The sequence below is a fragment of the Sphaerisporangium sp. NPDC049003 genome, from assembly GCF_043197795.1.
Lineage (GTDB): Bacteria > Actinomycetota > Actinomycetes > Streptosporangiales > Streptosporangiaceae > Sphaerisporangium.
The window spans coordinates 1-112,580 of record NZ_JBICTU010000016.1 but is presented as its reverse complement, the minus strand read 5'-3'; the positions used below and the strand labels follow the sequence as shown (position 1 = coordinate 112,580).

Here is a 112,580-nt window from a genome sequence, read left to right as displayed (position 1 = left end):
GCTAGTCCTTCGTGCCGTGGGGGGTGAGGGAGGTCCAGGTTGAGGGGGTGGCGGAGCAGGGGCCGCCGTCGTGCACGTGGAGGCGGCGGGCGGCGGGGTCCACGGCGACCGTGGCGAGCGTCGCCCACCGGGTGCCGAGCCGGCCGGTCGGCGGAGCGTGGCAGCACACCTCGGCGCCGCCGTCCTGATGCACGTTCAGCAGATCGGCGAGGTCACCGGGTCCGTCGAGGCCGTGCCGCTCGTGGGCCCGCGCGCTCAGCACGCGCAACCGGTCGTGGGTCTCCGGTTCGAGCCGCCCGCGGAGCTCGCCCGCCGCCGGTACCGGGTCGATGAAGTGGTTGGTGTGCAGCAGCCAGCCCTCCCCGTCCGGGTGGACGGTCACGGCACCCGCCGGGCTGAGTTCCACGGACGCCGCCCGGCCCTCGGTCACGATGGTCATCACGGTGGAGGCCGAGACCGGGGCATCGCTCAGGATGGCGACGGCGTCTTCGAAGGACGCCGCGGAACCGAGCACCCGGCGGGCGACGAGGTGGACGGGCACGCCGCCCGCACCGTCGTCCACGTGGCCGAGGATGTTGAACAGCACCCCCACCCCCGCCTCGTTGACGCCGATCTTGCCGAGGATCCCGTATTCGGTGATGCCGGTGAACCCTAGCGTGTCGCCGCGTACGGACTGGATGTGCCAGGTGCCGGCGAGCTCCACATGCCAATCCCAGGTCTGCCCGCCCACAGTGCGCCCGCCCGCGCTGTGGGTGCCGAGGTGGACCGCTGTGGAGCATTCGCTTGATCGGGGGGTGGCCGTCACGGCGAGGATCTCGGTGCGGGCGTTGAGCGCGGCGACCACCCACAGGGGCACGCCCGCGCCCTCCGCGACCCCCTCCATCTCGGCGGCGAGTTCCGGCGCCCACGCGCGGGTCGCGCTGAGGGTGCCGAGCGCCAGGGCGGGGACGTCCAGCTTCACGCCCGCGGCCGTGGCGGCGGTCTCGAAGAGCTGCGAGTACGTCCCCCACGCCCGGACGATCTCCGCTCCGGTCCGCCGGCCGCGATCGTGGCCGCGCCGCCTGGGGTCGGTGCCTTCCACCCGTAGGTGCGTGCGGTCCTGGCCGGTGGAGCCTTCCCCCGGTGAGAGCGCCGGCGGCCTCACGCGCCCACTCCCCCCGGGTGAGGGCGTCGACGGCCTCACATGTCCGCTTTCCCCGGTGGGAGGTGCCGACGGGTTCACGCGTCCGCTTCCCCCGGGTGGGGGTGCCGACGGGTTCACGCGTCCACCTCCGGGGTGGAGGTGGCGCGACGGGGACGCCAGCCGGGGCGGGGCGCGCTGTCGCGCAGCAGGCGGGTGTACGGGTGCCGTGGGTCGTCGAGCACCCGCGCCGTGCTTCCCCGTTCGACGATCCGCCCCTGACACATGACGACGACCTCCTCGCTGACCTGCCGTACGACGGACAGGTCATGGGTGATGAACAGATAGGTGAGCCCGCGGGCCCGGCGGATCTCGGCCAGCAGGTTCAGCACCTGGGCCTGCACCGACACGTCCAGCGCGGCCACGGCCTCGTCGAGCACGAGGACGCGGGGTTCGGCGGCGAGCGCCCTCGCTATCGCGACGCGCTGCTTCTGCCCGCCGCTGAGCTCGCCGGGCAACGCCCGCGCGTGCTCGGGCCGCAGGCCGACCTGGTCGAGCAGGTCGGCGACGCGGCGGCGCATCTCGGCGCCGGTGACCCGGTGGTGGGCCGTCAGCACCTCCCCGATGGCCGCTCCCGCCGTGCGGCGGCGGTTCAGGGATCCGTTCGGATCCTGGAAGACCATCTGTACGTCCCGGGCACGGGCCCGCCGTTCGGCCCGGCGCGGCCGCCGCGCCACCGGGCGTCCCGCGAGCACGACGTCTCCGGCGTCCGCGTGTTCGAGGCCGACGAGGATCCGCGCGAGCGTCGTCTTGCCCGAGCCGGACTCCCCGACCACCGCGAGGCAACCGCCGTCGGCGACGCTCAGGCTGACGTCGTCGAGCGCCCGTACCGTGCGGCGCCGTCGCCCCTGCCCGCTGCCGAACTCCTTGCACAGCCCGCTGATCTCGATGACGTTCCCGGTGGGGCCGCTCACGGGGTGACCTCCGTTCCTGTCGTGCGGGTGAGCTCGGGCGTCAGTTCGTCACTCCGATGGCACCGTACGGCCCGGCCGTCGCCGTGGACGAGCGGCACCTCGCCGGAAAGGCACCGGGGCGCCGTCCATGGGCAGCGGCCGGAGAAGGCGCATCGCCCATGCACCTCGTACGCCGCCACGGGCCGTCCCGGGATGACCGGGAGCACCGGGGCGCGGGTGGTGAGGCTGGGCCGCGAGTCGAGCAGCAGGCGCGTGTACGGATGGCGCGGCGACGCGTGGAGCCGCTCGGGGGTCGCGATCTCGACGATCTCACCGGCGTACATCACGGCGATCCGGTCGCACACCGCCGAGGCCAGCTCCAGGTCGTGGGTGACGAAGAGCATCGCCATGCCGTGCTCGCGGCGTTGGTCGTCGAGGATCGCCATGACCTCCGACTGCGTGGTCACGTCGAGCGCGGTGGTCGGCTCGTCGGCCAGCAGCAGCCGGGGAGAGCCCGCCACGGCGGCGGCGATGACGACGCGTTGCAGCATGCCGCCCGACAACTGGTGGGGGTAGGAGTCCATGCATCGGTCGACGTCGGCGATGCCCACCTGCGCGAGCAGGTCGCGCGCCCGGCGATCGGCCGCGTCACGGGCCTCGCCGCGCCCGTCGCGGAGCCCTTCGACCAGATAGCGCGACACACGCAGCAGGGGATTCAGCGCGGACCGCGGGTCCTGGCTGATCATCGCCATCGCGCCGGCGCGCAGCCGGCGCAGCTCCGGGGCGCCCAGGTTCCGTACGTCCTGGCCGTCCAGCGTGACCCGGCCCGTGACGCGCGACCCCGCCGGTTCGGTGCGAAGGACGGTGCGCAGCGTCATCGACTTGCCCGACCCTGACTCGCCGACCAGGCCGAGCGCCTCACCGGGGGACACCGACAGCGAGACGCCGCGCAGGATGACCCGGCCCTTCACGTCGAGACGGATGTCGTCGAGTTCGAGGAGGTTCATGCCCGGCCTCCGGCCCCGCGGCCACCGAGCCGCTCGCCGATCACGCTGAACGCGGCGACCGCGACGACGATGCACGTGCCCGCGAGCAGGCTCTGCTGGGGGTGGCCCTGGAGCAGGGAATCCTGCCCCTGCGAGACCATCAGTCCCCAGTCGGCGGTCGGCGCCTGGACGCCGAGGCCCAGGTACGACAGCGCGGCGAGGTCGATCATCGCGTAGCCGAAGTTGATGGCGGCCCCGGTGAGGATCTGCGGCGCGATGTTGGGCAGCAGGTGCCTCGCGGTCACCACGATCCCGGACAGTCCCTGCAACTCGGCCGCCTGCACGTACGCGAGCCGCCGCTCGCGCAGGGCGACGCTGCGCAGCACGCGGGCGGTGTAGGGCATGTACGCGACCGCGAGCGCGGCGGTGGCCTGCGCGAGGCCCGTCCCGAACACCGCGACGACGAGGATCGCAAGGAGCAGGTTGGGGAACGCGAACAGCAGGTCGAGCACGCGGCCGACCAGAGCGTCCACGCGCCCGCCGAACCAGGTGGCCACCAGGGCGAGCACTGTGCCGCCCGCGCCGGCGAGCAGCACGACCACGGCGGCGCCCGCCAGGCTGGTCCTGGCGCCGTACAGCAGCCGGGACAGCAGGTCGCGGCCCGACTGGTCGGTGCCGAGCAGGTGCTCGGGACCGGGTGGCAGGTAACGCTGGACGATGCTTCCGACGGCCGGGTCGTACGGTGCGACCAGGGGCGCGAGCAGCGCCGCCAGGGCGAGCAGCGCGACGACCACGGCGGCGGCGACGCCGAGCGGGCCGAGCCGGCCGGCCAGGCCGGCGCCGCGCCGGGCCCGTGGCGCGGGTGGTGCGAGCGTTCGGGCGCTCACGCGCTCTCACCTCCGAGCTGGACGCGCGGGTCGATCACCGCGTACAGGGTGTCGACGACGAGGTTGACGATTCCGAACACCGCGACCAGCACGAGGGCCACGGCCTGGACGACGGCGAAGTCCTTCTGCTGCACCGCGTTGATGAGCAGCGCGCCGACGCCGTCGAGGGTGAAGGCGTGCTCGACGACCGCCGCCCCCGCGACCAGGGCCGCGATGTTCACCCCGACGATCGTCGTCACGGGCAGCATCGCGTTGCGGACGACGTGGCGGCGCGCGACCACCCGCCAGGGGACGCCGCGGGCCAGCGCGACGGACACGTGCTCGGCGTCGCGTTCCTCCACCACCGCGGTGCGGGTGATGCGCGCGACGACGGCCGCCGCCGGGAGGGCGAGCGCCACGGCGGGCAGGGTCAGGTGCAGGACGCGGTCCGGCAGCCCGGAGCCCGCCCCGAAGACCGGGAACCAGCCCAGCGTCACCGAGAAGACGCTCATGAGCAGGACGGCCGCGAAGAAGGTGGGGATGGCGAACCCCACGCTGGAGCCGAGCAGGACGCCGGTGTCCAGGGCCCCGCCGCGCAGGCCCGAGACCACCCCGGCGCCGACGCCGAACACCACGATGAGCACGGCTGCGTACGTAGTGAGCCACAGGGTCGTCGGGATCCGGGACACCAGCAGCGAGGCCACGTCCTGCCGGGTGGTGAGGGACTCCCCGAGGTCGCCGCCGAGCACGCCGGTCAGCCAGTGCCAGTAGCGGAGCAGGAACGGGTCGTTCAGGCCGTACTGCGCGCGGATGGACGCGAGGACGCCGGGACTGACGGTCCTGCCCTGGACGAGGAAGCTCTCGGGCGTGCCGGGCGCGGCGTACATGGCCGCGTAGATGAGGAAGCTCGACACGAGGAGCGTGGCGGCCAGCGCCCCGAGGCGCCGGGTCACGAAACGCGGCACGGTGCCTCCATCTCGGGTCGTCTGGGCCCGGGCCGGGCCGGGGACACGGGGACGCTGGTCACCGGCCGGGCCGCGGTCACGGGTTCGCCGGTCACCGGCCGGGTCGCGGTCACGGGCACGCTGGTCACCGGCCGGGCCGCCGTCACGGGTTCGCTGGCCATGGGCCGGGTGGTCGTCTCCGGGTCGCGGGTCGCGGGCCGGGCGGCGGGGGCGGAGGCGGGGGGAACCCGGCCCGGGGCGCGCCGCCGCGCCCCGGGCGGTGCGGCGTCAGGCCGCACCGAGGCTCGCCGCCCAGGGGTAGTACAGGTAGACGAACGACGCGGGTACGCCGGTCACGCGCTTGTTGAGGAACAGCCGGACCGCCGGCGCCGCGATCGGGATCCACGGGGTCTGCTCCATGACCTTCGCCTGGAGGCTCGCGACGAGCTTGGCCCGCGCCGTGTCGTCCGACGCGGTGGCCGCCTGCTCGATGAGGCCCTGCGTCTCCGCGTCGTCGTAGCCGTTGAAGTTCTGCGATCCGCCCTTGGCCGCGATCGTGCGCAGGAAGGCGAGCGGGTCGGGGATGTCCATGTAGTTGGTCGTCATGAAGCCGTCGTAACCGGCGCGCGCCTTGGCGTCGGAGAAGAAGGCGCCGTACTGCGCGCTCGGCACCCCCTTGGGCTGGATGGTCAGGCCCAGCTCGCGCGCGGCGTTGGACATCTCCGACAGGATGTCGGCGTAGAACTGGCGCTCGCTCGGGTAGGCGATGGTGATCGGCGCGCTGCCGGGCGTGACTCCCGCCAGGGCCTTCTTCGCCTCGTCGAGGTTCTTCTTGGTGTCCGGCAGGGCGTCGTACGCGGGCCCGAACACGTCGTCGCCGTACGTCCACCCGCCCCGCGGCACGAGCGAGCGGGACGCCCGCGCGGTGCCGGCGAACACGGTCTGGGCGATCGCCTCGCGGTCGGTGGCGAACGCCAGCGCCCGGCGGACCGCGGGGTCGCCGAGCGGCCCGTTGCCGGTGCTGATGACGGCCACCATCTGCAGGGACCTGCCGAGGTACAGCTTGCCGTTCTGCGAGGCCGTGAGCCGGTCCACCGCCCCGACGGGAACGTCGTACGAGCCGTCGATGGCTCCGGTGTCGAGCGCGCTCGCGATCGCGCCGGGATCCACGATGAACTGCAGGTCGAGCCGCTTGGTCTTGGCCTTGCGCTGCGCGTCCCAATAGTCGTCGTTGCGCTCCAGAGAGATCTTGGAGCCCTTCTCCCACGAAGAGAGCTTGAAGGGCCCGGTACACATGACCGACCCCTCCGGCGTGCCGTACTTGGCGCCCGCCTTCTCGCGCTGATCGCGCTGGACCACCACGCCGACGGGCGTGACCATGTACGAGTTGATCGTCGCGTCCGCCTTCTTCAGCCGGATCGTGACCTGGTTGTCGCCGGTCTTGTCGATGGACGCGATGTTGCCCGTGATCTGGTCCGACGCCCAGTAGCTGCCCTCCTTGGGGTCGAGGTGGCGGCGGAGGCTGAACACCACGTCGTCGGCCGTCATGGGCCGGCCGTCCCAGAAGCGCACGCCCTGGCGCAGGGTGTACACCAGGGTCGTGGGATCGGGGGTCTCGACCTTCTCCGCCAGGTTCGGCTTGACCGAGTAGTCGGGGTCCAGGCGCATCAGGCCCTCGCACAGGTTCGCGACGACCGTGTTCTCGGGGTAGTTGAACGCCTTGATCGGATCGAGCGACGCGGGCTCGCCGAAGGGCAGGTTCCAGCTGGCCTTGTCCAGTTCCCCCTGGGCGGCGGGGGTCGCGACGAGGAGTTCGTCGAGCTTGTGCTCGTCGACGGCCGGAGCGGTCGTCCCGCCGCTGCACGCGGCGAGCCCGAGGCTGAGCGAGACGGCAAGGGACGCCGCCACACGGATACGCATCTGATCCTCCGAACACTGCGGGAGTTTGTCCATATATGCGCCTGTACGTGGCTCTTTCGGCGCGGTAAGCGGCGACGCTACAGCACAAAACGTTTTAGTAAAAGGTTTTGGACGGCCCGATCGCGCTCTACTCTGTCCCTATGCCGGACCAGGAATCCCGAGTGGCGCGCGCGACGATCAGAGACGTCGCCCGCGAGGCGGGCGTCTCCGTCACGACGGTGTCCCACGCGCTGAACGGCAAGGGGACCGCGTCGGAGGCCACGCGGCAGCGCGTCCTCGCCGTCGCCGACCGCCTGGCCTACCGCGCCCATCCCATGGCCCGCGGCCTGCGCCGGGGGCGCACCGGCGTGCTGGCCCTCGACATGCGCCCGCTCGACGCCATCGGGTCGTACCTGCCGGTGGGCGTCGACTACTTCGTGCGCTTCGCCGGCGCGGCGGCGGTGACCGCCCTGGACCACGGCCTCGGGCTCATGCTCGTGCCCGACATGACCCGGGCGGACGTCCCCCAGGCCGCCCACGGCGTCGACGGCTACGTCATCGGCGACCCGTTACGCGATGACACGGTCCTCACCCGGCTCCTTTCCGCGGCCGTGCCGGTCGTGACCGTGGGGCGCGATCCCGGGCGGCCGGGGTTCACCGACTGGGTCGGCCCCGACGACACGGTGGAGACCGAGCGCATGCTCGACCTGCTGGCGGCGCGCGGCGCGCGGGACATCGCCCTGCTGGCCGGCACCGACGACAACGCGTGGAACGTCGACTCCGAAAGGGCCTACCGCGCCTGGGCGCGGCGCCGCCGGATGCCGGCGAGGGTGCTGCACGTCCCCGAGGCGGCGGGCGAGGAGGGCGGGCTCGACGCGGCCCGGCGGCTGCTGACGGGCAAACGGAGGCGGCCCGACGCGATCTACTGCCAGACCGGCCGCCATGCCGCCGGAGTCCTGGCCGAGGCGCGGCGGCTGGAGGTGGCGGTGCCCGGCGACCTGCTGCTCGCGGCCGGCTCGGACGCGCAGCAGACCCGCCTGGCCCAGCCCGCGATCACCGCGCTCGACCTCGCCCCGGAGGAGACGGGCAGAGCCGCCGTCGAGCTGCTCATCGCCCGCCTCAACGGCGACGAGACCCCGGGGCCGGTCGTCGTCCCCGCGCAACTGCACGTACGGGCGTCGACCGCCCGCTAGCGGGCGCCGCGTCAGGTGGGCTGGGGGAGACGTTCCCGGCGGCGGGCGCGGCGCCTGCGCAGCGCGCGGATCGCCCACCAGGCGGGCACGGCCAGCAGGACCAGCGCGACGATCACCAGCACGGGGAAGAAGACGGCGACCAGGCTCATGCCGAGCGACCCGGCGTCCTCCATGGAGCTGACGACAGGAGCGCCGACCCCGGCCGTCGAGACGTTGACGACGGGCCGGGCCGAGGCCTTCATGACGTGCACGGCGAGCGCCACGCCGATGCCGAGCACCCAGCTCACCCAGGGGTTGTGGCTCATCCAGGTGGAGTGGTCGAGCTGCGAGGCCGCCTGCGTGGCACTGAAGACCACGCCGCCCGCGGCCGGGCGCACCGCCGTCTGGATCATGTCGTTGACGTGGTCGACGACCGGCACCTTGTCGAGCACGACCTCGGCGAGCAGGAGCACGCCGATGATCGCGATCACCCAGCCGTTGGTCAGCCACGCGTAGTCCTGCGGCAGCCGTACGACGTCGGTGAAGTTGGCCAGGAGCCCGACCACGAGCAGCGGGATGTAGGCGTTGAGCCCCGCCGCCGTGGACAGCCCGAGGCCGGTCAGCGCCGCGAGCATCGCACCTCCACAGTCCTTGCGTTCTGAAGCGTCCTGAAGCGTCCCGAAGTGTCGCGACACGTTCTGACGCATCCTGACAAGGAAGACGAAGGAGCGGCTGCCCCGCGTTCCCCGGAACAATCAGGATCGGGTGATCCCGCTCACGCGTTCGACCGCCGAGGTGAACTCCTCGATCATCTCGTAGACGACCTGGCGAGCCGGTTTGACCTGGTTGAGCTGGCCGACCACCTGGCCGACGAAGTAGCTCGCCAGCTCGCGGGCGCCCGGCTCGCCGCTCTCGGCCGCCTCGGCGATGCGGGCGAGCGCGCCCTCGGCGAGCAGCATCTGCAGCGGCATCGGCAGCGCCCCCGGGCTCTCGGGGGCCTCCTCCCACTCGGTGGTCCAGGCCGACGCCAGTTGCCTGGCCGGCTTGCCCGTACGGGACCGGGAGCGCACGGTGTCGAGCGAGGTGGCGCCGAGCATCTTGCGCTTGAGGACCGGGGGCGTCTCGGCCTCCTCCGTGGTGAGCCAGACCGAGCCGCACCACACGCCCTCGGCGCCGAGGGCCATGGCCGCGGCCATCTGCCGCCCGCTCGCGATGCCGCCGGCCGCGAGCACGGGGACGGGCGCCACCGCGTCGACGACCTGGGGGACCAGCACCATCGTGGAGACCTCTCCGGTGTGACCGCCCGCCTCTGTGCCCTGGGCGACGATCAGATCGGCCCCGGCGGCCACCTGGCGCCGGGCGTGCTCCACCGTGCCGACCAGCGCGGCCACCGGGACGCCCGCGGCCCGCGCCTTGCCGGCCATGACGGGGGGCGGCGTGCCGAGCGCGCTGGCGATCAGGCCGACGGGGTGCTTGAGGGCGACGTCGATGAGCCCTGTGGCGCCCGAGTGCGTGACCCTGCGCCCGATCTCGTCGGCCTTGGCGCCGGGCGGGCCGGCCTGCCCCGCCTTGAACCTCTTGTCCGAGCTCACCCCGTACTTGGAGAACAGGTGGGCGACGAAGTCGCGGTGGACCTCGGGGATGAAGTCGAGGAGCCGGGCTCCGGGCTCGGCGACCGACCGGTCGATCTTCCCCGGCACCAGCACGTCCACGCCGTACGGCCGGCCGCGCACCTGCCTGTCGAGCCAGGAGAGCTCGCGGTCGAGCTGCTCGGGGGAGTAGGCGACCGCGCCCAGCACGCCGACCCCGCCCGCGTTGGTGACCGCCGCGACCACGTCCCGGCAGTGGCTGAACGCGAACAGAGGGAACTCGGCCCCGAACCTCTCACAGATCGGCGTCCGCATGTCGTGACCGTAGCCGCCGGGCGCGGCGCGGTCCAGATCACCGGCGGCGGCGGCGCCTGTCCAGCACCGGACAGCCAAGCACCGGACGGCCGGGTTGCGGACAGCCAAGCACGGGACAGTCCAGCGCCGGACAGCCAAGCGCCGGACAGCCAAGCACCGGACGGCCGGGTTCCGGACGGCCGGCCGGCGGGAGGGCTCAGGACGGGCACGCCCCCGGTAGGAGCGCTCCAAGGGCGCTCGGCTCACCGGCGGCGGGGGAGACGTGCCAGCCGTCCTCCGGGGAGTACCGGCGGACGATCTTCGCAGGCACGCCGGCGATGACGCAGTGGTCGGGGAACTCCCCGCGCACGACGGCGCCGCCCGCGACGACGGACTGCCTGCCGATCCGCGTGCCCGGCAGGATGATCGCGCCGGCGCCGAGCCAGGAGCCCGCGCCGATGGACACCGGGTTGTTGCGCGGCCACTGGCGGCCGATCGGCATCTCGGGATCGTCGTAGACGTGGTTCTGGTCGGTGATGTAGACGTAGGGCCCCGTGAAGACGTCGTCGCCGATGTCGATGGACTGGTGGCCCACGATGTGGCTGCCCCTGCCGATCGAGCAGCCCCCGCCGATGCGGACGATGGAGTCCGGGCCGAGGTCGACGCCCGGTCCCATCCCCGCCGAGATGGAGACGCGCTCGCCGACCAGCGTGTGGTCGCCGATCTCGATCCACGCCTCTCCGAAGATCGCTCCTTGGGGGAAGGCCAGGCAGGTACCCTCGCCGAGACGGCGGAACCGGTACCCGGCCGGAGACTTGGGGGTGACCGCGCCGGTCGCGCGGATCGCGGCCCAGACACGGTGGATCAGGCAGCCGAATATCCGGCGTAGTGCATCACGGGGTGACATAACCGGAAAAGTTACTCCGTGGTTAGGATGCTGGGAACGGACGCCCGGGGGATGTTCGGGCACTTCGCAAGCGTCCTTTGATATTCTGAGAGCCCGTGGACACGGGGTCGCCCGTCGGGACGGCCACGATCACAACGGACCACGGGAGACCCTCCTTGCGCAGCGCCGCAAACACCAAGCATCTGTTCGTCACCGGAGGCGTCGCCTCCAGTCTCGGCAAGGGGCTCACAGCCTCCAGCCTGGGGCGCCTGCTGAAGCTTCGCGGCCTGCGGGTCACCATGCAGAAGCTGGACCCCTACCTCAACGTCGACCCTGGGACGATGAACCCGTTCCAGCACGGTGAGGTGTTCGTCACAGACGACGGAGCCGAGACCGACCTCGACGTCGGCCACTACGAGCGATTCCTCGACACCGAGCTGCACGGCTCGGCCAACGTCACCACCGGCCAGGTCTACTCGAACGTCATCGCCAAAGAGCGGCGCGGCGAGTACCTCGGCGACACCGTGCAGGTGATCCCCCACATCACCAACGAGATCAAGGACCGCATCCGCGGCATGGCCGGCCCCGACGTGGACGTGGTCATCACCGAGGTCGGCGGCACCGTCGGAGACATCGAGTCGCTGCCGTTCCTGGAGGCGGTCCGCCAGGTCCGCCACGAGGTCGGCCGCGACAACGTCTTCTTCCTGCACGTCTCGCTCCTGCCCTACATCGGCCCGAGCGGCGAGCTGAAGACCAAGCCCACCCAGCACTCGGTCGCCGCCCTGCGCAGCATCGGCATCCAGCCGGACGCCATCGTCTGCCGCTCCGACCGGCCCATCACCACCTCGCTCAAGCGCAAGATCAGCCTGATGTGCGACGTCGACGAGGACGCGGTGGTCTCGGCGATCGACGCCCCCAGCATCTACGACATCCCCAAGGTGCTGCACTCCGAGGGCCTGGACGCGTACGTCATAAGGCGCCTCGGCCTGCCCTTCCGCGACGTCGACTGGCACGAGTGGGACCAGCTCCTGCGCCGGGTGCACCGCCCGGCCAAGGAGGTCACGATCGCGCTGGTCGGCAAGTACATCGACCTGCCCGACGCGTACCTGTCGGTCACCGAGGCGCTGCGCGCGGGCGGCTTCGCCTGCGACGCCCGTGTCAACATCCGCTGGGTCAAGAGCGACGACTGCGAGACCGGCGAGGGCGCCGCCCGCGAGCTCGACGGCGTCGACGGCGTGCTCGTCCCCGGCGGGTTCGGGGTCCGGGGCATCGAGGGGAAGCTCGGCGCGATCCGGCACGCCCGCGAGCGGCGGATCCCGCTGCTCGGCATCTGCCTCGGCATGCAGTGCATGGTCATCGAGGCCGCCCGCAACCTGGCCGGCGTCGAGCAGGCCAACAGCACCGAGTTCGACCCGGAGACGGCCGACCCGGTGATCTCCACCATGGCCGACCAGGAGGACGTCGTGGCGGGCGAGCGCGACATGGGCGGCACCATGCGGCTCGGCCTCTACCCCGCCAGGCTCGCCGAGGGCTCGATCGTGCGGCGGCTGTACGGCAGCGGGAGCGCCGACGAGCGCCACCGCCACCGCTACGAGGTCGGCAACGCCTACCGCGAGCGGCTGGAGGAGGTCGGCATGGTCTTCTCCGGCCTGTCTCCCGACGGCCGCCTGGTCGAGTACGCCGAGCTGGACACCGGCATCCACCCGTTCTTCGTGGGCACCCAGGCGCACCCGGAGTTCCGCTCCCGCCCGACCCGGGCGCACCCGCTGTTCAGCGGCCTCATCGAGGCCGCTCTGACGTACGCCGACGTGCGGGAGAGCGCCACCAAGGCCGGGAGGGGCGCGTGAGCGGCGGCGGGCAGGGACCCGCGGCCCTGGGGCTGACCGTGGACGACGTCCACGACGTGCCGGCGTCCTGGGAGGTCCTCGACTCCAAGGAGCGGTTCGAGGCCTACGTGATCTCGGTGCGCACCGACACCGTGCGCATGCCGAGGGACGAGGTCGCCGACCGCGACTACGTGGTCCATCCCGGCTCGGTCGCCGTGGTGGCGCTCGACGAGGAGGACCGGGTGCTCCTGCTGCGGCAGTACCGCCATCCGGTCCGCAGGATGCTGTGGGAGCTGCCGGCCGGCATCCGCGACGTCCCCGGCGAGCCGCTGGTCGACTGCGCCGCGCGCGAGCTGGCCGAGGAGGCGGGCTACCGGGCGGCCACCTGGCACACCCTGCTCGACATCTACACCTCGCCGGGGATGGCCGACGAGCGCATCCGCGTCTTCCTCGCCCGCGACCTCTCGGAGATCCCCGAAGAGGAGAACGGCTTCGTGCGGCGGCACGAGGAGGTCGACATGCCGGTTGTGTGGATACCCCTGGCAGAAGGGGTGAACAGGGCGCTGGCGGGAATGATCCACAATTCACCGGCCGTCGCGGGTATTCTCGCCGCGTACGCCGCTTTGTCGGACGGTTTCGCCGCCCTGCGTCCCGCCGACGCCGAGGAGGCCTGACAGGAGGTCCCCGTCCTGAGCCCCTACGCCGACACCGAGGCCGTGCTCGCCGGATACCTCGCCCACCTCTCGGTGGAGCGAGGGCTGGCGGCCAACACGCTCGCCTCCTACCGGCGTGACCTCAGCCGCTACCTCCGCTACCTGCGCTCGCGCGGGTGCCTGACCCTCGGCGACGTGGCCGAGGGCGACGTCCTGGCGTTCCTCACGGCCCTGCGCGAGGGCGACGAGCACCATCCCGCCCTGGTGGCCAGTTCGGCCGCCAGGGCCGTCTCGGCCGTACGCGGTCTGCACCGGTTCGCGGTGCGGGAGGGGGTCACGGCGCACGACCCCGCCCACGAGGTGCACCCTCCCAGCAGGCTGCGCCATCTCCCGAAGGCCATCGGGGTCGCCGAGGTCGAGCGGCTCATCGCCGCCGCCGGCCCGGAGGACGCGCCCCTCACCCACCGCAACCGGGCCCTGCTGGAGGTGCTGTACGGCACGGGCGCGCGGATCTCCGAGGCCGTCGGGCTCACCGTCGAGGACGTCGAGGCCGAGAACGTACGGCTGCGGGGCAAGGGCGGGCGCGCGAGGGTCGTCCCCCTCGGCAGGTTCGCCCGCGAGGCCCTCGGGGCGTACCTGGCCTGCGCGCGCCCGCTCATCTCCGCGCACGGGCGCGGCACGGCGGCCCTGTTCCTGAACGCCCGGGGCGGGCGCCTCACCCGCCAGGGCGCCTGGGAGGTGCTCCAGTCCGCCGCGGAACGTGCGGGCCTCGCCGGGGTTTCCCCGCACATGTTGCGCCATTCGTTCGCAACTCACCTCCTCGACGGGGGAGCTGACGTTAGGGTTGTCCAGGAACTGCTCGGCCATGCCTCGGTGGCGACCACCCAGGTCTACACGCTGGTCGGCGTCGACAGGCTCCGTGAGGCATATGCGGCGGCCCATTCCCGGGTTCGGCATCCAACTTCATAGCTCTAGGGCGCGTCGCCTTGCCGCATACGTGCCGACCCCATAGTGTCCGTCCGGACGGTCCGGTTCGGGGCCGTCAGGGAGGTTCAACTGGTGACTGCGACCACAGACGCTTCTATCCGGGAGGTCCCCGGTGCGCCCGACGCATCCTGGGGCGAAACCAGGAACGAGGGCATTCTGGGTCCAACCGGGCGTCCGCGCCCTGTCTTCCCTGAGCCGGTGGCCCCCACCACGCACGGCCCCGCGCGGGTCGTGGCGATGGTCAACCAGAAGGGCGGCGTCGGCAAGACCACCACGACGATCAACCTCGGGGCCTCGCTCGCCGAGTGCGGCCAGAGGGTGCTGCTGGTCGACTTCGACCCGCAGGGCGCGTTGTCGGTGGGGCTGGGCATCGACCCCCGCCCGCTGGAGTCGACCGTCTACGACCTGATCATGGAAGAGCCCGACGTCACCGCCGAGGACGTGCTCCTCAGCACCAGCGTCGAAGGCATGGACCTGCTGCCGAGCAACATATTCCTCTCCGGCGCGGAGATCAGGCTCGTCAACGAGGTGGCCAGGGAGTACGCCCTCGGGCGTTCGCTGGAGCCGCTGCTTCCCCACTACGACATCTGCCTCATCGACTGCCAGCCGTCGCTCGGCCTGCTGGCCGTCAACGCCCTGACCTGCGCGCACAGTGTGATGGTGCCGCTCGAATGCGAGTTCTTCGCGCTGCGCGGCGTCGCCCTGCTGATGGAGTCGATCACCAAGGTCCAGGAGCGGCTCAACAAGAACCTGGAGATCGACGGCATCCTGGCCACGATGTACGACCCGCGCACGCTCCACGCGCGGGAGGTCCTCGCCACGATCATGCAGGGCTTCGGCGACAAGGTGTTCCACACGGTGATCAACCGCACCGTGCGGTTCCCCGACGCCACGCTGGCCGGGGAGCCGATCACCCAGTTCGACCCGGCGTCCATGGGCGCCACCGCCTACCGCGAGCTGGCCCGTGAGGTTCTCGCCCGGTGGTCGCAGGACGACTGAGCGCCACCGCGCCCGGCGTGCGCGACAATGAGGCGGTGACCGAGCAGCCCGCGACCGGCCAGGCCAGGCCCGATGCCTTCCAGGTGCACCTGGAGGTCTTCGAGGGTCCGTTCGACCTGCTGCTCGGGCTGATCTCCAAGCACAAGCTCGACATCACCGAGGTGTCGCTGCACCAGGTGACCGACGAGTTCATCGCCCACATCCGCTCGATGGGCCCCGAATGGGACCTCGACCAGGCGAGCCACTTCCTGCTCGTCGCGGCCACCCTGCTCGACCTGAAGGCCGCCCGGCTGCTGCCCACCGGCGAGGTCGAGGACGAGGAGGACCTGGCGCTGCTGGAGGCCCGTGACCTGCTGTTCGCCCGCCTCCTGCAATATCGGGCCTACAAGGAGGTGGCGAAGGTCTTCGCCGGGCGCATGGCCGAGGAGGCGCTGCGCTTCCCCCGCGTGGTGCCGATGGAGCCCCGGTTCGCCGGCCTGCTGCCCGAGCTGGTGCTCGGCATCGGCCCCGATCGCCTGGCCCGCATCGCCGCAAGGGTCTTCACCCCGAAGCTCCCGCCCTCCGTCTCCACCGCCCACATCTATCAGCCGGTCGCCAACGTTCGCGAGCAAGCGGCTATCCTTGTGGCACGGCTCCGGCGCATGCGCACGGCCACGTTCCGGGCCCTGACCGCCGACTGTGCGGGCACCTTCGAGGTGATCGCACGCTTCCTCGCCGTCCTGGAGCTCTTCCGGGAGGCCGCGGTCTCCTTCGAGCAGATCGAGCCGCTCGGGGATCTGCACGTGACCTGGACCGGTGCCGACGACGGAGACGTCGCGGTGGCCGACGACTACGACGAGGGCTCCCCGGGCGACGAGATCCCGGAGGGCCATGAGAGCAGGCGGCGCCCACCGGGCGCCGGCGGCCAAGAGAGCGAAGATGCAGCCGATGAGTCCTGAGGACACGGGCGAGACCGCCGAGCCCGAGCCGAGCCTGCGGGCGGCTCTGGAGGCGATCCTGCTGGTGGTCGAAGAGCCGGTCGCCGAGGTCACCCTGGCCCAGGTGCTCGAACGCCCCTCGCGGGAGGTCGCCGAGGCACTGGCGGACCTGTCGGGGGAATACACCGCGCAGGGCCGTGGTTTCGATCTCCGGGAGGTCGCCGGCGGCTGGCGGTTGTACACGCGGGCCGAATGCGCCGCCCTCGTGGAGCGGTTCGTCCGTGACGGGCAGCAGACCAGGCTGACGCAGGCCGCTCTTGAGACCCTCGCGGTCGTGGCCTACCGCCAGCCGGTGAGCAGGGCGAGGGTCGCCGCCGTACGGGGCGTCAACAGCGACGGCGTCATGCGCACCCTGACGGCGCGCGGGCTGGTCGAGGAGGCCGGCACCGACCCCGAGAGCCAGGCGGTGCTCTACCGCACAAGTTCGTATTTCCTGGAGAGGCTGGGGCTGCGGAGTCTCGAAGAGCTCCCCGCGCTCGCCCCGTTCCTCCCCGACGACGTGGAAAACCTAGAGGAGCAACCGAAGTGAACAACAGGCGTGGTACCCCGTCCGGTGATGGACGCGGTCGAGGACGCGGCGGCGCCCCAGGCGGTGCCTCAGGCGCGAGGGGAGGTGCCGGGTCCCGAGGTGGCTCCGGCGGCTTCCGGGGCGCCGGAGGCCCGCGAGGAGGCGCTCAGGGCGGCTCCTGGGGAGGGTCCCGCGGCGGGAGCGACCGCCGCGACGCCTTCCGCTCCGACGAACGGCCCGGCGCCTCCGGGCGCGGCGCGTCCGAACGCGGCTCTTACGATCGCGGCGCCTCCGAGCGCGGCGCCTCCGAGCGCGGCTCCTATGAGCGTGGCTCTTACGACCGCGGCGCGTCCGACCGCGGCTCCTACGACCGCGGCGCCTCCAGCGGTGGCGACGACCGTGGCTTCCGCCCGCGCGAGGGTTTCCGCGGCGGCTACCGCGACTCCGGAGCGGCTCCCCAGAGCTCCAGGGGACGGTTCGGCAGGCCCGGCGGCGACGACCGCCGCGGCTCCTTCCGCGACGATCGCGCGGGCTCGTCCGGCGGCGACCGCCGTGGCTCCTTCAGCGACGACCGTGGCGGTTCCGCCCGCGGTGGATCGTACGGCGGTGACCGCGCGGGTTCCTCCCGTGGCGACCGTGGCGGGTCGTTCCGCGGTGGCTCTTCCGGTGGCGATCGTCCCACCTTCTCCCGTGAGGACGACAGGGGTTCCTTCCGCGCCGGCCGGGGCGGCTCCCGCGAGCGGTACGGCAGGGACGAGACCGGCCGCGACCGTCCGGGCCGCGAGGAGGGCCGTTACCAGGGCGACTCCAGGGGCGGCTCCCGTGGGGGCTACGAGGGGCGTGACCGGCGTGACGAGGTCCAGACCATCGGGCGCGTGGAAGGTCCCTCCCGTGGCCGCTACGGGCGTCCGGAGCCGGGCCGTACGGGCGGCCAGCCTGGCCGTTCCGGTGGACAGCCTGGCCGTACGGGCGGCCAGTCCGGTCGTACGGGCGGACAGGCGGGCCGTCCGGGTGGCCTGACCGGTCGCGGCGGAGCTCCGGCGGGCCGGGGCAAGGCGACGCGCGGTGGAGCCCCCGCGGGCGGAGGCTTCGCGGGGCGCGGCCAGGCGGACCGTCCCGAGCGTGCGGGCGCGTTCAAGACCTCCCGCCAGCCGCTGCGCGACCCCGACTTCTTCCCGTCCGACTACGTCGACGAGCGCGACACCACCGAGGTGCCCGACGGCATCCGCCTGCAGAAGGTGCTCGCCCAGGCCGGCGTGGCGGCTCGCCGCACGTGCGAGGAGATGATCGGCGAGGGCCGCGTCACCGTGGACGGCCAGGTCGTGCGGAGGTTCGGCGCCCGGGTCGACCCCGCCAAGCAGATCATCCATGTCGACGGCAAGCGCATCCCGACCGCGCCCGACCTCGTCTACTTCGCGATCAACAAGCCGATCGGCGTCGTCAGCACGATGTCCGACCCCGAGGGGCGTCCCGCCCTGTCCGACTACGTGGCCGACCGCACCGAGCGGCTGTTCCACGTCGGGCGTCTCGACACCGAGACCGAGGGCCTGATCATCCTGACCAACGACGGCGAGCTGGCCCACCGGCTCACCCACCCCAGCTTCGGCGTGCAGAAGAAATACTGGGCCAAGGTGCCGGGGCCGATCCCGCGTGACCTCGCCCGCAGGCTCAAGAGCGGTGTCGAGCTGGAGGACGGCGTCGCCAAGGCCGACGACTTCAAGATCGTCCAGGAGCACGGCCAGCAGGCGCTGGTCGAGATCGTGCTCCACGAGGGCCGCAAGCACGTCGTCCGCCGGATGCTGGAGCAGGAAGGTCACAACGTGATCGACCTGGCCCGCATCGAGTTCGGGCCGGTCAAGCTGGGCCGGCTCAAGCCGGGCACGGTGCGGTCGCTCACGCTCAAGGAGGTCGGCGACCTTTACGCCGTCGTGGGAATGTAATCTGTCCGGAAAGCAGGGCCTGGCCGGGCGGCAGTGAGAAGGGGATGACATGGTGCGGGCCATCCGGGGTGCCACCCAGATCGACTCCAACGACCGGGAGGCGATCCTCGTCGCGGTGACCGAGCTGGTCAGCGAGGTCATGGAGCGTAACCGCCTGACCACCGCCGAGGTGATCAGCGTGATCTTCACGGCCACGCCCGACCTCACCGCGGAGTTCCCCGCGCTCGCCGCCCGTAAGCTCGGCTTCCACGACGTGCCGCTGATCTGCGCGAGCGAGATCGACGTCCCGGGCGCGCTGCCGCGCGTGGTGCGCCTGATGGCCCACGTGGAGACCGACCGGCCCCGCCACGAGATCCAGCACGTGTACCTCCGCGGGGCCGTCGCCCTGAGAGTGGACATCGCCCAGTGAGCGACGAACCGACCGGCATCCGGAGCGTCCTGGTCGTCGGCACCGGCCTGATCGGCACCTCCGTCGCCCTCGCCCTGCGGGGGCACGGGGTCACGGTCAAGCTCGCCGACCAGGACCCCCGGGCCGTCGTGCTGGCGCGGGAGCTCGGGGCGGGTGAAGAGTGGGCGCCAGGCGGCGAGCGCGTCGATCTCGCCGTGGTCGCCGTGCCGCCCCAGTTCGTGGCGCAGTGGCTGCTCGACCTGCAGAAGACCGAGGCTGCCCGGTTCTACACCGACGTGGCCAGCGTCAAGGCGCTGCCCATCGCCCAGGCGGCCGAGCTCGGCTGCGACATGAGCACCTACGTCGCGGGGCACCCGCTCGCCGGTCGCGAACGGTCCGGCCCGGCCGCGGCGCGCCCCGACGTGTTCCTCGGCCGCCCCTGGGCGTACTGCCCGGGGCCTGAGACCTCGGCGCGGGCCGTCGAGGCCGTCCTGTCCCTGATCAAGCTGTGCGGGGGGAACGCCGTCCAGGTGGATCCCGTCGCCCACGACGAGGCGGTCGCCCTGGTCTCGCACGCCCCGCATGTGGCGGCGGCGGCCATGGCGGCCCGCCTGGCCGAGGCCTCCGACACCGCGCTCGGCCTCGCCGGGCCGGGGGTGCGCGACGTCACCCGCGTCGCCGGGGGAGACCCGGGCATGTGGACCGTCATCCTGTCGGGCAACGCCCGCCCGGTGGCCGAGATCCTGGAGGCGGTCGCCACCGATCTGTCGGCCGCCGCGGCGGCCCTGCGCGCCGTGTCCGTCGACGACGGCGCCGCCATCGGCGGGGTCACCGAGCTGCTCAGGCGGGGCAACACCGGCCAGAGCCGGATCCCCGGCAAGCACGGCGGCCCCCCTGGGTCGTACGCGGTGGTCCAGGTCCTCGTCGGCGACCGTCCGGGCGAGCTTGCCCGCCTGTTCCAGGCGGCCAAGGACGCCGGGGTCAACATCGAGGACGTCCGCCTGGAGCACGCCCCCGGGCTGCTCCTGGGCGCCGCCGAGCTGTCCGTCGAGCCCGAGTCGGCCGAGGTTCTGGCCACGGCCCTCCGCGAGCACGGATGGCACGTCCCGTAGGGGCGACGATGCCCGGGTGGTGGACGTTTCCCGGTAACCTCTTTGCGGACAACTCAATCGGGACGCAGAGGGAGATGCCGTGACCGCACTGGTCGTCGCCATGGACGGCCCTTCGGGGTCGGGCAAGTCGAGCGCCTCGCGCGGCGTGGCGCGCGCGCTGGGGTTCCGCTATCTGGACACCGGGGCGATGTACCGCGCGATCACGTGGTGGATGCTGGAGCACGGCGTCGATCCGGCCGACCCGGCGGCGCTCGCCGACCGGGCCGCCGAGCCCGTGCTCGTCATCGGCACCGACCCCGACGCTCCCGGCGTCACCGTCGACGGCGTCGACGTGGCGGTCCAGATCCGCACCCACGAGGTCACCTCCGCGGTCTCCGCGGTCAGTGCCGTCCCCGAGGTCCGCAGCCGGCTGGTCGCCGAGCAGCGCGCCATCATCGGTGAGGGCGATATCGTTGTCGAGGGCCGTGACATCGGCACGGTCGTGGCCCCCGCAGCGCCGGTCAAGGTCTACCTCACCGCGAGCCCCGAGGCCCGCGCCCGGCGCCGCACCGCCGAGCTGACCGGCACGACGGTCGCGGCGCAGCAGGCCGAGATGGCCCGCCGTGACACCCTGGACTCGACGCGTAAGGCCGATCCTCTGGTGATGGCGGCCGACGCGATCGAGCTCGACACCACGGAGCTCAACCTCGAAGAGGTCGTCTCCGAGGTCCTGAGACTTGTGAAAGAGCGCACCTGACCGGTGACGCCGTGCGGCGGGCGCAGGACGTCCCGTCCCGCCGAGCCGCTGGAGAAGAGTGAGCACAAATGGAAACGGACGTGACGTGACGGGGGAGTACGGCGACGAGGGCGGCTGGATCGAGGCCCATATCGCGGAGTTCGAGGACGACGGCGTCGCCACCGAGGAGGAGCCGGACTTCGGTCCGCTCCCTGTGGTGGCCGTGGTCGGGCGTCCCAACGTGGGCAAGTCCACGCTGGTCAACCGCATCATCGGCCGCCGCGAGGCGGTCGTGGAGGACGTGCCGGGCGTGACCCGCGACCGCGTGACGTACGAGGGCACCTGGCGAGGCCGCAGGTTCACCATCGTCGACACCGGCGGGTGGGATCCCGATGCCACCGGCATGGCCCTGCGCATCGCCGAGCAGGCGCAGATCGCGGTCGAGCTGGCCGACGTGATCCTTTTCGTCGTGGACGCGACGGTCGGGGTCACCGACGCCGACGAGACTGTGGCCGCGGTGCTCCGGCGCTCGGGCAAGCCCCTCGTGCTGGCCGCCAACAAGGTCGACGACCAGCGCATGGAGCTGGAGGCCACGTCGCTGTGGTCGCTCGGGCTGGGCGAGCCGCAGCCGGTCTCGGCCCTGCACGGCCGTTCCAGCGGTGACCTGCTCGACATCCTGCTGGACGCCATGCCGGAGGCGCCGCCGCAGCGCTTCGGCGCCGAGCGGGGCCCCCGGCGCATCGCCCTGGTCGGCAAGCCCAACGTCGGCAAGTCCTCCCTGCTGAACAAGCTGGCGGGCGAGGAGCGGGTGCTGGTCGACCCGATGGCCGGCACCACCCGCGACCCGGTCGACGAGCTGATCCAGCTCGGCGGCAAGCCCTGGCGCTTCGTCGACACCGCGGGCATCAGGCGCCGCGAGCGAGAGCTCCAGGGGGCCGACTTCTACGCGGGCATGCGCACCAAGGCCGCCCTGGAGCGGTCCGAGGTCGCCGTGGTGCTCATCGACGCCTCCGACGTGCTCACCGAGCAGGACCTGCGCATCATCAGCATGGTGATCGAGTCGGGCCGTTCGATGGTGGTCGCGTTCAACAAGTGGGACCTGGTCGACGAGGACCGGCGCTACTACCTGGAGAAGGAGATCGACCGCCAGCTCGTCCGCGTCCCGTGGGCACTGCGCGTCAACATCTCCGCCAAGACCGGGCGGCACGTCGAAAGGCTCGTCCCGGCGATCGAGCGCGCTCTGGAATCCTGGAGCACGCGCGTGTCCACGGGCCGGTTGAACACCTTCCTGTCGGAGCTGGTGGCGGCCACGCCCCCGCCGGTCCGCAGCGGCAAGCAGCCGAAGATCCTCTTCGCCACCCAGGCGTCGACCGAGCCGCCCAAGTTCGTGCTGTTCACCTCGGGCTTCCTTGAGGAGACCTACCGCCGCTTCATCGAGCGCCGCATCCGCGAGGAGTTCGGCTTCGCCGGCTCCCCGGTCGAGGTGACCATGCGCATCCGCGAGAAGCGCGGAGCCCCCAAGAAGAAGTGACCACCCTCGACGACCCGCCGCGGGACCCCATGGCTGCTCCATGGGGTCCCGCGGCGTTTCGGGACGCTTCGGAGTCCCGTCGGGTGTGAGGGGTGGTCGACGGCTCCCGCCTACCCAGCGCTCTCGGCGGAGCGGCGGGGGAGGGCGAGGGCCGTCAGGGCGGCGATGCCGCACAGGACGGCGGTCAGCAGGAAGATCTCGGTGTACTCCGTGTGCAGGGCCTCGCTGACCTTGGCGGTGTACGCGGCGAGGCGCCGGGCGTACTCCGCGGGCTCGACGCCGAACGGCAGCGGAGTGTCCAGGTGCGCGGTAAGCGACTGGAAGCGGTGGAAGCCCCACGCCGAGAGCCCGGCGACGCCGAGCAGCATGCCCATCATGCGGGCCACGACGACCGCGGCCGAGGCCACCCCGTGCCGTCCCGCGGGGGTCACGCGGAGCACCGCCGAGGAGATCGGGGCGATCACCGCGCCGAGCCCGAGACCGGCGATGACCAGGTCGACGTCGACCCGGGGGAGCCCGAGGGGGTACTCCGCGGCGGCCAGGCCGACGGGCCATCGCGAGATCAGCGCGTAGCCGGCGCAGGCCACGACCAGTCCGGCCACGGCGACGACGCGCTCGCCGTACCGGCGGGCCAGCACGCCTCCGGCCAGCGCCGCGACGGCGAGTGCCACCAGGAACCTCGACAGCACCAGTGCCCCGCCCACGGTGTCCTTGCCGAGCAGCGTCTGCGCCGTGAGCTGCACGTCCACCAGCGTGACGAGCAGCGCGGCACCGGTCAGGGAGCTCGCCGCGAGCGAGGCGAAGAACGGGCCACGCCGCACGCCCGACATGTCCAGCAGGCGGGTCGTCGAGCGCAGCTCCCACACGACGAACAGCGCGGCGGCGACCACCCCGGCGGCGATGGCCGGCACGCCCCAGGAGGGCAGGACCGCCTTGTCCGGCTCGGGGTTGTACAGCCCGGCCACGAGCAGGCCGAGCGCCAGCGCGAGTAGCAGCCCGCCCACGACGTCGACGCGCGCCCGGGGGCCGGTCCTGGCGGCAGGGGGAGGCACCGTGCGGTGGACGGCGATCGCCGCGAGGAGGGCGAGCGGGAGGTTCACCCAGAAGATCCCGCGCCATCCGACCAGGGCGGCGAGCCCAGCGCCGTACAGCGGGCCCAGAACGCTTCCCAGCTCCTGTGCGGCCCCGACCGCTCCGAGGGCCACCGGGCGGGCGTGCTCGTCCCACAGGTCGCCGACCAGGGCCATGGTGATCGGCAGCAGCGCCCCGCCGGCGATCCCCTGGAGCGTACGGCCGGCCGTCAGCATCGGGATCGACCCGGCGAGCGCCGTCACCGCCGAGCCCGCCGCGAACCCGGCCAGGCACGCGTGGATCAGCGGGCGCCGCCCGTACCGGTCGGAGAGCTGCCCGAGCAGGGGCATCGCCGCGATGTAGCCGAGCAGGAAGCCGGTGACGACCGGTGTCGCCCGTTCGAGATGGTTGAGCGGCACCCCCACGTCCTTGGCGATGTCGATCAGGACGGTGACGACGACGTACGCGTCCAGCGCGGCCAGCAGCACGGCGGTGCCCCCGACGCCCAGTGCCACCCGGCGGGTGGCGCCGGGACCGGGCGCGGACGGCCCGGCGGACGTGGTTCCCGCGACGGGATGGGACGGGGTGGTCACAGGCTCACCTCGCCGGCTCGGAAGGACGTGGGCGGTGATCGTGGTGGGGCGGCGCCGGCTCGCTCCGGCGGTCATCGAGACGGGAAGGGGTGGTCATCGGGTCACTTCGGCGGGGCGGTGATCGTGACCGGGGCGTCGTAGTCGCTGAAGGTGACGACGACCGTGCCCGCGTTGGTGCCGCCGCCTATGGGCAGGCTCGCCTTGAGCAGGCGGTTCGTCGCCTTGTCGATCCACACCTGGCCGTTCACCCCCTGGTTCACGCCCGGCACCAGCGTGGCGATGGCCTGCTGCGACAGGTTCACCGCGACCCGGTAGGCGTCCGCGCCGCCGATCTGCTCCTCGGCCTCGGCCCTCGGGTCGGACGCGGTGGCGAGCAGGTGCGCGACCCCCTTGTCGGGGTTGAGGATGGCCGACGGGTCGTAGATGCCGGCCAGTTCCTCGCGGGTCATCGTCTGGTATCCGCCGGTGGGACCCTTGAAGTACACGGTGTCGCCCGTGAGGACGAAGTCGAGCTCCTGAAGGTTACCGAGGACGTCGATCTGGAGCGTGCCCTTGGCGTCAGCCTCCCTGGTCAAGGAGCCCTCGGCGTGCTTGACCGGGACGGGAGGCTTGCCTTCGGTCGCGATCGTGAAGGCGACGGTCCGCACCGACCGCATCGCCTCCGAGGACTTCCTGACGAGATCCTGCCCGCTGGGCAAGGCGGCGGCGTCCGGAGACGAGGCGCACGCGGCGACCAGGCACAACGACAGGAGGAACTGCGCCACGATCCACGGCGCACGGGCACCGGGCACGCGCGGACGGGGCGACCAATAGGTGAGCGACCTTTTCGACACAGCCCGGATGCTAGCGATCGGGGGCCTGACGACAGCGGTTTTCGCAGGTATCGGTTTGGGGTCGCCCCTGGCCCGCCCGCCGTCCGGGGTGGGGCGGGCAGGCGGGTCAGGGGCGGTGGGCATGGCCTCGGCCTGGTGGGCCGGCGGGTGAGCCCGGGGCGGTCAGCGGGACTCGTGCCGGAGCTGGCAGGCCATGCAGTACCGGCTGAGCGGCCTGATCTTCAACCGGTCGAACGGGATGCCCGACCCGCAGCCGGCGCACCGGCCGTAGGTTCCGTCGTCCACCTTGTCCAGGCTGCGCCGGATCTCCGCGATGACGCGGCCGGTGGCGGCGATGTCGGCGAGCACCTCCTGCCGCGAGATGTCCTGCACGTCGCCGTTCTCGATCGAGCCCTTCAGATCGCTCAGCTGGGTGGTCCGCCACACCAGTTGCGTCTCCATCTCCTCCCGGAGAACGCGGACCTGCAGCCGGCTGAGCCGGGTCCTCTCCTCGTCGGCCTTCATGGTTCCTGACCCCTTTCGGGAAGGTCGTACCGCTGAGGGAAGCCCGTCGAGGGCGGCCTGACGACCGGTGCTCGCGTGGCCGCCGGTGGCCTTCATGCCGTCGACCGAGTGCGTTCGGCGTCGGCACAGGCGGCGCACCGCTGCTCATGCGGAGCGCGCAACAGCTCCTTCAGCGGGATGAACGCTCCACACTGCTTGCAGGTGCCGTAAAGCCCTCGGTCCATCCGCTCGATCGCGGACTCGATCTCGATGACGTGCAGGCGTACCTGCCGGAGGGACCCACCCGCACCGTCCCCGGAGCCGCCGTGATCGTACAGGGCCTTCCCGGACCCGCTCGGGGCCTTTCCCAAGTCGCTCGGCGCGTTTCCGGAGCCGCTCGGGGCGTTTCCGGAGCCGCCGGGTGCGCCTCCGGGGGCCGAGGCGAAGGTTCCCCTGTGCCCGGCCCGCTGCTCGCTGAGCCGGTGGAGCTCGGCTCTGGCCACGACGAGCCGTTCCTCCAGCAGCTGGCGGAGTTCCTCCAGCCGGGTGACGTGCCGCTGGTAGTCCTCCATGAGGCTGTGCACTGACTTGATCTCGGCCATGACGGCATGACTCCTCACTCGATGGGTGGGCGGCGCCCGCCCGCGCGGGGCCTGACGAGGCCCCGCGCGCGGCACGGCGCGAGCCGGGGTATGGGTGCGGACCTCGCGTGACCACGCGGGCCCGTAGGACTTTCACGATGAGCCGGAGCCCGGAGCCCGGAGCCCGGAGCCCGGAGCCCGGTAGCCGGAACCCGGAACCCGGTACCGGGGCTCAGGGCTGGACGCGGCCTTTCCTGCACCGCCGTACGGCCTCACCGGGTCTGGGCGCGGTCTTCCCGCCGTACACCTGATCGGGTACGGGGTGACTCATGCGCCTACGCGCGCCCAGCCCCGGCCCACGGCCGGAGCGTCGGTGCGCTGCCGCGCATCGAGCTACGGGCACGCGGTCGGCAGGTCGCGCCGTGCGTGTCCGTGCATATCCGGGGTGTCCGGGCGCGTGCGGGCGTATCCGGGGCGTGTCCGCAAGGACGAGTCCGTGGTCGCGGATCCGGCTGGGCCGTGTGACTGGGCCGTGTGAGCGGAAGAACCGGCTCCGGCTAGGCCTGGGGCGGGCTGCGGGAGCCCGCGGTGCGATGAGCCGTCTGCTGGGGACTGCGGATCGCGCCCGGATCGGGCCACACGGGGACGAGGAGCGACGCGGGTGCGCCCGCATCGGGCGCCGGCGCCTGGCGAAGCCAGTGGGCGGGCGGGTGCTCCAGGCCGGGGTACGACATCGGCGGCGTGGTCGATGTCTCCACGATCCAGCCCGTGGGCGCCCACACGTCGGTGGCGACGCCGGAAGGCTCGGCACCGGGGTCGTTCTCGTACCAGGCCGGGGTGGAGGCGACGAGGGCCAGGGCAAGCAGGAGCAGGCCCACCACCGATGTGAAGGCGGTGGACCCGTGCGCGCTACGCCCCCAGGTCGCCATGGAGCCGACCATAGCCCAGCCCGCGGAAAAGAGCACATGCCCGCTCTACTGCCCGATGAGCCCCCGTGAACCACCGCTACGGAAGCCCCCACCGGGTACGGCTTCACAGCCGGGTTCTCCGGACGTACCGGGTGGGCCGCAGTTTCTGGGCATACCGGGTGGGCTGCGGTTCCTGGACGTACCGGGAGGGCCGCGGTTCCTGGGCATACCGGGTGGGCCGCGGTTTCTGGACGTACCGGGTACGGTGAACCCCAATCGGGAGAGGAGGGGCCGTGCGGAGAAGATCGCCCGTCGCGTTGCTCCTGCTGCTGTTCTCGATCTTCCTGGTCGCCGGCGGGACTCCAGCCGCCGCTCTCGCCGCTCCCGCGCGGCACCACCCAGGCACCGCCCTCGCCCACCTCCAGCTCACCGAGCCCGCGCATTCGCCGGTCGCCGCTCTCACCCACCCCCAGTTCGCCACTCCCGCGCACCCCGAGGCCGCCGTTTCCGGGGGTGCTGAGGCTGCCGCGACTTCGCCGGTTCCGCAGGGCCCCGAGGTGCGGCAGGTCCTGCCCGCCGGGACCGGGGCCGATTTCCGGTCGGGGGCCGGGGGGCAGGCTCCGCACGGTGGGCTCGCCGCCGTCCCCGCCGCTTCGCGGCACCACGGCACGCGCTCGGTCGCGGCGGTCGCGGCGGACCGCGACCAAGCGCCCGTACAGCCGGGTCACACGGTTCGCCCGGCGCGGGCGCCACCCTCCACAGCGCTCTGACGCATCCCCCATCTCGACAAGCCTGTGGAGGCTTCCCATGTCACGCGCGCCCAGGTGGCGTGCGGTGATGGCGCTCGCCGTCATCGCGATCTCCCTGCTGCCGGTCCTGACCATGGCCCCGCGCCTCGGCCTGGACCTTCGCGGCGGTACTCAGCTCGTCTTCGAGACGAAGGACTCCCCGACGGTCAAGGCGGACGCCGCCGCCGACCGTGCCCTCGATGTGCTCCGGCGCCGGGCGGACGCGCTCGGCGTCGTCGACCCCACCCTCGTACGGTCCGGAGAGAAGCGGATCATCGCCGAGCTGCCCGGCGTGCTCGATCCGCGCAAGGCCGCCGAGGTCATCGGCAGGACCGCACAGCTCATGTTCCATCCGGTGCTCGGCGTGGCCGAGGCCGGCGATCCCGGTGCCAAGGCGGACAAATCAGGTGAGCGGCTCCGCCTCGGTCCGCCCGCCGTCAGCGGTGAGGGCGTGACGGACGCCGTCGCGCGCAGCGACCCCCAGCAGGGGCTGGGCTGGTTCGTCACCGTCGAGTTCCGCGAGGCGGGTGCGTGGCAGCGGCTGACCGGGGCGGCGGCCTGCGAGCCGGCCGGCGACCCCCGGCGCAGGGTGGCGATCGTGCTGGACGACGAGATCATCTCCTCGCCCCAGGTGGACCCGTCCGTGCCGTGCCGAACGGGTATTCCAGGCGGTTCCACGCAGATCTCCGGCTCCTTCACGCCTGAGGAGGCGCGAGACCTGGCCGTACTGATCAAGGGCGGCGCGCTGCCCGTACCGCTCGACCTCGTCGAGCAGCGCACGGTCGGCCCGACGCTCGGCGCGGAGGCGATCGAGGCCAGCGCCAAGGCCGCGATCGTCGGCGTGGCACTCACCGCGCTGTTCGTCGTCGTGGTCTACCGGCTGGTGGGCCTGCTCGCCGCGATCGCGCTGGGCGCCTACGGCCTCATCTCGTACGCCGCGCTGGTCGCGCTCGGCGCCACGCTGACCCTGCCCGGCCTGGCGGGGTTCGTCCTGGCGATCGGCATGGCCGTGGACGCCAACGTGCTGGTGTTCGAGCGCGCCAGGGAGGAGTACGGCCAGGCCCCAGGGCGCGGCCTCAGGTACGCCCTGGACCGAGGTTTCAAGAACGCCTGGAGCGCGATCGCGGACTCCAACATCACCACTCTGCTGGCCGCCGGCCTGCTGATCTGGCTGGCCTCGGGACCGGTCAAGGGCTTCGGCGTGACACTGGCCATCGGCGTGCTCGCCTCGCTGGTCTCGGCGATGCTGATCACGCGGGCCCTGACCCAGGTGGTCATCGGCAGGATCGGCCCCCGGATCTCCGGCCTCGGCTCGACGGGGCGCGTCAGGGCCTGGCTCGCCGCCCGCAAGCCGGACCTGATGGCCGGAGGGCGGGTCTGGCTGGCCATCGCGGGCGTGGTGCTCGTGGCTGCGTCCGCCGGGCTGTTCACCCGTGGCCTGAACTTCGGCGTCGAGTTCACCGGCGGGCGGATCGTGGAGTACGCCACGTCCGGGCAGGTCAGCCCGGACGTGGCCAGACAGGTGGTGCGGGACGCGGGCTTCGGCTCGGCGGTCGTGCAGACGTCCGGCGACGCGATCTCCGTACGTACCGGGCAGATCAGCGCCGAGGACGTGGCCCGCATCGAGAGCGCGATCGAGGCGAAGGCGGGCGAGGTGACCAAGCGGCGTGACGAGCTGATCGGCCCGAGCCTCGGCGCGGAACTGCGCCGAGACGCGCTCATCGCCCTCGGCGTGGCGCTGGCGGCCCAGTTGCTGTACCTGGCGATCAGGTTCAGGTGGACGTTCGGGGCGGCGGCCGTGCTGGCGCTCGTCGTGGACGGGGCCGTGGTCCTCGGCGCGTTCGCCTGGCTGGGCAAGCCGGTCGACGGCGTCTTCCTGGCCGCGATGCTCACCGTCATCGGGTACTCGGTGAACGACAAGGTCGTCGTCTTCGACCGGGTACGGGAGCTGTGGGCGGGGCGGCGTACGGCACGGTTCGCCGAGGTGGTGAACGACGCGATCCTGCAGACCGTGCCGCGCACGGTGAACACGGGCATCGGGGCGCTGTTCATCCTCACGGCGCTGGCGGTGTTCGGAGGCGACTCGCTGAGGGACTTCGCGATCGCGCTGCTCATCGGCATCGTGGCCGGCACGCTGTCCTCGGCGTTCGTGGCCGGGCCCGGCGCGGTCGAACTGGAGAGGTTCAGCCGGCGACCGCCTCCCCGGCCCGCCGATCGGCGCGCGCCCCGGCGCCGGGAAGGGTCGGGCGCCGTGGTCTGAGCCGGGAAGGTCCGTTCACCCCCCCCCGTCGGAGCCCCCGGCTAGGCGCGTTCTTCGGCGCGGAGCCTGAGCAGGTGGGAGACGACGGGGGCGTAGGCGGCCTCCAGGGCCTCGATCAGCTCGGGGGCCAGGCGGTCGATGAAGTGGTAGCGGACGTTGGCGACGTGCATGGGCGCGACCCGCTGGATGGTGTCCCACCCGTGCTCGGTCAGCACCGCGAACGTGCCTCTCCGATCATCGGGGCAGCTCTCGCGGCGGACCAGGGAGGCGGCCTCCATGCGAGCGATCTGGTGGGACAGGCGGCTTCTGGACTGGATCGTCGCCTCGGCCAGGTCGCTCATGCGCATCCGGTGGCGGGAGTTCTCGGAGAGGTTGACCAGGATCTCGTAGTCGTTCACCGACAGCCCGAACTCCTGCAGCTCGCGGTCGAGCCGGTGTTCGAGGAGCTTGTGCGCGGAGAGGTGGGCACGCCAGGCTCGTTGCTCTCCGCCGCTCAGCCAGTTGGGGTCGAGGTCATCGGATTCCGCCGTGCTCATGGAGGTGAATCTATCTCCCTCAAGCGCGAACCAGGCGCATGTCCCCCGACCGAATGCGGTGACAGCTGCGATCTGTCCGGGGATCAAACTTTCCCGTCCACTGCCGATAGGAAGCGCGGGACAGGGGAAGACGGGCGAGATGAGCGACAAGGCGGAGCCGGACGAGGGCAGTGAGAGTTTCCTCACCGTACTGGTGGCGGCCGGGGTCAACCTCGCGATCGCGGTGGCGAAGCTGGTGGCCGGGCTCATCAGTGGTTCCTCCGCGATGCTCTCGGAGGCGGCGCACTCCGCCGCCGACACGGTGACCGAGGTCCTCCTGCTGATCGCGGTACGGCGGGGCGAGCACCCCGCCGACCGCCGGCACCCCTTCGGCTACGGCAAGGCGGGGTTCTTCTGGGCGCTCATGGCGGCGGGCGCGACGCTGGTGATCGGAGCCGGGTTCTCGATCACCCATGGGGTGCAGACGATCTGGAAGGGGGAGGAACTGGGAGACCTCCGCGTCTCCTACGTCGTCCTCGCGGTGTCCTTCGTGCTGGAGGGCATCTCGTTCTTCAGGGCCTTGCACCAGGTGCGCGGCGCGGCCAGGCGGTGGAGCGTGAGCCCTCAGCGGTACGTCGCGCACACCTCCGACACCGCGGTCAAGGCGGTGGTCTTCGAGGACTCGGCGGCCCTGGCCGGGATCGTCGTCGCCGCGCTCGGCCTCCTCGGCTTCCAGCTCACCGGCTCGCCGGTGTGGGACGGCGCGGCGTCCGTGGTGATCGGCCTGCTGCTGCTCGGCGTGGCCATGCACCTGATCAGGGCCAACGCCTCCCTGCTGATCGGCCAGGCGGCCCCGCAGGGACTCCAGCGCGAGATCCTCAAGGAGCTCGTCTCGCAGGAGGAGGTCAGCGACGTCGTGGAACTGCTGACCATGATGCTCGGGCCCAACGAGGTGCTGGTGGCCGCGAAGATCGACTTCGTGGACGAGTGCTCGGGGGACCGGCTGGAGGCGGCGGCCGACCAGATCGAGCACCGGCTCGCCGAGCGGTTCCCCGAGATCACCCACGTGTTCCTGGACCCCACGCCCGGCCGCGCGGCCCGGAAGGCCAGGGGATCCGGCGGCCGTCCGGAGACCTCCGGGCCGCAGGGTCGCACGCAAGGGGGTCCGGCGAGCCCCGCGTGAACCTCCGCCGGGCGCCGGGGCGTCAGCTCAGCAGGATGCCCATCCAGGTCTCGATCTCGTCGGGGTGGCGGGGAAGGCCCGCGGACATGAGCCGGGCGCCGTCCTCGGTGACGACCAGGTCGTCCTCGATGCGCACGCCGATGCCGCGGAACTCGGGCGGGAGGGTCAGGTCGTCCGGCTGGAGGTACAGGCCCGGCTCGACGGTCAGCACCTGACCCGCCTCCAGCACGCCGTCGAGGTAGACCGACGCGCGCGCCCTGGCGCAGTCGTGCACGTCGAGGCCCAGCATGTGGCCGCTGCTGCACAGGGTGTACCTGCGGTGGAGGTCGTCGTCGACGGACTTCAGCACGCCCCACTCGCGAAGGCCCTCGGCGATGACTCCCATGGCCGCCCGGTGGAAGTCGCGGAACCGGGCCCCCGGCCTCACCACCGCCATGGCGGCCGTCTGCGCCTCGTACACCAGCTCGTACACCTGCCGCTGGATCGGGCTGAAGCGGCCGGACAGCGGGAGGGTCCTGGTCACGTCCGCGGTGTAGAGGTTGTCGGTCTCCACGCCCGCGTCGAGCAGCAGCAGTTCGTCGCGGTTCAGGCGGCCGTCGTTGCGGATCCAGTGCAGCACGCAGGCGTGCGCGCCGGAGGCGGCGATCGTGCCGTACCCCGTCGCGTTCCCCTCCAGCCGCGCCCTCAGCCCGAAGACGCCCTCAACGTACCGCTCGCCCCGGGGGTGCGCGAGGGCCGGCGGCAGCGCGCGTACGACGTCCTCGAAGCCGCGCCCCGTCGCGTCCACCGCGTGCTGAAGCTCGGCGATCTCCCACTCGTCCTTGATCAGCCGCATCTCCGACAGGAACGAGGCGAACTCGCGGTCGCCGTCGTGCGGCGCCACCCGCGCGTCCACCGAGGCGTCCACGTCGCGCAGCACCCGCGAGTCGCCGGTGAGCGCCTCGGGAAGGCGGTCGATCGGCGCGCACTCGATCTGGTAGAGCGCCTCGGCCTCGTCCAGGGCGGGCCGGGCGCCGACCCAGAACTCGCCGTACCTGCGGTCGCGGTAGAACTCCTGCCCGGCCGCGCCCCCGGCCGACCTTGGGGAGCGGGGGCGCGTGAACAGCGTCGCCGCGCCCGAGGGGGCGATGACCAGCACGTCGTCCGGCTCCTGGCCCCCGGTGAGGTACGCGAACGCGCTGTGCGCGCGAAAGCGGTAGTCGTCGTCGTTGCTGCGGACCTTGAGCGTTCCCGAGGGGATGACCAGCCGCTCGCCGGGGAACCGCCGCACCAGCGCGTCGCGGCGCTTGGCGGTGTAGGCGGCCAGGGGCAACGGCGCGAGGCCGGGGCGGCTCGTGTCGTCCCAGCCCTCGGTCATGAAGGCGGCCAGGGCGTCGGAGACCGGCAGGTCGTGGCTGCCGGTGTTCAACTGATCGGTCATCGGAGGTCCCGGTGGAGAGAAGTGGTGCGTGACATATTACTCATTGCGCCCGGCGTGCCGGGTCCGGAGTCCCCGGGAATCACGCGGGTCCTTTACCGCCACACGCGGTTAACGAGGACCTCAGGTGGGGAAGCCACAGGTACCCTAGCCGGGCCTCTCCAGCTTGACGAGGTGGTGTCGATGCTCATCAGCGCGATCCTGCGAGGTAAGGGAACCACGGTGGCCACCATGGCACCGCAGGCGACCGTCACAGAGCTGCTCGCGATTCTGTCCGACCACAACATCGGCGCGGTCGTGGTGTCGGAGGACGGCATGACGATCGTCGGCATCGTGTCCGAGCGAGACGTGGTGCGACAGCTCCACCTGCGGGGTCAGGGCGTGCTCGACGCGCCGGTGTCCTCGATCATGACCACCTCCGTACGTACGTGCGGGCTCGACGCCGACGTCGACGATCTCCGCAAGACCATGACCGACCACCGCATCCGGCACCTCCCCGTGCTCAGCGAGGGCCGGCTGGCCGGCATCGTCAGCATCGGAGACGTGGTCAAGAGCGCCATCGAGGAACTGGAGACCGAGAAGGCCGCACTCGTCGACTACCTGCACAAATGAGCCGCGGCTTGCCTGCGTCCATGACGTGGGTGGGGCGCGTCCTGCCCGCTCGACGCCTGAGCGGGTGAAGGTCGCCTACATCGTCGGGCTCTCGGTCCCCGTGGAGGAGTTCAGCGTACGGCTGGCCGAATTGCCCGGCGCGGTGCTCGCCCAGGAGCTGCCCCACGACCGTGTCGTGGTGGTGCTCGAATCGCGCTCGGGAAGCAGCGCGCTCGCCTCGCTCACCGGCGTGACGACGATCCGCGAGGACCGCCCGGCGCGGCCTCACGGGGCGGAACCGCGGCGCCTACGCGGTGCGCCGCCGTAGGGTCGCCGCGGCGAGGGTCAGGGTCACCATGACGCAGCCGACGATGACGCCGAAATCGCGCCACAGGGTGCCGGTGGCCTCGGCATGCAGGCCGACCTCCTGAAGTGCCTCCACGGCGTACGTCATCGGCAGCACGTCGCTGATCGCCCGCAACCAGCCGGCCATCTGGTCCCGGGCGACGAAGAGGCCACAGAGCAGGATCTGCGGGATCACCACCACCGGCATGAACTGGACGGCCTGGAACTCGGTGCGGGAGAACGCGCTGCACAGCAGGCCGAGCGCGACGCCGAGCACCGCGTTGGCGATCGCGATGAGGACCACCAGGCCCACGCCGCCCGGGGCGTCGAGGTCCAGCAGCCAGTAGGCGACCGCCGAGGTCACCGAGGCCTGGACGGCGGCGGCGAGACCGAACGCCAGCCCGTACGCGAACAGGAGGTCCAGCTTCCCCATCGGCGTGGTCAGCAGCCGCTCCAACGTGCCGCTGGTGCGCTCGCGCAGCATCGCGATGCTGGTGACGAGGAACATGATCGTGAAGGGGAAGACCCCCAGCATGACCAGGCCGATGTGGTCGAAGACGCCGGGCGCGTCGTCGAACATGTAGTAGAGCAGCGTCAGCAGCAGGTTGGGCGCGACGACGAGGAGTGCCACGGTGCGCTTGTCGTGGCGTAGCTGGCGGAGGATCCGCCCGGCCGTACCGGCCAGGATGCGAAGGTTCACGAGACCCCCTGCTTGGCTCGGATCAGGTGGAGGAACGCCGCCTCAAGATCGGGAGTCCCCGTCCCGGCCCGTACCGCTTCCGGCGTGTCGTCCGCGATGAGCTCCCCGTCGCGGATGAGGAGCAGCCGATCGCACCGCCCGGCCTCGTCCATCACGTGGCTCGACACGAGGAGGGTGGTGCCCTCGGCGGCCATCGCCCGGAACCGCCGCCACAGGTCGTCGCGCAGGACCGGGTCCTGCCCGACCGTCGGCTCGTCGAGGATCAGGACCTCGGGCCTGCCGACCAGGGCACAGGCCAGCGACGCCCGGGCGCGCTGCCCTCCGGACAGGTCGCCGACGAGCCGGCCGGCGGCATCCCCGAGCCCGACGTCGGTGACGGCGGCGTCCGCGTCGGCCGCTGTGACGCCCTTGTAGAGCGACGCGAAGTACCGGGCGTTCTCTCTCACCGTCAGGTCGGCGTAGACGCTCGGCGCCTGCGTCACATAGCCGATCTTGGTACGCAGCGGGGCGGACCCGGCCGGGACGCCGAGCACCGTCACCGCGCCGGCCTTCACGACCTGGACGCCGACGATGGCGCGCATGAGGGTGGTCTTCCCGCTGCCGCTCGGACCCAGCAGGCCGGTGACGCTACCGCGCGGAATGGAGCAGCTCAGACCGTGCAGAACGCGGCGCCTGCCACGTTCGACGATGAGATCCCGGACCTCGATCGCAGGCTCCACAGGCACCTCGGACTTCCCTGGCCAGATATTTCAACTGCTGATGAAATCAAAAGCTAGACGAGATCGGCAGGGGATTCAAGACGGGAGCCCTGGTCTGTCAGATCGATCACGCGGCTTACCCGCATGGGCGGGAGGGACCTCCGTACGGGAGGACCGCCCGGTACGGCTCGTCCGGACTCCGCCGTGGTCGGTGCGCCGGCCGGCTGAGCCGCGCAGGAGCCGCCGCCGATCGCGGAAGCCCCCGATCGCGGAAGCCCCCGATCGGGTGGCCGATCGGGGGCGGGAGCGATTCGCGACGGAGCACAGGCGTGATCTCTGCGTCGCCTAGTAGTTGGCGGACAGGACTAGCCGCGGGGTTCGCCGGGGCGGCCGTCGTGGGCTCCGTATTCGTGGTCGGGGCGTCTCCTTCAGACCCGTCCCGCTCCAGAAGGCGCTTGTCAGCAGAACAGCTCTACGTGGTCGGCCCGATTGTTGTTCGCGTCTCCGACGTAGCTCCATGCCGAGAACGGGCTTGAGCTCCAGAGGGGATAATCGTACTGGTGACCGTAGGCGGGGTTGCCCAAATCATCGTGTTCGCGGAAACCCAGCTGCCATTTGATGTTGTTGTGCACCGAGGTGGTGCGGTCGTTCCAACCCCAATTGGCGAGGTCCTGCCAGCCACAGGAAGAGAGCTTTCCCCGGGGGTATCCGAAATCCTTCCCGTCGTAGAAGCAGAACCAGCCGGACGGACAGTCGGCGACCGCGGCCACCGTGACCCGCTCTGGAAGGGCGTAGGTCACCACGAACGTGCCGTCGGCGTAGGAGATCTCGTTGCGGCTCGTCTGCACGCCTCCCGGGGCGATCTTCAACTGAAGCGCCATCTGCTGGCGCAGTTCCGCGTCCGAGCGGGCCTGCCGGTGCAGAAGGGAGGGGTCGTCCGCCGTGCTGATCCTGCTCGACTCCGTTTGGCCGGTGACACCGGTCGAGTTCGTCGCCGCGTGTGCGGACGACCCCGTCAGAGTGACCGCCGCGGCGACGCAGCCCGCCAGCAGGCCGGCGATGATCCTGGATCTCGACATGCTACCTCCATGAAAAGATGCTTTCTCAAAACTCCACGGACAGATGCTTCCTCAGAAGCCGAATGCTGGAAAATCTCGCCTGAATTCTTCTCCTGTGGATCTCCGGAAGGCGGGGTTCGCTGATCCGGTTAAAGTGTGGGCCGCCACCACGCGCCCCAGTAGCGAGGAGAACGGCCCCTCTCCTTTCCTCCAAGTGGCGGAGTCGCGAACGGCGCCTCAGGGAACGGTGAAAACCGTGACGGCCATTCCTCGGTTGTTCACAATTGGCGAAGCCGGCCGTACGGTTCCGGCTCGCCGCGCCGGCGCCTTTAGTTTCGTCCTGCTTCGAGCGTTGGTCGATGGGTTTCCTGTTGCCTCCGCAGAAGGGAAACAGGGAAACACCGAAATATCAGGAGCGATGTGCTGGTGCTTCGGATGGCTCGGGACACCCTCAGGCCGGGTGGCGGGATCGCATACGACTCCGCGGAACGTCAGATCTGCCGGACGGCTCCGGACCCGAGGCGAAGGCGCGTGAGAGCGTGACGGCTGCGTGCCGCCCAGTGCGGGGCACCGATGCGTTCGGCGAGGTTTATGGCCTCGGCATAGTGGCGGGTCGCGTCCTTGCGGCGGCCGAGGGCGGTGGCGAGCTGGCCGAGGGTGTGGTCGACCGGATTGAGGGTGATATGCCCGTGCACGATTTCGGGAAGTCGCCCAGCATGGGGAATGAGCTGCTCGTAGCAGGTCGCCGCTACGGTGTCATCGTTGAAGTGAATGGCGTTCTCGGCCCGGAAGACCGTCCAGAGCAGCCAGTAGAAGTCCCGGGGGACCGGTGCGGCGGGTGCCCAGACGGCCCGTGCCTGGTCGTATCGGCCCGCGGCCAGGAGTAGCCGCGTGTAGGGCTCCGCGATCACATCACCCAGCCGCTCGTAGACGGGGCGGGACTGCTCGGCGAGGGCGGCCATGCGCGCCTGGGAGCCGGAGTCGGAGTCGGCCCGGGCGTGTTCGAGGCAGAATCGCACCAGCAGGTCGAAGGTGTGCGCGTTCGGATCGCCGACGACCCGCAGTTGGGCGGCGATCTCAGCGTATTTGCGTTCGGCGTGGTCGAATCGCCCGGCGATCAGGTCACGGAGGGCGTCGAACATGGCGAGTACGCCGAGCGCGAGCCCGAGTTGGCCGGTGGTGGCATGCTCGACCGCCTGGTCGACGTGCCACTGTGCCCGTTCGAGATCGTTGCGGCCGAGTTCGACCATGAACAGGATCTGGTGCCCCTGCGCCTGGTAGCCGGTCAGGCCCGCCTGCGTCGCGACGGCGATCTGGTCTTGGCCGATGCGTTCCATCTCCGCGTGTCCGTCGGGGTCGAGAGTGGTCGCGATGTATCTCGCGTTGAGGGCGAGGCACAGCAGAGCGGGTTCGCCGAGCCGCCGGGCGATCGTGAGCGCCTCCACGCTGGCCTGGTCGGTGCGGTCGGGGTCGTTGGCGTCGACCTCGATGGCGAGGGTCGCCAGCAGCCGGCAACGGGTGCGATCGTGTCGGGCGGGCAGCGTGGCCAGCAGGGCTTCCAGGCCTTCGACCAGTGTCGTGTCCATGTGCTGGTACTCGTGGACCGTCCACAGCGCAGGAGCGTCGTAGGCGGTATGGGCGCGGAGTAGTCCCTCGGGTGTGCCGGCCCGTCGGGCCGCCTCGATCGCACGGCGGCGGGAAGCGCGGGCCGCCAGCACGTTGCCCGCGTGGCCCTGCGCGGAGACCAGCGCGCAGAGCAGGTCCAGCCGCAGGCCGTCCTGCCCGTTGGGCTCGCCGGAGTTCTCCGGCGAGCCGTGACCACACAGATCAAGGACCTGCAACGCCCGCTCCAGCAGACTGGCGGCCTCCTGGTGAGCGGACAGCGCGGAGGCGGCATGAGCGGCGTCCGCTGCCGCGAGCGCCGCGGCCCGCGCCGTGGACACGGTGGCGGCGGCGAGCGCGTGGTGGGCCAGCACAGCGGCACCGGCCCGCCGGGAACGGGTGAACGCTTCCAGGGCGCGGGCGTGGAGGCGGTTGCGGCGCAGCAGCGGGATGTCCTCGTAGAGGACGTCCCGGACCAGCACGTGGGAGAACCGCACGGTGCCGGGCGCCGGTTCGGTGAGGAGTCCGGCACGGACGGCGGTCTCCAGATCATCGAGGACGGCGTCCTCCCCGATCGCCTCAATCATCAGCAGCATGTCGACATCCGCCTCGACGCCGATCACGGCGGCGGTGCGCAACACCGACAGCACGCGGGCCGGAAGTGCCGTCAACCTGCAACGGAGCACCTCGCGGACCCCGTCGGGCACCGATTGGGCGGTCGTCTCGGTACCCGTGGCGGCGATCAGGCGGGCGAACTCGCAGACGAACAGCGGGTTTCCCCCGGTGCGTGAGGCGATCAGCTGAACGGTCCGCCGGGCCGGCATCGTTCCGCTGTGCCGGTGGATCAAGCGGGCGGTGTCGGCCTCGGCGAGCCCACCCAGATCCAGCCGGCCGGCACGGGTACCGGCCATCGCCGCCCGTGCGGCCACCAGGTCGGCGGTGATCTCATCCGGCCGATAGGTCGCCACGACCAGCACCGGATGCTCGGGCAACTCGGCGAAAAGATGGCGCAATACCTGCAGGGTCTCCCCGCCGGCACGGTGAACATCATCAAGGACGATCAGTAATGGCTCCTGCTCGGCGCGCTGGGAAAGACACCGGACCAGTTCGCGCGCCAGCCGGAACGGTGCCGCGGCCACGGCGTCCTCCGGGCGCGCCGTGTGGTCTGGCACCGGCGGTTCTTCGGGGGGCGCCGTGCGGTCTGGCACCGGCCGTTCTTCCGGGGGTGCCGTGCCGTCTGGCACCGGCCGTTCTTCCGGGGGACGCGCCTCGACGCCGTGATCACCGACGCCGTCTCCGCCTTCGGGGGCCAGGCCGGTGGCTCGAAGGCGGCGCATCACTTCGATCCACGCCCATCCCGGCGGAGCCCCGTCGACCTCCGGGCAGCGCCCCCACGCCGTCTGCCATCCGCTTCGTTCCGCCGTCTCCACCAACGCCCGAGCGATCGTGGACTTGCCCACGCCGGCCTCACCACCGACCCACACGACCCGGAAGTGCCCCGCGGCGGCCGCCGCCGCATGCGTACTCAGGGTCTCCAATTCGGCTTCCCGCCCGAGGCATGCCATCGCCGGGAAGGGTTCGATCTCCGAACCCGCGGTGGTCCGATCCCCTCGTACGGTCCCGGACCGGCCGGTCACCAGGACAGAGCCGGGCTCGGGGAAGGGCGGGTCGTTCGCCACGACAGAGCCGGGCTCGGGGAGGGACGGGTCGTTCGCCGGAGGACCGCCGGGGGACCGGTGCCGATGGGCGGACGCCCGCTCGGCCGGTTCCCCGGCCGATGACACGGAGTCGTCGCCGGGTTGCCGTTCGGCGGTCAGCCTGGCCAGGAGGCCACCGGTCCGCAGTTCGCGATCGCATTCCCGTGCCAGACCGGGCGTCAGGGGCTTCCTGTCGTTCTCGACCTTGCTCAGGTAACCCTTGCTGTAGTGCACCAGCTCAGACAGGTCGGTGAGGGATATCCCGCGTTCCAGACGTAGCCGGCGTAGCAGGCCGCCGAAACGTGCGGGTGTCGAGCCGTCGGCCCCCACAGCGGTCATCAGGACCTTTCCATGAACGCCACCGCGCCCGAAGGGCGACAGCCGCCGCAGTTCACTACCCGCGCACAGATACCGCCTTCAGACGGTGATCCATGATTCGGCATTACAAGGCAGAGAAACCCCGGGAGTCAAGGCCGCGCGACTCCGAATCCGGATTCGGGGCTGACATCCCCTTGGCCGAACAAGAGACCGATGGGGGCCGGCCATCTATCCGGGCAGGTCATCGTGGTCCGGTATTCCTCCAGGCCATTCGGTGGCCCGTCGGGCTGTTTGACCGGGCAGGTTGAGCGATCTCTGGACACCGCCGGATCCGGGGCCCGGCTCTGTCGGATCGACGACGCGGCCGGGTGGGGTGCGGCCGTACCATCGATCTGTGGCCGCGGCGGGCGGTCAGGGGCGGGGGCCCTTCCTGAGCGTGTCGACCTCTGAAGGCGGCGAATGTGACGGGAACGTCTAGGGGCAAGCCCTCCATCGCCGTCTTCGGGGCTGTGCGGTCGTGGATCCAGAGGAAGCCGGTGGTCAACGGCTCGGTGGTGGTCGCGGGGATGTCCGGGGCCATCGGACTCGCGCTGGCGGCGGCGCAGGCCTTCGGCGGCGGCGCCCCGACCTCGGCGTCCGCGCCCGGGCGGGCGTCCGCGCCCTCTCCTCACCTCTCCGCCGCCCCCACGCCTTCGCCCTCCGCCACCGAGGGCCCGCAGGACCCCATCGTGCGGTCGGTCACCCTGCGGGGCCCGGGCCTGCCTGTCTTCCGGCCAGGCCATGTGGAGCTGGCGGCGGGATCCTCGCTGAGGATCGTGAACAGGTCGGCGAGGAGCTGTCCGGTGACGGTGGTCAGGGCGGGCTTCTTCGCACCGCCTGACGACTACCCGCCTTCGCGGGGGTACGGGACGTCGCCGTTGCCGCCCGGCGGCAGCTATGTCATCGATTTCCCGAGCTATCCGGCGCTGTCGGTTCCCACACTCGGCGTGCCGGCGCGGCGGGTGACGATGGCTCCGCCGGTGGTGGTCGAGGGTGTGGTCTGCGGCTCCGACTTCTCCGGCTCCAGAGCGCTGGGCGACGCACCTGGTCTGCTGGTGGTCGACATCAGAACCTACTGAGGTTGGTGAATTGGTGAAGTGGCGTGGCGCGCTGTTCCGGCGGCTCTTCCTCGCCGACTTCTCCGCGGCGTTCTGGACGGTCGTCAGCGGCGTCGTCTCCGTGCTCGCCCTGCTCGTCAGCGTGTACTCGATGACGAGGGGTGCCGAGCCCAGCGCTTCGAAGGCCGAATTGGACCGCAGCCGGCGGGAGGTCGCGTCGCTGGATGCCCGTGTCCGGGAACTGGAGGCACAGATGTCGCCGCATCCGACTCCGAGCCCCATGTCCACGGCCTCGGCGCCGGCCCGCACGCCGCGGCCTTCTCCGCCGGCTCCTCCAGCCAAGCCGTGCATGTCGCGGACCCGGTCTCCTGACTGCACCATCAAGATCCACGGTGGGCGCCAGGACTTCGCGCCAGGCTCCATCTCGGTCTTCAGGGGCGCCGTGCTGTGGTTCCGCAACGCGTCCGGCACCGTATGCGCTCTGCACCATCGCGAGGCGATGGAGTTCGCGGTGTGGAAGACGAAGCCGGACGCGGTCATCGTCCCGCACGGTCCCGCGTTCAAGATGGGATTCCCTGACACGTCGTCCTTGGGCCCGTTCCACTTCTGGTGCGACGCGAACCCCGGAGCTGTGAAGCACCCGAAAATGCTGATCACAGTGAACTAGCCCGTCGATATCGCGCCGCTCCCCGTTCTGGGCCACGACTGGTTCGCCGGACGGAACCGACATGGGCCCCGGGGCCCGATGTCGCCCGCCGGTTGGCGGAGCGCTCTGTCAGGTGTCCAGGTACAGTGCCATGCCGACGATGGAACTCAGTTCGTCCCAGCTAGCCGCGCGTGTCGGCCGAGCTCGGGGTGAGCTCGGGGCGTCGTCACCACTGAAGGGCGCTGTCGCAGAGAAGGACGTATCCAGATGGAACTTCGCCGTGTTTCCTTCGGTCATCCGGACGCGGTCAAGCTCAACGACGTGGTACAGCGTGAGTACGCCGAGCGGTATCAGAGTCAAGGTGACATGACGCCGCTGGAGCCGGCCATGTTCGAGCCGCCGCATGGCCTCTACCTCATCGCGTACGACGAGAACGGCACCCCGCTCGCCACCGGCGGCTGGCGCGCCCAGGAGGCGGATGAGTGGGGCTATTCGGACGGCGACGCCGAGATCAAGCGCATGTTCGTGGTCGAGGAGGCGCGCCGTCGCGGTCTCGCGCGTCGCATGCTGACCGCTCTGGAGGACGACGCGCGTGCCGCGGGACGGACGCGGATGGTTCTGGAGACCGGCACCGAACAGCCCGAGGCGATCGCGCTCTACACCTCCGACGGCTACGAACCCTGCTCCAAGTTCGGTCACTACCGCTACGAGGTGCGCAGCCGCTGCTTCGCGAAGCCCCTCCAGCCCTGAAGGCCGGTTCCGCTCACGTCCAGCGGGGGAGACCGGCGCCCATGCCTCACCTCGCACCCCGCGGAAGGCCGAAAGTTCAATGAAACTTTCGGTGGCGATCGCTGGGATCTGATCATGCGACAGAGGCTTTCATCGGCCTGCCTCTAACTCGATCAGCCAGGCAGATCAATTGACCAGGATAAATGCCCCTGAAAGGGGGTTCTGATCAAGATCAGGTTTCCGATATGTTTCCGAAAGTTATTGACAGTTTGACAACCTCAGACACATAATTTCGCCATCGACAGACCTCGACCACTGTCGATCCGGGTCCCGCCGCGACCTGGTCCTCCGGTCGTCGACCGTACGACGACCGGCCATCCCTCCGCCGCGTTGTACGCCGACGCGCGGCGGTCGTCACCCTGTGCTACCGACAGCCCTCGCCGGGTTGTCTCACGCTGCCCGGCCTCCCGGCCGGCCTTCACGAGGAGGAAGCAACGCACATGAACGACGCCCCCGCCCGCCCGAAGGGCCGCGGACGCACCAGGCTGCTCTTCGCCCGTGCCTGCGCCGTGGCGCTGGCCGCGGCCATCACGATGGTGCCCGGCATCGCCGACGCGGCCGTGACCTCGAATCAGACCGGCACCAACAACGGCTATTTCTACTCGTTCTGGACCGATAGCCCTGGCACGGTATCCATGGAACTGGGATCCGGCGGCAATTACAGCACCTCGTGGCGCAACACCGGGAATTTCGTCGCCGGAAAGGGCTGGAGCACCGGCGGACGCAGGACCGTGAACTACTCGGGCAGCTTCAACCCGTCAGGCAACGCCTACCTGACTCTCTATGGGTGGACCAGAAACCCACTCGTGGAGTACTACATCGTCGACAACTGGGGCACCTACCGGCCCACGGGGACGTACAAGGGCACGGTCACCAGCGATGGCGGCACGTACGACATCTACCAGACGACGCGAGTCAACGCGCCCTCCATCGAAGGCACGAGAACCTTCAATCAGTACTGGAGCGTCCGGCAGTCGAAGAAGACCGGCGGCACGATAACCTCTGGCAACCACTTTGACGCGTGGGCCCGTAATGGAATGAGTCTGGGCAGCCACGATTACATGATCCTCGCCACAGAGGGATATCAAAGCAGCGGGAATTCGAATATAACCGTGGACGGATCCACCTCCGGTGGTGGCGGCGGAGGCGGTGGTGGTGGCTGCACCGCGTCGCTGTCCGCCGGCCAGCAGTGGAGCGACCGGTACAACCTCAACGTCTCGGTCTCCGGCGGAAGCAACTGGACCGTGACGATGAACGTGCCGTCCCCAGCGAAGATCATCGCTACCTGGAACATCAGCGCCAGCTACCCCAGCGCCCAGGTGCTGACCGCCAAGCCCAACGGCAACGGCAACAACTGGGGTGTGACGATCCAGACGAACGGCAACTCGACCTGGCCGACGGTCTCCTGCAGCGCGAGCTGACCTCCGGACACCCGGAACACCGCACCTGTGGCGCGACGGCCCATGGCCGCCGCGCCACAGGACCGCCGCCCTGATGGCGGGAGGGTGGGCGCGGGGCGGGATATGTGGCCTGGGCATGAGAACCGACGGAGGTGGAAAGTAAGCCGACTATGAAGAGCGCTGTTTCCGGCAGAGGGAGTGCGGGGTGAGCGCCGCTGCCGTGGGGGCCGGTGTCTTCCTCGGAAGCAGAGAGTGGTCGTACGTCAAGGGGTTCGGAACCTCATGAGACTTTCCGGCGCGACCGTGTTGATCACGGGTGCTTCTTCGGGAGTGGGCGCGGCGACCGCGCGGACCGTGGCCAGAACCGGTGCGCGGCTGGTTCTGACGGGACGTGACCGGACGCGCTTGGAGCGTGTCGCCGCCGAGACCGGCGGAGTCGCCGTCGCATGCGACCTGGTGACGGATGCCCACCTGCTCGCCGAGCGTGCGGGACCCGTGGATGTACTGATCAACAACGCCGGGGTCGGCTGGGCCGGGCCGTTCGCGCGGATGCCGCATGACGCGCTCGACCGGCTGGTGGGAGTCAATCTGACGGCCCCGATCCGGCTCACGCGTCTGCTCGTTCCCGGCATGGTCGAGTCGGGCCGGGGACACATCGTCTTCGTGGCCTCGATCGCCGGCATGGTCGGGGTGTCGCACGAGGCGGTGTACTCGGCGACCAAGGCGGGGCTTGTCGTCTTCGCCGAGGCGCTACGCCACGAGCTCCGTGGCTCTCCCGGGATCGGCGTGTCGGTGGTGCTGCCGGGTGTGGTGGACACGCCCTTCTTCGATCGGCGCGGCGCCCCCTACGATCGTCGCCGGCCCTCGCCCATCCCACCGGAGCGAGTGGCGCGCGCGATCGTCGCCGCGATCCGGCACGAGCGGGCCGAGTCGTACGTGCCGGGGTGGCTGCGCGTGCCGGCCCGGCTGCGGGGTGCCGCGCCGGGGCCCTTCCGCCGCCTCGTCCGGCGTTTCGGATGAGGCGGCTGCCGCCTTCGGCGAGGGTCAGCCGTCGCGTATCGCTCGTAAGGACTGTTTGAGGGAGCCGAGAGTGGCGAAGATGGCGGTGGGCTCGTATCCGCAGTGCGCCATGCAGTTGGCGCACCGTGGATCGCGCCCGCGACCATAGGAGTCCCACTGGGTCTCCTCGACCAGTTCCTTGTACGTCCGGGCGTATCCGTCGGCCATCAGGTAGCACGGCCGTTGCCATCCGAACATCGAGTACGACGGGATCGCCCAGGCCGTGCACGGGAAGTCGGTTCGTCCTTCGAGGAAGTCGAGGAAGAGGGGCGAGTGGTTGAACCGCCACCTGCGGCGGTTCCCACCGGCGAAGGCCTGGCGGAACAACTCGCGTATCTCTCGCACCCCGAGGAAATGCTCCTGATCCGGGGCCTTCTCGTAGGCATACGCGGGAGAGATCATCATCTGGTCCACGGCCAGGTCGTCGTTGAGGTAGTTGAGCACGTCGATGACCGTCTGCGGGCTGTCGGTGCTGAAGAAGGTGGTGTTGGTGGTGACGCGGAAGCCACGCCGCCGGCATTCGCGTACGGCGGCGACCGCCTCGTCGAACACGCCTTCCTTGCAGACGGACGCGTCATGGCGCTCGCGCAACCCGTCGATGTGCACCGTCCACGCGAAGTACCGTGACGGCGTGAATTCGTCGATCTTCTTGGGGATCAGCAAGGCGTTGGTGCAGAGGTAGACGTACTTCCTGCGGGCGACGAGCTCCCGGACGATCTCCGCGATCTGCGGGTGCATGAGTGGCTCGCCGCCCGCGATCGACACCATGGGGGCGCCGCTCTCCTCGATGGCGGCCACGGCCTGGTCCACGGGCATGCGCTGCCTCAGGACGTCGGCGGGGTGCTGGATCTTGCCGCAGCCGGCGCACTTGAGGTTGCAGGCGAACAGCGGTTCGAGCTCGACCAGCAGTGGGAACTTCGCCCGTCGCCGTAGCCTCTGGTAGAGGACGTAGCCGCCGACGCGCAGGCTCTGGCGAACCGGAATCGTCATGACCGCACTTCCTTCCCGTCCGAGAACCGGATCTCCCGCACCATCCGGGGATCTATGCCTGCGGCCCAGCGCGTGAGGACCGGGCCGATGCGTCGCAGCGCGCGATGGGCCAGAGCACCGCCACGTAGGGTGGCCAGGCTCAGCAGCGGCGCGCCGGGAGTGTCGACGATGACGCGCACCGCCGCCAGCGGGCGACCGGCACAGGCGGCCGCCAGCGGCCCGGTCTCCATGTCCACCGCATGCGCCCCACCGGCGGCGAGGTGGGCGCGCTCGGCCCCGGCGACCACGTGGTCGCAGGTCAGCAGCCGCCCGGTTCGAGCGGGCAGGCCGGCGCGCGCCAGTTCCTCGGCCAGTGGCGGCGCCGACGCGCAGGCGAACACGCGGTCCCCGAAGCGCACCTCGCTCGCCACCAGCACGTCCCCCGGGCGCAGACTCGGGTCGATCGCGCCTCCGAATCCCACCACGGCCAGGACGCCGTACCCCGGCAGATCGGCCGCCGCGCGGGCGGCCAGGCGCACCCCGGGGCCGGTACGGATCACCTGGACCCCCTTGGACGCGGCGAGGCCGCGCCGGACGGCCCGCGCCTCGATTCCCAGCGCGGTGCAGATCAGCAGGCCGGTCACGACGGCACCTGCGATGTCCCGACCGCGCCGCCGGCACGCACGTACCGGCCGAGGGCGCTGATCGGGAAGACGAGGCGATAGAGGTGGTAGTTGATGTAGAAGTCGCCGGGAAATCCGGTTCCGGTGTAATAGGGCTCGTCCCAGGTGCCATCCGGGCGCTGGTGCTCCACCAGCCACCCGACGCCCCTGTCCACGGCGGCCGAACGGTCGCCGGCCGCGAGCAGGGCCAGCAGTGCCCATGCGGTTTGCGACGGCGTGGACTCCCCGCGTCCGATCCAGGCGGGGTCGGTGTAGGAACGCAGGTCCTCGCCCCAGCCGCCGTCGTCGTTCTGGTGATCGCGCAGCCAGGCGACGGCCCGCCGTACGCAGGCCGCCTCCGGTCGTACACCGGCCGCGACCAGGGCGGGAACCACCGCCCCTGTGCCGTAGACATGGTTGGCGCCCCAGCGGCCGAACCAGGAGCCGTCGGCCTCCTGCGCCTTGAGCAGCCAGACGACGGCGCGCCGCAGAGTCTTCGATCCGGCCGGTCGTTCGTGGGCGAGCGCCTCGACGACATGGGCGGTGACGTCGGCCGACGGCGGGTCGATGACCGCGCCGAAGTCGCAGAACGGCAGCTTGGCGCACAGTGCGCGGGTGTTGTCGGCGTCGAAGGCGGCGAAACCGCCGTCGCGCGAGGCCATCGCGGTCATCCAGCGAACAGCGCGGTCGATCGCCGGCCGCGCGCCGGGGCGGTGCGTCCGGCGAAGCGCGAGGATCACCTCGGCCGTGTCGTCGGTGTCGGGGTACCCGTCGTTGTCGAACTCGAACGCCCAGCCACCCGGCGGCGGCGAGGGCCGCCGCACGGCCCAGTCGCCCGGCCCCCTGACCTCCTGGCCGAGCAGCCAGTCGGCGGCCTCGGCGACGGCCGGGTGATCGGGGGCGATGCCCGCGTCGAGAAGCGCGTTGACCGCCAGCGCGGTGTCCCACACCGGTGACTGGCAGGCCTCCAGCCTGCGGCCTCTGTCGTCCCGGATCGTGAACCGGTCCAGCCCCTGGATTCCCCTGCGCATGACGGGATGGTCGATGTGGTACCCGGACAGGTTGAGCGCTATCAGGGAGTAGACCCAGGGCGGCTGGATGCCGCCCCAGGAGCCGTCGGCCTCCTGCCGCGCCACGATCCACTCGGCGGCGCGCCTGAGCGCCGCGTCTCGCGGGCCTTTCACCGGGTCGCGCTCGTAGCGGTGCAGTAGCCGGTCCAGGGCGCGGAACGTCCCGTCCCACCCCAGGCCCGCACGCGGCCGTACGGTGCGTCCGGTGCGCAACTCGGCGAGGTCGAACGGGAGCGGGCGCACGGGCCGGTGGGCGCTGACCACGGTGAGCGGGACGATCGTCTGGCGCGCCCAGCAGGCCCAGTCGTAGACGTTGAGCGGGAACCACGACGGCAGGAACATCATCTCCGGGGGAAGGACGGGCAGTTCCTCCCACGGCCACTGACCGAACATGGCCAGCCAGATCCGGGTGAACACCCGTGCCGCCTCAAGGCCGCCGGCCTGCCGGACGAACGCGGCGGCGGCGCGCATGTGCGGGGCATCGGCCGGGTCGCCGGCGAGCCGCAGCGCGGCATAGGCCTCGACGGTGGTGGACAGGTCCGGTGGGCCGCCGTGGAAGTTGGCCCAGGTCCCGTCCGCGCGTTGCTCGGATCGGATCCAGCGGGCCGCCTCGGCGGTGTCCTGCCGGCCCCGGATGCCGAGGAACTCGCGCAGGAGCAGGTCCTCGGCGTCCATCGTCACGTTCGTCTGCAGTTCTCCCTTCCACCATCCCTGCGGAGAGCGCAGGCCGATCAGGTGGTCACACGCCGCGCCGAGGGCCAGATCGGCGCCGGACGCCGTCTTGGGCCTGGAGGCGTCGAGCGTGGTCATGTCAGCCGTCCCGGCATGGCCTCCGGCGCGGCCGGCGCCGGCTCGGTCGTCCGCGCGGCCTCCTGCCGCAGGTGCCGCCCGGCCAGGCGGGCCGCGTGGAGTCCGCTGCGCACGGCTCCCTCCATGGTGTCGGGCCAGCCCGTGTCGGTCCACGCGCCGGCGAGGTACAGGCAGGGCCACCGGGTGGCCGCCGCGGGGCGAAGCGCGCCGCTTCCGGGGCCCTGGCGGAAGGTGGCGCGACGCTCCCTGGTGACGAAGAAGTCGGTGAGCCGTGCCCGGGAGGGAAACAGCCGCCGGAGTTCGGGGACGAACTCGGCCCGGATCTTCTCGACCGGCATGTCGATCCATCGGCCCGCCGCCGACACCGAGACGGCGAGGTACTGGCCCCGGCCCAGCCCCGCGACGGCGGTCTTGTCGAAGACCCACTGCACGGGCGAGTCCACGACGGCCGCGAACGGCACATCGGTGACCGGCCGGTCGTACACGGCGTGCACGTTGACGATCGGGCTCGCATCCAGGCCGCTCCAGCGGTCCCGGTCGGGCGCGGCGTCCCGGGGGACGAGCCTGGCGGCCCGCTCGTGGGGTGTCGCCAGGATGACGGCGGAGGCCGCGATCCGGATGCCGTCCACGACGACCGCCGGGCCCGGCTCGATGGCGGTGACCTTCGCCGACAAACGCACCTCACCGCCACATCGCCGGATGGCGGCCTGGGCGGCGGTCCCGTGCAGGTCGCCCAGAGGCATGGCGGGAATGCCGATGTCGCCGGCGTCGGCCCGGCCGAGCAGGGCGGTTCTGAACACCTTCACCGCCGGTCCGAGGGCCGCCTCGTCGACGCCGACGTTGAGGGCCGCCACCGCGAACAGCTCCCACAGGGCCCGCCGGGCGGAGTCACGTTGCCCGTGTGCGGCCAGCCAGCTCCCGAGATCGGTCCGGTCGAGCTCGGGGTCGCCGGGGTCCAGCCTGGCCAGCGCGAGGGAGCCGCGGACCGCGCGTAGCCGATCGGCCGGTCGAAGCAGGGAGTAGGTCGCGAGAGCGGGCATCAGGTGGAACGGCCCGGGCAACGCGGACCGGCGCAGACGCCCCGACCGTCCCGCCGGGGTGAGGACCCGCAGGTCGAACCGGTCCTGGAGGCACACCCGTCCGGCGCCGCCGATCCTGTCGAGCAGACCCCGGTAAGCCGTGCAGCATCGCAGGAAGACATGCTGGCCGTTGTCCACGACCAGCCCGTCGCGCTCGAACGAGTAGGTCGCGCCGCCCAGCCGGGGGCGAGCCTCGTACAGCGTCGTGGCGTACCCGGCCTCTCCAAGGGCGACGGCGGCGGCGATGCCCGCGAGCCCGCCGCCCACGATCGCGACCGGCGCCGCCGGGGAGCCGCTCAGTTGCCGGCTCCCACCAGCGCGCGCGCCGCCACCATGGCCTTCTCCCACGCGGGCAGCGACGATCTGACGCTGAGCGCCTGGATGGGATGGGCGGCGACGCGGTCGAGCAGGGACCGGTAGATGCCGGCCATCGCCGCGGTGCACGCCGCGCTGCGCCGGTCGAGCATGGGCAGCAGCTCTGCCCCCCGCTCGTACCAGTCGCGCGCCCGGTCGGCCTCGAACCGGACGAGCCTGACGAGACGGTGCGGTGGATCGGTGAACCTGCCGCGGGAGTCGACGTCCAATGTGCATCCGAACCGTTCCAGGTCCTCCGACGGCAGGTAGACGCGTCCGGCCAGCCGGTCCTCGCGCACGTCGCGAAGGATGTTCGTGATCTGTAGCGCCACTCCCAGGGCGTCGGCCAGCGGCGCCGCGGTCCTAGGTTCCTGGGCTCCGAAGACGCCGAGTGAAAGGCGCCCGACCGATCCGGCGACGCACCGGCAGTAGTCCAGCAGGTCGCCGAAGCTCTCGTACGTCGCACCGCGCACGTCCGCGACGCACCCGTCGATCAGCTCCTCGAACGCCAGGAGCGGGATCGGATAGCGCCGCGCCGCGTCGTCGAGGGCGACCATGACGAGATCGTCGTGACCGGGACGTGCCTCGCGAAGCGCGGCACGCGCGGCGGACAGGCGGGCCAGCCGCTGTTCGGCGGGCCCGTCCATGTCGCCGATGTCGTCGATCCGGCGGGCGAAGGCGTACACGGCGCTGAGCGCCCGGCGCTTGGGGGCGGGCAGCAGCCGGATGCCGTAGGAGAAGTTGCGCGCCCGCACGCGGACGATCTGCTCGCAGCGCCTGTACGCGTGGGAGGCGGTCACCGAGTCACCTGCCTCGCGGTGAGAACCTGGAGCCAGGCGGCCAGCCATCGGCCACGACGGGGGCGGACGGTGCGTCCGAGCACGTCATGAGCGGACCGCTCCAGCGCGGTCACGGTGGCGTGGCCTCCCGCGATGTAGCCCGCGACCGCCATGCGGGCGTACCCGGTCAGCGAGGCGACGAGCGGACGGCCGTCGTCCAGCAGCCGTGCGGCTCGCGAGACCTGCAGGGCCACCACGCGGCGCAGCCCCGCCGAGGTGACGCGACCGGCCAGGTCGGCCTCCTCGCAGCCGAATCCGCGCAGGTCCTTCCCCGGTAGGTAGACACGGCCCCGCCGATAGTCCTCACCGACGTCCTGGCAGTGCTCGATGACCTGCAACGCGGAGCACACCCGGTCCGACAGCACGAGCCGCTTTGGAACCGCCATGCCGAAGACGTGCAGCACGATGTGCCCCACGGGGTTCGCCGAGAGCTCGCAGTAGCCGAGCAGGTCGTCGAAGGTGTCGTAACGGGTGACCGTCTGGTCGCGCCGGTTGGCCTCCACCAGCCGGTGGAACGGCTCGGCCGGGATCGCGCACGCCTCGACGGCCCGCGCGAGCGCCCCGACGGCAGGCAGGCGCGGAGCCGCCCCGGCGTACAGGCGAAGCAGATCGGATTCGACGGCGTCGAGCAGCCGCGGCCGGTCTTCGGGCTCGGCCTCGTCGCCGATGTCGTCCACGAATCGCGCGAACCCGTACGCCGCCCAAAGGTGCTCGCGGTGCCGGCGCGGCAGCACCCGTAGGGCCACCGGGAAGTTCTCGCGGCCGGCCTTCGATTCGACGTCTTTCCCGCAATCCTGCCGCGATGACATTTCTATGCGATTTCCATCGGCCCATGTCGCAAACAAGAAAAGCGCCGCCCGACGGCATTCATTGCCCCGCGTTGGCGGGGAATTTATACCGTCCGGAGCCTTCTACGCCACCCGCGATGACCGGCCCACGTTTTCGTGTCCATGAGGCCGAATGGCGGTTTGACGGCACGGGCCGGCGGAGATGGTGATTTCGAGCCGTATCAAGGAGGACCGCCGTGGCCGGCCTGTCGCAGCGTTCCCGGGTCACGACCCCTGGCGGCCGTCCCTGTGACGCCATGGTCACGCAACGGCCCGACGCGCAGTCCCATGGAACGGCAGCGGTCCACCAGCGCGGGCAGGGCGCCGAGCCCCGATCGCCAGGAGCCGGGGGCCGAGGTGTGGTCGGAGTCGTGGAGCAGCAGGGTCGCGCCGCCGCGCAGCCCGGGTGCCACGGCCGCAAGCACCGACGCCGGGCTCGCGGTGGCGGTCCAGTCCTTGCCCCACGCGGTCCACAGCACCGGGCGCAGTCCTCGCGCGGGGGCGGCGACCAGCGTCTCGGCGCTCAGCACGCCGTACGGCGGCCGGTACCACGCCGGGTGCGCGCCGGTGACCGCGAGCACGAGGGCGGACGCCCGGCCGATCTCGCTGGTGACACGGCCCGGGCACATCACCAGGGCGTTGACGTGCCGCCAGCCGTGCACGGCCATCTCGTGCCCGTCCGCGACGATGCGATGCCCAAGCTCGGGGTGGCGTTCGAGCATCTCACCGAGAACGAAGAACGTGGCCTGGCACCCGAGCCGTTCGAGCTCGTCGAGGAAGCGCGGGGTGGAACGGGGGTCGGGTCCGTCGTCGAAGGTCAGCGCCACGTGATCGGCGCTTCCCACGCCCGCCAGACCGGGCAGCCGGCGCCGTACGGCGGGCAGCCAGGTCCCCGCCGGGGCGGCGTGCAGCAGTGCCAGCCCCACCAGGGCCGTCGGCAGCGCGGCGGGTCGCATCGTCTCAGGCCCGACGGAGACCGATGGTGACGGCGGGCCGGCGCGTGCTGATCCTGAGCGCGGGCATGGGCGCCGGCCATGACGGGGTCGCCGCCGAGCTGGCCCGGCGGCTGGTCGCCGATGGCGCCGAGGCCGAGATCATCGATGTCCTCCAGTTGCTTCCGCTCCGGCTCGGCCCGATGCTGCGCTCGGGATACCAATGGGTGATCAGGCACGCGCCGTGGCTCTATGAGGCCACCTACCAGCTCTTCTTCGTCGCCAAACGGGCGCCGTCGACCTCGCCGCTGACGCTCCTGGCGGCGGCTTCCCTTGCCCGCCTGGCCGGCCGCCACCGGCCCGACGAGGTCGTCTCGACCTTCCACCTGGCCGCCCAGGTGACCGGGTGGCTCAGACGGCGCGGCCGAATCCGGGCGAGGAGCACGGTGCTGGTGACCGACTTCGCTGTGCACCGCCTGTGGCTGCATCCGGGCAATGATCGCTACCTCTGCCCGAACCCCGCCATGACCGGGCACATCACCGCCATGACCGGACGGCCGGCCCTGTGCACGGCCCCCGTCGTACGACCGAGGTTCCGGCCACGTGCCGCCGAGTGCGCGAGAACACGGGCCAGGATCGGCGCCGACCCCGGTGACCTGCTGGTCCTGGTGTCCGCGGGTTCGTGGGGAGCGGGTGCCGTGAGGGAGACCGCGCGCGTCCTGGCGAGCTCCGGCCGCTACAGGCCGGTCGTCCTGTGCGGGCACAATGCCCGGCTCCGGAACCGTCTGGGCTGTGGCGGGACGGTGCTGGCGCTCGGCTGGCGGGACGACGTGCCGGAGCTCATGTCGGCCGCTCACGCGCTGGTCGACAACGCCGCGGGGCTGACCTGCGTGGAGGCCTTCGCGGCGGGGCTGCCCGTCGTCTCCTACCGGCCCATCCCGGGTCACGGTCGCGACGGCGCGCTGGCGATGGCACGGGCGGGGTTCAGCGTCCACGCCCCCGACGCCGCGGCTCTGCTCGACGCCCTGGACCGGCTGCGGGACGAACGGCAACGCGATCTCCAGATCGCCCGGGCGTCGGCTCTGTTCACCTCGACGCCGGCCGTGGCCGCTCTCATGTCCGCTCCTGCTGACCTTCCACCCGCGTCCGCAGGGCCGGCGACTGGGCGAGCAGGAAGCTGCCATAGATGATCAGACCGATGCCCGTCGCCTCGGGGAGGACCCACGGGCCCGTCCGGACGTGCTCTCCGAACATCGTGGTCCCGTAGAGGATGCTGGCGACCGGATCGCTGATGGTCAGCGCCGGCTGCGCGGCCACCAGAGATCCGCTCTGAAGGGCGTTCTGGAGCAGGAACAGGCTGAACAGGCCCATGGCGACCATGGCATAGAGCTCCCAGGAGGTCGCCAGGGCCGCCGGATCCTCGCGCAAGATGGTAGTGCTCCGCTTGATGAAGGTGGCGGTGAAGGCGAAGCCGACACCGGTGGCGACTCCCAGCGCGGCCGCACGGGCGGCACCGGTGAGAGCCTGTCCGACGATCACGAGTCCGATGACGGTGCCGATGGTCGCGATCGCGGCCATCACCCACTCCGCCGAGCTGGGAACATGGCGTCCCGGCCCAGGCGCGGCGCCGGCGAGGAACACCGCGAGCCCGGCGCTCATCGCGGCCACCGCCAGCCATGATCGCCGGCCGAGCTTCACATGGAACACAAATGACAGCAGAACCATGGTGAACGGCAGTTCGCTGACGAGAACGGGCTGGACCAGCACCAGCCCCCCCGCCGACAGGGCCGCGGCCTGGAAGAGGAATCCTCCGATCAGCGCCGCGATCCCGCCGAGCCATACCGGACGGCGGACCAGAGTCAGGATGAGCGCGCGCCGGAACCCCGGCCGCACAGGCACCGACCGTGCCGCACGACGTTGCAGCACCGAGGCGACGGCGTTGCTCGCCGCGGCGAGCAACGCCAGTACCACGGCGATCACGTGCCATCCCCGTCCGGGTGCCGCACGACCTCCCACTCCGGCTTGGCCAAGAACGGGGACCTCCCCAGGATGACGATGCCCGTCACCATCGCGACCAGCCCGGCCGCCTCCGCCGCGAGCGCCCCCGGGGTGACCCGCAGGTGCTCGGAGAAGATCGCGACGCCCAGCGCGATCCCGGTGATCGGTTCCGCGGCGGTGGTGGCAGGCAGCGAGATCCGAAGCGGTGCGGCGTCGAACGCGCTCTGGTTGAGGAACAGCCCCACCACGGCGACACAGGGCAGGACGTACGGTTGCCAGGTCGCGACGACGGCATGCAGTCCCTCGCGCATCGTGAGCAGTGAACTGCGGGTGAGCACATCCTGAACTCCGTACAGAACTCCGGCGGCGGACGCCAGCGACATCGCCTTGCTAGGGAGAGAAAGCCGGAGTCCTACCAGGACGAACCCGGCGGCGACCACGACCGCCAGAAGCACCGCGAGCCACCGCATGGAACCCGGATGAGGCAGATGCCCTCCGTACGGTTGCCCGGAGAACAGGAAGAGCGCCACTCCTCCGCTCACCAGCACCGCGCCCAGACATTCCATGAGACCGAAACGTTCCTGGTAGATCACGTGCGCGGCGGTCAAGGCGAACAGCAGGTTCGTCGCGAGAAGGGGCTCCACCTGTGCCAGCCCCTCTGCCCGCAGCGCGACCGCGCCGAGGATCTGACCGCACAGCATCAGGCCGATCCCGGCCAGCCACAGAGGCGTGCGGATGAGATCCAGCAGCAGGCGCGGGCGCAGCATCTCCCCAAGCGGCTCGCGGTACGCCGCGTGCTGCTGGGCGACGTAGCCCAGACCGAGAAGGCACGCCGCGCCCAGGGATACCGCGATGATCACTGAACTGTCCTTGGCCAAGGGGCTCGTGCTCGGTGCGGGGCTGCTGGCGCCCCCTCTCCACCAGGTCGTTCTGCATCAGAACCACCGGCCAGCCTATCCCGGCCGCATACAGCCGGTCCAAAGGCCGCACCGGTGGCGTTTCCCTCTGACCCTGCGGTGAGGTCCACTGGCGGCATGAAACCGGTGCCGGCACCCCTGGGGGAACGCCACACACCGCCTCCCGCGCTGGGGTCACACGGTCCTCAGCCGCCACCCTTCGAGGTGGGTCGGCGCGATGGTGCTCTGCGGGTAGTAACCCCACTCCTCGCATTGATCGCCGACCACGGGTGTGCCGCTGCGGGCGGACATCACCCGCCACGCCTCGATGGCGTAGTTCACGTTGTATCCGTCCACGCCATATTCGGCGATCAACCGGGTTCTCGGCGGCACGTTCACCGTCAGGCTCACTCCGATGGAGGTCGTGCGGCTCATCACGATGCTGGAGCTGACGTTGGCGGTGAGATAGGCGCCCGCGTTCGCGCTGACCCCGGTCGTGGCCGAGACGCTGTAGGTCTGGGACCTCGATGACGAGATCGTGTAACTGACGGGCAGGTCGGTGCCGTTGTCAAGTTGCTGCCCGTCGCTGACGAAAAACTGCGGAGTGACGGACAGCGTCGTGTACCGATGTCCTTCCCAGATTTTCATTGACTTGTAGACGAAGATGAGCTTCCATTCGGTTATTCCGGTGGGGCAGGGCACGATCGCGCCGGCGTTGGCCGTGGTCGGAGCGACCACCGTGAACAACCCGGAGAGCAGGATCGCGATCGAGGTGATGCGACCGATCCGGGTGCGCCACCTGCGCCCCGCCCCTAATCGGTTCCGCTTCGCCGAACCGTCCCTCGGTATGTCCATGTTGCCCTCCCAGTGCTGATTTGACGCGGAAGCCGTATGGCGACAGGCCCATCTACCGGGCGTCGGCGTGCACGATCGAGAACGTCCGGAGCTCTGCGAACGGGGTCCGTCCGCGAATTCGTGGAAATGGGCCGGCGCCGACATCATCTACCGGCCCCCGAGCCTTGACTAGGGCCCAAATGCGGCCTGCGTACGAGCGGCCGAGGTGGCTGTGATCAAGGTGTGGGCTTCCCCGGTTTCCATCCGAAACGGGTTTCAGTGGCGCCCAGCCCGAACGGGTGCCGGGAGCGCCGCGGTCCCACCCCTGGCCATCCAGGTGAGCCGATCGCCTGGGTGGGCAGCCACGGTGCCCCACCCGAATTGGGCTTTGTAAGTAGGTTCTTCCATCCCGGACGGCCGGCCTGGACGTCACCGTGGGTGCCGCCCAGGCATGCTTCGGTCGGTTCATGCCAGGTGGCGGAGGCCACCCGTCTTGAGGCCGCCGATGAAGGATCGCCACTCGGCGGAAGCGAAGATCAACGGAGGGCCGTCGGAGTTCTTACTGTCGCGGACCGCGACCACCCCGGGCAGGTTGGCGGCGATCTCAACGCACTGACCGCCGTTCCCTGAAGAGCGCGATGACTTCCGCCACACGGCAGTGCTCAGGTCCATTCCCGTTTCACTTCCTCGATCATTTTGAGAGAGACACGCTCAGGATAAGCCCACAGTCGTATCGCTTCATATCGCTTTCGGATGGAGATCACGAATTCATGGTTGGTCGTGATCTGGCCCTGCACGGGCGAATCGGCGTGAATGGTGTCCGGCTGGTTGTCAGGTTGCTCGGCGATCATGAAAGGCCCCGCCATGCCTGGGAGACATTCGGGATCGACGAGTTGTATGGAGACGGTAGGTCGCTGGGCCGCCTCAAGTAGATAGTCGAGCTGATCTCGCATTACCTCAGGTCCGCCGACCCTGCGACGGAGCACCCCTGCGTCAATGAGCACCAGGACCAAGGGAGGGTTTTCTCTGTCGAGAACTCCCCGGCGAAGCATGCGGGCCTCGGTCCGCTCCCGTATCTGCTCTGGAGTGATCTGAGGCTCCTGGATGAATATGTGCCTGGCGTAGGACTCGGTTTGGAGGAGGCCGGGGATCAGCAAGGGGTCCCAGGAGCGGAGGACGAGGGCGTGGGGTTCGATCTCCTCGGCCCAGCCTCTGAACCAGATCGGTCCGCCTGCGCTCGCGATGATGCGCTGGCGCAACGTCGCGAAGTAGGCACCGCCCTCAGAGTCGAAGAGCCGGTCGAGTTTTTCGGCGTCGGATTTCGAGGGTGTCCGGGTGGCGGCTTCCAGGCGGCTGACCTGGGTCTGGGTGCACCCGAGGCGGGAGGCCACGGCGGCCTGGGACAGTTGCGCGGCTTCGCGCAGGTGGCGCATCTTGGCGCCGAAGCGCGCACGGGGTGATCCCTGGCCGGGGGAGGGTTCGACGCTCATGGCGTTCCTCTCGAAATAGAGAAAAACGGACCTTTCGGCTTGAGTGGCAATACCAGAACCCAGGTATCGATAAACCAGCGACTGTCATTACCGGTCATCTTCTGGGGTGCCGATCTGGCCATGTATTCATCGGTCACGAAGGCAGTCTAAGCACACGCCTTCTTTCTCCGGCAGGACGAGAACAGAAAGCGTTTCATCGTCCATGAATCAGGGGCAGGACCAGTGATGTGTGATCGAAATGGCGGGCCTCGGCGCTCTGACGGCCTTCAGTGGAGGTGCGGGGGCGGCAGTCCGTCGGCGTGCGAGCGGCACATGGTGATCGCATGAGGTCGGACGAGCAGGTCGTCCGGCACGGTGGCGAGGTGCCGGCACGCGGGTGGCGTGGAGACTTCCCCGGGGAGGACGCGTCCGTACCGGCGGCCCGTGCAAGGGCACGCGAGCTGCCGGCCGCGCGGATCGGGCTTACGGCGCTAGATGACGTGCTACTCCTGCTCACCGAGGTGATCACCAACGCGGTAACCCACTCCGGCTAACTTGATCGCATCCGCGTGGGATCGTCCTGCCACTACGGTGAGGCGGGTAAGTCGGTCCGGCTTCAGGTGGCGGAGTAACCGTGAGGCAGAGCCCCCGCGTCCTTGAGGGCCGCGGTGGGGCATTTGGACTGGGTCGCACGTCGGGGCTCGGGTTATGCGGCGTGGGTGTCGGTGCCGCGCAGGATGTAGAGGTCGTCACCGAATACCGCCGAGATCTGAATCTGCCCGCCGAGTGCCTGCACATAGCGGGCAATGGCGTCGACGGTGGATACCTCGCCACGCTCGATCTGCGAGATCCTGCTCTTGGTCACGCCCATCTGGTCGGCCACCTCCGTCTGTGACAAGCCCATTGTCTTACGCCGCTCGGCCAGTCGGTGGCCGTCAATGTAGGCCTGGTTACGCCGACGTGCCTGAGTCAGCGCTTCCTCGCCGCCGGAGTTCGCCACGATGCCGGCGCGGATGTCATTCCATTTGGGAAAGTTCGTCATCGGTCCTTCTCCTCCAGCTCGCGTTCCTTCAGATACTCCTCATACAGTTCTTCCGCGCGGGGGATGGCCCGGTGATACCAGCCGGACCAATCGCCGGACTTGTCACCGCCTACCAGCAGGATGGCCGACCGCCATGGATCGAACAGGAACAGGATCCGCATTTCGGAGCGTCCGGCAGAGCCCGGCCGTAGTTCCTTCAGGTTGTGGATCTGTGATCCTTCGAGCCTGTCGACCAGCGGTCGGCCTAACCCGGGGCCGGCCTGGGCCAGTCTGTCGATGGCGTCGACGACCTGAAGCCGGGAACGTTCGTCCAGCATGTTGATCCAGGCAAGGATCTCGTTGGTGACGCGGATCTCCCATTCCTCCACACTCGGAGTGTAGCAAATGCTCTACTTCGGAGTTGGGAGAAGTGGATGGGGCCCGGTGAAGAAGCGCCAAGGCCCCACCCTGCCGTCACTGGACCGCCCACGACGCTGTAGCCGTCGGGACGACCCCGATTTGGGTGGGGCACTGAGCTGTGACTGCGGGGTCAAGATGTGCGCCTGGTTGAGCAGTAGGGTTCGGTGGATATGCGTGGGGCCGGTCGTCGCTGTGCTCAAGGTGAGCTGCCCGGTATCCAACCGAACGGGTGCGTCAGTGGCGCTCAGCTCAAGCGGGTGCCGGGAGCGCCGCAACCCCCACCCCTGGCCATCCAGGTGAGCTAATCGCTCGGGTGGGCGGCAACGGTGCCCCACCCAAATGGGCGCCGGGTGGGCTGTATACGAAGTCCGTCCCGGGCAGTCGGCTTGGGCGTGACCGTGGGTGCCACCAAGGCCTGCTTCGGTCGGTCATGCCAGTTGGCCAAGACCGTCCGCCTTGAGGCCGCCGATGAAGGATCTCCACTCGGCGGAAGCGAAGATCAACGGAGGGTCGTCGGAGTTCTTACTGTCGCGGACCGCGACCACCCCGGGCAGGTTCGCGGCGACCTCAACGCACTGACCGCCGTTGTCCGAAGAGCGTGACGACTTCCGCCAAAGGGCGCTGCTCAGGTCCATTCCCGTCTCACATCCTCGATCATTTTAGGGGATACCTGCTCAGGATAGGCCCATGCCCGTACCGCTTCATATCGGTTCCAAATGGAAATTACGAATTCACGGTCGCTCGTGATCTGTCCCTGAACAGGTGAGTCCGCGTGAATGGTGTCCGGCTGGTTGTCAGGTAGCTCAGCGATCATGAATGCGCCTGCCAGACCGGCCAGGCAATCGGGATCGACGATCTGAACGGTGACGGAAGGTCGTTCGGCTGTTTCCAGCAGGTAGCCGAGCTGTTCACTCATCACCGTCGGTCCACCGACCCTGCGACGCAGCACACCCGCGTCGACGAGGACGAGGAGCAGGGGTGCGTCCTCTCGGTCGAGAATCTTCCGGCGGCGCATACGGGCCTCAACCTGCTTCTCCACCTCCTCGGTAGCGGCTCGGGGCCCACGGCTGAACAGTTGCCGAGCATACGACTCCGTTTGGAGGAGGCCGGGGATCAGCAAGGGGTCCCAGGAGCGGAGGACGAGGGCGTGGGGTTCGATCTCCTCGGCCCAGCCTCTGAACCAGATCGGTCCGCCTGCGCTCGCGATGATGCGCTGGCGCAACGTCGCGAAGTAGGCACCGCCCTCAGAGTCGAAGAGCCGGTCGAGTTTTTCGGCGTCGGATTTCGAGGGTGTCCGGGTGGCGGCCTCCAGGCGGCTGACCTGGGTCTGGGTGCATCCGAGGCGGGAGGCCACGGCGGCCTGGGACAGTTGCGCGGCTTCGCGCAGGTGGCGCATCTCGGCGCCGAAGCGCGCACGGGGTGATCCCTGGCCGGGGGAGGGTTCGACGCTCATGGCGTTCCTCTCGAAATAGAGAAAAACGGACCTTTCGGCTTGAGTGGCAATACCAGAACCCAGGTATCGATAAACCAGCGACTGTCATTACCGGTCATCTTCTGGGGTGCCGATCTGGCCATGTATTCATCGGTCACGAAGGCAGTCTAAGCACACGCCTTCTTTCTCCGGCAGGACGAGAACAGAAAGCGTTTCATCGTCCATGAATCAGGGGCAGGACCAGTGATATGTGATCGAAATGGCGGGCCTCGGCGCTCTGACGGCCTTCAGCGGAGGTGCGGGGGCGGCAGTCCGTCGGCGTGCGAGCGGCACACGGTGATCGCATGAGGTCGGACGAGCAGGTCGTCCGGCACGGTGGCGAGGTGCCGGCACGCGGGTGGCGTGGAGACTTCCCCGGGGAGGACGCGTCCGTACCGGCGGCCCGTGCATGGGTACGAGGGCTGCTGGCGCTGAGGATCGCCGCTCCGGCGCTGGACGACGTCCTGCTCCTGCTGAGCGAGGTGGTGACCAACGCGGTGGCCCACTCGGCGTCCGGGTGGACGGCGGACGGGAGGGTCATCGTACGGGTGGCCCTGGTCTCGCGGGTGGTCCACGTTGAGGTGACCGATGCCGGTTCGGCCACGAGCGCGCCGGTCGCGCGAGCGGCTGAGACGGACAGCGACGGCGGGCGCGGCCTGTGGATGGTCAACGCCATCGCGACCGCATGGGGGTCACATCACGACGGTGATCTTGGCCGGACCGTGTGGTTCCAGGTGACGGAGTAGCCTCCGTGTATTACGCGAAGCGGTGTATGCGAACAATCACCGGGTGAGCCGCCGCAGAATGGCGCCGTCTTCGCCGCACTGCGTCTCACCGTACCGGCGCCGAAATGAGAAGCCACCTGAGGGCGGGGGATGAGGCGCCGCCGGGGGCCTCAGGAGCGTCAGTCCAAACGATGGATGTCAGGAGCGCCATTTCAAACGACGCGTGTCAGGAGCGCCCCACCCTGCCCCCGCCACCCGGGCAAGTCACTGCTCGGGTGGGTAGCCCGGGCTTCCCCACCCAAGTGGGTGCCGGGTGGGCCAGCTACAAAAGAAAATGGGTGTAGCTCTTCAGGGAGCCGAGTAGTCAGGCGATGTCTGTCCTGGTAGCGGGTTTTGATGGACGCGCGCCGGTTCTGCGGCGATGACAGCAGTCGGAGCAGCCGGGCGGGCAGGCGAACGGTGTGCTTTGTGGTCTGTCGGTGGAGTTCACTAGGGTCCCCACGATGCGAAGCAGCTATCTATCCTGGGCCGCTGCAGTCTCTGTTTGGAGGTTCGCGTGCCCCGGCCCTGGCCGCTGTCAGGGGCGTAGCAGTGCCTTGACGTGGGCGGCAAGGACAAGGTGGGCGGGGCCGGTGGGCGCCGGCCCCGCCCTGTTCGGCTACTGGACGGTGATCTTGTCTACTTCGATGGTGATGCCCTTGACCTCAGGGGTCGAGGTGGCGGTGGTGATGGAGCCGGCTCCGGAGGAGACGCCCTTCACCTTCATGGTGTAGGTGAGCTTGCCGCCGGGAGCGCCCGGCGTGCTGGTGACGCGGTAGTCCTCGGTCGGCGGGCCGGAGATCTGGCCGCCGGCGGTGCCTTCCGCGTTCTCCGCTCCCACGGTCAGCCCGTACGAGGCCCCGGGGTCACCGGGCAGGTTCGACGGGTCGTACGCGTAGGTGATGTCCTCGGTGCCGTTGACGCCGATCCACTGCTGGAACACCTTCAGCCCGGTTTCGCCGTACAGGTGGAGGCGCCATTCGAGGACGAGCCAGGTGTCGACGCCGTCGGTGAGCGTGCCCGCGTAGATGCCGGGCGCGCCCGTGCCGTCCAGGTCGGTCCAGTAGCCGGCCAGCACGTTGTTCGGCGGTGTCGTGTCGGGCAGGGTCTGCGGCTGGTACGAGACGTCCGCCGTCCCGGACGTACCGCCCACGACGCTGTAGCCGTCGGAGACGACGCCGATCCGGTTGTAGCTCTTCCCCGCGTAGGTGAAGGCCGGGACGTTGAAGTTGATGGACTCCTCGTCGCCGATCGGGGTCGGCGCGATGCCGAACAGGTCCAGCGGGAGGTAGCCCGCGGGCCCGGTGCCCGGAGCGATGGACGGCTTGTCGGGCTGGCGGGCCGCCAGCGTGGCCTTGGTCGTCGCGATCTGGGTGCCCACCTTGGTGGCCCCGGTCACGCTGTTGAGCCGCAGCTTGGAGTCGAGCGTGCTGAGCGCGGTGACCTCGGTGTCCTTCATGGTGGTGTTCTCGACCGTGACCGTGCAGGTGGACTCGCCGGTGTTCTTGGCGATGGTGCTCGGCGCGCAGGTCTGGTCGACCGGAACCGCGCCCTCCTTGCGGTAGAACGCGACCGGCAGGTGCAGGTCGCGGCTGCCGCCGGTCTGCTTCAGGTTGACCTGGCCGAAGTACTGTCCCTCGGCCAGCTCCGGCGCGGTGATGATGATGGTGAGGTTGACGCTCTTGCCCGGCTTGACGGTGAACAGCGGCGGCAGCACCGTCACGCTCGCTCCGCTCGGAGCGGTGCCCGAGGCGGTGTAGACAAGCGTCTTGTCGGTGACGTTGGTGACCTTGCGCTTGGCGGTGATGATGCCCGGCATGGTCGGCGCGTTCACCGACGGCACGTTCAGGTCGATCCGGTTGAGCGGGTCGAGCGCGGAGGCCGCGTAGTTCGCCGCGGACTCGTCGAGCGTCAGGCCGGGGTCGCCGGCCTTGGTGAGGTCGATGCGCCCGCCGCCGTAGTCGAACGGGTCGGCGGGGGTGACCCGGTCCTGCTTGGTGACCGAGGTCTTGGCCGTGGTCTCCAGGGCGGACTTGACCTGGCCCGGCGTCCAGTCCGGGTGCAGCGCGAACAGCAGGGCGCCGGCCCCGGCCACGTGCGGGGAGGACATCGAGGTACCGGCGATCACCTGGTAGAGGTTGCCCGGGGGGCCCTCAAGGGGTGACTCGGGCGTCGGGGTCTGCCCGGCCAGGATGTGCAGGCCGGGAGCGGTGACGTCCGGCTTGAGGAAGTCGCCGCCCGGTCCCCGCGAGGAGAACGTGGTCATGGCGTCGCCCTGCCAGGTCGTCTTGGTGCCCGCGGTGAACGCCGCCTTCGCGCCCGGGTTGGCGGTGAGGAAGTTCAGCAGGGTCGTGCTGTCGGGCTGATCGATGTGGACCGCAGGCAGCCAGTGGTTGTCGGTCATCACGTCGAGCGGCGTGGCGTTGTACAGGAGCATGCCCGCCGCGCCGCCCTGCTTGACGTTGAAGCCCTTGAGCACCCGGTTGGGCCCGCGCTGGCAGACGACGATCTTGCCGGCGAACAGGCCCGGGGGGGCGGGGGTGTCGCACAGCGGCTTGGAGTACGGCGGAGCGGCGGCCGACACCACGGGGAGCGGCGAGGCGACTCCGGCCGTGATCGAGGCGCCGGACACGGTGGCGGTGGCCCCGCCCGTACCGGTGAGCGTCACGGTCGACCGGAAGGTACGGGTCTGCGTGGACGCGGCGACGGTCGTCACCCACGGGCTGCGGTGGTCGGTGGTGTTCGCCCCGGGACCGGAGTTGCCCGCCGAGGCGGACACGAACACACCGGCCGCGTACGCGTCGAGGAACGCCAGCTCCACCGGGTCGCTGTACGGGTCGCTGCCGCCCGAGATCGAGAAGTTGATCACGCGGGCGCCGTCGAGGATCGCGCGGCCGACGGCGGCGGCGGAGTCGGAGGGGAAGCAGCCCTCGGCGCCGCAGACCTTGTAGACCGAGACGGCCGCCGCGGGCGCGATGCCGCGGATGGGGCCGCGGCTGATGCCGAGCGGGTTGGCGTCCGCCACGGGGCCGCCCGCCGAGGTGGTGGCGGTGTGGGTGCCGTGCCCGTTGGAGTCACGCGCGCTGGTGCCGTACACCTCGCCGCCGAAGACGAGGTTGTAGGTCGCCAGGAACGGCTGGCCGCCGATCAGCTTGTGGTTGCAGACGAACGGGTCGTTCGCGGGCGTCAGCGGGTTGTCCCCGAAGTTGCAGGCCCGGGGCGTGCCGTCCTTGGTCGGCGGGGGAGCGGGCAGGTTGCCCGGGTCCGCGAAGGACGGGTGCTCGGGCCAGACGCCGGAGTCGAGGCTGGCGTAGACGACACCCTTGCCGGAGGAGGCGCTGCCGCCGAGCTTGTTGTAGATCGTGGGGGCGCCGATGAACTCCCCGCTGGAGTCCGTGAGGGGCTGCTGTAGCTTGTCCTCCTGCACGGCCGCCACGCCGGGCAGCTTCAGCAGGTCCGCCGCCTTGTTGGCGGGCACGGTCAGCGCGATGCCTCCGTAGACCGTACGGAGCTTCTGCCCGGGCTTGGCGCCGGGGATCCGCTTGGCCAGCTCGCCGAGGAAGCTGGCCTCGATGCCCTCGATGTGCTTCTCGTACTGCTTGGCGGGCGCGCTCTTGATGTCGAGGCTCTTGCCGGTGACCTGCGGGCTGGTGCCCGGGAGCCCCTTGAGGTCGCCCTTGTACGCCGCCAGCGAGTCGTAGTCGAGCTTGACGACCACGCTGACCGGGTTGCTCGACGTCGCCTTGAAGAGGGCTGTGTCACTCTTCGCCAGCTTGCCGCTCGGAGACTTGGCCCCCTGGACACGGTCGGCGGCGGTGAGCGGGGTCGCCTTCCACTTGCTGGTCGACCCTGTCGCGGGGGTGGGGGTCGGTTCCGCTGAAGCCGGTACGGCCGGGCACATCACGCCGACGACCGCGAGACTCGCGCCGACGGCCGCGATGCGGCGCGCTCGGGATAAGAGAGTGGGCAGGGGCTTGCTTGGCACGACACCTCCTGGAGAACCACTGGAAACCGCCGCCCAGCGGGCATGGAGGAGCCACGTCGCCCGTGAGAGAGCACGGGGAAGGACCCCACCCTCCCCGTTGGGCGACTCGTGGATGGCCACCCGTTTCCGGGCGACCAAACACAGTCGGAGTCTAGAGGCGGACCACATTCACGCCTAGATCACTCCAGCTACGGATGTGCAGCAATATCTGACCAAATATGGACACGAGCCGGTTAAATGGTGCGATAGCCGCAGTTAGAAGAACGTTCCAAAGCGCAGGGACGTACAATCACGGGCGTGAAGCTGAAACTGGATCTCCACGACATCTACAACAGGGGCGGCGAGATCGACCGGGCGCTGCGCGGGATCATCCAGGAGGCCGTGCAGAAGAAGGCCACCGAGGTCGAGATCATCCCCGGCAAGGGCTCGGGCCAGCTCAAGAAGAAGGTGCTGCGCTTCCTCGACCAGAAGGAAATCAAGGCCCTCTACCACCGCATCGACAAGGACGCCAAGAACCACGGCCGCCTGTTCGTGTACTTCCGCTGGAAGTAGGCCGGAGGGGGCCTCCTGCGGTCAGGAACGCGCCACGTATGCTGGGCGGCGGTCATGATCGCATGATGGCGTGAGGAGACGCGGTGACGGGGAACGCGGACTTCGTGGAGATCACCTCCAAGTCCGAGCTGCGCGAGCTGCTCGGCGAGCCGATGCCGAGGGCGGTCTCCAAGGAGCGGGTGGCGCTGCACGAGCGCGACAGGGAGTGGCTCGCGGCGTCCCCGTTCTGCCTGATCGCGACGGCCGGCGCCGACGGCACCTGCGACGTCTCGCCCAAGGGCGACCCGCCCGGCTTCACCCACGTGATCGACGACGTCACGATCGCGATCCCCGACCGTCCGGGCAACCGCCGGGTGGACGGCTTCGTCAACGTCCTGGAGAACCCACACGTCGGCCTGGTCTACGTCGTTCCGGGCCGCACCGAGACCCTGCGCGTCAACGGCAGGGCCCGGCTGCTGCGCGAGGCGTCGTTCTTCGACCAGATGATCGTCAAGGGGCACCGGCCCTCGCTGGCCCTGGTCGTGGAGATCGAGCAGATCTTCTTCCACTGCGGCAAGTCATTCCTGCGGTCCTCGCTGTGGAAGCCCGAGACGTGGAACCCCGACGCGCTGCCGACGCACGCGCGCATAGTGAAGAGCGTCCAGCGGACCGAGGAAACCCTGGAACAGCTCGAACGCTACTACGGCCCTGAGTACGCCACGCGCCTCTACGGCTCCTGACGGGCGCGCCAAGTCCGGAGGTTCCTGACGGGTGCGCGCTGAATCGGTCCTGAACCACTTCTGAACGGCCGCACCCCTACTCGGATCGCTTCTGCCGCGCCTTCTCCCGTGCGCACTTTCGTCTCCTCTGACAACCCCGTGCCGCGTCCGCGCGCGATCGCATCGCGCTGCGCCGATCGTCTTCGAGCATGTCGACGTGCCGCCCGTCAGGCAAGGAGGCCCTCCTCACCGAGATGCCGTCCGGTGGGCGCGAGAGCGGAGAGACTACCACCGCAGCGGCCTCCGCAGACGATTTAAATAATGAGCGCAATATCGAATAAATAGCGGTTGACAGCCTTTAAGGGGGTCTGGGTAACCTTCAATCGGCAACGCGATCTACACAAAGTAGGTCGGCCTAGAGAAGGAGATTCATTATGGCACTTCGTGACACCGTGAAGTCCCTCGCCGGCCAGGAGGACGGTGCCGCCGAGCGTAATGTCGGTGAGGCCGAGGACGCTTTCGACGCCCCCATGATGATCATGAACCAGATCCACGAGGCCTAAGCCCCCATGATGGTTCGGATCCGGGAGGCACGGCCTCCCGGATCCCTTCTCAAAGGGAATGATTCAATTGGGTCACAAACTTGTCGAGCTCCTTCGCGCCCAGGGAATCTTCGGCGACGTGTGGGCGAAGGACCACAAAGTCGTCCGTGGCGCGATAAATCCGGCCGACTACATATCGACGGGCCTCATCACCGGGAAACTGGAGGCGAGTCTTCTCCGCTGGCCGTATTTCTCCGTGCTCCGTGACGGCCAGGTCCCGCAGGTCGGCACGTTCACGCGCGTGCGGAACGTCATCGGCCACCCCCGCGATGGGTTCGCCGACCTCGCGAAGATCCGCCGCCTCATGGACGCCGGCGCGACGCTGAAGCTCAACCAGCTCTCGGACTGGCACCGGCCGACACGGGAGATCGTCCGGGCGATCGAGGAGTCGGCGCCCGTGTGCGTTTCCACCTACGTGTTCTGGACGCCGGAGGAGAAGCGGGGGATGCTTCCCCACCGGGACGCCTCCCACGTGGTGGTGGTCCAGCTCGAAGGCCGCAAGGAATGGCACCTATACGCACAGAAAGGCCAGGTCAGGTCGGACGCGGGGCTCGACGTCGACAACGTGGAGCCGAGCCACAGGTTCGTGCTGGAGCCGGGGGACGTGCTGTACCTGCCCCACGGCTGGCCGCACGACGCCGTGGCGCATGGCGGGCCGTCCATGCACCTGACGTTCACCCTGACCGAGCCGACCCCCGAGGACCTGCTTGAGGCGCTCCGGCAGCACATCGAGGACGCCGACCCCGACCTGGTCGGGCGATTCCACACACGGACCCTTGAGGAGCGCTCGACCGACGTGCAGGCGGCGCTCGTCCGCGGGCTGGACGAGCTCGACGCCGAGACCTGGACACGACTCGCGCTTTCGACGATGAGGAAGAAGACAGGATGAGCGACCTGGCGGTGGAGCGACGAGAGGAAACCGGCCTGCCGACCCGGCTGGAAGACCTGGTGGGCGACGTCGGCGACTTCTTCACCGATCACTGGGGAAACCAGCCCACGGTCTTCCGCGCGTCCGCGGACCTGCCGGGGCTCATCTCCGAGCAGGAGATATGGGATGAGGTCGACTGCGGACTGCTGATCCGCCCGTACTTCACCGCCTTCAACGAGGGGGTGCGGTCGGCGCTCACGGACATGACGAAAAAGAGGAACATCGTCGGTCACGAGGTTCCCGGATACATCAACAAGGAACAGATCCTCAAGGACTTCGCCGCCGGGGGGACGTTCAAGTTCAACCAGCCGGAGCACTGGCATCCCCGCATTCGCGCGCTGGTCGAGAGCCTCGCGCCGGAGTTCCGCGCCGAGCTGGAGGCGTATGTCTTCCTGAGCCCTCCTGGCAAGACCGCGATCCAGGCGCACATGGACGGCTCGCACGTGCTGGTGCTTCAGGTCGCCGGTGTCAAGGACTGGCATGTCGGGCTGCTCGACGAGACCTCGATCAGCGGATCGGACCGGTATCACCAGCCCGATATCCCGGAGGACAGGCGCATCGACGTCACCCTCACGCCGGGAGACGTTCTCTACATGCCGCACGGCGCCCCGCACTACGCCACGGCCCGCGTCGGCAACTCGATTCACATCGCCATCACCATCGAGGAGCCGACGACCGGTGACCTGGCCGACGTGTATCTCGCGCAGTTCATGAGCGAGCCGCTGTTCGACAATTTGATGATCGACCACCACCGGCTGAGCCCCAATGCGAAGGTGGACCTTCTCCGTGAACTGCTCGGGGCTCATCTCTCCACCGCCGACCCGATCAGAACGCTGGAATCGACAATCAAAATGAGAAAGGCGCACCAGCGCTAGGAAACAGGGATGTAGAAGCGGTGGAACCGGTCGACCTCGCCAATTGGATCGAATATCTCGGCAGCGAGCCCCGTATGAGGAGCGTGGTGGCGGTAGGGGGTGCCTATTTCGTCCTTATCGTGGAGGTGCCCGAGGGCCGCCGTACCGTCACCAACGCCATCGTCTACGAACGCGGGCTCACCGGGTGGGCTCCCCAGCGGGTGATCCGGGGCGCCGGCCGCGTGGTCCCCGTCCGGAAGTCCGAGATCGTGTTCGCCAGAACGGCGGGCCGGGCTCAGAGCATCTCGTACCTGGACCTGGCCCGGCCGGACATGCCCGAGACCGAGATCCGCCGCGTGCCGGGCCGCGTCGGCTCGCTGCTGTGGCGGCCGGACGAGGAGGCGCTGCTGCTGACCTTCCAGCCGCCCGACGGCACCTCCTCCGAGATGCCCGGTGCGCTGCGTACCACGAAGGCCAACTTCTCGCTCGCGGACACCGGGGAGCTGTGGCGGGTCGCCACGCTGTCCCTCGACGGGTCGTTCCGTGAGGAGCGGTGCCCGCCGGCGCTCACGGGCGAGATGACCTGGGCCGAGGGCGGCCGGATGGCCGGGGGCATCGCCCGCGAGGAGCGCGGCGGCGTCCAGAGATACGGACTCGCCGTCTGGGGGCCGGGGGAGGGGCCGGTCGAAGAGGTGTGGCTGGACGGGTGCGACCTGTCCGGCCCGCTCACGTCGCCCGGCGGGCGCTCGGTGGCGCTGGTCGCCTCCAGCGGCGGCTTCGGCCCCGACCACCTGGAGCACCATCCGTACGTCCTCGACCTCGTGGAGCTGACGCTCCGGCCCGTGCCCACCGACCGCGAGGTGTGGGCCGTCCCGCAGTGCTGGCTCTCGGACACCCGGCTCCTGGCGACCTCCGAGCGCGGCAGCGTACGGACGCTCCAGGTCTGCGACCTGTCCGACGGCACCTGGTCGGAGAGGGACACCGGATCGTCGGTGCTGTCGGTGTCGGCGACCGGGGCGGACCGCGTCGTCGCGATCCACTCGGGGGTCGGCACCCCTCCGTACCTCACGGCCGGCGACCTGGACGGGCCGTACGAGGAGCGCGTGGAGTCCTCCGCGCCCGTCGCCGGGCTCACCGGCCGCCTGGAGCGGCACCGGGTCGTGCTCGGCGAGGTCCCGATGGGGTACGCGCTGTGCCTTCCCCCGCGGGGGGTACGGGCGCGGGGGCTGATCGCGATGTTCCACGGCGGCCCGACCATGAGCTGGTGCGACTGGTCGTGGAGATGGAACCCGTGGCCCTTCACGCGGCTCGGCTTCACCGTGGCCCTGGTGGAGCCGCCCATGTCCAGCGGGTACGGCACCGCGAACATGGCGGCGGGCTGGCGCGCCTGGCGGTCGGGCATCGGGGCCGGCGCCGTCGCGCTCGTCGAGGAGATCAGGACGCGGCACGGCCTCGCCGGCGTCCCCTTGCTCGCGATGGGAGGCAGCTTCGGCGGCTACCTCGCCCTGCACACCGCCTGTGAGCTGGACGTCCGCCTGGCCGTCGCCCACGCGAGCCCGCTCGACCTCTCCGGCGTGGCCTACGGCTCCGCGGCCTTGTGGTCGTGGGTGCGCGAGTACGGCCACCCCCTTCACGAAGGTCCCCTGTACGCCGGGCAGTCGGTGAGGCCGGAGCGGGTACGGCCCGGCACGCGCGTCCTGCTCTCGCACGGGATGGCCGACCACCTCGTGCCGTACACCGAATCGGTGCGCGCCCACCGGATCCTGGTGCGCGAGGGCGTCGACAGCGAGCTTGTGCTGTTCCGCGACGAGGGCCATGCTCTCCGGCAGCCCGGAGTCGTCGCCGACTGGTACCGCTGGACCGCGCGAGCGTGTCTGGAGGCCGCCGCGACGACACCGGGCCAGGACAGGTTCAGTTCCGTCGACATGGGGAGCGATTGATATGCCGGGAACCCTGGAGCTTCGGCCCGTCGTGGAGGCCGACCTCCACGCCTTCGACGCGGCCTTCCAGAGCGAGGAGGGCGCGAGCGCGTACCAGTGGTTCGGATTCACCCCGACCGTTGGCCTGTACGAGGCGCTGCGTGCGCGGCGGCTGCTCGGAGGGCCCGACAACATGCTCTCCGTCATCGTGGACGGCGAGCTGTCCGGCCGCGTCGAGTGGCTGGAGCGGCGCTGGGGGCGTAGGGACACCTCGCTGTGCTGGGAGATCGCCATCGGCCTGCTGCCGGACCGGCGCGGGCGGGGCATCGGCACCCGGGCCCAGCGCGAGCTGGTGCGCTACCTGTTCACCCACACCCGGGTCGAGCGTGTGCAGGCCACCACCGACCCGGAGAACCGCGCCGAGGTCAGGTGCCTGGAGAAGGTCGGGTTCCGGCTCGAAGGCACCGTCCGCCGCGCGCAGTGGCGCGGCGGGCGCTGGCACGACCAGCTTCTGTTCTCCGTCCTGCGAGACGAGTTCGACCTGACGGCGCCGGACACCCCGGCCGATCGAGAAGGCGGGCCCAATGGCTGATTCCACACTGAACCTCGCCCGCGCCTTTCGGGCCACGCGGGGACACACCGACGCGCGCAGGCTGGTCGCCGTGCACGTCGTCGACTGCGTGGGCAACGGCGTACAGTTCTCCACCCTGGTCCTCTACCTGAACCGGCAGTCGGGGCTGAGCGTCTGGCACATCGGGCTCGGGCTGGCCGTCGGCGGCGCGTTCGGCCTGGTGTCCAACCTCGTCGCCGGGCGGCTGTCGGACAGGTGGGGAGGGCGGCGCCTGCTCGCCGGGCTGCTCGTCGGCCTCGGCGCGGTCTTCTGCCTGCTGCCGCTGGTGCGGAGCCTGGGTGCGTTCGTCCTGTTCGCCACCGTCTACTCGCTGCTGCACTTCTCGTGCGGAGCCCCGTTCATATCGCTGATCGGAGACGCGTTCGGGGCGCGGGACCGCGCGCGGGGCCGTGCCATGATCCGGTCGTTCGGCAACGCCGGCATGGCCGTCGGCGCCGGGGCGTCGGCGATCCTGCTCGCCGCCGCACCCGGCTCCTTCCTGGCCGCCTCGCCGTTCGTCAACGCGGGCAGCTTCCTGCTCGCCGGGCTGATGGTGGCGCGCCTTCGCGGCGGGGCCGTCAAGCGGCGGGCGGACGACGCGCCAAGGACCGCGGGCTGGCACGCCGCCTTCGAGCGCGGCATGCCCTCGATGATCGTCACGACGTCCGTGCTGGGGCTGCACTCCTCGCTGCTCGCGGTCGGGATCCCCCTGTGGATCTCCGTCACCGGGGTCGTCCCGCCGTGGAGCATTCCGGTGCTGATCGGCCTGAACACCGTGCTCGTCGTGGCCTTCCAGGTCGCGGCCGCCGAGCGTTCCGGGGTGTCTTTCCCCACGGCGGTGCGCGGGTCCCGGGTCGCGGGAGTCGTGGGCGCGGCCGGCTGCGCGGTCATGGCGGTGTCGCTGTGGCCGGGCTCCACGGTGGTGGCCGCGTTCATCCTGGTGGTCGGCTTCGGGCTGCTGACCATCACCGAGCTGCTGCAGAACGGCGCGGCCTTCTACCTGGGCCTGAACCTCGGCCCCGACGACCGCCGGGGAGAGTACGCCTCGGCGTTCCACCTCACGCAGATCATCGAAGGGGTCCTCGGGCCGCTGGTGATCGGCGCGGTGTTCAGCGGAGGGGACGGGCTCGCGTGGCTGGTCTTCACCGCCGCGATGCTCCTCGCCGCGGCCCTGTACCGGCGGGTGGCGGGGACGGTGGCGCACCTGGCGGACGATCCGGCGCCCCCCGCGCTCGCGGGGCACGGGAATCCCGCCGGGGCGGAATGACGGGGGTGGGAATGAGGGGCATGAGAATGAGGTGCGCGGGAATGACGGACACGTGGATCAGGGGCGCGGATGCTTCATAGCACCGCGGACGAGAGCGTGCCAGGGCCCTTCACGCGGGAGGGCCTGGCCGGGGATCTGGCCGCGCTCGGGCTCGAACCGGGGGACGTCGTCATCGTCCACGCCTCCATCAAGGCGATCGGATGGGTCGTCGGAGGCGGCGTCGCACTCCAGCAGGCCCTGCGGGACGCCGTGGGGGAGCAGGGGACGCTGGTCGTCCCCTCGTTCACCACGTATCTGAGCGACCCCGGCACGTGGGTGAACCGGCCCGTCCCGCCGCAGTGGTGGCAGACCGTACGGGCGACGCTCCCGCCGTTCGACCCGCACCTGCACCCCGCCCAGCCGGGCCTCGGCCGGTTCCCCGAGATCGTCAGGACGGCCGGGGGCGCGCGAAGGTCGTCACACCCGCTGTACTCCTTCGTCGCCGACGGCCCGCACGCCGAACGCGTCGTCGCCGACCACCCGCTGTCGTACGGCCTGGGCGCCGGCGGTCCCCTCGGGCGGCTGTGCGACCTCGGGGCCAAGGCGCTGCTCCTCGGGGTCGGCTGGGACAAGTGCACGATGCTGCACCTCAGCGAGCATCTGACGCCCTTCAGGGGACGCAGGACGCATCGGGTGGCCGTCCCCGCTCGCCGGGCGGACGGCCTGACCACCTGGCGGGATACGCGGCAGCTCGTCATGTACGAGGGCGACTTCGGCCGGGCGGGGGAGTACATCGGCTCGCGGGGCGCGGGCCGTACGGGGGCCGTGGGGAACGCGCGGTCGGTGCTCTGCCCGGTAGGCCCGCTGGTCGACGCGGCGAACGACTACTTCCTGCGGCACAGGAACCTGACCCGGGCCCTCGCCCCGCCGTACCTCCGCGACGTCCGCGAGTCGGACTCGTCGGCGTACTAGGCGTTCCCGGCTCGGCCGGGGGCTTCGCGGCGGGAGCGGCGGGATCGGCGTGCGTGGGTCAGGGGGAAGTCACATCTCGCGGAGGATCTTCGCTTTCGCCTGCTCGAACTCGGCGGGGGACAGGGTGCCCGCGTCGAGCAGCTCGCGGAGTTTCTGGAGCCGGACGATCGGATCCTGGGAGTCCGTGGACCCGCCGGGCGCCCCTGTTGGGGAAGGCGCCTGGCCCGGGGTGAACATCTGCCAGGAATCGGGCGTCTCACCGCGGGTGAACACCTGGCCGCGCGCCACGATGACCCGGCCGTCGCGGCGAGTGGCCGGGTCCAACGCGGCGTTGATACGGTCGATCGGGGCGGGCCCGAAGCCCTTGAAGGTGCCGAGGAAGAAGCTCAGCAGGGCGCCGATGATGGCGCCCGGGAGGATCCACGCCCACTTCTCCGTGCCCGGCGGGCACTCGCGCGCGGAGACGTAGTTGCCACCCGACGCGCAGCTACCGCCACGGATCAGCTGATACAACGCGTAGAGCGCGAACCCCAGGCATACCAGGGAGATCAGCGAACCGACGCAGACGCGGATTCGGTACATCACAGCGCGAACCGTACAGCAGCAGCCGAACTTTCCGCGCCTACCAGGCCGACGGCTTTCCCTTCTGGTGGAGCCACACGTCGAAGAAGTTCGTCAGATCCATGCCCGAGACCTCCTGCGCCTGACGGACGAAGTCGGCGGTGCTCGCGTTGCCGTACCGGTGCGCGGCGGCCCACTCCTTCACCAGGCGGAAGAACGCGGTGTCGCCGATCTTGCCGCGCAGCGCGTGCAGCGTCATGGCGCCCCGGTTGTAGGGCACGTTTCCGAACATGTCCACCGGGCCGGGGTCGGTCGTGACGGTCTGCCAGAACGACGAGGTCGCGGCGCGCCCGTAGTTGCTTGTGGAGCTGAACGTCTGCTGCGCCGTGGCGCCGCCGTTGTGCTCGGTCCACAGCCACTGGGCGTACGTCGCGAAGCCCTCGTTGAGCCAGATGTCGGACCACCGGTTGAGCGACACGCTGTCGCCGTACCACTGGTGCGCGATCTCGTGCGCCATCGTGCCGAGGCTCGGGGAGCTGGAGAAGATGGGCTTGGTCTGGCTCTCCAGGGCGTAGCCGACGTCCGGCGCGCGGTCGACGATCGCCCCCGCCGAGGCGAAGGGGTACGGCCCGAAGATCGTGCTGAAGTACTCGATGATGTCCGGGATCCTCGCGACGGTGGCCGCCGACTGGGTCACCAGCCGGGGGTCGACCGCGGTGTAGACGGGGATCCCGCTCGGCGTCGCCGACCGGGTCACCTGGAAGTTCCCGATGGTCATCGTCGCGAGGTAGGTCGCCATCGGCTCGGTCGAGTCCCAGACGAACGTCGTCCTGCCCTTCTCCGTCGTCTGCGACAGCAACTGGCCGTTGCCGACGGCCGTGATCCCTTCCGGCACGGTGACGCGGAAGGTGAACGTCGCCTTGTCCGTGGGGTGGTCGCTGCCGGGGAACCAGGCCGTGGAACCCTGCGGCTCGCCCGGTACGAACACGCCGTCATCGGTCGGGACCCATCCCTCGATGGACTCGTCCGGGTCGGTGATGACCGGCGGCGTCCCCGCGTACTTCACGACGACCGTGAAGGGCTTGCCCTCCTTGAGCTTGGGGCGCGGCGTCACGACGAGCTCCTGCCCGTCCCGCCGGAAGTCCGCCCGGTGCCCGTCCACCGTCAGGGCCGTGATCTCGGGGCCCCGGAAGTCGAGGTCGAACTGGTCCAGGTCCTCGGTCGCGACCGCGGTGATCGTCGTGACGGCGTCGATGCGCCGACCGGCCGTCTCGTAGGAGAACGCGATGTCGTAGTGCCGGACATCGAAGCCGCCGTTGCCCTGGTCCGGGAAGTACGGGTCGCCGACGCTCGGCGCGCCGGCCGAGTAACGCGGCTTGCCAGGTTCACCTGGGGCGGCGAACGCGGGGTGTGCCGACGGGACGCTGACCAGCACACTCAGCGCGGCCGTCACGACCGTACCGCCCAGACGGTGAAATCTCATGCGATCCCTTTCAGCGGTTCGAGCCGTGGAAGCTGAAGCGGATCGTATAAAGACCCTCATAAACGGTCAAGAGTGCTATAAGTCGCTAAAACAGGAAATTTCTCCCCATCTGTCGGTGCTCGCCCGTGATTGCCGATCAACGGCCGCGCGGCCGGGCCGATGACGCTCGGTTGCCGGGCGGCCGGCCGAAGGCCGCGCGGCCGGTCGGGGCTCCGCATGGAGTGGTACGGCAAGATGACCAGGCATTTCTGGCCGGTGAGAACCCCCTTCCGGCGCCTTGGGCAAGATCCGGTGAAGGGTTGACGATCGAGGAGCCTGGTGGCGACAATGTGGCCCAGCATCCCGTGCGTGACACCGGTCGGCACAACCGGCGAGCGCGACGGATCGTCCCCCCAATACGACGTGGTCGGCGCACGCGTACGGTACCCGGAAGGATCGACGCTGCGCTCTTCCCGACGCACACGGCTCTGCGCCCCGCCGGCCGCGAGCGGAGCCCTCGCGAGCCCGTCCGGCTCGCTTATCGGCCCCCGCATCGGCTCGCGGGTCGCGCGGTGGGTGGGCCGGCTGTTCCTTGCGGCCGTCGTCGGCGGCATCGCGATGACCGGCCTCGCACCGCCCGCGTCCGCCCACGGGCAGCTCGCGCTGTCGAACCCGGCGAAGGACAGCACGGTCTCCGAACCCCTGGAGTCACTTGAGCTGTACTTCACCGAGCGGCCCATCTCCAACGCGTACTTCACCGTCACCGCCCCCAGCGGTGTCCGGGTCGACCGGCACTGGACGTACGGGGAGCCCAAGCGCCTCGACGAGCCGGTCCAGGAGTACCAGCTCGTCGACGGCACCTGGGAGCCGCGCCTGTTCCACGTCGGGTACGCGGCGAAGGTCCCCGTGGCGTACTGGCCGGAGCAGGGCACCTACGTCGCCCGCTACCTGACGGTGGCCTCGGACGGGGAGGAGGTCAAGGGAGAGGTCCGGTTCACCTACAAGGGCAAGATGTCGGCGCCGCCCAAGGGCTGGAAGACCCCCACCGACCAGCCCGAACCCGCCCTGCTCGCCGCGGCCGGCGGCGAGGGCGCCGTCCCCCAGACCACCGCCCCCCAGTCGGTCCCTGAGACCGGTACGGTCCCCGAGACCGGCGCGGCGACGTCGGGGCCGCAGATAGGCCCCGTCCCTCAGACCGGCTCCGTCCCCGAGACCGGCGCGGCCACCACCTCGCCGCAGGCCGCGCCCGTGCCCGAGACCGGGGTGACGGGCGTAGCGCCCAAGGCCGGAACGCGGTCCGACTCCGGTACGGGCGTGATGGTCTGGCTGGTGCCCGCCGTCCTGGTCGTCGGAGTGGGCGTCATGGTGGTCCGCGCGGCCCGCCGCCCGGCACCGGCCGACGGCTCGGGAGGCCGTCCCGCATCCGGCGACGCCACGGCCCGCCGCCCTTCAACCGGCGCCAAGGCGAGGAAACCCCCGGCCCAGCGCACGGCCGCCCCAGGCAGGAAACCACCTGCCAAGACCACCAAGACGACCAAGCGACGCTGAGCACCATCCTCACCCCCGTCGCGCCAGGTCGCCGAGCGACGTCGAACCCCCCGTCCCCCCTCCTCACGCAAGGCCGCCAAGCCACATCGCTCCACCCCCCAGGAGAACCGCCGATGACGTCCACCCTCGCCCGCCGCCGTCCGTTGCTCGCCGCCCTGGCGCTCGCCTTCGCGCTGCTGATGGCCACGTCGGCCTGCGGCGGTTCGAACGCCGCCGCAGCTCCCGGCGCCTCGACGGTCAAGGAGATCGTGGTGACCATCGCCGGTCGCACCGTGACGCCCCCGCCCGGACGGGTCGACGTGACCAAGGGCCAGACGGTACGGATCACGGTGACCAGTGACGTCGCGGACGTGGCGCACGTACACGGCTACGACAAGGCGGCGGACCTCAAGCCCGGCACCCCCGCGAAGATCGAGTTCGTCGCCGACCAGAGCGGGCTGTTCGAGGTCGAGACCCACGGCACGGAGTTGCAGCTGTGCCAGCTCCTGGTGCGCTAGGCGGCGGGGTGCTCCTGGCTCACGGCATCGGCGGGCGCCAGGACCTGCCGATCCCGTTCTCGGCGGCGCTGACCGGCGCGATCCTCGCGCTGCTCGTGTCCTTCGTGGCGCTCGGCGCGCTGTGGACCGAGCCCAGGCTGGGCGGTGCCCTCGCGCGCACCCGCCCGTTGTCCGCCCTGCTCCAGCGCGCCGTGTCCTCCACGGCCTGGCCGTGGGTATGGCGGCTCGCCGGCCTGGCCGCCGCCACGTACTTCTGCGTCGGCCTGCTCTTCGGCCCCGACGACGTCGACAACCCCACCGCAGGGGTCTTCTACGTCGTGTTCTGGGTGGGCCTGGTGCCGCTGTCGCTGCTGTTCGGCCCGGTGTGGCGCGCCCTCAACCCGCTGCGCACGCTGCACCTGCTGGCCTGCGCGGCGCTCGGGCGCGACCCCCGGCTCGGGCTGCGGCGGCTTCCCCCCGGTCTCGGATACTGGCCCGCGGCGGCCGGCATCTTCGCCTTCGTGTGGCTGGAACTGGTCGCCCCCGAGCGGGCCACCCTTCCCGTCATCACGTTCTGGCTCGCGGCGTACACGCTGGCCATGCTCGCGGGAGCGGTGGTCTTCGGGTCGGACTGGTTCGACCGTGGGGACGCCTTCGAGGCGTACAGCACCCTGGTCGGCAGCCTCGCCCCGGTGGTGAGACGCCGCGACGGCGTCGTGACCTGGCGCAACTCCCTCGACGGCATGGCCGGCCTACGGCCCGCGCCCGGACTGACGGTGCTGGTGGTGGTGCTCCTCGGCTCCACCATGTACGACAGCCTCTCCAACGCGCCGATCTGGGTGCGCTTCGTCCAGGAGAGCGCGCTGCCGTCGCCGGTGATGGGTACGGCCGGTCTGGTCACCGTCATCGGCCTGGTGCTCGCCGCCTACCTCGGTACGACCGCGCTGGCCGGCCGCTGGGGCGAGGCGGAGCCGGGCACGACGGCGGGCGAACTGGCCCACGCCATCGTGCCGATCGCCGTCGGGTACGTGGTCGCGCACTACTACACGCTCTTCCTCCTGGAAGGCCAGCGGACCCTCGCCCTGCTCTCCGACCCGCTCGGCACCGGGGCCGACTGGCTGGGCACCGCCGGCTGGACCCTCAGCGCGGCCGGCACCACCCCTGCCGGAATCGCGATGCTCCAGGTGACGGTCATCGTCGTCGGCCACGTGCTCGGCACCGTCCTCGCCCACGACCGCGCCCTCGCCCTGTTCCCCCGCCGCGCCGCCGTCCTCGGCCAGATCCCCCTGCTTCTCCTCATGGTCGCCTACACCGTCGTGGGCCTGCTCCTGCTCTTCGCCGCCTGACCTGCGCACCCCGCGTGCAAAGAGCACGGCATCCCGCGCGGAAGACTCCCCAAAGGCAGGTGTGCGCCCCCGGCTACCGGTGATGACCGCCCCGTCCGGAGCGGACGACACATCGGGAGGGATCATGGGCCAGCAGGTACGCCACAGGATCGAAGTCGTGCCGCACTGGGTGAACCGCCTGTCCATGGCGGTCGGCGCGCCGTTCGACGATTTCCGCGCCCGGTACGAGCAGGCCGTCCCGGCGTTCGAGGCCGAACGCTTCGAGCGGCTCGCCGAGGACGACGCCGACTGGGACGCCATCCTCCAGGCGACGGCCGAGAACGCCCCGCACAACTTCATCCTCTACTGGAGCGGGGATTTCACCCACATCATGCGGCTCGCGGGGGACCGGTGGCGTTGCGTCGAGTACCTGATGGGAAACCACGTGATCGCCCAGCGCATGTACCACCACAACCCCGCCGTCCTGCTGTACGCGCCCCTCCGCACGGCCATCTACGAGGACGCCGACGGCGAGACCTGGTTCACGGTGGAACAACCCACCACCCAGTTCTCCAGCTTCGGCAACCCCGCCATCACCGAAGTCAGCAAACAACTCGACCGCGAACTGGCCTCCCTCCTCCACCACCTGAACGTCCCGGTCCCCGCCACCCTCACCTCCCCCACGGGCTGACAACCCCCTCTCAACCTTCAGCCACAGAAGGCACCCATCGCCTCACGACCCCTCGTAGGGACGATGAGGGGGGTATCACACGATCGCGCGAGCCGTAGGACCGTGCGGCCATGCTTCCGGTCGGTGTCTACGCGATCACTTGGCCCGCGTCAGCGGTTCGGGACATCGTTCAATCCGTACTTTCAGTAACTTCAATCTAACGCTGAGTCGGATCGGTATGCTGGCATACATGAAGCGCACCACGGTGAAGCTGTCGGATGAGCTTGATGCTCGTATGCGGCATGAAGCCGAGCGGCGAGGCATGACGGTGTCCGAGTGGACCCGAGAGGCCATTGAGGCGCATCTTCCCAGCGGGGGGCGTCGACAGTTGCTCGCCGCTGGGGCCGGTCACAGTGGGGAAGATGGCATCTCGGAACGTATCCGCGAGATTCTGGACCGGGAATGGGCTCGCCGTCACAGGGAGGCGTCGTAGCCCCTCTGATCATGGACGCAGGGCCCTTGTACGCATATGTCGATGCCGATGACAGGCATCACAAGGCGTGCCTTGCCTTGCTCGAGTCCCATCCTGGACCACTCATCGTGCCTACTCTGGTGGTTACAGAAGCCGCCTATCTCATCTCGACGCGTCTGGGGGCCGAAGCGGAGATCAAATTCTTGGGCGACTTCGCCCGCGGTGTTTTCGCTGTACAACCAGTGCACCCATCCGATTGGCTACGGATGGCGGAGTTCGTATCCACGTATCGAGACCTCCCTCTCGGCACTGCGGATGCTTCCGTTCTGGCGTGCGCTGAGCGGCTACGCATCACTGACATCGCGACTGTGGACCGTCGCCATTTCACAATTGTGCGTCCTCGACACACCACCGCCTTGACGCTTCTGCCGTGAGCGGCCTTCCGGCCTGTTCGTAGCAACCAGAGCATGTTCGATGGGTAACGCATAGCTCACCGGATGCCCGGAGAGGGAGATGCCGCGTGGTCCGCGTCCCCGGCCTGTGCGCCGTCCGGCTTTCGGCGTGGTGTTTCGGGTTTTGGGACGCCGGAGTCCCGGCCGGGGGTTGCCCGGCCGGGACTCGGCTTTGCCTTCTAGGAGGGGACGGGGTCAGCCCACGACGGAGCGCAGGGGGATGCCTGCGGTGTTGAGGGCCTGGACCAGGTCGCGGAGGAAGGGGTGTTCGTCGGCCGAGAGGCCCTCGGGGTTCGGGATCGTGATGTAGGCCGAGCCGTCGGCCACGGCCGAGCTGCCCGTGTCGGTGTACTTCCCGATCACGGCCTCGGTACGTGCCAGGTCGGCCTCGGCGACCTGGATGGTGATGGGCCGCCACTCACCGCCGAGGTTGGCCGGCTCGTCGGTGGACTCCGCCTGTGCGCGAAGGGCGTCCGCGCTGCTCTGCGGCGTCGCCAGTCGCTGCTGCGGCTGGGGTGAGGCGGCGGGCGCCGGGGCGAGCAGTGCGTTCGCGACCAGGTGGATGCCGTTCTCGTTGTAGGCGCGGAACAGCGGGTTGTAGGCGAAGAGCACGGCGTGGCCGGTGCCGGTCGGCTCGTCGACGAGCGCGGCCGTGCCCTTCAGGGTGTCGGCCTTCACGGTGTAGCCGTTGGACCAGAACGTGTCGCCCGCCGGGTAGGTGAGGACGTTCACGCCGGTCTGGGTCGGGTTGAGGATCGGGTCGCCGTTGTTGAACTGGAAGTCCTCCGCCGGGCGTCCGAGCGCCACCGCGCTGGTGTTGGCCACGTTCACCCGGAAGTGCGAGCCGATGACCTGGTAGCCGGTCGGCTTGGCCTTCTCGGTGGTGGAGGTCAGGCCCGCGGCGCGGGCGACCCTGGTGCCCTCGTTACGCAGCCCGAGGTACGTGCCGCCTGCGGCGACCCATGCCTTGAGGTTCGCGAGGCCCTGCGCGGTCAGGCCGCCGGTCGCGCTGCTGCCGTCCGGGACGATCAGCGCGGTACGCCCGGTGAACGCCGCGGTGTTGTCGTTGATGTCGGCGGTCGTCACCGGCTTGAGGTTGAGACCCCAGCGGCTGCCGAGCACGTAGCGCGTCTCACCGTAGGACCCGGAGGTCGTGGAGATGCCGGTGCCGGCGAACAGACCGGTGTCGGGCAGGCGCAGCGCGGTGCCGGTGGCCGGCTTGGAGCTGCCCTTGAGGGTCACGCCGACCGACCGCGCCAGCTTGTCCAGCGCGTTCTTGTCCATAGCCTGAGCCGGCAGGCTGACCACGCCCGTCTTGAGGTCGCGGGTGAGGGCCACGCCCGAGCCGAGGAGCCGGAAGGTGAGCTCTGAGGCGGCGGCGGAGTCCAGCGCGTAGGAGTACGAGCCGTTCTTCGACACCGAGCAGTCGACGCCGCCTTCGAGGCGCTTGACCCGCTCGGCCTTCGGCGACAGCGCGTCCCCGGTGTAGACGGTGTCGACGCCCATCAGCAGCGGGTTGCTCCAGGAGGAGACGTCGTAGAAGTAGGGGAAGGGAACGTAGGGGTCCTCGCCGATCAGCGCCTGGATCCAGTGCTTCTGCGGCTGGTTCATCGGGATCCAGTACGCCCCCGCCGGAACCTTGAGGTTCTTGGCGGTACGGCCGCCGAAGATCCGGGCGTTGGGGACGGTGATCGCCTTTTCGAGCTCGTAGACCTCGACGTCCATGCCCCGCAGCCGCTCGACCAGACGGCGCACGTCGCCGAGCTGCCGGTCGGGCATCAGGAAGTACGACCGGATCTTGATGTCGGCCACCGGGAACTGGACGGTGTTGGTCGGCTGCACGACCTGGTTGGGCTCAAGCGCGCCGGACGCGCCCTCGGCGAGCGCCGTCTGCCAGATCTTGTAGTAGCTGTTGAGGATCTCGTTCTTGTTGGCGGCCGCCCAGCCGGTGGTGGCCCACTGCGTGTTGAACTGCTGCTGCACGCGGTCCTCGACCGCCGAGGTGCTGCCCTTCTCGAAGGTCATACCTGCGGCGCCGAAGCCGGCGGCGGGCACCGTGTCGCCGTACCCCATGTAGAACAGGTCATAGGTGGCGTAGTTGAAGTAGCACTCCGTGGTGACCGCGCCGCCGCAGGCGCCGTTGTAGCCGAAGCCCGCCGCGTTGGCGGCCCCGATCCGGTTGATCCAGTCGACGGGCTGGTCGGCGATCTCGTGGTGGATCGGATCGGCGTTCGGCGGGAAGAAGTACTGGCGCCCGCCCATCTCGTGGGCGTCGACGAAGACCTGCGGCGGGTAGTCGCGCAGCATCGCGATCTTGCCGTCGGTCTCCGGCTGGCTGCGGGCGAACCAGTCCCGGTTCAGGTCGAAGCCGTATTCGTTCTGCCTGCGGCTCGCGTCGCGGCCGTCCGGGTTCTGGGTCGGCACGATGACCGTGACGGTGTTCTCGTTGCGCTTGGCGACGTCGCAGGACAGCCCGCCGGCCAGTTCGTACAGCGTCTTCAGCGCGGCGTCGGCGCCGCTCTTCTCGCCGCCGTGGACGTTGCCCGCGATCCAGACGATGGCGGGGGTGTCCGCGGCGATGCGCGCGGCCTTGTCCGGCCGGAGCGACCGCGGGTCACGCAGTTCCTGGATCTGCTTGGCGATCTTCGCGAGCTGCCCCTTGGCCATGTGCTTCTCGCTGGACACGATGGCGTAGGGCAGCTCCTGGCCGGTGACGCTCCGCGCCATCGTGCCGGTGACCACCCGGCTGGACGCGTTCCCGACGGCCTTGACGTACTTCTGGATCTCTTCGGTCGTCACGACGCGGGACTGGCCCTTGCCGAGGGGGAAACCGAGGAACGACTCGGGGCTAGGCACGGAGGCGATGTGAGCGTTCGGGTCGGAGCTACATTGCGTGGGCTTCCCATGTGAATGGGTGTCCCTGTCCGCGTTCGCGGACGGGCTCAACGGCAGCACGAGTGCGGTCACGGCCATGACCGCGACACCCGCCACCTTCCCGTACACAGGTCTCCTGCACCTGGCGGTGCTTGGCATGACGACTCCTCAGGGGGCAGGGACGACCGGTCCCAGGTCAGGAGCAGGGCGTCCTTGGAAGAGCGACGCCACTGTGGCGTCGGGGAAAGATGATCCGGATGGTATAAAGGTGCAATAAAACGGTCAAGGGGCCACGAAGCGTCTAAAGTGTCACGATTGACGCATGTAACCCCTGTTCAACGCCTGGCCGGGAGCGGGCGAGGGCGCTGCCGGACCTGCCCGGAAGCCCTCGCGCGTCGCCGCCGGGGCGTACACCTCAGGCCCCGGTCCCGGCTCATGTGAACATCGCGTTACGTCTTCGGCGCGCGGCGATGGACGAGGCCGCGGTGGACCGAGGTGTCAGATGGGGGGCGTTGAAGAACCGATGCCGCGCGTGGAAACAAATGGATGTCAGTTTCCCGCGTTGGGTTCCGTGTGCCGACGACAATGGCGGCGGGGACGCCATTCGCGCCGGATCACAGGACCGTGCGGTACTCCATGTGGTCCTCGAACGTCGGCGGGGGCTGTTTTCTGAGGTCCGGGTCCGCGGGGGTGTCGGGTGTCAGGCTGGTAAGGATGGCGACGAGTTCCGCGCGGGTGTGGATGCCCAGCTTGCGGTAGATGCGGGCGAGATGAGTGTCCACGGTCCGCTTGCTGATCGACAGGATGGTCGCCACCTCAAGGTTGCTCATGCCCTGAAGTACCAGGTCGGTGACGCGGCGCTCGCCGGTCGTCAGCGGATGGGCGTTCTCCCGCCGCACGCCGGAGGAGGGGCGGGTGGCGGCGACGGCCAGGTGCTTGTCGGCCAGCGAGGCGAGCCGGACCGCGCCGCAGTCGACGGCGAGGTCGAGTCCGGCGGTCAGGGTCTCGCGCGCCCTGTGGTCGTCGCCGGTCTGGCGCTGGGCGATGCCCAGTCGGATGAGGGCCCGGGTGTACTCCAGCCTGGCGCCCCTGGTGCGCAGCAGGTCGACCGCCTCGTGCAGCATGTCGAGCCGGGCGGTTCCCTCGTACGCCACGCTTCCGGCGCTGAGGGCGCGGCCGATGGTCGTCGGCGCGCCCCAGGCGCGGGCCAGCTCCAGCTCCCGCTCGGCCGCCGCCCGCGCCGCCGTACGCTCGCCGAACAGCATGTACGCGAGGATCGCGTTGGTCCCCCAGGGGACGCAGGCGGGATTGGTGATGCCGGACGCGGTCAGGCGCCGCCCGCAGTCCAGCAGGATCCGCAGGCCGTCCCGGGGCCTGCCCTGGGCGATGTACAGGCGTCCGAGCGCGTCCATGATGTGGCCGGAGATCAGGGGATGGCAGTCGCCGTAGGGGTCGACGGCCCGGAGCAGCGACTCGGCGACGTCCAGCGCGCCGAGCTCGACGAGCGCCCTGGCCGCGTTGGCCGTGGCCGCCATGGCGAACCCCTCGGTGTGGGTGAGCTCCGCGAGGCGGGTCGCCTCGGTGGCGTCGCGCAGCGAGGCCTCCAGGCTTCCGAGCTGGTAACGCACCTCCGAGCGGACCACCAGCGCCATGACCAGCCGGGTGTCGGAGGCGACCGCGCGCGCCTCCGTGACCACGCGTTCGGACCAGTACGAGGCCTCGTCGATGCGGTCGCCCCAGACCAGGGGGAGCACCGCCCCGAGCGGGACGACGCCCTTGCCGTCGAAGCAGCGCCGGGTCAGCGTGAGCGTCCGCGTCAGGCCGCGCCCCTTCACGCCGGTGAGGAGGGCGAGCGCGCTGAGGAACTCCCTCGCCTGGGGGGTGGCCATCGCGTGCATCGACCGGACCAGCTCGCGCAGGACGCCGGTGGACCGCCCCCACAGCATCGCCTGCGCGCTGAAGATGAACAGCAGGTCGGCGCCGAACGCCGAAGGCGTCTCGGCGGCGATCTGGGCGGCCTCGGCGAAGACGCCGCCGGCCTCGGCCGAGTTGGCGGTGACCAGGATGTTGGCGAAGGGCGCGAGCGCGCTCATCCTCTGCGGGGCCGTGCGGACGCGGCCGAAGACGGTGCGCAGGTGCCGCAGGGCCGCGGGCAGGTCACGCTGCATCTCGACGGCGCCCAGCTCGGCGGTGATCTCAAGGTCGACGGCCGGCTCGTCGGACTCGGCGAGCGCGCGGTGCAGGTAGCGGGCCGCGGGCTCCCAGGCGTGCTCGGCCACGGCCTCGCGCGCCGCCTCGCGCAGGATTGCCACGGTCCACGGGTCGGCGGTCGGGCCGGTCGACATCAGGTGGCCGGCCGGCCGGTTGACGGGGGCGCCGAAGCGGTAGAGGAGCTTCGCGGCCCTGCGGTGGAGGTCGTCGCGGACCAGAGGATCCATCCCGGCCAGGATCGTCTGCTGGATGTGCTGGTGGACGAACCGGTCGGGGGGCGAGCCGACGAGGAGCCCCGCCCTGCGCAGGGTCTCGCCCGCCTCCCTGGCCGCGAGCTGGCCGAACCCCGAGAGCATGGCCGCGGTCTCCAGCCCGTCGTCGGGGGCGAGGATGGCGAGGCTCCTCAGCAGGTCGACGCTGGCGGGGTCGTGGGCCAGGAGCCATCCGAGCGCCGTCTCGGTCAGCGAGGTGGCCCCCAGCTCCATCACGCGGGGCAGCTCGGTCTTCTCCGGGCTCACCTTGGCCGCGACGAGCTGGCCGGCCAGCTGGTGGAGGAGCAGCGGGTTCCCCTGTGTGAGCTGGTGGCAGGCCGCCGCCACCTCCGCGTCGACCGCGGCGCCGATCGCCGACTCCAGCAGCTGCCCGGTGCAGGTACGGCAGAGCGGGGAAGGCTGGAGCAGCCGCGCGTACGGCAGGGCCGCGATGTCCCGGACGGCGTCGTGGCCACGCCGGGAGTGCGAGTCGGCGGTGAGGATCATGACGATGGGCAGCGAGTCGAGCCGCCTGGCGATGTACGAGCACCACTGGGCCGACTGGGCGTCGGCCTGGTCGGCGTCGTCGATGGCGATGATCAGCGGCTTGGGGCCGGTGATGGAGCGGGTCGCCCGGTACAGGCTCTGCAGCAGGTCGGGGGCGACGAGCCCGGTGCCGTGGGCCTCATAGGCGTGCCCGGGGACGAGCAGAGGGCCGGAGGTGGGCTCGGCGGGCGGCATGTCGCCCGCCGGGAGGGGGTCGAAGAGCTGGCGGACCACTCCGAAGGGGTAGTCGTGCTCGGCGGGGTGGCCGCGTGCCGTCAGGATGGCGCCGGTGTCCGGCCTCTCGGTCAGCGCGGCGTGGAGCAGTGTGGTCTTCCCGATGCCCTTCGGGCCGAGGATCAACAGGACGGACGGCTTTCCCGCGGACGCCGCGGAAAGCGCCTCCTGTATCACACGTAACTCGATGTCGCGGTGCAGCACCTGCTGCCCTGACAACATCGTTCCCCCCAGAGCCCGGGTGCTTACGTCTACACCAGGATCATGCCGCGTATGACTAGTCCCTTGTCAATACCTAATGCACCATCAAAGGACCTATCGCCTTATATAGGGCGGTATGTCGGGATGCGTAACGGACTGTGCGCCGCCCGACGGCACCCGGACCGAGCTTACCGCGAGGCGTAGGCCGGCCTGTGCCGGCGGGCGTCGTACGCATTTCCCGGATACGCAATCCGTACGCGGCACTTATAAAGGACACCCGAATACGTATGCCGGAATTACGTCTTTACACGGTCCTGGGCCGATGCGACTCTGCGATCAATGGAAATGAGCCCATACGGGGAGTGCCATGGATCGCCCACGCCTCAAAGCACACTTCGCCGCCCAGGTGGTCGAGGGATCGAAGGTCTTCCTTCTCGCCGAAGGCCAGCACTACCTCATCAAGGGGGCCGAGTGCGTCAAGGTGCTCCCCTACCTGGACGGACGGCACACGATAGCCGATATCGCAGGAGCGTTGGGCGCCGAGTTATCGCTTATGCAGGTCATGGTCGCCATCCGTAAATTCGACGCGTTGGGACACCTGGCGGACGGCCGGCCGGATTGGCCGGACAGCACGCTCGCGTATTGGGACGCGCAGGGAATCGACCCGAAGACCGTACAGGCCGCGCTCGCGGAGACCGAATTCACGGTTGTGGCCGGCGAGGGCGCCGACACCGGCGCGGTGGTCGCGCAACTGCGGGAACACGGGCTGCGCGTCAGGCACGCCCTGGTCGAGGAGGAGGCCGCGGCGCCCGGCGGCGCCCTCTCCCTGGTCGTCGTCAACGACTACCTCGACCCGTCACTCGAACGGCTCAACGCCGCCTACCTCGCCGCCGAGCACCCGTGGGCGCTGGTGAAGCCGACCGGGCTGACGCTGTGGGCCGGGCCCGTGATCCAGCCGGGCCGTACCGGCTGCTGGGCCTGCCTGTCCCAGCGGATCAGCGGGAACCGCCAGGTGGAGCGCTACCTGGCCGGCAAGCACGGCGACGGCATCCCGTACCACCCCGCGCTGGAGGCGAACCCGGCGGGACCGTCCCTGGTCGGCGGGCTGCTCGCGGTGGAGATGGCACGGATGGCCGCCACCGGCGCGCCGTCGCGGCTCGAAGGCAAGATGACCACGATCGACCTGCGCACGCTGGCCGCCACGGACCACACCATGATCCGGCTGCCGCAGTGCCCCGCCTGCGGCGACCCGACGCTGGTCACCGAGCGCAGCCCGAAGGTGGTGCTGTCGTCGCGCGACGCGCGGCACGTCACCGACGGCGGGTACCGCATCGAACCGCCCTCGCAGACCTACCAGCGGCTGGAGCGGCACATCAGCCCGCTCATCGGCGCGGTCACCCGGCTGCACACCTTCGCCGAGTACGACAACGGCGTCACCTACAGCTTCACCGCCGGCCACAACTTCGCCATGGTCGGCGACAACATGGACCTGCTGCGCCGTAACCTTCGCGGGCAGAGCGGCGGCAAGGGACGCACCGAGATCCAGGCCAAGGTCAGCGCCCTGTGCGAGGCCATCGAGCGGTACTCGGGCGTGTGGCGGGGCGAGGAGCAGGTGCGCAAGGCCGCCTACGCCGACCTCGACCCGGCCCTCGCCGTCCACGTGGAGTCCCTGCTCCACTTCTCCCCGTCCCAGTACGCCGGGCGCGACGAGTGGAACAAGGACCCGAGCCACCGGCTGCACCTGGTGCCGGAGAGGTTCCGCACCGACCTGCCGATCGACTGGTCGCCCGCCTGGTCGCTCACCGACGGCCGCGAGCGGCTCATCCCCTCCGGGTACGCCTGGTACGGCCACCCGGACCTGGAACGCCACTTCTACTGCGTGGGCGACTCCAACGGCAACGCGTCCGGCAACTCCATGGAAGAGGCGATCCTCCAGGGGTTCTGCGAGCTCGTCGAGCGCGACGCGGTCGCCCTGTGGTGGTACAACCGGGCGCGGCGCCCCGCCTTCGACCTCGACTCGCTGCGCGATCCGTATGTCGACACGCTGCGCGAGTTCTACGAGGGGATGGGTCGCAGCATCTGGCTCCTCGACATCACCACCGACCTGGGCATCCCCGCGTTCGTCGGGGTCTCGCACCGGATCGGCCACCCGGTCGAGGACGTCATCGTCGGCTTCGGCGCCCACCTCGACCCGAAGATCGCGGCGATCAGGACGCTGACCGAGGTCAACCAGTTCCTCCCGTCGGTGGAACGGCGCGACGAGCAGGGCAACACCCTCTACCTGGACAACGACATCGCCACCCTGGCCTGGTGGAAGGAGACCAAGCTGGCGAACGAGCCGTGGCTGGTCCCCGACCCTGCCCAGCGCCCGCGCACGCCCGCCGACTACGCCCCCTCCGACGGCGACGACCTGGCCAGGGACGTCGAGACGTGCGTGGCCAGGGCGAAGGCCGCGGGGATCGAGGTGATCGTGGTCGACCAGACCCGCCCCGACCTGGACCTCAACGTCGTACGGATGATCGCGCCCGGCATGCGGCACTTCTGGCGGCGCCTCGGCGCGGGACGCCTGTACGACGTGCCGGCCGAGCTCGGCTGGGTGCCACAGGCGAGCACGGAAGACCAGCTCAACCCCACGAGCGTCTTCTTCTGAGCGCGGAGGAGCAGACTGTGACCCAGACAAAGGTACGGCTCCGCCGCGACGCGGAGCTGGCGGAGTCCGGCGGCGCGCTGCGCGTGTCCGCGCCCGTGGGGGCCATCGGGCTTCGCGACCTGCCTCCCGGCACCGTGGCGGCCCTCGGTGCGCTCGCCGCCGGGGACATGACCGACGCCGGCCTCACCGCGGCGGTCGTCGACGGCGACGGCGAGGCAGGGCTGCTCCGCTGGAACATGCTCGTGCGCCGCCTGGCCAGGAGCGGGCTGCTGGAGTACAGCGTGGACGGCGCCCGGCTGCGGCCCGTCGGCAGCGGGCCGCTGGAGCCCGCCGCCGCCCCGGCCCCCGACGCCAGGGTGAAGCTGTCGCGGTTCGCCGTGGCGACCGCCGAGGACGGCGTGCTGACGGTGCGCTCCCCGCGTCACGCCGGCGTCGTCGAGCTGGCCCCGCGGGCGGCGGGGATCCTCGGCGCGCTCGCCGACTGGACCACCCCCGCCGAGCTGGCCGAGGCCCTGCCCGGCGTACCGGTCGAGCAGGTGCTGCGGTTCTTCGACGCCGCCGGCCTGCTGACGCGCACGTCCGAGGACGAGGACCAGTCGCACGCGCAGTGGACCCCCCGCGACCTCTGGCTGCACGCCCACAGCCGGGGGCCGCGCCTCACCGGCCGGTACGGCGGGACCTACCCGCTCGGGCCGAGGTTCGGCCCGCTGCCCGCCGCCCCCGCGCCGTTCGACGGCCCGCGGATCCCGCTGGCTCCACCCGACCTGGAGCTCGCGGCCAAGTCCGACCCCAGCCTGACCGAGACCCTTGAGCGGCGCCGCTCGCTGCGCGAGCACGACGCCGACTCCCCGATCACGGTCGACCGGCTCGGGGAGCTGCTGTACCGGTCGATGCGCAGGCGCAACTCCTTCACCTCGCCCGACGGGGCGGAGCTCGTCGACCGGCCGTACCCGTCCGGCGGGTCCATCCACGAGCTGGAGGTCTACCCGCTGATCGTGTCGTGCGAAGGGGCCGAGCCCGGTCTGTGGCACTACGACACCGCCGGGCACGCGCTGGAGCGCGTGGCCGAGCCCGGCCCGGCCACCGAGATCCTCGTGCGGCGGGCCAGGGCGTCCGCGTTGCTGGAGGCCGACCCGCAGGTGCTGCTCGTGGTCACCGCGCGCTTCGGCCGGGTGATGTGGAAGTACGAGACGATCGCCTACTCCCTCATGCTCAAGCACGTCGGCGTGCTGTACCAGACGCTCTATCTCGTCGGGACCGCGATGGACCTGGCGGTGTGCGGGCTCGGCGGCGGCGACGCCGGGGACTTCGCCGCCGCGAGCGGGCTCGACTACCTCACCGAGGGCAGCGTGGGCGAGCTGGTCATCGGCAGCAAGCGGGGATGAGCGATGAAATTCCGCTACAAGGCGCTCCAGCGGATGCGGGAGCCCGACGAGCTCGACTCCCCGACCCTGCTGGCCTCCCCGCGGGGATGGATCGCCACGTTCGTCGTGCTGATCATCGTCGCGGCGGTGACCGTGTGGGCCTTCGTCGGCCGGATGCCGATCACGGTGTCCGCGACCGGCCTGCTCACCCATCCGGGCGGGACCGCCCAGCTGCAGAGCCCGTACGCGGGGATGGTCCGCTCGATGTACGTCCACCCGGACGACACCGTCCAGCGGGGCCAGGCGGTGGCGGAGATCGTCCAGCTCGACGACACCTCGCGCCTGATCAAGAGCCCGTTCACCGGGCACGTGGTCGCCAGCACGGCCGACGACGGGCACATGGTCACGCCGGGCGAGGACCTGATGACCATCGAGCGCACCGACGCGCCCGACGACCGGCTGGTGGCGATGCTGTTCGTCCCGGGCGACCGCACGCTGGGCGTCGTCCCCGGCAGGGAGGTCGACCTCGCGGTCTCCTCGGCTCCGCCGGGGGCCTTCGGGCTGCTGCGCGGCCGGGTCGCGTCGGTGAGCACGTACCCGCTGATGCTGGAGGGTGTGGCGGACCTCGTCGGCGGTGAGGCGGCGGCGCGCGGCTACGTCAAGGGAGCACCGCCCCGGCTGGTGATCGTCGACCTGGAGCGGGACCCGGGCACGACCTCGGGGTTCGCCTGGTCCACCAAGGACGGCCCGCCGATGCGGCTCTCGTCGCAGGTCAACGTCACGGGCTCGATCAACCTGGGCGGTCAGACGCTGTTCGACCTGCTCCTCGGCCGCTGAGCGGCACCAGTCACGGCTCCAAGAGGAGAGACGAATGAGCCAAGCCACGGCGAGCCCACCCCTGGCCCCGGAGGGGGGTGGGCCGCGGCGTCCGGCCGCCGCCAAGGGGGCCAAGGACGGCAAGGAGCCCAAGGCGCGCTGGGGGAGATGGCGGAGCACCACGCCGACGGTGATCCAGATGGAGGCGGTCGAGTGCGGCGCCGCCTCCCTGTCGATGATCCTCGGGTACTACGGGAAGTTCGTCCCGCTGGAGGAGCTCCGGTCGGCCTGCGGCGTCTCCCGTGACGGGGCCAAGGCCTCCAGCGTGCTCGCCGCGGCCCGGCGCCACGGCCTGATCGCCAGGGGCTTCCAGATGGAGGCCGCCGACCTGCGCACCGTCGCCAAGCCGGCGATCATCTTCTGGGCGTTCCAGCACTTCATGGTCGTGGAGGGGGTGCGCACCCGGTTCGGGAAGAAGGTCGTCGCGGTCAACGACCCGGCCAGCGGCCCCCGCCTGATCGACTGGGCGGACTTCGACTCCGGGTTCACCGGGGTGGTGCTGACGTTCGAGCCCGGCCCGGACTTCGAGCCCGGTGGGCGCCCCACCCGGGTCGGCCAGGCCCTGCTGTCGCGGCGGATGCCGTCCGGCCGGGCGCTGCCGCTGATCCTGCTGGCCAGCCTGATCCTGGTGATCCCGGGCATCATCGGCCCGGCCTTCAGCCGGCTGTTCATCGACCGGATCCTGTCCGGTCGCGACCCCGACTTCCTGTACCCCCTGCTGCTCGGGATGGCGGTGACCGCGGTCTCGGTGTTCGTCCTGACCTCCGTGCAGCGGCACTACCTGCTGCGGCTGGAGATCAGGTTCGGGCTGGTGAGCTCGGCCCGCTTCTTCCGGCATCTGCTGCGGCTGCCGGTCGAGTTCTACCTGCAACGCCGCCCGGCCGAGGTGGCCAAACGCGTGCAGGCCAACGACATGGTCGGCGAGATCCTCTCCCGCGACCTGGCGATCACCGTCATCAACCTGGTGCTCGTGCTGTTCTACGCGGTGATCCTCATCCGGTACGACCTCATGCTCGGCCTGCTCGGGGTCGGCATGGCGATGCTCAACATCCTCGTGCTCAGGCGGGTCTCCCGGGCACGCACGGACGCGGTGGCGGCGCTTCGCGCGGACATCGGCAACCTGACGTCCACGACGTTCAACACCCTGCAGCTCATCGAGACCGTCAAGGCCAGCGGAGCCGAGCCGAACGCGTTCCAGCGCTGGTCGGGGTTCCTCGCCAAGGCCGTCACCGCCAAGCAGCGGCTCGGCGTGGCGACCGCCACGCTCACCGTGGTCCCCCCGCTGCTGGCCGGGATCAACAGCGGGCTCATCCTGCTCATCGGCGGGCTGCGCGTGGTCGACGGGGTGATCAGCGTCGGCATGCTGGTCGCCTTCCAGACGCTGCTCAACTCCCTGTCGCGTCCGGTGACCCAGCTCACCAACCTGGGCGGGCAGCTCCAGAACATCTCCGCGGACATCAACCGCCTGTACGACGTCGAGCGCTACCCGGTCGCGCAGTGCTTCGAGCCGAGGCCCGGCGAGGAGCCGGCGGACGGACGCCTGGACGGCTGCATGGAGTTCTCGCACGTGTCCTTCGGATACAACCCGATCGCCCCGCCGGTGATCAAGGACCTGTCGTTCTCGATCGTGCCGGGCCGCCGCGTGGCGGTCGTCGGCCACTCGGGCAGCGGCAAGTCGACCGTCGGCAAGCTGGCCGCCGGCCTGTACGTGCCCGGGTCGGGCCAGGTCCTGCTGGACGGCCGTCCGAGGCTCGAACAGTCGCGTATGGCCCTGGCCGCGTCCATCGCCTACGTCGACCAGGACATCACGCTGTTCGAGGGGACCGTGCGCGACAACCTGACGCTGTGGAGCGACGACATCGCCGACGAGGTGGTGATCGCGGCCCTGCGCGACGCGGCCATCTTCGACGTGATCGCCGCCCGGCCCGGTGGTCTGAACAGCGGCGTCCGCGAGGGAGGCCGCAACTTCAGCGGCGGCCAGCGGCAGCGGCTGGAGCTGGCGAGGGCGCTGTCGATCCAGCCGACGCTGCTGGTGCTGGACGAGGCGACCAGCGCGCTGGACCCGGAGACCGAGCGGATCATCGCCGACAACCTGCGCCGCCGCGGCTGCGGCTGCCTCATCATCGCGCACCGCCTGTCCACCATCAGGGACGCGGACGAGATCCTCGTGCTCGACAAGGGCGAGGTGGTCGAGCGCGGCCGTCACGAGGAACTGCTCGCCGCCGGCCGCCACTACGCGAGGCTCATCGAGAACGCCCACAGCAACGGCGACAGGGGTTGACCGTGACCGGATTCGCGCCGTTCTTCGCCGAGGCCGCGACGCCCGTCGACTACTCCGCCGACCGCCTGCTCGTGGCGTCCGACCTGCGCGAGGTCCTGCTGGTCGAGGAGGGGGCCGTCGACCTGTTCGCGGTGCGGCTGGAGGACGGCAAGCCCGTGGGCCGGTGGAACTTCCTGTGCCGCATCAGCGAGGGGTCGCTGCTGCTCGGCTCGCCCAAGGGCCCGAAGCACAGCATCGTGGGCCGTCCCGTGCCGGGCACCCGGGTGTCCCGGATGCCGCTCGGCCGGCTGCGGGGGCTGTCGGCCGGCCCGTCCGGCCCCCTGCTCCCCGACGAGCACGAGGTGGCCGTCAAGCAGTTCGTCCGCGGCCTGGAGGCGGGCATCATCTCGCTGGCCCAGGCCATGCGCGACAACCTGCCCCCGCGCGAGTTCGTCGCGCTGTCGCCCGGCGCGCCCACCGATCTGGCCGACGGCGCGGCGACCCGGTCGGTGGACGGCCTGTGCTGGGTCGGCGTCGAGGACGGCGTGGTCGAGATGCCGGAAGGCGTCGCGGGCCGGCTCACCGCGGGCGCCCACATCTGCGTGACCGAGCGGGACTGGCTGGTCGCCACGGGCCCGGCCCGGCTGCGTGCCAGGACGACCTGGGAACTGCTGGCCGACGAGACGATCTGGGCCAGGTGGGTGGAGTACGCCACCCGCTTCCTGTACACCGTGGACCGCCGGGTCGAACGGCAGGGCGCGCGCGAGCTGGAGATGCTCGCCCGGCGGAACGAGCGGGAGAAGGACATCCTGCGCACCGCCCGGCGGGGCTTCGACACGCTGGTGCGCGACACCGAGGCCCGGGTGCGGCTGGCCGACGTCACCACCGATTCCCCCGCGCTGGCCGCCGCCAGGCTCGTCGCCTCCCACGGAGGGTTCCGGGTCACCGCGCCCCCGCCCGGAGGCTCCCACGGCAGGCAGATCGACCCCCTCCAGGCCATCGCCCTCGCCTCCGGGGTGCGCACCCGGTCCGTACGGCTGGACGAGGGGTGGTGGAAGAAGGACCTCGGCCCCATGGTGGGCTTCCGCAAGGGCGACGAGACGCCCGTGGCGCTGCTGCCGATCGGCTCGCACTACGTGCTCGCGCAGCCGGGGCAGAACCGGGTCACCCCCATCACGCACGCGGTGGCCGAGACGCTGACCAACCGCGCGGAGGTGCTGTACCAGCCGCTGCCGCGCGAGGTGCGCACGGTGGCAGGGCTGCTGCGGTTCGGGCTGGCGCGCAACCGCCGTGACTTCTGGGTGCTGGCGTCCCTCGGCACGCTCGTGGCGATCATCGGCCTGCTGGTGCCCTCCATGACCGGGCTGGTGCTCGGCACGTTCGTGGCGAGCGCCCAGCGCGACCTCATCGTGCAGGGGGCGCTGCTGGTCATCGGGGGAGCGTTCGTGGCCGGCGCGCTGTCGATCGTGCAGAACATCGCGGCACTGCGCATCGAGGGGCGGTCGTCGGCCCGGTTGCAGGCCGGGGCCTGGACCCGGTTGCTGTCGCTGCCCGCCACGTTCTTCGCCCACTACTCCACCGGGCAGCTCGGCACGACCGTGCTCGGCGTGAGCGCGGCGCAGGAGATGCTCTCCGGCGTCGTGACCACCGCCACGCTCGGTCTGTTCGGCGGGCTGGCCAACCTCGTGCTCGTGTTCTTCTACGACGGCAGGATGGCCCTGATCGCCACCCTGCTCGTGCTGGTCAGCGTCCTCGTGTGCGCGGTCGCCGGATATTTCGAGATACGTCTGCAACGACGCCTGTACGAGCAGGAGCAGCGGCTGTCCTCGCGGGTGTTCCAGCTCCTGAGCGCCGTGCCGAAGCTGCGGGTGGCCGCGGCCGAGGACCAGGCGTTCGGCGTGTGGAACCGCGACTTCCTGCAGACCCGCAGCACCTCCGCGTCGGCGCGGCGGCTGCAGAACCTGGTCACGACGTTCAGCGCCGGGTTCCCGCTGGTCTGCTCGGTCCTCATCTTCGCCGTGGTGGCCGGGCCGATGCACGGCGAGCTGCCGATCAGCGTCTTCCTGTCGTTCTTCGCCGCGTTCAACCTGCTCATGGCCTCGGTGCTGCAGTTCACCGGCGCCGCGATGACCGCGATGAGCGTCGTGCCGATGCTGGAGAAGATGCGCCCGGTCCTCGCGGCCGAGCCCGAGGAGCTCACCGGCAAGGCCGACCCCGGCGACCTGTCCGGCCGTATCGCCTTCTCCCGGGTGTCCTTCCGGTACGGCGAGGACGGCCCCCTGGTGCTGAGCGACGTCGACCTGTCGGTGGACCCCGGCGAGTTCGTCGCGATCGTGGGCCCCACCGGCAGCGGCAAGTCCACCATCCTGCGCCTCCTGCTCGGCTTCGAGCAACCGGTCGCGGGCACCGTGCTGTACGACGGCCAGGACCTGGGCGAGCTCGACATCGGCGCGGTGCGGCGGCAGTGCGGCGTCGTCCTGCAGAACGGCGCCCTGCTCGCCGGGGACATCCGGCAGAACATCATCGGCAGCAGCAACCACACCGTCGACGACGCCTGGGAGGCCGCCGCGATGGCCGGCGTCTCCGACGACATCACCGCCATGCCCATGGGCATGCACACGGTCCTGTCGGAGGGGACGAACACCCTGTCGGGCGGCCAGCGGCAGCGCATCATGATCGCCCGGGCGCTGGTCTCCCGGCCCCGCATCGTCTTCTTCGACGAGGCCACCAGCGCCCTGGACAACCCGACCCAAAACGTGGTCGCCGAGAGCACCCGCCGGCTGAACGCCACCCGTATCGTGATCGCCCACCGGCTGTCCACCATCAAGGACGCCGACAAGATCGTGGTGCTCGACGGCGGCCGGATCGTCCAGCAGGGCCAGTACGACGAGCTGGTCTCCGACACCGACGGCCTGTTCGCCCGCCTGGCCCGGCGTCAGATGTGACGCCGCCCCCAGAACCGCTCGGTTCCTCTGAGCCGACGCACGGCCCCGGAACCGCTCAGTTCCTCTGAGCTTGGGCAACTCGGTTGAGTTGCGTCGCCGCCACCCGGGAAGATGGCTCTGGAACGACGGCCTCAGCGGCCCGCCCGCGCCTCGAGGTCTGGTTCGCGGATATGCGTCCGCGGCCAGACCCGAGAAGGAGGACAACAAATGGATTTTCTCCTGTTGATCCACGGCGACGAAATGCTGTGGGACGCATTCAGCGACGACGAGCGCGAGCGCATGGCCGAGGGGCACCGCCAATTCGGCCGCGCGATGGTCGAATCGGGCGTCCGCATCAAATACGGCGCGGGCCTGACCAGATCCCGCACGGCCAAACTGGTCCGGCCGGACGGCCCGGCCGTCCCCGGCCCGTACGCCGTCGGCCGCGAGCAGATCGGCGGGCTCTGGATCATCGAGGTCGAGTCGGCCGAGGAGGCCGAGGTCTGGGCGCGGAAGATGCCGTACGCGCCCGGTGACATCGTGGAGATCCGGCCCTGCGACCCCACGTGAGCCCCGCTCCGGCAATGTGACCGGCGAGGCCGGTGCGTCCGCGTCCGCCGCGGGCGACCGGCCACTCCCCGGCGGCCTAGTAGCGCGGCCTGCGGCTGAGCGCGATGCCTCCGACCAGGAAGACCAGGCCGGCGACTCCGTAGATGATGGCGGTCGTCGTCGAGGGCGGCCTCTGGCTGGCGTTCGCGATCGCCAGCCCCAGGCCGACGATCGCGCTGATGTAGCAGAAGATCGCGATGAAGATCTTCCAGAACGGGCTCATCTCTTCCTCCAAGGTGATCCGGCCGGGCCGCCCGGTGCGGTCCCGGCGACGACGAATCCGAGCAACATGACCCAGGCGTCCGGGTCGGCGCGGAACCTCTTCCACCGGTCGGTCGCCAGGGCGAGCTGGGCCATCGACAACGCGCCGGACGCCACCAGCGGGACCAGCCGCTCCGGGCCGAGGTGCGGCGCGAAGGACTCCGTCGGATGGTCGTCGTTGGTGGTGGCGAACGGGCGCAGCACCACGTCGGCGAAGCCCTCCCGGCGCAGCAGCCGGGTCAGCTTCCTGCCGATCTGGCGGTCTCCCCCCGCGTCGCGCTGTGCGGTGGCCATCGTGCCGTGCACCGACGCGAGCTCGGGGTACATGGGGTCGGCCAGGCCCCACAGCATGCTGTCGACCTCGATGACGACCAGCAGGCCGCCCGGCCGCAGCACGCGCAACGCCTCGGCGACCACAGGCGCCGGATCGGCCACGTGCTGGAGTACGTACCTGAGCAGGACCCCGCCGACGCTTCCCGTACGCAGGGGCAGCCGGGCGGCGTCGCCCAGCAGGAGCGGGGCTCCCGCGCCCGCGGCGTGCGCGAGCACCTTCTCGTCGATGTCGGCCGCCACGATGGGCAGATCGGGCTCGGCGGCGCGCAGCCGGCGGGTGACGGCGCCCGACCCGGCGCCCAGCTCCAGCAGCGGCCCCGCCCCGGGCAGACCGAGGTCGCGCAGGATGCGCAGCTCCTCGTCGAAGGACAGGGCCGCCTGGGCCTCCAGCCGGGCCAGCTCGCCGCCGAGCCCGCCCCACGTCGTGTTGGCCGCGTCGTAGGACCCGGCCCTGTGGACCGCGGCCTCCTGCGCCGTCATCGCGGCCTCGGGATCATCATCATGCCGTGCCGGGGCCGCAGGGTGACCAGGGCCTCCGGTTCCACCGGGAAGCCCTCGACCAGCTCAAGGCGCGCTTCCCGCAGGATCACGGCGAGCACGAGCGTCGCCTCGACCAGCGCGAAGTGCTGCCCGACGCAGATGCGCGGTCCTCCGCCGAAGGGCAGGTACTGGTGGCTGAGGTGCCTCGCCGCCCGTCCGGACGCGAACCGCTCAGGTCTGTACGCCTCGGGCTCGTCCCAGTACCTCGGGTCGCGGTGCAGCACCCACGGGCTCACGCAGACCAGGGTGCCGGCGGGCACGTCGTAGCCGCCGATGACGTCGTCCTCGACCGAGCGCCGTGAGATGAGCCAGACGGGCGGGTAGAGGCGCATGGCCTCCTGGATGGCCCGGCGGCAGGCCTCCAGCCTCGGCAGGTCGGCGGCCGTCGGCATCCGCCCGGCGAGGACCTCGTCGATCTCGGCGTACACCGCCCGAGCCGCCTCCGGGTGGCGGTCGAGCAGGTAGAGCGTCCAGGTCAGCGACTTGGCCGTGGTCTCGTGCCCGGCCATGATGATCGTCAGCACCTGGTCGCGCAGGTCGGTGTCGGACATCGCGTGCCCGGACGCGAGCATCGAGGTGAGCAGGTCGTGCCCGCCGCCCCCGCCCGTGCGCCGGGCGGCGATGATGACGCGGGTCACCCGGTCGAGGAACACACGCGCCTGGTGGAAGCCTGCGTATCGTACGGCCGTATCCGCGGGGTCGATCGCGTCACCCGGTACGTAGTGGCCGATGAAGCGGTTGACCGCGTCCACCGCGCGCCCGAACCCGTCCCCGGCGCCGCCGATGTCGGTGCCGAGCATGGCCTTCACGATGACCGTCAGCGTGAGCGCGGTCAGGTCGTGGTCGACGCGTACGGCCTGGCCTTCGCCGCCGCCGGTCCAGCGGTTCAGCAGTCCGGCGGCCGCGTCGGTGATGACCTGGTCGAACCGCTCGACCTCGGAGGGCCGGAAGGCCGGCGCGCACATACGGCGCTGCGCGGCCCACTCGTCGCCGCTGCTGGTCAGCAGCCCGTTGCCGAGGAGCGGGCGGAGCATGTCGTCGTCCGGCGTGCGGTCCTTGGTGTAGTTGGACCCGTTCTCCTTCAGGACGTACCTGGCGAGGTCGGGCCGGTTGAGCATGTAGACCTGCTCGCCGTCCGCGTCGTGCCGGGTGACGTCGCCGTAGGCCGCCATCGAGGTGACGAAGTCGAGCGGCGCCTCACGCATCGCGCGCAGGCTCTGGGTTCCGCCGGGTCCCGGTGGAAGCCGGGGAGATACGTACGTACCGGACATCAGCTCTCCGAATCACTTACGTGAAATTCGATTCCGAATACGTATTACCGAATGCTTAATACGTACGGGTGGAGTCGCATTATTCATGCCGATCCATTTGGAGCGTACCCCAGCCGCCTAGGCCCCTCAATACTTATCTTCGGCGATCGGAAATTAAGTCTGGGCAGCTTGAATTAGGCGTGCAAGACTCCATTCCAGGACGGCGCACCGCGCCAAGTGAAAAGCTCCAGGAGGACTCAATGGCCCTGAATCCCGCAGAGCGGACCGAATTCGTCAACTCCTACACCCGCGTCCTGATCACCGCCTGGTCGAGCGAGGAGTTCTCGGCCAAGCTCGACAGCAACCCGCGCGAGGCGCTCGCCGAGGCCGGGCTGGAGCTCCCCGCGGGCGCCCAGATCACCCTCGTCCGCACCGTGCCCGAGGGACACCACGACACCAACCTCGACGTCCAGGTCGGCCTGTGGGAGCGCGGTCTGGACACCGGCGTCTTCGAGTTCCACGTCCCGGAGACCCCGCAGATCGACATGGCCGAGCTGTCCGAGGGCGACCTCGACTCGATCTCGGCCGGTGTCTCCCCCGACAGCGCCATCGACATCAACTGCTGCTGCTGCCCCTGCTGCTGCTGCACCTGAGTCGGAAGCGGCCCGGCACACCGGCCGCGCGGACCGCGCGGCCTTCGCAGGGGACCGCCTGCATGGCGGTCCCCCGAGAGGAGGAAGAGGTCATGGCCACGGCCGTCGATCAGGCGAACCCCATTCACGTGCGTGGGCTGAGGAAGTCCTACGGCGGCGCCCGTGTCGTCCAGGACGTGGACCTGGACGTCTACTCCGGCGAGGTCTTCGCCCTGCTGGGGCCGAACGGCGCGGGAAAGACGACCACGGTCGAGATCCTTGAGGGAGTTCGCCGGCGCACCGGTGGCGAGGTTCGCGTCCTCGGCCGTGATCCCGCCGAGGACGCCCCGGAGTGGCGTGCGCGGCTCGGCATCGTGCCCCAGTCCACGGGCGCCTACGCCGACCTGACGGTGCGTGAGGTCGTCGAGCACTTCGCGGCGTTCTACCCGGCGCCGCTTCCCGTCTCGCAGGCCATCGGGATGGTGGGGCTCGGCAAGCAGGAGAACAAGCAGGCGCAGTCGCTCTCGGGCGGCCAGTTGCGCCGCCTGGACGTGGCGGTGGGGATCATCGGGGATCCGGACCTGATCTTCCTCGACGAGCCGACCACCGGCCTCGACCCCGCGGCCCGGCTCGAAGCGTGGGACCTGGTGCGGTACTTCGCCGATCGCGGCAAGACCACCGTGCTCACCACGCACTACCTCGACGAGGTGGAGGCGCTGGCCCAGCGGGCCGCCGTCATCGTCGCCGGCAAGGTCGTGGAGGTCGGCTTGGTCGCCGAGCTGGGCGGGCGTCTCGGCACCCCGGCCATGCTGAGCTTCACCCGGGTCGGCGGCCTGGTGGGCAAGGCCCTGCCGCAACTGCCCGCGGACGCGCTGGTCGATCCGCCGGACGACGAGGTCGTCACCCTCCACACCCACCATCCGACGCAGGCCCTCGCGGCGATTCTCCCGTGGGCCGCGGAGGCGGGCGTCCCCGAGCTGCCGGGTCTGCGGATCCAGCGCCCCACCCTTGAGGACGTCTATCTCACGCTCATCCGAGAGAATCAGGGGACCACTTCATGATCACTCCTGGCACGGCGGTGGTCGAACAGGGCCCGGCGGCGCGGACCGCCGGGCAGAGCTCCAGCCTGTGGCGGGCCTCGGTGGCCCGTTCCTCGGTGGAGCTGAAGTCGTTCTTCCGCAACAGGCAGTCACTGTTCTTCACACTGCTGTTGCCGATCGTGCTGATGCTCGTCCTCGGCTCGATCTTCTCCGGCACGGTGCCGGGGACGCACACCGACTTCAAGACGATGTTCGTGGCGGGGATCATCGCCTGCGGCATCATGAGCGTCAGCTTCAACGGCCTGGCGATCAGCATCGCGATCGAGCGGGACACCGGCATGATCCGCAGGCTCGCGTCCTCGCCGATGCCGAAGTCCGCCTATTTCATCGGCAAGATCGTCCGCGTCGTGGTGACGGGGTTGCTGGAGTCCGCGGTCCTGGTCGCGGTGGGCGTCGCGCTGTTCCACCTGCCGATGCCGCCGGACGCGACCCACTGGCTCACCTTCATCTGGGTGCTCCTGCTCGGCGCCATGGCCTGCGCGCTGCTCGCCGTCGCGTTCAGCACGGCCATCCCGAACGCCAGGTCGGCCCCCGCGATCGTCACCCTGCCGTTCCTGATCCTGCAGTTCATCTCGGGCGTCTTCTTCCCCTACGGCCAGCTCCCCGTGTGGATGCAGACGATCGCCGCGTTCTTCCCGCTCAAGTGGATGACGCAGGGCCTGCGCTCGGTGTTCCTGCCGGCCGACTTCGCCAGGGTGGAGCCCGCGGGCACGTGGGAGCTCGGCCACGTCGCGGCGGTCCTCGCGGCGTGGTGCGTGGCCTCGCTGCTGCTGAGCCTGCTCACCTTCCGCTGGCGCGGCGCGAACGTCAAGTGACCGGGCCGCCCGGCGGGCCCGTCAGATGGCGAGGTTGAAGCCGTCGAGCCGCCGGGGCAGGAGCGACGGAGCCCAGACGGGCGTGGCCCCCGTGGCCCGCAGCCCGGGATGGCGGCACAGCAGCTCGCGCAGCAGCAGTGCCCCGGCGTGCCTGACCAGAGGAGCACCCAGGCAGAAATGGGTGCCGGTGCCGAACGCGAGGTGTGGATTGGGCGAGCGGGTCACCACCAGGTCATCCGGCCGGTCGAAGACGGCCGGATCCCGGTTCGCCGCCGCGACCAGCGCGAGCACCCGGGCACCCGCGGGGATCGTCCCGCCCGCCAGCGCCACGGCCTCCGTCGTCACGCGCGCGGTGAAGGGGATCGGTGACTCCAAACGCAGCAGCTCGTCCACGGCCGTCACCGCGAGCTCGTCCCCTCCGTCGCGCAGCCGCTCGATCACCTCCGGACGGGGGAGCAGCCAGTACAGCGCGTTGCCCACCATCTCGGCCAGCGGCTTCCAGCCTCCGACGACGGCCAGGGAGGCGATGCCGAGCTTCTCGGGCCGGGTGAGCCGGTCGTCGGCCACGAGCCTGCCCCAGGGCGAGTCCTGGGCGCCGCCCGCGCGCTCGTCCAGGAACCGCGTGAGGTCCCCCATCGCGACCCGCCCCGCCGCCGCGGCCTGCGGTCCCGCGAGGGGGTCCAGGTTCGCCGAGACGCGGCGGGCCAGGTCGGCGAAGGCCGCGTGGTCGGCGGGCGGCAGGCCGAAGAGCCTGGCCAGCACGCCGGTGGCGAGCGGCTCGCCGATGTCCGCCGTCGCCTCGACGCCGGTACGGCCCGCCAGTTCCGTCAGGATCCGGTCGACCTCGCGCGCGATGCCGTCCGCGACGCCGCGTACCGCCGCCGGGCCCATCAGGAGCGCGCCCGGCGCGCGGAGCCGCTGGTGCTCGGGCGGGTCGGTGGTGAGCATCGACGGCGGCAGCGCGTCCTCCCTGACCCGCTCCCGCTGGCCCATCGCCGCGGAGAACCTCGGGTCGCGCAGGACGAGCGAGCAGTCGGCGTGGCCGGTCAGCAGCCACATGCGCGAGGTCACGTCGAAGTGGACCGGGTCGTTGGCCAGCAGCCACCGGTACGCCGGGTACGGGTCGACCCGGCCACGCGGTGAGAACGGGTGGGCAAGATCGCCTGGCAGGGTGCGGGGAGCCGCCATCACGTGTCCTCCTGATCATGCGGTGGACAAACTACTACAAGGGGGTGAACGGTGGCGCAGTTCGACGTTGTCGTGATCGGCGCGGGCATCAGCGGCCTCACCGCGGCCCGGCGCCTGCGGGACGCGGGACTGGCGGTCGCCGTGCTGGAGGCCAGGGACCGGGTCGGCGGCCGGATCCGCACCCACCGGCCCTCGCTGCTGGAACTCGGCGCGCAGGTGATCCACGGGGACCGCAACCCCATCTGGTCCCTTCCCGGCCAGGAACGTCCGCCGCCCCTGCCCCGCCGGACGGCCTGGGTGCTCCTCGGCGACGAGGTGCGGCCCATGGCCGTCCTCGCCGAGAGCGGCCCGCCTCCGCCGGTGCTGGAGGAGCGCCTGCTCGACGGCGCGACCGAGGACGTGCCGGTCACCGAATGGCTCAAGCGCGAAGCCCCCTCGGCGGCAGAGGCCACGGCCGAGTGGTTCCGGCAGAGCTGGGCGGCCGACCCGGACGTGCTCAGCGCGCTCGGCCTCGCCCGCGGCCGTCGCGCGGCGCGCGTGGGCCGGGGCGAGTTCCCGATCCCCGGAGGTCTCGACCGGCTGCCCGCGAGGCTCGCCTCCGGCCTGTCCGTACGGCTGGGCACCCCGGTGCTGCGCGTCGCCTGGTCTCCCGGCCACGTGGACGTCCTCACCGCCGGCGGCACGACCGCCGCCGCCGCGGCCGTCGTCACCGTCCCGCCCCCGCTGGTCGCCGGCGGCAGGCTCGTCATCAACGACCTGCCCGTGCGCAAGCAGGCCGCCGCGTACGAGCTGCGGCTCGGCGACGCGTGGTGCGCCGTGGTCACCTACCCCGTCCCCGCCCCCGAGTCGGGCGTCGTCTTCGACGCCGGCGGGCGGCTCGGATTCCTCAGCGCCACGGCGGGCCGCCCGGAGGTGCTCGTCGTGGCCAAGGACCGCGCGGCCCGGTCCGCCCGCGCGATCGCGCGTGAACCCGGCGGCCTGTCCACGCTGCTGGGCGAGGCGATGCCGTGGACCCGAGGGCTGGAGCCCGCGGCGGTCGACGTCGCCGACTGGGGCGCCGACGAGTGGGCGGGCGGCGCGTTCACCTATCCCGGCGTGGGAGCGCTCTGGGCGCCCGAGGTCTGGGCCGAGCCGATGGGCGGCACGCTCTTCTTCGCCGGGGAGGCCACCGTGGGCCGCTCAGGACCGCCCATGGCGCACATGGCCATGGCCACCGGCGAACGCGCGGCCAACGAAGTGATCGAGGCGCTGAAGGGATGCCGATGACGCCGATGACACAGCATGGGGGATGGTTCCTGCTGGCGCTCGAAGAGGAGCTCACCGAGGAGATCACGCCGCTCCGGCTCGGGAAACGCGCCCTGATCGCCGTCCGGGACGGCGAGCGGATCCGCGTCTTCGACGGAGCCTGCCCGCACCGTGGCGCCCACCTCGGTTACGGCGGCAAGCTGGACGGCTCGTGCGTGATCTGCCCGTTCCACGGGAAGCGGATCTCGCTGGGCGACGGCGGCCGGCGCTGGTCGGTGGCCGAGCTGCCGACAGAACGCGCGGGCGCGGCCCTGTTCGTCAGGCTCTCCGAAGGCCCCGGCGACGACCGGGGCTTCCAGCAGGCGATCAAGCAGGTCGCCGCCGACCTGCTGGTCGTCGGCGCGGTGATCCAGCCCGTGAGCGTGCCCGCCGAGTACGTCGTCGAGAACGCCTTCGACGCCGAGCACTTCAGCACGGTCCACCTGGTGCCCGCGGTCCGGGGCATGCGTGCCACGCTCGGCGAGCACGGCGACCTCGTCATCGAGGGGGAGTTCCGCACCAAGGCGCCGCCCTGGGAGAAGGAGCGGCGGCTGGACTTCGCCTCCCGGTTCGTGGCCCGCGCGTTCAGCCCGCATCTCGTGGTCACCGAACTGGGCGGCGAGCAGGCGCCTTACACGATCATCACGGGGGCGGTCCCCCGCGAGAAGGGCTGCGTGGGCCGGGTCGCCATCGGAGTGCGGCCGGACCAGACCGACGCGCTGCCCGCACTGATCCACGGCGCGCGCTACGCCTTCGACCAGGACCGGGTGGTCTGGGACCACCTGGACCTCGACGCACCCCAGCGGCTCGACGCCGGGGACGCCCCTGTCATCGCCTTCCGCCAGTTCTGCGCGAGTTTCGGAGCGTTGTCATGACCCTGCATGTGCGCACGCACGGCGACGGCCCGGCCGTCCTGTGGATCCACGGCTACACGATGGACTGGTCGGTGTGGGAGCGGCTGTGGGCGCTGCTGCCCGGCCGGCGGCACATCGGCGTCGACCTGCCCGGCCACGGCCGGTCGGGGCCGCTGGTCCCCGGGACGTCCCTGACGGGGCTGGCGGCCGAGCTGACCGCGCTGGCCAGGGCCGAGTCGGCGCGCATGGTCGTGGCCGAGTCCATCGGCTCGATGGTCGCCCTGCAGATGGCCATCGACGATCCGGAGGCCGTACGAGGGCTGATCATCGGCTCGCCCACCATCGCGGGCGCGCCCGCCGAGCCCGGGACGGGGGAGCACTACCGCGCCCTGGCCATGCTCGCGCGCCAGGGCGCGACCGGCGAGCAGCTCGCCGACCTGTGGATGACCTCGCCGCCGGACATCTTCCGCGGCACCGAGCGGCACCCCGCCCTGCGGGCCCGGCTGCGCGCCATCGTGGCCAGGCACGGCTGGCGGGAACTGCGCGACGGCTCCATGTACGGCCTCAGCCGGCACGTCCACACGGTCGAGGACCTCGGCGGCATCCGCGCGGCCACGCTGGTCGTGGCCGGCGACGAGGACATGAAGACCTTCCGGTCGAGCGCCGAGCTGCTGCGCGCGACCGTCCCCCGGTGCCGGACGATGACCGTCCCCGCGGCCGGTCACCTGTGCATGATCGAACGGCCCGAGACGGTGGCGCCCGCCATCGGCGCCCACCTCCGGCTGGCCATGATGGAGGAGGCGCATGCCGATTCACGAGCACTATGAGCCGGGGTCGCCGTGCTGGGTGGACTACGCGGCGCTGGACCCGGAGGGCGCCAGGGCCTTCTACGGCGAACTGTTCGGGTGGGGGTTCAAGGAGACCGGCGGGTACGAGTTCATCCACCTGGGCGATGAGGTCGTGGGCGGGTTCGGCCGGGTGCCGCCCGGGCGGGCTCTTCCCGCGTCCTGGAACACCTATCTGGCCACCAGCGACGCCGACGCCGTCGCGGGCCGGGTCAGGGGGCTGGGCGGCACGGTCATCTTCGGCCCGGTCGACGCGGGCCACGACGGGCGGCTGCTGTTCGCGGTGGACCCGTCAGGGGCGGCCGTGGGGTTCTGGCAGGGCCGCTGGGAGACCGGGATCGTGGTGGTGGACGAGCCGGGGACGTGGTGCCGCCACGAGCTGTGGGCCGACGACGTGGCCTTCGCCGACGCCTTCTACGGCCAGCTGTTCGACGCCGCCGCGCCGCCGAGGGCCACCCGGGGGCCGCGGAGCGGGCTGGCGCCGCAGTGGGTGACGTTCTTCGGGGCCGGGGACTGCCCGGCCGCGCTCACCGCGGCCGAGCGCCTCGGCGCCACGATCACCGCACAGCACGGCCCCGCGACGATCCTTCACGACCCGTGGGGCGCGCTGTTCGCACTGACTCCTCTATGAGCGGTTGGCCCTGCGGCCGTAGCTCACGAAGAACAGGGCGACCAGGATGGCGCCGACCACGGCGACCACCCCACCGGCCGTCTTGTTGACCACCAGGGCCACGATGACGGCGATCGCGTAGACGAGCGGGACGACCACTCGGAGGTTCAAGCCCATGATGTGCTCCTTTGGACTGGATGCAGGCCAAATGCATCATCGACCATGGGTCAAGGCCGGTCCAGAACAACGGCAAGAATAGGTCGCAACATTACGTATTACCCGGCCGTGTACATACGTATCGATCCTTCGGTCGATGCGTAATGCGTAACCCGGGCCGGTGGCTACGTGCTGAAAGCCGTAATTAGCGGTGTAAGAGGTATTCGTACGGAAAAATCCGGACAAGAAGACGCTCCCCTCCGTGAGAGGAGGGGAGCGGCCACGGATGACGGGGTGTTCAGGCCACGCGGCGCAGATCCATCTGGAAGTTCTGGCGCCAGGTCTGCCCGCCGTCGGCGCTGAACTCGCCGATCTCGTGCCAGGTCCTGCGGGTGAACTTCAGCGTGTACCGGATGGTCGCCTGCGGCGTCTGGAGGCTCCACTGGAACAGGTTGTCGCCGACCACCGGCGTGGCGGTGGTGACGTAGCCCGCGGAGAACGCCTCCCAGCGGTACTGGCCGGTGGCGTCGTTGTAGTTGATCACGGCGAGCGCGGTGTCCACGACCCGCTTCGGCTGGGCCTTGTCCCGGCCCTCGCCCTCCACGGAGATCGCCAGGCCGCCCACCTGGCGCCGGACGTTCTCGGTCTGGATGAACTCCTGACGCTCGCCGGAGCTGCTGAAGGTCCAGCCGGTGCCGGCCCACCGGCCGATCATGAAGTCGAGCTTCCGCATCGCGGTCAGCTGTGTGGGGACGTCCAGCGTCCCCGCCACCGCCGCCGAGTCGGCCGACGCGGCCCCGATCCCGCCGCCCGCGACCACGGTCAGCAGGCAGAACAAAGACAACAGAACACTACTTAATCGCTTCATATAAAGATCTTTACATATGCCGCTTCCGCGGTGGACGCCCATTCGCCGAGAAGGTACGGGGCGATCGTTGTCAGAGTTTGCGGTACGTCCTGGCGTCCTCGGCGGCGTCGAGGACACCTTGCAGCGAGGCTCCGATCCCGGCCGCCACGGCCGCCGCTATGGCGCCCTCGACGAACGGGACGTCGGCGATCACGACCTCGTCCGGCCGTTCGAACAGCAGGGCCGTCAGCACCGAGCCTCCGAGGTCGGGGATGAGGACGACCCCGGCTCCCCGGCCGACCTCCTCGATGGCCGCCGCGACCTTGTCCGGACTGGCGCCGAGACCGCCGTCGTCGGTGCCGCCCGCCGGGGCGACCCGTACGTCCGGACCGGCGATGCCCACGGCGAGCGCCACCGCCTCCCTCGCCAGGGCGTCGCTGTGCGAGACCAGGACGATGCCCACCAGGCCGCCGGGGGTGGTCATCCGCCGGCCACCGTGTGCAGGGCGGTGAGGATGAGCGCGGTGGAGGCGGCGCCCGGGTCCTGGTGGCCGATGCTGCGCTCGCCGAGGTAGCTGGCGCGTCCCTTGCGGGCCTGGAGCGGGATCGTCGCCCGGGCGCCCTCCTCCGCCGCCGCGCGCGCCGCGGCGAGCGCCTCCTCGGCCTTCGTCCCGTTCTGTACGGCCGCGGTGAGCGCGCGTGAGGCGGGGGCGAGCGCGTCGACCATGGTCTTGTCGCCCTCGGCCGCGCCGCCGAGCCTCCGCACGCCCGCGAGGGCCGCTTCCAGCGCTGACGCGAGGTCGGTGAGCGTGACGTCGGGGCTCGCCCCGAGGGCCTTGCCCATCTGCCGGAAGGCCGTGCCGTAAAGGGGGCCGGAGGCGCCGCCGACCTTGCGGATCAGCGTCGTGCCGGTGAGGGTGAGGACGGCTCCCGGGGTGTCGCCGGGCGTGGCGAGGGCCTCCCGGACGGCGGTGAAGCCCCGGTCGAGGTTGGAGCCGTGGTCGGCGTCACCGATGGCGGCGTCGAGCCGGGTCAGGTGGTCGCGGTTCGCGCCGACGGCCCGCGCGACCTCCTCGATCCAGGCGGTGAAGAACTGGGCGTCCATGGCGTGCGACTCCTTGAGGCGATGCGCGGGTGGTCCTGCCCGCTCGGAGCGTCATCGGCCCCAGCGCAGGCCGGGGGTCTCCACCGGGGCGTCCCAGAGGCGGGTGAGCTCGTCGGTCAGCTTGCAGACCGTCACCGAGAAGCCCTGCATGTCGAGGCTGGTGACGTAGTTGCCGACCAGGCAGCGAGCTGGTTCGGCGCCCTTCTCGCGCAGGTAGGCGGCGACCTCGGCGAAGACCACGTACAGCTCGACGAGCGGGGTGCCGCCCATGCCGTTGACCATCACCAGGGTGTCGCCGGAGAGCGGCATGTCGGCGTGGACGGCGTCCATGGCGACGCGGGCCAGGTCGCGGGCGGGCGCGGCGGGCGCGCGGGTGCGGCCGGGCTCGCCGTGGATGCCGATGCCGAGCTCGATCTCGTCTCCGGCAAGCTCGAAGGTCGGCTTCCCGGCCGCGGGCACGGTGCAGGGGGACAGCGCCACGCCGAACGAACGGCTGCGCGCGTTGACCTCCTCGCCGGCCCTGGCCACCTCGGCGAGGGACGCACCGGTCTCGGCGAGCGCTCCGGCGATCTTCTCCACGAAGACCGTCGCGCCCGTGCCGCGGCGGCCTGCGGTGTAGAGCGAGTCCTTGACCGCCACGTCGTCGTCGACGAGCACGACGGCGACCTCGATGCCCTCCTCGGCGCACAGCTCCGCGGCCATCTCGAAGTTCAGTACGTCGCCGGTGTAGTTCTTGACGATGTGCAGCACCCCTGCGCCGCCGTCGACGCCCTTGGTGGCCTCGACGACCTGGTCGGGGACCGGTGAGGTGAAGATCTCTCCCGCACAGGCCGCGTCGAGCATGCCGTACCCGACGAAGCCCCCGTGCAGCGGCTCGTGACCGGATCCGCCGCCGGACACCAGCCCCACCTTGCCCTCGGTGGGCGCGGACCGGCGGTACACGATCTTGTTCTGCGGGTCCACGCGGAGGCCGGGGTGGGCCTCGGCCATTCCGGCGAGCGCGTCGGTCACGACGGAGCCGGCGCTGTTGATCAGCTTCTTCATGAGGCGGTCCTCGGCTGCGATCGGTGGTTCCCCGGCCAGACTCTCCCCGATCGCGGGTCCTGGCAAGCGTAAGCGGGCCGGGTGTCGCCGGGGGAGCCTCGGCCCGCTCATCGAAGGGAGAGGTTGTCCCTGTTGTTCTCCATCGTGTCCTTCACGCCGTCCCGGTGTTCCATCCAGGCCTGTACCAGGCAGGTGATGGTGAACAGCCCGACAAGCACCAGCGCCGCGATGTCGCCGTTGATGAAGCCCTGTAGTGAAAGCATCGGTTCTCTTCTCCGAGTAGCTCGATGAGGCGGCGGGTGTCGCCGGCGCCGAGGGGATGTGGTGGTTCACGTCGTGGCCTCCGGGGCCGCCGACGGACGTGGCAGGGGAGAGGACACACGCGTGCCTGGATGTGGCGGTGGGGACTCACTGGGAGCGGTCTGGCCGGGGGCCTGAGAGGAATGTCTCGGCTTCGCCCTGGCCGGCTCGATGTGCGGCCGTTTGATCGTCCGCCGATGCCATCGGTTCGTATCCGGATGACGATGGTCTTAGTCGGCTCGGCCTGGTCTGTCCATTCGCTGTGCGCTGTGCCGGATCATGTGCTGTCGAATGAGTTTGTCAATCGGTTTCAAGAGGATGGCCGGTGGGCTGTCAATATGGATTCCGATTGGTTCGATGAACTTAGTCCCACGTGGTGCCGGGGGTGCGGGAGTAGCTGTCCCAGGTGGTTCCAGCGGTGCGGCTGTAGGAGTCCCAGGTGGTTCCGGCGGTGCGGGTGGAGGCGGTGGAGTTCGTCATTTCTTCGGCTCTTTTCTGGCGGGCTGTTTGTTTGTTCTCGCACAAACAACTCTGCGGGAATCGCCACCCATGAACCAGACGAACCGGCGGCAGCAAACTGCACCGCCCTGACCGCTTCCTGCCACCGCCGCGCGGGACATACGGGATTGAGCCATCACCCCAGGTCAGGACGTCGGCCTGCCTGTGGGGCGCGAGCGCGCGAAGGCGGTCTCGCTCGTTCGTGACGCGGGGGACCGCACGGCCGGGCGCATGGGAAACGCGGAACGTTCCGGCCGTGCGGCCTGACCCTCGCCACTTCGCGGCCGGGCCGCGTTCCAGCCGCGAACCGAACATTAATACTTTCGGTGGGGCGTCCGCAAGGGGTTATGCCAATTCCGTTATGGCCGATACGGTCCATCCTTCGGGCGGTCGGCGGCACGCCGGCGATCCAGGCGCGTGATGACGGCCACGCCTGGCCTGCCCGTGGACGCATGGATGGGACGACCGGGGAAGCGAGCGCGAGCGCCGCAGGGGGAAGGGGGGCACGGGGCCGGATACGGCACGGCCGGTGCCACGGGGGCGGGCGTCGCGGTGGGCCGGGGTGGCGGGGAATCGCCGGGGCTGTCTGGCCGGCGGACCTGGAGAGGGGAGGCTCGGCGTCGCCCTGGCTTTTGATGTGGGGCCGTCCGATGTCCGCCGGCGCCATCGGTTCGGATCTGAATGACGATGGTCTCGGCCGGCTCGGCCCGGTCTTTCTGTTTACTCTTGGCTTCGTCTTCTTTTGTGCTGTCGGGCGGAGGGTCAAAGAGCGTTCATCGGCAAGATTGATTGGGTTTTCGTGCTGGGACCGGGTTTTCGGTTTTTCTTAGTCCCAGGTGGTGCCGGGGGTGCGGGTGAAGCTGTCCCAGGTGGTTCCGGCGGTGCGGGTGGAGTTGGTGGAGTTCGTCATTTCTTCGGCTCTTTTCTGGCGGGCTGTTTGTTTGTTCTCGCACAAACAACTCTGCGGGAAACGCCACCCATGAACCAGACGAACCGGCGGCAGCAAGCTGCACCGCCCTGACCGCTTCCTGCCACCGCCGCGCGGGACATACTGGAACACGTCATAACCCCAGGTCAGGAGGCCGACCTGCCTGGGGTGGGGTCAGGGCCCCGGCGAGTTGAGGTTTTGATGGGGTTCGTTCATAAACATACGGCTACGCAGGTAAGGAAATGCCAAGCCGCCACAGATGGAAAG

General features: G+C 70.6%; 106 protein-coding genes. 53 read left to right on the top strand and 53 right to left on the bottom strand.

What is annotated here, in order from left to right:
- Position 1 precedes the first annotated feature (1 nt).
- The 6 genes from ACGFIV_RS19195 to ACGFIV_RS19170 form a co-directional block, all read right to left on the bottom strand.
- A complete protein-coding gene (locus tag ACGFIV_RS19195) occupies positions 2 to 1,144 on the bottom strand; it encodes a C45 family peptidase (RefSeq protein WP_358557653.1) in 1,143 nt (380 codons plus the stop codon).
- A 113-nt stretch (positions 1,145 to 1,257) separates the two neighbouring features.
- Complete coding sequence (locus ACGFIV_RS19190; RefSeq protein ID WP_358557656.1) at positions 1,258 to 2,094, bottom strand: ATP-binding cassette domain-containing protein; 837 nt, start codon at positions 2,092 to 2,094, stop codon at positions 1,258 to 1,260.
- Entirely contained in the window at positions 2,091 to 3,080 is a 990-nt protein-coding gene (locus ACGFIV_RS19185) for an ABC transporter ATP-binding protein (protein WP_358557660.1), read from the bottom strand. Before ACGFIV_RS19185 ends, ACGFIV_RS19190 begins: the two co-directional genes overlap by 4 nt.
- Positions 3,077 to 3,946, bottom strand: a complete 870-nt coding sequence (locus tag ACGFIV_RS19180; RefSeq protein ID WP_358557663.1) for an ABC transporter permease — start codon at positions 3,944 to 3,946, stop codon at positions 3,077 to 3,079. The genes ACGFIV_RS19185 and ACGFIV_RS19180 overlap by 4 nt, the downstream gene beginning before the upstream one ends.
- Positions 3,943 to 4,890, bottom strand: a complete 948-nt coding sequence (locus tag ACGFIV_RS19175) for an ABC transporter permease (protein WP_392836461.1) — start codon at positions 4,888 to 4,890, stop codon at positions 3,943 to 3,945. The genes ACGFIV_RS19180 and ACGFIV_RS19175 overlap by 4 nt, the downstream gene beginning before the upstream one ends.
- A 267-nt stretch (positions 4,891 to 5,157) precedes the next feature.
- Positions 5,158 to 6,789 carry an ABC transporter substrate-binding protein gene (locus tag ACGFIV_RS19170; protein ID WP_392836458.1) on the bottom strand — a complete coding sequence of 544 codons (1,632 nt, stop codon included), beginning with the start codon at positions 6,787 to 6,789 and terminating at the stop codon, positions 5,158 to 5,160.
- A gap of 140 nt (positions 6,790 to 6,929) precedes the next feature.
- On the opposite strand from ACGFIV_RS19170, the gene ACGFIV_RS19165 reads away from it, so the two are divergent.
- Positions 6,930 to 7,961 (top strand): LacI family DNA-binding transcriptional regulator, encoded by a 1,032-nt coding sequence (locus ACGFIV_RS19165; protein ID WP_358549986.1) that lies wholly within the window; start codon positions 6,930 to 6,932, stop codon positions 7,959 to 7,961.
- Between the two features lie 11 nt (positions 7,962 to 7,972).
- Here the strand turns inward: ACGFIV_RS19165 and ACGFIV_RS19160 are convergent, their stop codons facing one another.
- The 3 genes from ACGFIV_RS19160 to ACGFIV_RS19150 all read right to left on the bottom strand — a co-directional run bounded on the left by ACGFIV_RS19160 (position 7,973) and on the right by ACGFIV_RS19150 (position 10,730).
- Entirely contained in the window at positions 7,973 to 8,575 is a 603-nt protein-coding gene (locus ACGFIV_RS19160; protein WP_358549988.1) for a DUF4126 domain-containing protein, read from the bottom strand.
- A gap of 120 nt (positions 8,576 to 8,695) precedes the next feature.
- Positions 8,696 to 9,844, bottom strand: a complete 1,149-nt coding sequence (locus ACGFIV_RS19155; protein ID WP_358549990.1) for a nitronate monooxygenase — start codon at positions 9,842 to 9,844, stop codon at positions 8,696 to 8,698.
- 196 nt (positions 9,845 to 10,040) lie between these two features.
- Positions 10,041 to 10,730: an acyltransferase gene (locus tag ACGFIV_RS19150; protein ID WP_358549992.1), complete on the bottom strand. Its 690-nt coding sequence runs from the start codon at positions 10,728 to 10,730 to the stop codon at positions 10,041 to 10,043.
- A gap of 155 nt (positions 10,731 to 10,885) precedes the next feature.
- Between ACGFIV_RS19150 and ACGFIV_RS19145 the strand changes: the two genes are divergently transcribed.
- The 11 genes from ACGFIV_RS19145 (at position 10,886) to der (ending at position 22,345) form a co-directional block, all read left to right on the top strand.
- Positions 10,886 to 12,556, top strand: coding sequence for a CTP synthase (locus ACGFIV_RS19145; protein ID WP_358549994.1), 1,671 nt, complete (start codon positions 10,886 to 10,888; stop codon positions 12,554 to 12,556).
- A complete protein-coding gene (locus tag ACGFIV_RS19140) occupies positions 12,553 to 13,209 on the top strand; it encodes an NUDIX hydrolase (protein WP_358549996.1) in 657 nt (218 codons plus the stop codon). Before ACGFIV_RS19145 ends, ACGFIV_RS19140 begins: the two co-directional genes overlap by 4 nt.
- A 42-nt stretch (positions 13,210 to 13,251) precedes the next feature.
- Positions 13,252 to 14,157 (top strand): site-specific tyrosine recombinase XerD, encoded by a 906-nt coding sequence (locus ACGFIV_RS19135; RefSeq protein WP_392836452.1) that lies wholly within the window; start codon positions 13,252 to 13,254, stop codon positions 14,155 to 14,157.
- 90 nt (positions 14,158 to 14,247) lie between these two features.
- Complete coding sequence (locus ACGFIV_RS19130; protein WP_392836449.1) at positions 14,248 to 15,174, top strand: ParA family protein; 927 nt, start codon at positions 14,248 to 14,250, stop codon at positions 15,172 to 15,174.
- A gap of 35 nt (positions 15,175 to 15,209) precedes the next feature.
- Positions 15,210 to 16,112: a segregation and condensation protein A gene (locus ACGFIV_RS19125; RefSeq protein ID WP_392836600.1), complete on the top strand. Its 903-nt coding sequence runs from the start codon at positions 15,210 to 15,212 to the stop codon at positions 16,110 to 16,112.
- Positions 16,102 to 16,680: an SMC-Scp complex subunit ScpB gene (scpB, locus tag ACGFIV_RS19120; protein WP_358550000.1), complete on the top strand. Its 579-nt coding sequence runs from the start codon at positions 16,102 to 16,104 to the stop codon at positions 16,678 to 16,680. The genes ACGFIV_RS19125 and scpB overlap by 11 nt, the downstream gene beginning before the upstream one ends.
- On the top strand, positions 16,677 to 18,599 hold the full coding sequence (locus tag ACGFIV_RS19115; RefSeq protein WP_392836446.1) for a pseudouridine synthase: 1,923 nt from the start codon (positions 16,677 to 16,679) through the stop codon (positions 18,597 to 18,599). The genes scpB and ACGFIV_RS19115 overlap by 4 nt, the downstream gene beginning before the upstream one ends.
- 49 nt (positions 18,600 to 18,648) lie before the next feature.
- On the top strand, positions 18,649 to 19,008 hold the full coding sequence (gene aroH, locus ACGFIV_RS19110) for a chorismate mutase (RefSeq protein ID WP_358550004.1): 360 nt from the start codon (positions 18,649 to 18,651) through the stop codon (positions 19,006 to 19,008).
- Positions 19,005 to 20,099 (top strand): prephenate dehydrogenase, encoded by a 1,095-nt coding sequence (locus tag ACGFIV_RS19105; RefSeq protein WP_358550006.1) that lies wholly within the window; start codon positions 19,005 to 19,007, stop codon positions 20,097 to 20,099. The genes aroH and ACGFIV_RS19105 overlap by 4 nt, the downstream gene beginning before the upstream one ends.
- A 100-nt stretch (positions 20,100 to 20,199) precedes the next feature.
- Positions 20,200 to 20,835, top strand: coding sequence for a (d)CMP kinase (gene cmk / locus ACGFIV_RS19100; RefSeq protein WP_358550081.1), 636 nt, complete (start codon positions 20,200 to 20,202; stop codon positions 20,833 to 20,835).
- Between the two features lie 58 nt (positions 20,836 to 20,893).
- Positions 20,894 to 22,345 (top strand): ribosome biogenesis GTPase Der, encoded by a 1,452-nt coding sequence (der, locus tag ACGFIV_RS19095; protein WP_358550008.1) that lies wholly within the window; start codon positions 20,894 to 20,896, stop codon positions 22,343 to 22,345.
- A gap of 110 nt (positions 22,346 to 22,455) precedes the next feature.
- Here der and ACGFIV_RS19090 read toward each other — a convergent pair whose 3' ends face one another.
- The 5 genes from ACGFIV_RS19090 to ACGFIV_RS19070 all read right to left on the bottom strand — a co-directional run bounded on the left by ACGFIV_RS19090 (position 22,456) and on the right by ACGFIV_RS19070 (position 26,835).
- Positions 22,456 to 24,009 carry an MFS transporter gene (locus ACGFIV_RS19090; protein ID WP_358550010.1) on the bottom strand — a complete coding sequence of 518 codons (1,554 nt, stop codon included), beginning with the start codon at positions 24,007 to 24,009 and terminating at the stop codon, positions 22,456 to 22,458.
- Between the two features lie 101 nt (positions 24,010 to 24,110).
- On the bottom strand, positions 24,111 to 24,842 hold the full coding sequence (locus tag ACGFIV_RS19085) for an LppX_LprAFG lipoprotein (protein ID WP_392836441.1): 732 nt from the start codon (positions 24,840 to 24,842) through the stop codon (positions 24,111 to 24,113).
- Between the two features lie 162 nt (positions 24,843 to 25,004).
- The gene (locus ACGFIV_RS19080) at positions 25,005 to 25,346 is read right to left on the bottom strand and encodes a TraR/DksA C4-type zinc finger protein (protein ID WP_358550014.1); all 342 of its coding nucleotides are present in this window, start codon (positions 25,344 to 25,346) and stop codon (positions 25,005 to 25,007) included.
- A 92-nt stretch (positions 25,347 to 25,438) separates the two neighbouring features.
- Positions 25,439 to 25,927, bottom strand: a complete 489-nt coding sequence (locus ACGFIV_RS19075; protein ID WP_358550016.1) for a TraR/DksA C4-type zinc finger protein — start codon at positions 25,925 to 25,927, stop codon at positions 25,439 to 25,441.
- Between the two features lie 536 nt (positions 25,928 to 26,463).
- Positions 26,464 to 26,835, bottom strand: a complete 372-nt coding sequence (locus ACGFIV_RS19070; RefSeq protein ID WP_358550018.1) for a hypothetical protein — start codon at positions 26,833 to 26,835, stop codon at positions 26,464 to 26,466.
- A gap of 272 nt (positions 26,836 to 27,107) precedes the next feature.
- Here ACGFIV_RS19070 and ACGFIV_RS19065 point away from each other — a divergent pair, with 272 nt between their 5' ends.
- Positions 27,108 to 27,584, top strand: a complete 477-nt coding sequence (locus tag ACGFIV_RS19065; RefSeq protein ID WP_358550020.1) for a hypothetical protein — start codon at positions 27,108 to 27,110, stop codon at positions 27,582 to 27,584.
- A 37-nt stretch (positions 27,585 to 27,621) separates the two neighbouring features.
- Positions 27,622 to 29,862 carry a protein translocase subunit SecD gene (secD, locus tag ACGFIV_RS19060; RefSeq protein WP_392836437.1) on the top strand — a complete coding sequence of 747 codons (2,241 nt, stop codon included), beginning with the start codon at positions 27,622 to 27,624 and terminating at the stop codon, positions 29,860 to 29,862.
- Positions 29,863 to 29,903: 41 nt separating this feature from the next.
- On the opposite strand, the gene ACGFIV_RS19055 is transcribed toward secD, so the two are convergent.
- Positions 29,904 to 30,398 (bottom strand): MarR family transcriptional regulator, encoded by a 495-nt coding sequence (locus ACGFIV_RS19055; RefSeq protein WP_358550024.1) that lies wholly within the window; start codon positions 30,396 to 30,398, stop codon positions 29,904 to 29,906.
- Positions 30,399 to 30,537: 139 nt separating this feature from the next.
- Here ACGFIV_RS19055 and ACGFIV_RS19050 point away from each other — a divergent pair, with 139 nt between their 5' ends.
- On the top strand, positions 30,538 to 31,560 hold the full coding sequence (locus ACGFIV_RS19050) for a cation diffusion facilitator family transporter (RefSeq protein ID WP_358550026.1): 1,023 nt from the start codon (positions 30,538 to 30,540) through the stop codon (positions 31,558 to 31,560).
- A gap of 22 nt (positions 31,561 to 31,582) precedes the next feature.
- Here ACGFIV_RS19050 and ACGFIV_RS19045 read toward each other — a convergent pair whose 3' ends face one another.
- The gene (locus tag ACGFIV_RS19045) at positions 31,583 to 32,980 is read right to left on the bottom strand and encodes an aminopeptidase P family protein (protein ID WP_358550028.1); all 1,398 of its coding nucleotides are present in this window, start codon (positions 32,978 to 32,980) and stop codon (positions 31,583 to 31,585) included.
- A gap of 180 nt (positions 32,981 to 33,160) precedes the next feature.
- On the opposite strand from ACGFIV_RS19045, the gene ACGFIV_RS19040 reads away from it, so the two are divergent.
- Positions 33,161 to 33,589, top strand: a complete 429-nt coding sequence (locus tag ACGFIV_RS19040; RefSeq protein ID WP_358550030.1) for a CBS domain-containing protein — start codon at positions 33,161 to 33,163, stop codon at positions 33,587 to 33,589.
- A gap of 64 nt (positions 33,590 to 33,653) precedes the next feature.
- Positions 33,654 to 33,896, top strand: a complete 243-nt coding sequence (locus tag ACGFIV_RS19035) for a hypothetical protein (protein WP_358550032.1) — start codon at positions 33,654 to 33,656, stop codon at positions 33,894 to 33,896.
- On the opposite strand, the gene ACGFIV_RS19030 is transcribed toward ACGFIV_RS19035, so the two are convergent.
- The 4 genes from ACGFIV_RS19030 to ACGFIV_RS19015 form a co-directional block, all read right to left on the bottom strand.
- Positions 33,876 to 34,613 carry an ABC transporter permease gene (locus tag ACGFIV_RS19030; RefSeq protein WP_358550034.1) on the bottom strand — a complete coding sequence of 246 codons (738 nt, stop codon included), beginning with the start codon at positions 34,611 to 34,613 and terminating at the stop codon, positions 33,876 to 33,878. The genes ACGFIV_RS19035 and ACGFIV_RS19030 overlap by 21 nt on opposite strands.
- Entirely contained in the window at positions 34,610 to 35,338 is a 729-nt protein-coding gene (locus ACGFIV_RS19025; protein WP_392836430.1) for an ABC transporter ATP-binding protein, read from the bottom strand. The genes ACGFIV_RS19030 and ACGFIV_RS19025 overlap by 4 nt, the downstream gene beginning before the upstream one ends.
- 431 nt (positions 35,339 to 35,769) lie before the next feature.
- A complete protein-coding gene (locus ACGFIV_RS19020) occupies positions 35,770 to 36,390 on the bottom strand; it encodes a peptidase inhibitor family I36 protein (protein ID WP_358550038.1) in 621 nt (206 codons plus the stop codon).
- 470 nt (positions 36,391 to 36,860) lie between these two features.
- Complete coding sequence (locus ACGFIV_RS19015) at positions 36,861 to 40,007, bottom strand: AAA family ATPase (RefSeq protein WP_358550040.1); 3,147 nt, start codon at positions 40,005 to 40,007, stop codon at positions 36,861 to 36,863.
- A 440-nt stretch (positions 40,008 to 40,447) separates the two neighbouring features.
- Here ACGFIV_RS19015 and ACGFIV_RS19010 point away from each other — a divergent pair, with 440 nt between their 5' ends.
- The 5 genes from ACGFIV_RS19010 to ACGFIV_RS18990 all read left to right on the top strand — a co-directional run bounded on the left by ACGFIV_RS19010 (position 40,448) and on the right by ACGFIV_RS18990 (position 44,938).
- Positions 40,448 to 41,104: a hypothetical protein gene (locus tag ACGFIV_RS19010; protein ID WP_358550042.1), complete on the top strand. Its 657-nt coding sequence runs from the start codon at positions 40,448 to 40,450 to the stop codon at positions 41,102 to 41,104.
- A 13-nt stretch (positions 41,105 to 41,117) separates the two neighbouring features.
- Positions 41,118 to 41,750, top strand: coding sequence for a hypothetical protein (locus ACGFIV_RS19005; protein WP_358550044.1), 633 nt, complete (start codon positions 41,118 to 41,120; stop codon positions 41,748 to 41,750).
- Between the two features lie 246 nt (positions 41,751 to 41,996).
- Positions 41,997 to 42,479 carry a GNAT family N-acetyltransferase gene (locus tag ACGFIV_RS19000; protein ID WP_358550046.1) on the top strand — a complete coding sequence of 161 codons (483 nt, stop codon included), beginning with the start codon at positions 41,997 to 41,999 and terminating at the stop codon, positions 42,477 to 42,479.
- A gap of 479 nt (positions 42,480 to 42,958) precedes the next feature.
- On the top strand, positions 42,959 to 43,939 hold the full coding sequence (locus ACGFIV_RS18995) for a glycoside hydrolase family 11 protein (RefSeq protein ID WP_358550048.1): 981 nt from the start codon (positions 42,959 to 42,961) through the stop codon (positions 43,937 to 43,939).
- A gap of 261 nt (positions 43,940 to 44,200) precedes the next feature.
- Positions 44,201 to 44,938, top strand: a complete 738-nt coding sequence (locus tag ACGFIV_RS18990; RefSeq protein ID WP_358550050.1) for an SDR family NAD(P)-dependent oxidoreductase — start codon at positions 44,201 to 44,203, stop codon at positions 44,936 to 44,938.
- Positions 44,939 to 44,962: 24 nt separating this feature from the next.
- On the opposite strand, the gene hpnH is transcribed toward ACGFIV_RS18990, so the two are convergent.
- From hpnH to ACGFIV_RS18955, 7 genes are all read right to left on the bottom strand, one after another.
- The gene (gene hpnH, locus ACGFIV_RS18985) at positions 44,963 to 45,967 is read right to left on the bottom strand and encodes an adenosyl-hopene transferase HpnH (protein WP_358550052.1); all 1,005 of its coding nucleotides are present in this window, start codon (positions 45,965 to 45,967) and stop codon (positions 44,963 to 44,965) included.
- Entirely contained in the window at positions 45,964 to 46,590 is a 627-nt protein-coding gene (locus ACGFIV_RS18980) for a hypothetical protein (RefSeq protein ID WP_358550054.1), read from the bottom strand. The genes hpnH and ACGFIV_RS18980 overlap by 4 nt, the downstream gene beginning before the upstream one ends.
- Positions 46,587 to 48,488: a squalene--hopene cyclase gene (gene shc / locus ACGFIV_RS18975; RefSeq protein ID WP_392836423.1), complete on the bottom strand. Its 1,902-nt coding sequence runs from the start codon at positions 48,486 to 48,488 to the stop codon at positions 46,587 to 46,589. The genes ACGFIV_RS18980 and shc overlap by 4 nt, the downstream gene beginning before the upstream one ends.
- A complete protein-coding gene (hpnE, locus tag ACGFIV_RS18970; protein ID WP_358550057.1) occupies positions 48,485 to 49,915 on the bottom strand; it encodes a hydroxysqualene dehydroxylase HpnE in 1,431 nt (476 codons plus the stop codon). Before hpnE ends, shc begins: the two co-directional genes overlap by 4 nt.
- Positions 49,864 to 50,721 carry a presqualene diphosphate synthase HpnD gene (gene hpnD / locus ACGFIV_RS18965; RefSeq protein ID WP_392836419.1) on the bottom strand — a complete coding sequence of 286 codons (858 nt, stop codon included), beginning with the start codon at positions 50,719 to 50,721 and terminating at the stop codon, positions 49,864 to 49,866. The genes hpnE and hpnD overlap by 52 nt, the downstream gene beginning before the upstream one ends.
- Entirely contained in the window at positions 50,718 to 51,569 is an 852-nt protein-coding gene (gene hpnC, locus ACGFIV_RS18960) for a squalene synthase HpnC (RefSeq protein ID WP_392836416.1), read from the bottom strand. The genes hpnD and hpnC overlap by 4 nt, the downstream gene beginning before the upstream one ends.
- Before the next feature lie 200 nt (positions 51,570 to 51,769).
- Entirely contained in the window at positions 51,770 to 52,543 is a 774-nt protein-coding gene (locus ACGFIV_RS18955) for a polysaccharide deacetylase family protein (protein WP_358550063.1), read from the bottom strand.
- 23 nt (positions 52,544 to 52,566) lie between these two features.
- Here ACGFIV_RS18955 and ACGFIV_RS18950 point away from each other — a divergent pair, with 23 nt between their 5' ends.
- Positions 52,567 to 53,709, top strand: coding sequence for a glycosyltransferase (locus tag ACGFIV_RS18950; RefSeq protein WP_392836412.1), 1,143 nt, complete (start codon positions 52,567 to 52,569; stop codon positions 53,707 to 53,709).
- Here the strand turns inward: ACGFIV_RS18950 and ACGFIV_RS18945 are convergent.
- The 6 genes from ACGFIV_RS18945 to ACGFIV_RS18920 all read right to left on the bottom strand — a co-directional run bounded on the left by ACGFIV_RS18945 (position 53,633) and on the right by ACGFIV_RS18920 (position 57,874).
- Positions 53,633 to 54,499: a DMT family transporter gene (locus ACGFIV_RS18945; RefSeq protein WP_358550067.1), complete on the bottom strand. Its 867-nt coding sequence runs from the start codon at positions 54,497 to 54,499 to the stop codon at positions 53,633 to 53,635. The genes ACGFIV_RS18950 and ACGFIV_RS18945 overlap by 77 nt on opposite strands.
- A complete protein-coding gene (locus ACGFIV_RS18940; RefSeq protein ID WP_358550069.1) occupies positions 54,496 to 55,377 on the bottom strand; it encodes a DMT family transporter in 882 nt (293 codons plus the stop codon). Before ACGFIV_RS18940 ends, ACGFIV_RS18945 begins: the two co-directional genes overlap by 4 nt.
- A 231-nt stretch (positions 55,378 to 55,608) precedes the next feature.
- Positions 55,609 to 56,160 (bottom strand): hypothetical protein, encoded by a 552-nt coding sequence (locus ACGFIV_RS18935; RefSeq protein WP_358550071.1) that lies wholly within the window; start codon positions 56,158 to 56,160, stop codon positions 55,609 to 55,611.
- Between the two features lie 552 nt (positions 56,161 to 56,712).
- On the bottom strand, positions 56,713 to 56,919 hold the full coding sequence (locus ACGFIV_RS18930; protein WP_358550073.1) for a DUF397 domain-containing protein: 207 nt from the start codon (positions 56,917 to 56,919) through the stop codon (positions 56,713 to 56,715).
- The gene (locus ACGFIV_RS18925; RefSeq protein ID WP_392836406.1) at positions 56,910 to 57,737 is read right to left on the bottom strand and encodes a Scr1 family TA system antitoxin-like transcriptional regulator; all 828 of its coding nucleotides are present in this window, start codon (positions 57,735 to 57,737) and stop codon (positions 56,910 to 56,912) included. Before ACGFIV_RS18925 ends, ACGFIV_RS18930 begins: the two co-directional genes overlap by 10 nt.
- On the bottom strand, positions 57,734 to 57,874 hold the full coding sequence (locus tag ACGFIV_RS18920; protein WP_392836392.1) for a hypothetical protein: 141 nt from the start codon (positions 57,872 to 57,874) through the stop codon (positions 57,734 to 57,736). The genes ACGFIV_RS18925 and ACGFIV_RS18920 overlap by 4 nt, the downstream gene beginning before the upstream one ends.
- A gap of 186 nt (positions 57,875 to 58,060) precedes the next feature.
- On the opposite strand from ACGFIV_RS18920, the gene ACGFIV_RS18915 reads away from it, so the two are divergent.
- A complete protein-coding gene (locus ACGFIV_RS18915; RefSeq protein ID WP_392836403.1) occupies positions 58,061 to 58,270 on the top strand; it encodes a hypothetical protein in 210 nt (69 codons plus the stop codon).
- A gap of 152 nt (positions 58,271 to 58,422) precedes the next feature.
- Here the strand turns inward: ACGFIV_RS18915 and ACGFIV_RS18910 are convergent, their stop codons facing one another.
- From ACGFIV_RS18910 to ACGFIV_RS18890, 5 genes are all read right to left on the bottom strand, one after another.
- Positions 58,423 to 58,758 carry a helix-turn-helix domain-containing protein gene (locus ACGFIV_RS18910; protein WP_392836400.1) on the bottom strand — a complete coding sequence of 112 codons (336 nt, stop codon included), beginning with the start codon at positions 58,756 to 58,758 and terminating at the stop codon, positions 58,423 to 58,425.
- Positions 58,755 to 59,126: a type II toxin-antitoxin system RelE/ParE family toxin gene (locus ACGFIV_RS18905; protein WP_358562187.1), complete on the bottom strand. Its 372-nt coding sequence runs from the start codon at positions 59,124 to 59,126 to the stop codon at positions 58,755 to 58,757. The genes ACGFIV_RS18910 and ACGFIV_RS18905 overlap by 4 nt, the downstream gene beginning before the upstream one ends.
- Before the next feature lie 459 nt (positions 59,127 to 59,585).
- Positions 59,586 to 59,792: a DUF397 domain-containing protein gene (locus ACGFIV_RS18900; protein ID WP_358562184.1), complete on the bottom strand. Its 207-nt coding sequence runs from the start codon at positions 59,790 to 59,792 to the stop codon at positions 59,586 to 59,588.
- A complete protein-coding gene (locus tag ACGFIV_RS18895; protein ID WP_392836395.1) occupies positions 59,783 to 60,610 on the bottom strand; it encodes a Scr1 family TA system antitoxin-like transcriptional regulator in 828 nt (275 codons plus the stop codon). Before ACGFIV_RS18895 ends, ACGFIV_RS18900 begins: the two co-directional genes overlap by 10 nt.
- Positions 60,607 to 60,747 carry a hypothetical protein gene (locus tag ACGFIV_RS18890; RefSeq protein WP_392836392.1) on the bottom strand — a complete coding sequence of 47 codons (141 nt, stop codon included), beginning with the start codon at positions 60,745 to 60,747 and terminating at the stop codon, positions 60,607 to 60,609. The genes ACGFIV_RS18895 and ACGFIV_RS18890 overlap by 4 nt, the downstream gene beginning before the upstream one ends.
- Before the next feature lie 186 nt (positions 60,748 to 60,933).
- Between ACGFIV_RS18890 and ACGFIV_RS18885 the strand changes: the two genes are divergently transcribed.
- Complete coding sequence (locus tag ACGFIV_RS18885) at positions 60,934 to 61,374, top strand: ATP-binding protein (protein ID WP_358560341.1); 441 nt, start codon at positions 60,934 to 60,936, stop codon at positions 61,372 to 61,374.
- Positions 61,375 to 62,011: 637 nt separating this feature from the next.
- Here ACGFIV_RS18885 and ACGFIV_RS18880 read toward each other — a convergent pair.
- Complete coding sequence (locus ACGFIV_RS18880) at positions 62,012 to 65,377, bottom strand: S8 family serine peptidase (protein ID WP_392836388.1); 3,366 nt, start codon at positions 65,375 to 65,377, stop codon at positions 62,012 to 62,014.
- A 297-nt stretch (positions 65,378 to 65,674) separates the two neighbouring features.
- Between ACGFIV_RS18880 and ACGFIV_RS18875 the strand changes: the two genes are divergently transcribed.
- The 9 genes from ACGFIV_RS18875 (at position 65,675) to ACGFIV_RS18835 (ending at position 73,758) form a co-directional block, all read left to right on the top strand.
- On the top strand, positions 65,675 to 65,929 hold the full coding sequence (locus ACGFIV_RS18875; RefSeq protein ID WP_248964602.1) for a Smr/MutS family protein: 255 nt from the start codon (positions 65,675 to 65,677) through the stop codon (positions 65,927 to 65,929).
- Between the two features lie 83 nt (positions 65,930 to 66,012).
- Positions 66,013 to 66,648 (top strand): pyridoxamine 5'-phosphate oxidase family protein, encoded by a 636-nt coding sequence (locus ACGFIV_RS18870; RefSeq protein ID WP_358560337.1) that lies wholly within the window; start codon positions 66,013 to 66,015, stop codon positions 66,646 to 66,648.
- 413 nt (positions 66,649 to 67,061) lie between these two features.
- On the top strand, positions 67,062 to 67,190 hold the full coding sequence (locus tag ACGFIV_RS18865; RefSeq protein WP_392836383.1) for a hypothetical protein: 129 nt from the start codon (positions 67,062 to 67,064) through the stop codon (positions 67,188 to 67,190).
- Positions 67,191 to 67,257: 67 nt separating this feature from the next.
- Complete coding sequence (locus tag ACGFIV_RS18860; protein WP_392836380.1) at positions 67,258 to 68,118, top strand: JmjC domain-containing protein; 861 nt, start codon at positions 67,258 to 67,260, stop codon at positions 68,116 to 68,118.
- On the top strand, positions 68,115 to 69,032 hold the full coding sequence (locus ACGFIV_RS18855) for a JmjC domain-containing protein (RefSeq protein WP_392836376.1): 918 nt from the start codon (positions 68,115 to 68,117) through the stop codon (positions 69,030 to 69,032). Before ACGFIV_RS18860 ends, ACGFIV_RS18855 begins: the two co-directional genes overlap by 4 nt.
- Before the next feature lie 86 nt (positions 69,033 to 69,118).
- On the top strand, positions 69,119 to 70,951 hold the full coding sequence (locus ACGFIV_RS18850) for an alpha/beta hydrolase family protein (protein WP_392836373.1): 1,833 nt from the start codon (positions 69,119 to 69,121) through the stop codon (positions 70,949 to 70,951).
- A 1-nt stretch (position 70,952) separates the two neighbouring features.
- Positions 70,953 to 71,522: a GNAT family N-acetyltransferase gene (locus tag ACGFIV_RS18845; protein WP_392836370.1), complete on the top strand. Its 570-nt coding sequence runs from the start codon at positions 70,953 to 70,955 to the stop codon at positions 71,520 to 71,522.
- Positions 71,515 to 72,807: an MFS transporter gene (locus ACGFIV_RS18840; protein ID WP_392836367.1), complete on the top strand. Its 1,293-nt coding sequence runs from the start codon at positions 71,515 to 71,517 to the stop codon at positions 72,805 to 72,807. The genes ACGFIV_RS18845 and ACGFIV_RS18840 overlap by 8 nt, the downstream gene beginning before the upstream one ends.
- A gap of 69 nt (positions 72,808 to 72,876) precedes the next feature.
- Complete coding sequence (locus ACGFIV_RS18835; protein WP_392836365.1) at positions 72,877 to 73,758, top strand: aminoglycoside N(3)-acetyltransferase; 882 nt, start codon at positions 72,877 to 72,879, stop codon at positions 73,756 to 73,758.
- Positions 73,759 to 73,827: 69 nt separating this feature from the next.
- Here ACGFIV_RS18835 and ACGFIV_RS18830 read toward each other — a convergent pair whose 3' ends face one another.
- The gene (locus ACGFIV_RS18830) at positions 73,828 to 74,340 is read right to left on the bottom strand and encodes an SHOCT domain-containing protein (RefSeq protein WP_358553059.1); all 513 of its coding nucleotides are present in this window, start codon (positions 74,338 to 74,340) and stop codon (positions 73,828 to 73,830) included.
- Positions 74,341 to 74,380: 40 nt separating this feature from the next.
- Positions 74,381 to 75,802, bottom strand: coding sequence for a M1 family metallopeptidase (locus ACGFIV_RS18825; protein WP_392836362.1), 1,422 nt, complete (start codon positions 75,800 to 75,802; stop codon positions 74,381 to 74,383).
- A 348-nt stretch (positions 75,803 to 76,150) separates the two neighbouring features.
- On the opposite strand from ACGFIV_RS18825, the gene ACGFIV_RS18820 reads away from it, so the two are divergent.
- From ACGFIV_RS18820 to ACGFIV_RS18795, 6 genes are all read left to right on the top strand, one after another.
- Entirely contained in the window at positions 76,151 to 77,329 is a 1,179-nt protein-coding gene (locus ACGFIV_RS18820) for a copper resistance protein CopC (RefSeq protein WP_358553053.1), read from the top strand.
- A 113-nt stretch (positions 77,330 to 77,442) separates the two neighbouring features.
- The gene (locus ACGFIV_RS18815; RefSeq protein ID WP_358553051.1) at positions 77,443 to 77,826 is read left to right on the top strand and encodes a hypothetical protein; all 384 of its coding nucleotides are present in this window, start codon (positions 77,443 to 77,445) and stop codon (positions 77,824 to 77,826) included.
- Positions 77,805 to 79,151 (top strand): hypothetical protein, encoded by a 1,347-nt coding sequence (locus tag ACGFIV_RS18810; RefSeq protein ID WP_358553049.1) that lies wholly within the window; start codon positions 77,805 to 77,807, stop codon positions 79,149 to 79,151. The genes ACGFIV_RS18815 and ACGFIV_RS18810 overlap by 22 nt, the downstream gene beginning before the upstream one ends.
- A gap of 124 nt (positions 79,152 to 79,275) precedes the next feature.
- Complete coding sequence (locus ACGFIV_RS18805) at positions 79,276 to 79,821, top strand: DUF302 domain-containing protein (RefSeq protein WP_358553047.1); 546 nt, start codon at positions 79,276 to 79,278, stop codon at positions 79,819 to 79,821.
- A gap of 229 nt (positions 79,822 to 80,050) precedes the next feature.
- Positions 80,051 to 80,293 carry a CopG family transcriptional regulator gene (locus tag ACGFIV_RS18800; protein ID WP_358553045.1) on the top strand — a complete coding sequence of 81 codons (243 nt, stop codon included), beginning with the start codon at positions 80,051 to 80,053 and terminating at the stop codon, positions 80,291 to 80,293.
- Positions 80,263 to 80,706 carry a PIN domain-containing protein gene (locus tag ACGFIV_RS18795; protein WP_358553043.1) on the top strand — a complete coding sequence of 148 codons (444 nt, stop codon included), beginning with the start codon at positions 80,263 to 80,265 and terminating at the stop codon, positions 80,704 to 80,706. The genes ACGFIV_RS18800 and ACGFIV_RS18795 overlap by 31 nt, the downstream gene beginning before the upstream one ends.
- Before the next feature lie 213 nt (positions 80,707 to 80,919).
- Here ACGFIV_RS18795 and ACGFIV_RS18790 read toward each other — a convergent pair whose 3' ends face one another.
- Positions 80,920 to 83,757 (bottom strand): M14 family zinc carboxypeptidase, encoded by a 2,838-nt coding sequence (locus ACGFIV_RS18790; RefSeq protein WP_392836355.1) that lies wholly within the window; start codon positions 83,755 to 83,757, stop codon positions 80,920 to 80,922.
- A gap of 455 nt (positions 83,758 to 84,212) precedes the next feature.
- Positions 84,213 to 87,062 carry an AAA family ATPase gene (locus ACGFIV_RS18785; RefSeq protein WP_358553039.1) on the bottom strand — a complete coding sequence of 950 codons (2,850 nt, stop codon included), beginning with the start codon at positions 87,060 to 87,062 and terminating at the stop codon, positions 84,213 to 84,215.
- Between the two features lie 346 nt (positions 87,063 to 87,408).
- Between ACGFIV_RS18785 and ACGFIV_RS18780 the strand changes: the two genes are divergently transcribed.
- The 6 genes from ACGFIV_RS18780 (at position 87,409) to ACGFIV_RS18755 (ending at position 97,685) form a co-directional block, all read left to right on the top strand.
- Positions 87,409 to 89,691 (top strand): TOMM precursor leader peptide-binding protein, encoded by a 2,283-nt coding sequence (locus ACGFIV_RS18780; RefSeq protein WP_392836351.1) that lies wholly within the window; start codon positions 87,409 to 87,411, stop codon positions 89,689 to 89,691.
- A 17-nt stretch (positions 89,692 to 89,708) separates the two neighbouring features.
- The gene (locus ACGFIV_RS18775) at positions 89,709 to 91,076 is read left to right on the top strand and encodes a SagB family peptide dehydrogenase (RefSeq protein ID WP_358553035.1); all 1,368 of its coding nucleotides are present in this window, start codon (positions 89,709 to 89,711) and stop codon (positions 91,074 to 91,076) included.
- A 3-nt stretch (positions 91,077 to 91,079) separates the two neighbouring features.
- A complete protein-coding gene (locus ACGFIV_RS18770; RefSeq protein WP_392836347.1) occupies positions 91,080 to 91,892 on the top strand; it encodes an HlyD family efflux transporter periplasmic adaptor subunit in 813 nt (270 codons plus the stop codon).
- Between the two features lie 34 nt (positions 91,893 to 91,926).
- Positions 91,927 to 94,212, top strand: coding sequence for an NHLP family bacteriocin export ABC transporter peptidase/permease/ATPase subunit (locus ACGFIV_RS18765; protein ID WP_358553031.1), 2,286 nt, complete (start codon positions 91,927 to 91,929; stop codon positions 94,210 to 94,212).
- A gap of 2 nt (positions 94,213 to 94,214) precedes the next feature.
- Positions 94,215 to 97,136: an NHLP bacteriocin export ABC transporter permease/ATPase subunit gene (locus ACGFIV_RS18760; RefSeq protein WP_392836342.1), complete on the top strand. Its 2,922-nt coding sequence runs from the start codon at positions 94,215 to 94,217 to the stop codon at positions 97,134 to 97,136.
- Between the two features lie 207 nt (positions 97,137 to 97,343).
- Positions 97,344 to 97,685, top strand: coding sequence for a YciI family protein (locus ACGFIV_RS18755; protein ID WP_358553027.1), 342 nt, complete (start codon positions 97,344 to 97,346; stop codon positions 97,683 to 97,685).
- Positions 97,686 to 97,761: 76 nt separating this feature from the next.
- Here ACGFIV_RS18755 and ACGFIV_RS18750 read toward each other — a convergent pair whose 3' ends face one another.
- From ACGFIV_RS18750 to ACGFIV_RS18740, 3 genes are read right to left on the bottom strand one after another with little or no spacing between them, the layout of a single operon-like run.
- On the bottom strand, positions 97,762 to 97,947 hold the full coding sequence (locus ACGFIV_RS18750) for a hypothetical protein (protein ID WP_358553025.1): 186 nt from the start codon (positions 97,945 to 97,947) through the stop codon (positions 97,762 to 97,764).
- Positions 97,944 to 98,798: a methyltransferase domain-containing protein gene (locus ACGFIV_RS18745; protein ID WP_358553023.1), complete on the bottom strand. Its 855-nt coding sequence runs from the start codon at positions 98,796 to 98,798 to the stop codon at positions 97,944 to 97,946. Before ACGFIV_RS18745 ends, ACGFIV_RS18750 begins: the two co-directional genes overlap by 4 nt.
- Entirely contained in the window at positions 98,795 to 100,063 is a 1,269-nt protein-coding gene (locus tag ACGFIV_RS18740) for a cytochrome P450 (protein ID WP_392836338.1), read from the bottom strand. The genes ACGFIV_RS18745 and ACGFIV_RS18740 overlap by 4 nt, the downstream gene beginning before the upstream one ends.
- A 305-nt stretch (positions 100,064 to 100,368) precedes the next feature.
- Between ACGFIV_RS18740 and ACGFIV_RS18735 the strand changes: the two genes are divergently transcribed.
- The 3 genes from ACGFIV_RS18735 to ACGFIV_RS18725 all read left to right on the top strand — a co-directional run bounded on the left by ACGFIV_RS18735 (position 100,369) and on the right by ACGFIV_RS18725 (position 102,655).
- Positions 100,369 to 100,761 (top strand): hypothetical protein, encoded by a 393-nt coding sequence (locus tag ACGFIV_RS18735; protein WP_358553019.1) that lies wholly within the window; start codon positions 100,369 to 100,371, stop codon positions 100,759 to 100,761.
- Positions 100,762 to 100,823: 62 nt separating this feature from the next.
- Complete coding sequence (locus ACGFIV_RS18730) at positions 100,824 to 101,801, top strand: ABC transporter ATP-binding protein (protein ID WP_358553017.1); 978 nt, start codon at positions 100,824 to 100,826, stop codon at positions 101,799 to 101,801.
- Positions 101,798 to 102,655: an ABC transporter permease gene (locus ACGFIV_RS18725; protein WP_358553015.1), complete on the top strand. Its 858-nt coding sequence runs from the start codon at positions 101,798 to 101,800 to the stop codon at positions 102,653 to 102,655. The genes ACGFIV_RS18730 and ACGFIV_RS18725 overlap by 4 nt, the downstream gene beginning before the upstream one ends.
- Positions 102,656 to 102,676: 21 nt before the next feature.
- Here the strand turns inward: ACGFIV_RS18725 and ACGFIV_RS18720 are convergent, their stop codons facing one another.
- Positions 102,677 to 103,843 carry a cytochrome P450 gene (locus tag ACGFIV_RS18720; protein ID WP_392836333.1) on the bottom strand — a complete coding sequence of 389 codons (1,167 nt, stop codon included), beginning with the start codon at positions 103,841 to 103,843 and terminating at the stop codon, positions 102,677 to 102,679.
- Between the two features lie 51 nt (positions 103,844 to 103,894).
- On the opposite strand from ACGFIV_RS18720, the gene ACGFIV_RS18715 reads away from it, so the two are divergent.
- Genes ACGFIV_RS18715 through ACGFIV_RS18700 form a run of 4 tightly spaced genes read left to right on the top strand, consistent with a single transcriptional unit; the run spans position 103,895 to position 107,457 of the window.
- On the top strand, positions 103,895 to 105,109 hold the full coding sequence (locus ACGFIV_RS18715) for a flavin monoamine oxidase family protein (RefSeq protein ID WP_392836330.1): 1,215 nt from the start codon (positions 103,895 to 103,897) through the stop codon (positions 105,107 to 105,109).
- Positions 105,106 to 106,002, top strand: coding sequence for a Rieske 2Fe-2S domain-containing protein (locus ACGFIV_RS18710; RefSeq protein ID WP_392836327.1), 897 nt, complete (start codon positions 105,106 to 105,108; stop codon positions 106,000 to 106,002). The genes ACGFIV_RS18715 and ACGFIV_RS18710 overlap by 4 nt, the downstream gene beginning before the upstream one ends.
- Positions 105,999 to 106,808 (top strand): alpha/beta fold hydrolase, encoded by an 810-nt coding sequence (locus ACGFIV_RS18705; RefSeq protein ID WP_392836323.1) that lies wholly within the window; start codon positions 105,999 to 106,001, stop codon positions 106,806 to 106,808. Before ACGFIV_RS18710 ends, ACGFIV_RS18705 begins: the two co-directional genes overlap by 4 nt.
- Positions 106,786 to 107,457 (top strand): VOC family protein, encoded by a 672-nt coding sequence (locus ACGFIV_RS18700; RefSeq protein ID WP_392836320.1) that lies wholly within the window; start codon positions 106,786 to 106,788, stop codon positions 107,455 to 107,457. The genes ACGFIV_RS18705 and ACGFIV_RS18700 overlap by 23 nt, the downstream gene beginning before the upstream one ends.
- On the opposite strand, the gene ACGFIV_RS18695 is transcribed toward ACGFIV_RS18700, so the two are convergent.
- From ACGFIV_RS18695 to ACGFIV_RS18670, 6 genes are all read right to left on the bottom strand, one after another.
- Positions 107,452 to 107,613 (bottom strand): hypothetical protein, encoded by a 162-nt coding sequence (locus ACGFIV_RS18695; protein ID WP_358560462.1) that lies wholly within the window; start codon positions 107,611 to 107,613, stop codon positions 107,452 to 107,454. The two genes, ACGFIV_RS18700 and ACGFIV_RS18695, sit on opposite strands and share 6 nt — an antisense overlap.
- Positions 107,614 to 107,890: 277 nt before the next feature.
- Positions 107,891 to 108,436 carry a hypothetical protein gene (locus ACGFIV_RS18690; RefSeq protein ID WP_392836316.1) on the bottom strand — a complete coding sequence of 182 codons (546 nt, stop codon included), beginning with the start codon at positions 108,434 to 108,436 and terminating at the stop codon, positions 107,891 to 107,893.
- 94 nt (positions 108,437 to 108,530) lie between these two features.
- Positions 108,531 to 108,923, bottom strand: a complete 393-nt coding sequence (locus ACGFIV_RS18685; RefSeq protein ID WP_392836313.1) for a PTS-dependent dihydroxyacetone kinase phosphotransferase subunit DhaM — start codon at positions 108,921 to 108,923, stop codon at positions 108,531 to 108,533.
- Complete coding sequence (gene dhaL, locus ACGFIV_RS18680; RefSeq protein WP_392836310.1) at positions 108,920 to 109,543, bottom strand: dihydroxyacetone kinase subunit DhaL; 624 nt, start codon at positions 109,541 to 109,543, stop codon at positions 108,920 to 108,922. The genes ACGFIV_RS18685 and dhaL overlap by 4 nt, the downstream gene beginning before the upstream one ends.
- 51 nt (positions 109,544 to 109,594) lie before the next feature.
- Positions 109,595 to 110,587, bottom strand: coding sequence for a dihydroxyacetone kinase subunit DhaK (gene dhaK / locus ACGFIV_RS18675; protein ID WP_358560454.1), 993 nt, complete (start codon positions 110,585 to 110,587; stop codon positions 109,595 to 109,597).
- 107 nt (positions 110,588 to 110,694) lie between these two features.
- On the bottom strand, positions 110,695 to 110,850 hold the full coding sequence (locus ACGFIV_RS18670) for a hypothetical protein (protein ID WP_358560452.1): 156 nt from the start codon (positions 110,848 to 110,850) through the stop codon (positions 110,695 to 110,697).
- Positions 110,851 to 112,580: the final 1,730 nt, after the last annotated feature.

What these genes read in the sequence shown, in the direction of transcription:
- ACGFIV_RS19185 (WP_358557660.1), bottom strand. Translation starts at nt 3,080, where the DNA reads ATGAACCTCCTCGAACTCGACGACATCCGTCTCGACGTGAAGGGCCGG.
- ACGFIV_RS19170 (WP_392836458.1), bottom strand. Translation starts at nt 6,789, where the DNA reads ATGCGTATCCGTGTGGCGGCGTCCCTTGCCGTCTCGCTCAGCCTCGGG.
- ACGFIV_RS19165 (WP_358549986.1), top strand. Translation starts at nt 6,930, where the DNA reads ATGCCGGACCAGGAATCCCGAGTGGCGCGCGCGACGATCAGAGACGTC.
- ACGFIV_RS19160 (WP_358549988.1), bottom strand. Translation starts at nt 8,575, where the DNA reads ATGCTCGCGGCGCTGACCGGCCTCGGGCTGTCCACGGCGGCGGGGCTC.
- ACGFIV_RS19155 (WP_358549990.1), bottom strand. Translation starts at nt 9,844, where the DNA reads ATGCGGACGCCGATCTGTGAGAGGTTCGGGGCCGAGTTCCCTCTGTTC.
- ACGFIV_RS19150 (WP_358549992.1), bottom strand. Translation starts at nt 10,730, where the DNA reads ATGTCACCCCGTGATGCACTACGCCGGATATTCGGCTGCCTGATCCAC.
- scpB (WP_358550000.1), top strand. Translation starts at nt 16,102, where the DNA reads ATGAGTCCTGAGGACACGGGCGAGACCGCCGAGCCCGAGCCGAGCCTG.
- aroH (WP_358550004.1), top strand. Translation starts at nt 18,649, where the DNA reads ATGGTGCGGGCCATCCGGGGTGCCACCCAGATCGACTCCAACGACCGG.
- cmk (WP_358550081.1), top strand. Translation starts at nt 20,200, where the DNA reads ATGGACGGCCCTTCGGGGTCGGGCAAGTCGAGCGCCTCGCGCGGCGTG.
- ACGFIV_RS19080 (WP_358550014.1), bottom strand. Translation starts at nt 25,346, where the DNA reads ATGAAGGCCGACGAGGAGAGGACCCGGCTCAGCCGGCTGCAGGTCCGC.
- ACGFIV_RS19075 (WP_358550016.1), bottom strand. Translation starts at nt 25,927, where the DNA reads ATGGCCGAGATCAAGTCAGTGCACAGCCTCATGGAGGACTACCAGCGG.
- ACGFIV_RS19070 (WP_358550018.1), bottom strand. Translation starts at nt 26,835, where the DNA reads ATGGCGACCTGGGGGCGTAGCGCGCACGGGTCCACCGCCTTCACATCG.
- secD (WP_392836437.1), top strand. Translation starts at nt 27,622, where the DNA reads ATGTCACGCGCGCCCAGGTGGCGTGCGGTGATGGCGCTCGCCGTCATC.
- ACGFIV_RS19055 (WP_358550024.1), bottom strand. Translation starts at nt 30,398, where the DNA reads ATGAGCACGGCGGAATCCGATGACCTCGACCCCAACTGGCTGAGCGGC.
- ACGFIV_RS19050 (WP_358550026.1), top strand. Translation starts at nt 30,538, where the DNA reads ATGAGCGACAAGGCGGAGCCGGACGAGGGCAGTGAGAGTTTCCTCACC.
- ACGFIV_RS19045 (WP_358550028.1), bottom strand. Translation starts at nt 32,980, where the DNA reads ATGACCGATCAGTTGAACACCGGCAGCCACGACCTGCCGGTCTCCGAC.
- ACGFIV_RS19040 (WP_358550030.1), top strand. Translation starts at nt 33,161, where the DNA reads ATGCTCATCAGCGCGATCCTGCGAGGTAAGGGAACCACGGTGGCCACC.
- ACGFIV_RS19020 (WP_358550038.1), bottom strand. Translation starts at nt 36,390, where the DNA reads ATGTCGAGATCCAGGATCATCGCCGGCCTGCTGGCGGGCTGCGTCGCC.
- ACGFIV_RS19015 (WP_358550040.1), bottom strand. Translation starts at nt 40,007, where the DNA reads ATGACCGCTGTGGGGGCCGACGGCTCGACACCCGCACGTTTCGGCGGC.
- ACGFIV_RS19000 (WP_358550046.1), top strand. Translation starts at nt 41,997, where the DNA reads ATGGAACTTCGCCGTGTTTCCTTCGGTCATCCGGACGCGGTCAAGCTC.
- ACGFIV_RS18995 (WP_358550048.1), top strand. Translation starts at nt 42,959, where the DNA reads ATGAACGACGCCCCCGCCCGCCCGAAGGGCCGCGGACGCACCAGGCTG.
- ACGFIV_RS18990 (WP_358550050.1), top strand. Translation starts at nt 44,201, where the DNA reads ATGAGACTTTCCGGCGCGACCGTGTTGATCACGGGTGCTTCTTCGGGA.
- hpnH (WP_358550052.1), bottom strand. Translation starts at nt 45,967, where the DNA reads ATGACGATTCCGGTTCGCCAGAGCCTGCGCGTCGGCGGCTACGTCCTC.
- shc (WP_392836423.1), bottom strand. Translation starts at nt 48,488, where the DNA reads ATGACCACGCTCGACGCCTCCAGGCCCAAGACGGCGTCCGGCGCCGAT.
- hpnC (WP_392836416.1), bottom strand. Translation starts at nt 51,569, where the DNA reads ATGTCATCGCGGCAGGATTGCGGGAAAGACGTCGAATCGAAGGCCGGC.
- ACGFIV_RS18955 (WP_358550063.1), bottom strand. Translation starts at nt 52,543, where the DNA reads ATGCGACCCGCCGCGCTGCCGACGGCCCTGGTGGGGCTGGCACTGCTG.
- ACGFIV_RS18950 (WP_392836412.1), top strand. Translation starts at nt 52,567, where the DNA reads ATGGTGACGGCGGGCCGGCGCGTGCTGATCCTGAGCGCGGGCATGGGC.
- ACGFIV_RS18930 (WP_358550073.1), bottom strand. Translation starts at nt 56,919, where the DNA reads ATGGACCTGAGCACTGCCGTGTGGCGGAAGTCATCGCGCTCTTCAGGG.
- ACGFIV_RS18925 (WP_392836406.1), bottom strand. Translation starts at nt 57,737, where the DNA reads ATGAGCGTCGAACCCTCCCCCGGCCAGGGATCACCCCGTGCGCGCTTC.
- ACGFIV_RS18915 (WP_392836403.1), top strand. Translation starts at nt 58,061, where the DNA reads ATGAGGTCGGACGAGCAGGTCGTCCGGCACGGTGGCGAGGTGCCGGCA.
- ACGFIV_RS18910 (WP_392836400.1), bottom strand. Translation starts at nt 58,758, where the DNA reads ATGACGAACTTTCCCAAATGGAATGACATCCGCGCCGGCATCGTGGCG.
- ACGFIV_RS18900 (WP_358562184.1), bottom strand. Translation starts at nt 59,792, where the DNA reads ATGGACCTGAGCAGCGCCCTTTGGCGGAAGTCGTCACGCTCTTCGGAC.
- ACGFIV_RS18895 (WP_392836395.1), bottom strand. Translation starts at nt 60,610, where the DNA reads ATGAGCGTCGAACCCTCCCCCGGCCAGGGATCACCCCGTGCGCGCTTC.
- ACGFIV_RS18885 (WP_358560341.1), top strand. Translation starts at nt 60,934, where the DNA reads ATGAGGTCGGACGAGCAGGTCGTCCGGCACGGTGGCGAGGTGCCGGCA.
- ACGFIV_RS18865 (WP_392836383.1), top strand. Translation starts at nt 67,062, where the DNA reads ATGGCACTTCGTGACACCGTGAAGTCCCTCGCCGGCCAGGAGGACGGT.
- ACGFIV_RS18855 (WP_392836376.1), top strand. Translation starts at nt 68,115, where the DNA reads ATGAGCGACCTGGCGGTGGAGCGACGAGAGGAAACCGGCCTGCCGACC.
- ACGFIV_RS18845 (WP_392836370.1), top strand. Translation starts at nt 70,953, where the DNA reads ATGCCGGGAACCCTGGAGCTTCGGCCCGTCGTGGAGGCCGACCTCCAC.
- ACGFIV_RS18840 (WP_392836367.1), top strand. Translation starts at nt 71,515, where the DNA reads ATGGCTGATTCCACACTGAACCTCGCCCGCGCCTTTCGGGCCACGCGG.
- ACGFIV_RS18835 (WP_392836365.1), top strand. Translation starts at nt 72,877, where the DNA reads ATGCTTCATAGCACCGCGGACGAGAGCGTGCCAGGGCCCTTCACGCGG.
- ACGFIV_RS18830 (WP_358553059.1), bottom strand. Translation starts at nt 74,340, where the DNA reads ATGTACCGAATCCGCGTCTGCGTCGGTTCGCTGATCTCCCTGGTATGC.
- ACGFIV_RS18825 (WP_392836362.1), bottom strand. Translation starts at nt 75,802, where the DNA reads ATGAGATTTCACCGTCTGGGCGGTACGGTCGTGACGGCCGCGCTGAGT.
- ACGFIV_RS18815 (WP_358553051.1), top strand. Translation starts at nt 77,443, where the DNA reads ATGACGTCCACCCTCGCCCGCCGCCGTCCGTTGCTCGCCGCCCTGGCG.
- ACGFIV_RS18805 (WP_358553047.1), top strand. Translation starts at nt 79,276, where the DNA reads ATGGGCCAGCAGGTACGCCACAGGATCGAAGTCGTGCCGCACTGGGTG.
- ACGFIV_RS18800 (WP_358553045.1), top strand. Translation starts at nt 80,051, where the DNA reads ATGAAGCGCACCACGGTGAAGCTGTCGGATGAGCTTGATGCTCGTATG.
- ACGFIV_RS18795 (WP_358553043.1), top strand. Translation starts at nt 80,263, where the DNA reads ATGGGCTCGCCGTCACAGGGAGGCGTCGTAGCCCCTCTGATCATGGAC.
- ACGFIV_RS18790 (WP_392836355.1), bottom strand. Translation starts at nt 83,757, where the DNA reads ATGCCAAGCACCGCCAGGTGCAGGAGACCTGTGTACGGGAAGGTGGCG.
- ACGFIV_RS18785 (WP_358553039.1), bottom strand. Translation starts at nt 87,062, where the DNA reads ATGTTGTCAGGGCAGCAGGTGCTGCACCGCGACATCGAGTTACGTGTG.
- ACGFIV_RS18780 (WP_392836351.1), top strand. Translation starts at nt 87,409, where the DNA reads ATGGATCGCCCACGCCTCAAAGCACACTTCGCCGCCCAGGTGGTCGAG.
- ACGFIV_RS18770 (WP_392836347.1), top strand. Translation starts at nt 91,080, where the DNA reads ATGAAATTCCGCTACAAGGCGCTCCAGCGGATGCGGGAGCCCGACGAG.
- ACGFIV_RS18765 (WP_358553031.1), top strand. Translation starts at nt 91,927, where the DNA reads ATGAGCCAAGCCACGGCGAGCCCACCCCTGGCCCCGGAGGGGGGTGGG.
- ACGFIV_RS18755 (WP_358553027.1), top strand. Translation starts at nt 97,344, where the DNA reads ATGGATTTTCTCCTGTTGATCCACGGCGACGAAATGCTGTGGGACGCA.
- ACGFIV_RS18750 (WP_358553025.1), bottom strand. Translation starts at nt 97,947, where the DNA reads ATGAGCCCGTTCTGGAAGATCTTCATCGCGATCTTCTGCTACATCAGC.
- ACGFIV_RS18745 (WP_358553023.1), bottom strand. Translation starts at nt 98,798, where the DNA reads ATGACGGCGCAGGAGGCCGCGGTCCACAGGGCCGGGTCCTACGACGCG.
- ACGFIV_RS18740 (WP_392836338.1), bottom strand. Translation starts at nt 100,063, where the DNA reads ATGCGTGAGGCGCCGCTCGACTTCGTCACCTCGATGGCGGCCTACGGC.
- ACGFIV_RS18735 (WP_358553019.1), top strand. Translation starts at nt 100,369, where the DNA reads ATGGCCCTGAATCCCGCAGAGCGGACCGAATTCGTCAACTCCTACACC.
- ACGFIV_RS18730 (WP_358553017.1), top strand. Translation starts at nt 100,824, where the DNA reads ATGGCGGTCCCCCGAGAGGAGGAAGAGGTCATGGCCACGGCCGTCGAT.
- ACGFIV_RS18725 (WP_358553015.1), top strand. Translation starts at nt 101,798, where the DNA reads ATGATCACTCCTGGCACGGCGGTGGTCGAACAGGGCCCGGCGGCGCGG.
- ACGFIV_RS18720 (WP_392836333.1), bottom strand. Translation starts at nt 103,843, where the DNA reads ATGGCGGCTCCCCGCACCCTGCCAGGCGATCTTGCCCACCCGTTCTCA.
- ACGFIV_RS18710 (WP_392836327.1), top strand. Translation starts at nt 105,106, where the DNA reads ATGACGCCGATGACACAGCATGGGGGATGGTTCCTGCTGGCGCTCGAA.
- ACGFIV_RS18705 (WP_392836323.1), top strand. Translation starts at nt 105,999, where the DNA reads ATGACCCTGCATGTGCGCACGCACGGCGACGGCCCGGCCGTCCTGTGG.
- ACGFIV_RS18700 (WP_392836320.1), top strand. Translation starts at nt 106,786, where the DNA reads ATGCCGATTCACGAGCACTATGAGCCGGGGTCGCCGTGCTGGGTGGAC.
- ACGFIV_RS18695 (WP_358560462.1), bottom strand. Translation starts at nt 107,613, where the DNA reads ATGGGCTTGAACCTCCGAGTGGTCGTCCCGCTCGTCTACGCGATCGCC.
- ACGFIV_RS18685 (WP_392836313.1), bottom strand. Translation starts at nt 108,923, where the DNA reads ATGACCACCCCCGGCGGCCTGGTGGGCATCGTCCTGGTCTCGCACAGC.
- dhaL (WP_392836310.1), bottom strand. Translation starts at nt 109,543, where the DNA reads ATGGACGCCCAGTTCTTCACCGCCTGGATCGAGGAGGTCGCGCGGGCC.
- dhaK (WP_358560454.1), bottom strand. Translation starts at nt 110,587, where the DNA reads ATGAAGAAGCTGATCAACAGCGCCGGCTCCGTCGTGACCGACGCGCTC.
- ACGFIV_RS18670 (WP_358560452.1), bottom strand. Translation starts at nt 110,850, where the DNA reads ATGCTTTCACTACAGGGCTTCATCAACGGCGACATCGCGGCGCTGGTG.